This is a genomic window from Curtobacterium sp. NPDC092190 (assembly GCF_044755625.1).
Taxonomy (GTDB): domain Bacteria; phylum Actinomycetota; class Actinomycetes; order Actinomycetales; family Microbacteriaceae; genus Curtobacterium.
In genome coordinates this window covers 562,303-654,685 of record NZ_JBIVRJ010000002.1, presented here as the reverse complement: position 1 = coordinate 654,685, position 92,383 = coordinate 562,303, and the positions used below count along the sequence as shown (strand labels likewise).

The following is a 92,383-nucleotide window of genomic DNA, read 5'->3' as shown; positions in this document are numbered from 1 at the left end:
CCGCAGCGGGGCCGCCGCACGCGGCGCGGGCGGGGGGGGGGGGCGGCCGGGGGCCCCCCCCCCCCCCCCCCCGCGGGCGGGGGGGGGGGGGGCGGGCCCGCCCCCGCGCCTCCCGTCCGTCGCGTCCAGGGTCGCGCGCGCGATGTCGCCTGCGCGTGCTGCCGCTGTGGGACGACACCCCCGACGTCGTCCGACAGCGGGGATGTCGTTCAACGGCGGGACAACCGACACAACGCCGCGCACCACGCTCCCACGGGACGGTGCGAAGATGGACGACGGCCGCCAGCACACCCCGCACGGGCGGCAGGAACCAGGAACGATGAGCCTCTTCTCCGCACGCCGCAAGCCGTCCGAGGGCCCACGGGCGAGCTTCGGCCGCCTGCTGACCTACCTGTTCGAGAACAAGCCCGCGATGGCCGTGATCATCGTGCTGAGCGTCCTCGGAGCCGGCGCGTCGCTCGCGCAGCCGTTGCTCGTCAACCAGGTCGTCACCGCCGTGCAGCACGGCGAGACGCTCTCGATCCTGGTCTGGGCGCTCGTCGCCCTCGTGCTCGTCTCGGGCGTCCTGAACGGCGTGCAGCACTTCCTGCTCCAGCGCGCCGGTGAGGGCGTGGTGCTCTCGACCCGCCGCAAGCTCATCGCGCGGATCCTCAACCTGCCGATCTCGGAGTTCGACACCCGCCGCACCGGCGACCTCGTGTCCCGCGTCGGCAGCGACACGACGCTCCTGCGCGCCGTGCTCACGCAGGGGCTCATCGAGTCGATCGGTGGCGCCCTGACGTTCGTCGGCGCGATCATCGCGATGGCGGTCATCGACCCCCTGCTCCTCGGCATCACCGTCGTCATCGTCCTCGTCGCGATCGTCGTCGTCGGCGGGCTCAGCCGACGCATCCGCGTCGCGTCGAAGCGTGCCCAGGAGAAGGTCGGCGACCTGACCGCGGCGGTCGAGCGGGGCATCGGTGCCGTCCGCACGATCCGAGCCGCCGGGGCCACCGGCCGCGAGGTCGCCGAGGTCGACGGACACGCCACCGAGGCCTACCGCCGCGGCCTGGACATCGCGAAGATGTCGGCGTTCGTGGTGCCGGTCGCGAGCATCGTGATGCAGGTCGCGTTCATCGCCGTGCTCGGGGTCGGGGGTGCACAGGTCGCCGCGGGGCAGATCACCATCGCCACGCTGATCACCTTCATCCTGCTGCTCTTCATGATGGTCATGCCGCTCGGGCAGGCCCTCGGTGCGGCCGTCGCGGTCGCGCAGGCACTCGGCGCCCTCGGCCGCATCGAGGAGATCCTGCACCTGCCGACGGAGGACCAGGACGACGGTGCCGTCCGGGTCGCCGCGGCGACGGAGACCGACGACGCGATCGCGTTCGAGCACGTGACGTTCCGCTACGCGCGGGCTGCGGATGCGTCGGGCGCGGACGGCGCGACGGGCGCGGGCAGCGCGACGGACCGGTCGGGAGGCTCGGGTGCCGTCGACGCCGCACCCTCCGCCGAGGACGTGGTGCTGGACGACGTGTCGTTCCGCGTGCCCCGCGGCGCGCGAGTGGCGCTGGTCGGTCCCTCCGGGGCCGGCAAGTCCACGACGCTCGCGCTCATCGAGCGCTTCTACGACCCGACCTCGGGCGTGATCCGGCTCGGCGGCGTCGACGTCCGCGGGCTCGACCGCGCCGAGCTCCGCGCGCAGATCGGGTACGTCGAGCAGGACGCCCCCGTGCTCGCCGGCACCATCCGGGCGAACCTGCTGCTCGGCTCCCCCGACGCGTCCGAGGCCGAGTGCGTCCGGGTGCTCGAGGCCGTCAACCTCGGCGACGTGCTGCACCGCGACCCCCGCGGGCTCGACGCCCAGGTCGGTGAGGACGGCGTCATGCTGTCCGGTGGTGAGCGGCAACGGCTCGCGATCGCCCGAGCGCTGCTCGCCGCGCCCCCGATCCTGCTGCTCGACGAGTCGACGTCCTCGCTCGACGGGGTGAACGAGCAGAAGATGCGGCTCGCGATCGACGCCGTCGCGGCCGACCGGACGCTGCTCGTCATCGCCCACCGGCTGTCGACCGTCGTCGACTCCGACGTCATCGTCGTGCTCGAGCACGGCCGGGTCGTCGGCACGGGCACGCACTCGGAGCTCGTGCAGTCCACCCCGCTCTACCGGGACCTCGCCAAGCACCAGCTGCTCGTCTGACGTCGATCCCGCGGAACGCAACGTGGGCGGTCTCGCGCAGCGGTATATCGCTGCGCGGGACCGCCCACGTTGCGTGGTGAGGGGAGGTCAGGCGGCGAAGGGGTCCGGCGTGAGGACGTAGACCGACTCCAGGTACTCCTCGAGGCCCTCGTGCGAACCCTCGCGGCCGAGCCCCGAGGACTTGACCCCGCCGAACGGGAACGCCGCGTTCGACACGACGCCCGTGTTCAGCCCGAGCATGCCCGTCTCGAGACGCTCGGCGAGCCGCTGACCGCGCCGGAGGTCGGTCGTGAACGCGTACGCGACGAGCCCGTACTCGGTGTCGTTCGCGAGGCGGATGCCCTCCTCCTCGGTGGCGAACCGCGTGATCGACACGACCGGCCCGAAGATCTCGGTGGTGAGGATGTCCGACCCCGGCGGGACCTCGTCGAGCACCGTCGGTGCGTAGAACGTGCCCGGACGGTCGACCCGCTCCCCGCCGGTCACGAGTCGGGCACCCCGCTGCACGGCGTCGTCGACGAGCCCGGCGGCCTTGTCCACGGCACGGTCGTCGATGAGCGGACCGATGGTGGTCCCGTCCTCGGTGCCCCGGCCGATCCGCAGTCCGTCGACCTTCGCGGTGAGCGCCGCGGTGAAGGCCTCGGCGATGCCCTCCTGCACGAAGAAGCGGTTCGCCGCCGTGCAGGCCTCGCCGACGTTGCGGAACTTCGCCTGCATCGCCGCCGTGACCGCCTCGTCGAGGTCGGCGTCGTCGAAGACGAGGAGCGGAGCGTTGCCGCCGAGCTCCATGCTCGTCTTGAGGACGTTGTCGGCGGCCTGCTTGAGGAGTGCCGATCCGACCGGCGTCGAACCGGTGAAGGTGAGCTTGCGCAGTCGGCGGTCGGCGATGATCGGCTCCGACAGCGCCTTCGCATCGCGCGAGGGCACCACGTTGAGCACCCCGTCGGGCAGCCCGGCGCGGCGGAACAACTCGACCAGGAAGAGCGTCGTGAGCGGCGTGAGGTCCGCCGGCTTCAGCACGACCGTGCAGCCGGCCGCGAGTGCCGGGCCGATCTTGCGCGTCGCCATCGCGAGGGGGAAGTTCCACGGCGTGATCGCGTAGACGGGACCGACGGGGCGTCGGAGCACGATGCCGCGTCCGGTGCCCTCCGGGTTGGTGCGGTAGTCACCCGAGATGCGGACGGCCTCCTCCGAGAACCACCGGAGGAACTCGCTGCCGTAGGCGACCTCGCCCCGGGACTCGGCGAGGGGCTTGCCCATCTCGAGCGTCATCAGGGCGGCGAGGTCGTCCTCGTGCTCGTGGGCCAGGTCGAACGCCCGGCGGAGGATGTCCGACCGTCGCCGCGGCGCGGTCGAGGCCCAGGCCTCCTGCGCGGCCACGGCGGCGTCGAGGGCGGCGATGCCGTCCTCGGGCGTCGCGTCGGCGACCTCGGCGAGGACCTCGCCCGTGCTGGGGTCGCGGACGGGGAAGGTCGCGCCGCCGCTCGCGGCGCGCCAGGAGCCGCCGATGAGGAGTCCGGTGGGGACGTCTGCGACGGCGACGTGGTCGTCCGAGACGGTGGTGGTCGGGCCGGCCGGGGTGGGTCCGCTGGTCGTGGTGGTGGGTGCGGTCACAGTACTGCTCCTCCGGGGTTCGCGAGCCCCTCGTCCATGTCGCTGTGGTCGACGTGCCCGCCGACCGCGCTGATCTCGTCCAGGGCCCGTGCGCTGCGGTCCGGGTCCACCCCGGCCACGAGGTCGTCGTAGACGGCGACGTCGTACCCGGCGGCCCGCGCGTCGAGCGCCGTGGCGCGCACGCAGTGGTCGGTGGCGATGCCGACGATGTCCACCGTCGTCACCCGACGGTCGGCGAGGAGGTCCGGCAGCGCGGTGCCGTCGTCCGTGCTCGCCTGGAACGCCGAGTAGTCCGGCCGGCCCCGCCCCTTGAACACGTCGACGTCGATGACGCTCGTGTCGAGGTCCGGGTGGTACGCCGCACCGGGCGTGCCGCCGACGCAGTGCACCGGCCACGTGTCCACGAAGTCCGGCCCCTCGGGTCCGGCGAAGTGTCCGCCGTTGTCGTCGTCGCCGTGGTGCCAGTCACGGGAGCCGACGATGAGGTCGTACTCGTCCGCGTGCCGACGGAGGAACGCGCTGATGCGCTCCGCGACGGCCGCGCCCCCGGTCACACCGAGCGCGCCGCCCTCCGTGAAGTCGTTCTGGACGTCGACGACGAGCAGTGCCCTGGCCATGCATCCATCCTGCACCCGGCACCCTGCGGCTTCGTGGACGTCAGGACGAGGTCAGGCTCCCACCGCACCGGTACGTCGCCGCGGTGACGGCGTCGAGCGCCGGCAGTGCCGCGGCACGCGGGGACCCGATCGCGTAGAACGCGAAGGTGAGGCGTCGGCCGTCCGCCGCGTCGATGTACCCGCCGAGCGTGTTCGCGCTGTCGATCCACCCGGTCTTCGCGTGCACCTTGCCGCGCGCCACCGCGTTCTCCCCCGTGAACCGGCTCGACAGGGTGCCGGAGACGCCAGCGACGGGGAGCGCCCCGGACAGCACGCCGAGGCCCTTCTCGCCCGCGGCGACCGCGACCATGAGGTGGGCGACGAAGGACGGCGACACCGCGTTCGCCGCGCTCTCCCCCGAGCCGTCCTTGATCGTGATGCCCGCGGGATCGACGCCGTAGCCGGCGAGTGCCTTCTGGTAGACGCCGGTCAGCGACGCCGCCGACCCGCCTGCACCGGACTCCTTCGACGAGACGCGCGCCAGCATCTCGGCCAGGGTGTTGTCGGAGTTCGGGATCATCTGCCCGATCAGCGTCGACACCGGCTGCGAGGAGACCGAGGCGATCTGGTCCGTGCTCGTGGTCGCGCGCTGCACCACCTGCGCGTTCCCGGCTCCTGCGACGCCCGCGTTCGCCAGTGCCGTGCGGAAGGCTGCTCCGGCGCGACCGACCGGGTCGGTGGAGCGGGGCGAGGTCGCAGCGGCCGGGTTCGCCCGGTCGCCGTCGACCATGAGCGCGGTGACCCGGGGCTGGTACCCGATGGTGCGCTCGCTCTCCGGCCAGGTCGGGTCCCACGCGTCGGCGTCGTCCCAGTAGCTGTCGTCGGCGACGATCGTCGTCACCGGGGCGTCACCGAGGGCCGCCTTCACCTGCTGTGCGAGCTGCGCGAGGGTCGGCGCGCCCGGGTACACCTTGCCGTTGCCGGCCGAGAGCGTCGCATCGCCGTGACCGACGAGCGCGACGGTGCCGTCGGCCTCCTTCGTCACCGTGGTCGGGATGCGGTGGTCGCCGCCGAGGACCGCGAGGGCCGTGGCGCTCGTCAGCGTCTTCATCACGCTGCCGGTCTGTGCCGCCTCCTCCCCGTTCCGCGAGAACAGCGTCTCCCCGGACTCCGCGTCCATGACGAAGCCCTCGAAGGACCCGAGGCCGGCTGCCGAGGCCGCGGCGTCGATCGTGCAGGTCCGCAGGGCCGACGGGCCGGCGGCGTCGTCCGGCACCGAGCGGGACTCGTCCGTCGGCGTCGCACTCGGTGTCGCGGAGCTCCGGGGCGTGTCCGACGGCGCGGGCGTCGCGGCGGCCGACCGCGTCGCCGCGGACGGGCGGGACGGCATCGTCGCGGCAGCCACGGCGACCGAGGCGCCCGAGCCCAGCAGGAGGACACCGACGAGACCACCGGCGATCCACGGGACCGGTCGGCGAGCCGCGGAGCGGCGCAGGGACCCGACGGCGCCGCGGAGGCGTGCCGGGACGGACTTCGACGTGGGCTGCTGGTCGGACATCGCGACCGATCCTACGGAACCGCGGGAGGAGCCTCCAGACCGGATCGGTCGCCGGCGCACCCGCCGGCGCACGTCAGTCGTCCGACGGCGCGTCCGATCCGTCGTCGTCGGCCGCGTAGCGGACGCCCACCTGCCGACGGGCCTCGTCCATGACGGCCGTGATCGCGATCGTCTCCTCGGGGTCCATCGGGCCACCCTCGTGCGTCCCGGAGGTGACCATCGCCTCGAACGCACGCGCCTCGTGGGCGTAGCCGGCGAGCTCCTCGCGCGAGTCGAACTCCTCGAGGACCGTGCCGTCGCGGTCACGGAGCCGCCACGTGGTGGGCGTGTACCAGGTGTCGTCGAGGTCGATGCGCCCGTCCTCGCCGATGATCGACGCGGTGTTCGGGCTCCGCAGGTCCAGGCTGAAGTGGATCATCGACTGGGCACCGCCCTCGTGGGTGAGCACCAGGCCCATCTGGGTGTCGACGCCCTGGTCGCTCAGCGTGCCGGCGGCGGTGACCGCCGTCGGCACACCGAGCACGTCCACCGCGAACGAGATCGGGTACACGCCGAGGTCGAGGATCGCGCCGCCGCCGAGCGCCGGGTCGTTCAGCCGGTGGCGGGGATCGCTGGGCAGGGCCTGGTGGTGGGTGGCCTCGACCAGGCGCGGGCGTCCGATGCGCCCCTCTGCCACGATCTCGCGGATCATCCGCATCTGCGGCAGGAAGCGGGTCCACATCGCCTCGGTCACGGCGACGTCGGCGCGGCGGGCGGCGTCGACCACCCGACGCGCCTCGGCCGCGGTGATGGTGAACGCCTTCTCGACCAGGACGTGCTTGCCGGCGTCGATCGCGAGCAGGGCGTCCTCGGCGTGACGCGAGTGCGGTGTGGCGACGTAGACGGCGTCGACGTCCGGGTCGGCGACCAGGTCCGCGTAGGAGCCGTGCGCGCGGGCGATGCCGTGCTCGGCGGCGAAGGCTTCGGCGGACTCGCGCGTGCGGCTCCCCACCGCGACGAAGTCGATCCCCGCGGCGGTGCAGTCCGCCACGAACGAGTGGGCGATGCCGCCCGTACCGATGACTCCCCAGCGAACCGTCATGCCACCTGTCTACCAGCCGGTCGCCGGGCGACGACGCGGCGGTCACCTGTACGGACCCACATGGACCACTCGGCTGACCGACAACTAGCGTGCTGCTGTCCCCCGATCGGGGGCGGTCCCCGACTCGAAGGTCACCAGGTCTCCATGCGCCGATCCCTCCGCACCGCCGTCGCCACGAGCGCGGCACTCCTCGTCGTGTCCACCGTCCTCACCGCGGCGCCGGCCGACGCGCACGGCTGGACGCCGCCCGCTCACGGCCCCGACTCCTCGCTCACCCCGAGGACGCACTTCACGATGGCCGCGGACGGCTCCTCCGGCGCCACCGAGGGCGGCGAGGGCATCCCGAACATCGACTCCGTCAAGAAGACCATCGCCACCTACTACGGCGACCCCGGCACCGGACTCGCGAACCGAACCGACTCCCCCTACGTCCGCGAGGTGCGGTCGATCGTCGACCGCGAGACACGCCAGCTCCGCCGCATCCACGACCGCGCCGTCCGGCACGGGCAGCGCCCGGCGATCGTCCTCGACGCCGACGACACCACGCTGTGGACCTACGACATGGAGGTCGCGGACATGCACTTCGTCTTCGACCCCGCGCGCCAGGACGAGTGGGTGCAGGACCAACGGTTCCCCGCGACCCCGTCCATGGTCGGCTTCGTGAACCGCGCGCAGGCGATGGGCTTCACCGTGTTCGGCCTGACCGGCCGCACCGACGACCAGAAGACGGCGACCGTGCAGAACCTGGCGAAGGTCGGCTACACGGCCTTCTCCGAGGACCACTTCTTCACGAAGTGGACGGGGACCGGCGCGTCCCAGCAGCCGTCCTGGATCACCTGCGCAGCCGCGAAGTGCACCACCGTCGAGTACAAGGCACTCACCCGGAAGCACATCGAGCAGGACCTCGGCTACGACATCGCACTCAACGTCGGTGACCAGTGGAGCGACCTGCAGGGCGGGTACGCCGACCGGACGCTGAAGCTGCCGAACCCCACGTACTACCTGCCCTCGGCGGACCTGCGCGGCGTGCGCGAACCGCGCCTCGCCCCGAGGACCCACTTCACGATGGCCGCCGACGGCTCCTCCGGCGCAACGCGGGGCGGCGAGGGCATCCCGAACATCGACTCCGTCAAGAAGACCATCGCCACCTACTACGGCGACCCCGGCACCGGACTCGCGAACCGCACCGACTCCCCCTACGTCCGCGAGACGGCCCGGCTCGTGGCACGGCAGGCCCCCGCGATCGCCCGGCAGTGCGCCGTCGCCCGACAGCAGCACCGCAACCCGGCGATCGTCCTGGACGCCGACGACACGACGCTGTGGACCTACGACATGGAGGTCGCCGCGATGCACTTCGTGTTCGATCCCGCACTGCAGGACGAGTGGGTGCAGGACCAGCGCTTCCCCGCGTCGCCGGGCATGCCGACGCTCGTCGCCGCAGCGCAGCAGGCGGGCTGCACCGTGATCGGCGTGACCGGTCGGAACGAGGCGCAGCAGGACGCCACCATCGCGAACCTGCACGCCGTCGGCTACCCGCAGTTCGCCGCGACCACCGACGGGAACCGGACCTACTACACGAAGTGGACCGGCACCGGCAGCTCCCAGCAGCCGTCGTACGTCACCTGCGCCGCCGCGAAGTGCACGACGGTCGAGTACAAGGCGCAGACCCGGGCGCACATCGAGTCCCCTGCCGGAGGCGGGTACGACGTGGTCGCGAACCTCGGCGACCAGTACAGCGACCTGCTCGGCGGGTCGTCGGACCGGAGCATCAAGCTGCCGAACCCGACCTACTACCTGCCCTAGCCGGACCGCTCGGCAACGACGGAACCCCCGGTCGGACACTGTCCGACCGGGGGTTCCGGTGTCGAGCCGCCTGTCGGAATCGAACCGACGACCTATTCATTACGAGTGAATCGCTCTGCCGACTGAGCTAAGGCGGCGGACGCTCCGTTCCCGGAGCGGCACGAGCAATGACTATACAGGTTCAGACGAGCGAACGCGAAACGAGCGCGCCGAGTTCGTCGAACGACCGCTGGAGCTCCTCGGTCAGCTGCGTCTCGGTGGCCCCGTCGGACCACTCCCACCAGGCGTGTCGGAGCGCTGCCAGCGCCACCACCGACGCGAGCCGGGCGCGGCGCCGCAGGGCGTCCGGGTCCGACGCGAGGTCCGGTTCCGTGCCCGCGAGCCGCCCCGCAACGGCCTCCTCGATCTCGGCCTGGAACTCCTTCATCGAGGCCATCCGCCGCGTGAACAGCTCCGGAGCGGCGCGGAGCACCTGCTGCCGTTCCGCGAGCAGCCCGCGTTCCTCCACCAGCTCGCCCGTCGCGTGCACGAGCAGGGTGCCGAGGTCGGACAGGAGCTCGCCGCTCGGCCCCCCGGCGCGGAAGGTGTCGAGCGCCGGTCCCGTCGGCAGCGTCGGGTCGTCGCCCAGGAGCGCCTGTTCCTTGCTCGGGAAGTAGTTGAAGAACGTCCGTGGGGACACGTCCGCTCGTCGGGCGATCTCGTCGACGGTGACGGCGGGCCAGCCGGAGTCGAGTGCGATCCGCAGGGCGGCCTGCTGGATCGCGAGGCGGGTGGCGCGGCGCTTGCGCTCACGCAGTCCGGGTGCGGCTTCGGGCATGTCGCGATCTTCTCACGGTGGTCGGGGCGATCGGCTGCGGGGTCGCGCAGGGTCGGGTGGGTGGAGGCTGACCGGCCGGGAGGCTCGGCGCACGCCCACCCCGCGACCCCCGTCGCCAGGGGTCCGGTGTCACGGCGGTCCGGGTCGCGCGGGCCAGCGCGGGGCAGCGGGTCGCGCGGGCCACGCGGGTCAGCGGAACGGGCGGGTCGGCGGCCGACCCGGGTCAGCGGGTCGCGCGGGCCACGGTCACGAGCAGCGCCTCGAGCGCGAGCAGTGCCGCGACGTTCGCCGCGATCCGCGACCGGGCGAGCGACACCGCGTCGAGCACCTCGAGCGCCGCGGACGGCGGCACCACCTCGAGCGCCCGGTCCAGCTGGTCGCGCATCGACAGGTTCACCGGCTCTGCCGGTGCACCGAGGCCGAGCAGGAGCAGGTCGCGGTACAGCGACGAGACGTCGACGAGGATCCGGTCGAGTCCGTCGCGCAGGCTGCGGGTCGCCCGACGCTTCTGGTCCTCCTCCAGCGCTCGCAGCTGCGACCGCAGTGCCGGTGGCACGGTGCCGCCCGGCTCCACGCCGAGCGATCGCAGGGCTGCGTCCCGCTCCTCGCCGTCCCGCTGCTGCGTGATCGCCTTGGCGTCCTCGTCGGCGACCGCCAGGAGCTCGGCGGCGGCCATCACGGCGTCGCCGACCGAGCGCACCCCGAGCACGGTCTCGAGTGTCCGGCGTCGGCGTGCACGGGCGTCCTCGGTCGTCGCCAGTCGCTGCGCCATCCCGATGTGGCTCTGCGCCTGCCGCGCGGCATCGGTCGCGAGGGCCCGGTCGACCCCGGTCCTGGCGACGATGAGCTCCGCGACGGACGCGACGTCGGGCACTCGGAGCCGCACCGAGCGCACGCGGGACCGGATCGTCGGCAGCAGGTCCGCCTCGCTCGGCGCGCACAGGATCCACACCGTCCGCTCCGGCGGCTCCTCGAGCGCCTTGAGCAGCAGGTTGGAGGTGCGCTCCGTCATGCGGTCGGCGTCCTCGATGATCACCACGCGGTACCGACCGACCGAGGGCGAGTAGTACGACGACGTCACCAGCTGCCGGATCTCGTCGATCGTGATGATGACGCGTTGGGTGGTGAGCACCGACACGTCGGGGTGCGTGCGCGCGGTGATCTGCCGCAGGGCGTGGTCATCGTCCGCTCCGGCACCGACCAGGGCGGCAGCGAAGGCGGTGGCGACGTTCGACCGTCCGGACCCGGGCGGCCCGGTGATCAACCACGAGTGGGTCATGCCGCCGGTCCCGTCGGGAGCCTCGGCCGCACTGCGCAGGGCCGCGACGGCGTCGTCCTGTCCGGTCAGGCCGTCCCACACGCTCACGAGGACATCCTGTCAGCAGCCACCGTCACGCCGGACCGTCCTCGTCCGCGATCCCGACGACGGCACCGACCGCGGCTCGGACCGCGCGGTGGACCGTGTCGGCAGGCTGCCCGGCGTCCACGACGAGGAAGCGTTCGGGCTCCGCAGCGGCAGCGTCCAGGAAGGCTCGTCGGACGGTCTCGTGGAACGACGCCGCCTCGGACTCCAGCCGGTCGAAGACGTTGCCCCGAGCTGCCGCGACCCGGCTCCGCCCGGCCGTGACGTCGAGGTCGAGCAGCACCGTCAGGTCCGGGAGCAGGCCGTCGGCCGCCCAGTCGGACACCGAGCGGATGCGCTCGGCACCCAGGCCCCGTGCGACGCCCTGGTAGGCCACCGACGAGTCGATGTACCGATCCTGCAGGACGACCTCCCCCCGGGCGAGCGCGGGGCGGACGACCGTCTCGACGTGGTGCGCCCGGTCCGCGGCGTAGAGGAGGGCCTCGGCGCGCGCCGAGACGTGCCCGCGCTCGTGCAGCACCATCTCGCGGATGCGCTGCCCGAGCTCCGTGCCGCCGGGTTCACGCGTGCGGACGACCGTCCGGCCGTGCTCCTCGAGCCAGGTGCTGAGGAGCTCGGCCTGGGTGGTCTTGCCCGCGCCGTCGCCACCCTCGAGGGTGATGAAGCGCCCGGTCACTTCTTCTTGGCCGCGGTCTTCCGCGCCGGCGCCTTCTTCTTCACCGGCCCCTTGGCACGCTTGTCCGCGAGCAGCTGCACGGCACGGGCGTGGTCGACGGTCTCGACGTCCTCGCCGCGCGGGATCGTCGCGTTCGTCTCACCGTCGGTGACGTACGGACCGAAGCGGCCGTCCTTCACCTTGATGGGCTTCCCGGACACGGGGTCCGCCTCGAACTCCTTGAGCGCGGCCGTGGCAGCGCGTCGGCCGCCGTACTTGGGCTGCGCGAAGAGCTCCACCGCACCGGGCAGGTCGATCTCGAAGATCGCGTCCTCGCTCGGCAGCGTGCGGGTGTCCGTGCCCTTCTTGATGTACGGGCCGTAACGACCGTTCTGCGCCGTGATGTCGTCGCCGGACTCCGGGTCCTTGCCGACGACGCGGGGCAGGTCGAGGAGCTTGAGCGCGGTCTCGAGGTCCACGGTCTGCGGGTCCATCGACTTGAAGAGCGACGCGGTGCGTTCCTTCGGCGCCGCGGCCTTCTTCGTCGTCTTCTTCGCGGGGGCCTTCGCGCCCTTCGCGCCCTTCGCGGTGGTGGTCGCCTGGTCCGCGGCTGCGGGTGCTGCATCGGCGGCCGGCTCGGTGACCTCGCCCGTCGACGGGTCGACGGGCGGTTCGGGCTCGGGGGTGCGCTCGGTGACGTACGGCCCGAAGCGACCGTCCTTCGCCAGGACCTCCTTGCCCGTCTCGGGGTTGATGCCCACCACGCGGTCGCCCACGACGGGTGCCTCGACGAGCTCGCGGGCCTTGTCGGTCGTCAGCTCGTCGGGCGCCAGGTCCTCGGGCACGTTGACGCGACGGGGCTTCTCGGGGTCGTCGCTCGGCACCTCGATGTAGGGGCCGTACCGCCCGATCCGCAGGGTCAGACCCGGCGCAAGCTCGACGGAGTTGATGTCGCGCGCGTCGATCTCGCCCAGGTTGTCGATGACGGTCCGGAGCCCGCGGTGGTCGTCGCCGCCGAAGTAGAAGCCCTTGAGCCAGTCGGTGCGGTCGGCGTCGCCGCTCGCGATGCGGTCGAGGTCCTCTTCCATGCCGGCGGTGAAGTCGTACTGCACGAGGTCGCCGAAGTGGTCCTCGAGGAGCCGGACCACGCTGAACGCGATCCAGTTCGGGACGAGGGCACTGCCGCGCTGCGTGACGTACCCGCGGTCCATGATCGTCGAGATGATGGCGGCGTAGGTCGACGGACGACCGATGCCGAGTTCCTCGAGCGTCTTCACGAGGCTCGCCTCGGTGTAGCGCGGCGGAGCCGACGTGTCGTGGCCCTTGGCCTCGACCTCGGTGACGCCGAGGTGGTCGCCCTCGGCCATCTGCGGGAGCTTGGCATCGCCGTTCTCGCCCCCGCCGTGGCGCTCCTCGTCGCGGCCTTCCTCGTAGGCGTTGAGGAAGCCGCGGAAGGTGATCACGGTGCCCGACGCGGTGAACTCGGCGTCCGTCCCGTTCGCCGTCGAGGCGATCCCTGCGACGCTGTCGGTCGACGTGATGCCGAGGACGACCGACGCGGTCGACCCCTTGGCGTCGGCCATCTGCGAGGCGACCGTCCGCTTCCAGATGAGGTCGTAGAGCTTCCAGTCGTTGCCCCGCAGCACGCCGTTCATCTCGGACGGGGTGCGGAACGTGTCGCCGGCGGGGCGGATGGCCTCGTGGGCCTCCTGCGCGTTCTTGCTCTTGCCGGCGTAGCTGCGTGGCTTGTCGGGGATCGTCTCCGGCCCGTACAGCGCCGAGGCCTGCTTGCGCGCGGCGGTGATCGCCTGCTGCGACAGCGACGAGGAGTCCGTACGCATGTAGGTGATGTGGCCGTTCTCGTACAGCGACTGCGCGACGCTCATCGTCTGCCGAGCGGAGAAGCGGAGCTTGCGGGCCGCCTCCTGCTGCAGGGTCGACGTCGTGAACGGTGCGGCGGGCCGACGGGTGTACGGCTTCGACTCGACGCTGCGGACGACGGCGTCGCCGGCCCGCTCGAGCACGGTGGTGAGCGCCGCGGCCGAGGCCTCGTCCAGGCGGACGGCCTCGCCCTTGAGCGAGCCGCGGTCGTCGAAGTCGCGACCCGAGGCGACACGGGTGCCCTGCAGTCGGGCGAGGCGCGCCGTGAAGGCGGTGTCGCCGACCTTCTCGAACCGAGCCGTCAGGTCCCAGTAGTTCGCCGACACGAACGCCAGGCGCTCGCGCTCCCGGTCGACGACGAGTCGCGTCGCTGCCGACTGCACACGACCGGCGGACAGCCCGGGGCCGACCTTGCGCCACAGCACCGGCGAGACCTCGTACCCGTAGAGACGGTCGAGGATGCGGCGGGTCTCCTGCGCGTCGACCAGGGCGGTGTCGAGCTCACGGGTGGCCTCCTTCGCACGCTGGATGGCCTCCTTGGTGATCTCGTGGAACACCATGCGCTTGACCGGCACCTTCGGCTTGAGCACCTGCAGGAGGTGCCACGCGATCGCCTCGCCCTCGCGGTCCTCATCTGTTGCGAGGAAGAGCTCGTCGGCGTCCTTCAGGGCGCGCTTCAACTCGGTGACGGTCTTCTTCTTCGCGTCGGAGACGACGTAGTAGGGCTCGAAGCCGTTGTCGACGTCGACCGAGAACTTCCCGAGGGAGCCCTTCTTGAGCTCAGCCGGCAGGTTCTTGGGCTCGACGAGGTCGCGGATGTGTCCGACGGACGCCTGGACCTCGTATCCGTCGCCGAGGTATTGCGCGATCGTCTTCGCCTTCGCAGGGCTCTCGACGATCACGAGCTTCTTCGTGCCTGGCACGTGACTCCTTGATCGATGGTGCGCGCCGGCCCAGGACCGCAACGGTGTCCGGGTCGACCGGGACAACGGTGACCGGGGGCCGACGTGCACACCATACACACACTGGTCGGGCAGCCCGCGTGGCGGCCCGGCGACGGCCACTGCGCTCACGGCGAACGGTCCGGAGCCCGCCACCGTCCGGACCCGGGCGGCGGAGCCCGCGGTGGCGCAGGCGTCGAGTGCGGCACCGTTGGCGCGTGCCACGCGTCCGGCGACGGCGCAGGGGGCGCCGGGAAGACGGTGCACGAGCACCGCAGCGGCGGCGAGCACTGCGGCGTCGGCGGCGGTGCGCGTCCGTTCGAGCAACACGCGCGTCCGAGCACCGGCGAGCGCCGCGGAGCCGACGAGCAGCGCGAGCGCCAGCACGGCGACGAGGGCGACGGTCACCGAACCGCGGTCCGGTGCCCTGCGGACCGCGACGGTCCCGGTCGGCCGCACGCGCCGGTCGGGTCCCGACGGCCGCGTCATCCGCCCCCTCCTGCCGCGCAGCCGGTCGCGCGGAGCGGCAGGACCGCGAAGGGACCGGCCGGGGTCCCCTGCACGTCCACGCACACCAGACCGTCCTCGTGGCGGACCCGTGAGGTGGCACCGGGCACGGTGGCGAGTGCCGCGGCGGCCGTCCGCTCGTCGTCGCGCCCGAGCGCCCGTGCCGCCGTGCCGGCGACCGACCCGAGCCGCCCGGCACGGTCGACCAGGACCACGCCGGCGACCAGGGAGACCAGGACGAGGGCGACGACCGGGAGCCCGACGGCGAACTCCACGGTCACACTGCCGCGGTCGGACGCGGACGGACGGAGCCCGGTCACGGGACCAGTGCCCCGCGGACGAGGTCGGTCAGGATCTGCTGGACCTCGCCCGAGCGCATCACGGCGACGAGCACACCGGCGAACGCCACCGCGGCAAGGATGACGACGGCGTACTCGGCGGTGGCCGACCCGCGATCGTCCCCGGGGCGGCACCGACGACGTCCGGCACCGGGACGAGCGGGGACGTGCACGCTCGCGGCCCACCCCCGGGCCACGCCCGCCGCGTGGCCCGGTGACGGCGCCGGCGCCGGGACCCGTGTCGGCGGCGGAGGTGTCGAGTCGGTCATGGTGTTCCCCTCTCTCTGTGGTGGTCCCACGGTCGCCCACCGGGCGCACCGTCCGACGCTCGGCGGGTCGGTCTGTGGACGGCTCAGCGGAGACCGCCGACGGTGGAGGAGAGGACCCCGACCACGACCGGCACGACGCCCACCAGGACGAACGCCGGCAGGACGCACACGCCGAGCGGCAGCACGAGCCGGACGGCCAGTCGCTCCGCCGCAGCGAGGCCCGCCGCAGCGGCGTCGTCCCGGGCGTCCTCGGCAGCGGCGCGCAGCAGCTCCGCGGCGGGCACCCCGGCGCGACGACTCAGGACCAGCACCTCGTGCAGTCGCGCCGCCTCGACCCCGTCACCGGCGGTTGCTCCGAGGGCTCCGCGCACGGCTGCTTCCGCCGACTGCCACGACCCACCACCGGTCAGCGCCACCGCCCACGCGTCGAGCAGGATGCCCGGCACGTGCCCGTCCGGCGTCACGGCGTCGACCAGCCGTCGGGTCCAGCGCTGCCCGACGAGCACGAGTCCTGCCGCCGCTGCGCAGCAGATCCACCCGACCGGCCGGGTGAGGAGCACGACGAACGCGTCCGCACCCCACACCGAACCGAGTCCGAGCCCGAGGAGCGGCAGCGCCAGCACGACCCGAGCACTCGTGCGCGGTCCGGAGAGGGCGACCCGGACGGCACGGTCGGCCGCGACTGTCCGGCGCATCGCCGCGGCCAGGGCGCGCAGGGCACCGGCAGAGGGTGCCCCGGTCCGCTCCGCCACCTGCAGGACGAGACGGACGTCCTGCCAGGCGGGAGCGTCGGCCTCGGGCACGCCACCCACGAGGGCCCAGGCCCGCGGTGGTGGCACCCCCGCACCGACGAGCACCGCGACCCGGTCCAGCACGCGCGCGGCTCCGGCCGCGTCCGGACCGGCCCGACCCCGGCGGGGACTCACGGGCCACCGCGCCCGACCGGGCGGACCTCGAGCCGCCCGTCGCGGTCGATCCCGCACGTCCCGACCGCCGTGATCCCCCGCCACCACGACCGCCGCTCGACGTGCACGACGAGGTCGACCGCGCTGACGACCTGTCGCGCGAGCGCCTGCGGGCCGAGCCCGGCCAGTGCCCCGAGGGCCTCGAGCCGCGCTCCGACGTCGGTGAGACCGTTCGCGTGCAGGGTGCCGGCCCCGCCGTCGTGCCCGGTGTTCAGGGCCCCGAGGAGCTCACGGACCTCGGCACCCCGGCACTCCCCCACCACCAACCGGTCCGGGCGCATCCGGAGTGCCTCGCGCACGAGCCGGTCGAGCCCGAGCGCACCGGTGCCCTCGGCGGTCGCCTGTCTCGCCTCGAGCGTGACGACGTGCGGGTGCTCGACACGGAGCTCCGCGGTGTCCTCGACCGTGACGATCCGCTCGTCGTGCGGCACCGCGCCGAGCATCGCCGCGAGCACGGTCGTCTTCCCGCTGCCGGTGGCGCCCGTGACCAGGACGTTGCGCCTCCGGGCGACCGCGTCCTCGAGCACGGCCCGGGGGACGACACGGAAGGCCCCGAGGCGTTCCAGGCCGGCGAGCGTCGGGCGCTCCGGCCGCGGCAGCCGGACGGACAGCGCGGTGCCACCGACGGACACCGGCGCGAGGACGACGTGCACGCGCACCCCGTCGCCGTGCCGCACGTCGGCGCACGGCGTGGTCTCGTCGACGTGGCGGCCGCCGAGGGCGACGAGCTCGGCGGCGAGCGCTCGCGCACGCCGCTCCGGGAGCTCGGGGCGGACGCGTTCGAGGCCGCGACCCCGGTCGATCCAGGTGCCCTGCCCGCCGACGACGAGCACGTCGGTCGTCTCCGCGTCCGCGACCAGGGCCGCGAGTTCCTCGAACACCGACGGATCGAGGGCCCTGCGCCGCCGAGCACGCGCGGCGCCCGGCAGGAACGGCACGCCGCTCGGCTCAGCAGGGGCGCCGGGACCGGCGGCGTCGTGATCGGCCCCGGGGGCCTCGGCTCGGTGGCGGTGCATGCGGTCGACGCTAGGTCGATCGGCGGCGGCCGCGGCAGGAATCGGTATGTCGTGTGGACGGCTCCCGCTCGACACCCTCGAGGTGCCGTGTTGTACCCCGTTACGCAAAGCCGTACCCCGTTCGGTGTCCGCAGGCGACCGTGCGGAACCGACGGCACCGGGCCCGGCGGCCGGTCGCCCGGGCACCCTCCGAGCGGACGCCGTCGCGAGCGGCCCTGCAACGAGGACGTGGACAAGTCTGTCCACTCTTCGGCACCAGGACGCCGATCGAGCCGTGCCACGCGAGCACGCTGCGCGACAGGCGTCGGGGAAAAAGAAGAGGCGGCACCTGTTGGGGGGAACCGGTGCCGCCTTGACATCGGTGGATTGGGGGGAATCCGGCCCGGTGCCACCGGAAACGAGTCCGGCAGGAACCACTGTACCCCATGACGACCCGTGCTCGGCAACCCCTCGGCCGGAATGTCCGCGGGGCCCCGCAGCACGGTCCCGCACCGGGGGTAGTCTCCGACTGCACCCCAGCCGCAACGATGCGAGAGGACACCGATGTCCACACCGACCCAGGCCGACGAACGCCACGAGGACGGCCCGACCTTTGCTCCCCCGGCGGACTTCGTCGCGGACGCCGTCGCGCGGGAGGACCTGCACGAGGCGGCCGCCGCCGACCGCGAGGCGTTCTGGGCGGACCAGGCCCGGACCCTGCTCGACTGGCGCACACCGTTCACCCGGACACTCGACTGGTCGGGCGCGCCGTTCGCGAAGTGGTTCGACGACGGCACCCTCAACGTGGCCGAGAACTGTCTCGACCGGCACGTCCGCGCGGGCAACGGCGACCGGGTCGCGATCCACTTCGAGGGTGCACCCGGCGACACGCGTCGGATCACCTACGCGGAACTCACCGCCGAGGTGCAACGCGCCGCGAACATGCTCACCGACCTCGGGGTCGCGCAGGGCGACCGCGTGGTCGTCTACATGCCGCTGGTCCCGGAGGCCGTCGTCACGATGCTCGCCGTCGCCCGGATCGGCGCCGTCCACTCGGTCGTCTTCGGCGGCTTCAGCGCCGAGAGCCTGCGCGCCCGCATCGAGGACGCCGGCGCGAAGCTCGTCGTCACCGCCGACGGCGGCTGGCGGCGCGGCGCGGTCTCCCCGCTGAAGCCCGCGGTGGACGAGGCACTGGCCGGCGAGGGCACCGACTCCGTCGAGCACGTGCTCGTGGTCAGGCGCGGCGGCAACGACATCGCCTGGAACGACCGCGACCTGTGGTGGCACGACGAGCTCGCGAAGGCAGCTCCCGAGCACGAGGCGGAGGCGTTCCCCGCCGAGACGCCCCTGTTCGTCCTCTACACCTCGGGCACCACCGGGAAGCCGAAGGGGATCGTGCACACCTCCGGCGGCTACCTGACACAGGCCGCCTACACGCACCGGAACGTCTTCGACATGCACCCGGAGAAGGACGTCTACTGGTGCACCGCCGACATCGGCTGGATCACCGGTCACTCCTACGTCGTCTACGGCCCGCTCGCGAACGGCGTCACGCAGGTGCTCTACGAGGGCACCCCGGACGAGCCGCAGCCCGGCCGCTGGTGGGACATCGTCGACAGCTACGGCGTCACCGTCCTCTACACCGCGCCGACCGCCGTCCGCGCCGCGATGAAGGCCGGCCGGCAGATCCCCGAGGCACGGAGCCTCGAGTCCCTCCGCCTGCTCGGCAGCGTCGGGGAGCCGATCAACCCCGAGGCGTGGCAGTGGTACCGGCAGGTCATCGGCCACGACCGGACGCCGATCGTCGACACGTGGTGGCAGACCGAGACCGGCGCGATCATGATCTCGGCGCTGCCCGGTGTGACGAAGCTGAAGCCCGGAGCCGCACAGACCCCGCTGCCGGGCATCGTCGCCGAGATCGTCGACGATGAGGGCCACCGCACCGACCCCGGCGAGAGCGGCTACCTGACGATCACCGAGCCGTGGCCGTCGATGGCCCGTGGCATCTGGAACGATCCCGACCGCTTCGTCGAGACCTACTGGAGCCGCTTCCCCGGCCGCTACTTCGCCGGCGACGGCGCGCGGCTGGACGGGCAGGGCGACATCTGGGTGCAGGGTCGCGTCGACGACGTCATGAACGTCTCCGGCCACCGGCTCTCCACCGCCGAGATCGAGTCGGCCCTGGTCGGGCACGAGGGCGTCGCCGAGGCCGCCGTCGTCGGTGCCGCGGACGAGACGACCGGCCAGGCCGTCGTCGCGTTCGTCATCCTGACCGCCGAGGCGGCCGAGGGTGCCGACCGCGACGCGGTCGCGAAGGAACTCCGCGACTGGGTCGGCAAGCGCATCGGTGCGATCGCGAAGCCCCGGCAGGTCGTCGTGGTCCCGGAGTTGCCGAAGACCCGCTCGGGCAAGATCATGCGTCGCCTGCTGCGCGACGCGGCCGAGGGCCGTCGCATCGGCGACACGACGACGCTCGCCGACCCGACGATCATGGCGACCATCGCAGAGCTCATGTAGCCGGAACGACGCGAGCCGCGCCTCCCGACCGGTCTGGAGGCGCGGCTCGCGTCAGCTGCGTCGCTGACGGTCCGTCAGTCGGTGAGCTCCACCACCAGCTCGACCTCGACCGGTGCGTCCAGCGGGAGCACGGCCACGCCCACCGCGCTGCGCGCGTGGACGCCGGCGTCCCCGAACACCTCGCCGACGAGCGTCGACGCGCCGTTGGCGACCGCGGGCTGCCCGGTGAAGGACGGGTCGGACGCGACGAACACCGTCACCTTGACGACCCGGGCGACCCGGTCCAGTGAGCCCGCGACCGACTGCACCGCGGCGAGGGCGTTGAGCGCGGCCACGCGCGCCTGGGCGGTGGCGGTGTCCGCGCCGACCGCGGCACCGACCTTGCCCGTGACCGACAGCGCCCCGTCGACGAAGGGCAGCTGCCCGGCCGTGTACACGTACTGCCCGGTGAGGACGGCCGGTACGTAGGCGGCGACGGGCGCAGCCACCTCCGGGATCGTCAGGCCGAGTTCCGCCAGGCGGTCGGCGGTGCTCACGCGTCGGCCTTCGGGCGCTTCAGGTAGGCGACGAGCCCGCCCTCGGGGCCGCTGACGACCTGGACCAGCTCCCACCCCTCGGAACCGAAGTTGTTGAGGATCGCGGCCGTGTTGTGGATGAACAACGGAGCGGTGAAGTACTCCCACTGAGTCATGCGGTTCCTTGCCAGCCTTTCAGTCGTGGGCGTCGTTTAGGCTGCATCCTATGTCTGCCCAGAAGTCTGCCTCGCGGACCAAGCCCGTCTCCGCGATCGGCGCCTTCGTCGGTTTCGTCGGTTTCAGTGCGCTCGCTGGTCTGCTGGTCACGATCGGGGTCACCCCGGCGATCGCCGTCGCCGGCGTCACGACGACCTCGACCATCGGCGTGTTCGAGTCCCTGCCGGAGTACATCGAGATCGGTGACCTCCCGCAGCGCAACGAGATCTACGCCTACGCGAACGGGCAACCGGTCAAGCTCGCGACGGTCTACGACCAGAACCGCGAGGAGCTCAAGTACGACCAGATCAGCGACCAGCTGAAGAACGCCGCGATCGACGGCGAGGACAAGCGCTTCTGGGACCACGGCGGCGTCGACATGACCTCGCTCGTCCGCGCCGGCGTCGGCAGCATCGCCGGCGGCCTCGGCGAGTCCGGCGGTGGCTCGACCCTGACGATGCAGCTCGTCCGCAACATCAAGATGCAGCAGGCCCTCGAGCTCCCGTCCGAGGAAGAGCGCCAGAAGGCCTACAACGACGCCGTCGAGCAGACCATCCCCCGCAAGCTCGAGGAGATGAAGCTCGCCATCGGTCTGGCGAAGAAGTACTCGCACAAGGAGATCCTGACCGGGTACCTCAACATCGCCTACTTCGGCGACCAGACGTACGGCGTGCAGGCCGCCGCACAGCACTACTTCAACAAGTCGGCGACCGACCTCACGCCGGCCGAGGCCGCTTCGATCCTCGCGATCGTGCAGTCGCCGAACACGCGCAACCTGGCGAACGAGAAGAACTACGGGGCGAACAAGGCTCGCCGCGACGTCATCCTCAAGTCGATGTACGCGCAGAAGCACCTGACCAAGGACGAGTTCGACAAGGCGATCGCGTCGGAGCCCAAGGACTACGTGCACCTGACCGAGCCGAACCAGGGCTGCCAGTCGGCGGCCGGCAACGGCGCGCAGTTCTTCTGCGACTACGCGGTCAAGGTCGTCAAGCAGATGTCACAGCTGGGCGGGACCCAGAAGGAGCGCGACCAGGCGTGGCGCAACGGCGGCTACAAGATCCAGACGACGCTGGACATCAACCTGAACGGGCAGCAGAAGGACCTGCTGAACACCTACGACCCGAACACCGAGTCGCGGCTGCAGCTCGGCGGCGCGCTCAACTCGGTCGAGGCGTCGACGGGGCGCATCCTGACGATGGCCCAGAACAAGGACTACGACCAGTCCCTGCAGTCCCCGCCGACGGCGACGTCCATCAACTACAGCGTCGACAAGGAGTACGGCGGCTCGATCGGCTTCCAGGTCGGCTCGACCTACAAGGTCTTCACGCTGCTCGACTGGCTCAAGGCCGGGCACGGCCTGAACGAGAGCGTGAACGGTACCCCGCACAACACGTCCCAGTGGACCCAGTGCGGCTCCACGATCACCTCGCCGTGGGCTCCGAAGAACGACTCCGCGGGTGAGAACGGCCAGTTCACGGTCGCCCGTGCCACAGCCCTCTCCGTGAACGCAGCGTTCGCGTCGATGGCCGCGAAGCTCGACCTGTGCGACATCCGGCAGACCGCAGTCGACCTCGGCGTGCACTCCGCCGACGAGAAGACGGAGCTGAACGCCTACCCGTCGTCCATCCTCGGGACCAACAACATCGCGCCGCTGACCATGGCGTCGGCGTACGCGACCATCGCCAACGGCGGGACGTACTGCTCGCCGATCGCGATCGACGAGGTCACGAACGCCGCGGGCAAGAAGCTCGGCGGCCAGCCGAAGCAGTGCAAGCAGGTGCTCGACCCGAGCGTCGCAGCCACCGCTGCGTTCGCCATGCGCGGCACGATCCAGTACGGCACCGCGCAGGGCGCCCAGACCCCGGACGGCACGCAGCTGTTCGCCAAGACCGGCACGACGGACGACGCCGACCAGATCTGGCTCGTGGGTGCGAGCTCGAAGGTCGCGACCGCCTACTGGCAGGGGAACACCGACGGGGCGAAGAACAACCTGCGCCACTACTACAACACCGCGGGGTACGGCTCCTACGCGTCGCAGCGTGCGCACGTGTGGCAGCAGGCGATGATCCCGATCAACCAGCTGCACCCGGCCGACCCGTTCCCGACGCCGTCGCAGACTGCGCTGCGCGGCAACAGCGTCAACGTTCCGGACGTCCGTGGGAAGACCGCGGACGAGGCCCGTGCGACGCTGGCCGGTGCCGGCTTCACGTACGTCGACGGCGGAGCCCAGCCCGGCGGCGGCACCCCGGGGACGGTCTCGTCGACCTCCCCGGGCCCGGGGTCGCTCCTGTCGACGGGGTCCAGCGTGACCGTGTACACGACCGACGGCAGTCAGACGACGGTCCCCCAGGTCACCGGGAAGAGCGTCAGCGATGCCCGCGGTGCCCTGCAGGATGCCGGCTTCACGAAGATCGCGCTCTCGGACGGCTACGCGAAGGGCGACGGCGACAACAAGTGCAGCGTCGCCGCGGTCGACCCCGGTGAGGGCACCGCGGTCGGCAAGGACGCGACCATCACGCTGCAACTGTTCGGCAACAAGAACGGCAAGGCCCCGAAGGAATGCCGGTGAACCGTGGTCGCGCCGCGCTGGGAGTGATCGCAGCGGGCGCGACCGTCGGAGCGGCGACGGCGGCGTGGGGTTCCCTCGTCGAACGTCGCCGCTTCGGCATCCGCTGGGAGACGGTCCCGGTGCTGCCGCCGGGGTCCCGGGACGTCACCGTCCTGCACCTCTCCGACATCCACATGGCGCCCTGGCAGGCCGACAAGCAGCAGTGGCTCCGCGACCTGAGCCTGGTCGAGCCCGACTTCGTCGTGAACACGGGCGACAACCTCGGGCACCCCACGGCCAACACCGCGGTCGAGTACGCACTCGAGCCGTTCCGCGGTGTCCCGGGCGCCTTCGCGCACGGCTCGAACGACTTCTACGGCCCCTCCCCACGGAACCCGTTCAAGTACTTCACCGGCCCGAGCAGCCACCCCACCGGTCGCCGTCCGGTCGAGCTCGACATCGACCGGCAGACCGCGTTCTTCGAGTCGCTCGGGTGGCTCGACGTCAACGACCAGGCCCACGCGATCGAGCTCCGCGGGTCGCGCTTCGAACTGTTCGGCACCTCGGACGCCCACCGCGACTGGGACCGCCTCGACCTGCTGCCGACCAACGTCGACGAGATGCGCAGCGCCGTGCCGTGGACCGAGGACGAGGACGGCCCCTCCCCCGTCGCGATCGGCATCACCCACGCCCCGTACCGGCGCGTCCTCGACGCCTTCGTCGACCAGGGTGCGGACATCGTCTTCGCCGGGCACACGCACGGTGGTCAGGTGCAGGTGCCCGGGGTCGGTGCACTCGTCACGAACTCCGACCTGCCCCGGCAGTACGTCAGCGGTCTGCACCGGTGGCAGCACCGTGGGCACTGGTCGTGGCTCGAGGTCTCGGCGGGCATCGGCACGTCGATCTACGCTCCGGTGCGGTTCTCCTGCCGCCCCGAGGCCGTGGTCGTGACCCTCACCGCGAAGACCTCCTGACCCGAGCGGCCGCGACGCGCCCGGGTGTACCGCGAATGGTCGTGAGCACCCTCGAACGTCCGGTAGACTTTCCTGGTCGCTCCGGTTCGGAGCAACCACACCGCGGGGTGTGGCGCAGCTTGGTAGCGCGCCTCGTTCGGGACGAGGAGGTCGCAGGTTCAAATCCTGTCACCCCGACACTGTGTTGAGACAGTAGAACAGCAGGGCCCTGATCCACTCGGATCGGGGCCCTGTTGCTTTCCCGGGACGCTCCTCCCCGCCTGTGTCCGACGACACAACGCCCGGCCGTCGAGCACGTCGACGAGACCGGGGCCGCTACGCTCGCAACCGTCATGACGATCCCCGCCCCGCTCGCCACCGTCCTCGCGGAGATCGGCGCGCACTTCCCCGAGCTCGCCGACGACCCGGTCCTCGCGCAGAGCCTCCTGGACAACGTGACGTCCATGATCAGCGAGGCCCACGAGCGTTACGCGACCGGCGACGGGGCCGCGAGCGTCGTGAGCGACCGGTACCTCGACCCCGAGCACCTCGCGACCGGCGTCCTGCACGCCGAGCGTGCACAGCACCCCGCCGGGGCCATGCTGGCGGCCGAGATGCTGTTCGACGCCTACCTGCCGGTCTTCGTCGACGAGGTCGGAGCACGCACCACGGACGAGGTCCTCCGCGCCACCCGGGCACTGCACGCGGGCGTCTGGAGTCGGTTCCCCGCAGGGGCGATCGCGTACACGGAGGCACTCCGGCAACGGGTGACCTCGACGAACCTCGACTCGCGGGAGCAGATCGCCCGCGACCTGCACGACCGTGTCGCACACGGGGTGCTCGCGGGACTGCAGCGCCTCGACCTGGTGCTGCTCACCGACCCCGCGGAGGCAGAGCGGACCGCGCAGCTCGAGTCCGCGGCGCGGCTGCTCCGAGGAGCACTGACCGACGTGCAGGACCTCGCGCTCTCCCTGCACGCCAGGGTCGGCCAGGACCGGCTGGACGACGCCCTGCGGCGGCACGTGGACGACCTGTTCCCGGGGGACGACCGCCTGGTGATCACGACGACGGGCGTCGCCGGCACCCTGCCGAACTGGAAGGCCGAGGAGGCGCTGACGATCCTCCTCGAAGCGCTGACCAACCGACGGAAGCACGCGCCCGGTTCCGCGGCGTCCGTCGAGTTCGCGTGGTCGCCGGGGACGGTGGTCGTGACGGTGCGGGACGACGGCCCCGGGTTCGCTCCCGACGCCGTCGCCGAGGGCCGCCTCGGGCAGCGCACCATGCGTGAGCGGGCCGGTGTGCTCGGCGCCCGACTGGACGTCGAGAGCGCCCCGGGCTCGGGCACCGTCGTCCGGCTGACCGTCCCGAGGGGAGCCATGTGACCGCCGTCACCCACGTCGCGATCGTCGACGACCACCGACTCTTCCGCGAGGGGCTCGCCACGATCCTGGCAGCGGTCCCGACGATCCGGGTCGTCGCGCACGGGGAGCGCCCGTCCGACGTGCTGGACTCCCCCGAGGCGGCCGCGATCGACGTGCTCCTGCTCGACGTCGAGCTCGACGGGCCACCGGCGCGGACCACCATCGCCACCGTCCGCCGCCGACACCCGCACATCAGCGTCGTCGTCCTGACGATGCACCGTGACGCCGTCCTCCGGCGCGCGCTGCTCGACGCCGGAGCCGTGGACTTCGTGACGAAGGACACCCCGAGCCGGGAGCTCGTCGGCCGGATCGTCCGAGCGACCCGCAGGGGTGCAGGTCCCGTGACGTTCCCGGTCGACCTGGTCACCGACGCCCGCGCCGGGTCACCGCTCAGCGACCGCGAGCTCGAGGTGCTCTGTCTCGTCGCAGATGCGCGGTCCAACGCCGAGATCGCCACCGAACTCGGGCTCGCCGTCGGCACGGTGAAGCGGCACGTCTACAACGTCTACCGGAAGCTCGACGTCGGGACGCGCGTCGCCGCGATCACCGCCGCGACGCGCCTCGGGCTGCTGGCCTGACGGCTCCCACGGCCGGACGGCCGCAGCGGGCGTCCGTCCGCTAGACCGTCGCCCCCGCCGGCACCAGGCGGCCCTCGGCCTGCAGGGACGCCACCACGTCGAGCGCCTGGTGCCGGTAGCGCGCCTGGGCGGCACCGGGCGCGACGATCACCCCGTCGGCACCGGTGGACGCGACGAGCTCGTTGATCTTCGTGGCGACGTGCTCGCGGTCGCCGTAGGCCTGCCGCTCCGTCCGCGCGGCGATGAACCGGCGCTCGAGGTCCGAGAACTCGTACGCGCGGGCCTCGTCCATCGACACCGGTTCGGGCTTGGCGCCCTGTCGCATCCGGATGAACGAGATCATCCCCGGAGCGCTCTGCTCCTCGACGATCGCAGGGTCCTCGTCGGTGACGACCTGCACACCGATGAGGGCGTTCGGGGTCTGCCGGAAGCGCGACGGGCGGAACGAGTCGCGGTACAGCGCGAGCGCCGCCTCGGTGTTGTCCGACGCGAAGTGGTGCGCGAAGGCGAACGACACCCCGAGCGCGCCGGCGACCTGGGCGCTGTAGCCCGAGGAGCCGAGCAGCCAGAACTCCGGCACGTCGCCGTAGCCCGGGACCGCACGGATGCGCGACAGCGGGTTCGACGCGTCCATGCCGGTGAAGAACCCGATCAGGTCGGCGAGCTGCTGGGGGAAGTCGTCGACGTCGAGCCGGTCGGTGCGGCGCAGCGCCATCGCCGTCGCGCCGTCGGTCCCCGGGGCGCGCCCGATGCCGAGGTCGACGCGGTCGCCGTACAGTGCGCGCAACGTGCCGAACTGCTCGGCGATCACGAGCGGCGCGTGGTTCGGGAGCATCACACCGCCGGAGCCGATCCGGATGCGCGACGTCGCGGCACCGACGGCGCTGAGCAGCACGGCGGGCGCCGACGAGGTGATACCCGGCATGCCGTGGTGCTCGGCGACCCAGACACGCTCGTAGCCGAGCTGCTCGGCGTGCACGGCCATGTCGATCGACCCCTGCAGGGCCTCGGTGTTCGACTGGCCGTACTCGCGGGTGGCCAGGTCGAGGACGGACAGGTGCACGGTGGCGTCGCTCATGGGGACGACAACCGTCGCCGGCGTGCGCGCATTCCGCGCCACGGGCCGGCCTGGAGGCGCACGGCGGCGCCGCACCGTGCCTCCCGTCCGGCGGTGGCCCACCTGGCGGACGTGGGCCGGATCAGTGGGCGAGCTCGCCGTCGAGCCGCCCGCCCGACTCGCTGAGGTAGCAGTTCGCGCAGAGCGACTCGTAGGTGACGTCGACCCCGTCGATCGCGACCTGGGACCCGTCGAAGACGAAGCGGCCGTCGACCTTGCGCGCGTTGAACACGGCCTTGCGACCGCACCGGCAGATGGTCTTGAGCTCCTCGAGCGAGTGCGCGACCTCGAGCAGTCGCGCGCTGCCGGGGAACGCCTCGGTGCGGAAGTCGGTGCGGATGCCGTAGGCGAGCACGGGGACCTCGTCGAGCACGGCGACGCGGAGCAGGTCGTCGACCTGGCGCGGGGTGAGGAACTGCGCCTCGTCGACGAGCACGCAGCTCACCGGACGCACCATGCCGTTGAGGCGATCCGACTCGGGGTCGGTGGCACCGGCGTCGGCGACCGCGTGCCGGACGTCGTCGTGGGGCGCGAAGACGACGTCCACGGAGCGTGTGACGCCGAGTCGGGAGACGATCTCACGGTCGCCCTTGGTGTCCACCGACGGCTTCGCCAGCAGCACGCGTTGCCCGCGTTCCTCGTAGTTGTACGCGGCCTGCAGCAGCCCGGTGCTCTTGCCGCTGTTCATCGCGCCGTACCGGAAGTAGAGCTTCGCCACTACGCGAGGAACCCGTCCTCGGCGGCACGACGGATGAGGTCCGACTTCTTCGACGCGGGACGGCCGACCTTGCTGTACTTCTCGCGGACGCGGCGGAGGTAGGTCTTGGCGGTCTCGTACTGCACGTTCATCTGCGCGGCGACCTCGTTCGTCGAGTAGCCGGACACGTACAGGCGCAGTGCCTCTTCCTCGCCCGCGCTGAGCTTCGGCCGCTGGTGCGCGCTCGCGCCGGTCGGCAGCGGGCGCCAGTCGCGCTGCGCCGGGGTCTCCCGCGAGACACCCATGACCTCGCGCGCGACGTCCATGACCTCACGCATCGGCAGCGACTTCGACAGGAACGCGGCCGCACCGGCAGCCAGGGCACGGTCGCGGGACTCGCGGCTGTCGACGCTCGAGAGCACGATGACCTTCGCCCCGGCAGCACGACAGGTGCGCACGCGGGCCTCGATCGACACCGGCTCCTTGAGCTGGAAGTCGAGGAAGACGAGGTCCGTCGGGAAGTTCTCGCTGTGCACCATCTCGAGCCACGTGTGGGCGGTGAGGGCGAGGTCGAAGTCGAAGGCGTTCACGGCGATCCAGCTCGACAGGCTGTCGAGCAGCACCTCGTGGTCGTCGAGGATCGCCAGCCGCACGCGTCGGGTTCCGGGCTGCGGGAGCGGTGGCACGCCCTCCGTGGTCCGGTTCGGGTCAGTGCTGGTCATAGGAGAACCTTAGTGCGAGGGACGATGGTCGGACGGCGACGTCGAGGTCGGGGAAGGTCACGCGGAGCACCGCGAAGTAGGGGTCGAACGTGCGGTGGATGCCGACGTCCGAGTCGTCGACCGCGAGCTCCGTGCGGACCTCGACGCGGTCGGGTGGGGCACCGGGCTCGCGCGAACGGCGGACCGTGGCACGGAACCGCGCGGGGTCCACCGTCGCTGCGCCGAGCGCCGCACGGAGGAACGTCCGGACGACGGTCCGCTGGTCGGTGTCGAGCGTCGCGATGAGGCCGTCCGGGTCGTCCACCGACTCGGCGGACCCGCCCTCGACGGCGACCGCGTACTCGAGCCACGTCCGATCGGCGTCCGCGACCATGGCCTGCCGGATGCCGTCCGCGATGGAACGGGCGCGTGCGCGGTCGGCGTCGGTGATCACCTCACGCGTCCGGAGTTCGGCGAAGAACGGGGCGACGTCGCGCGCGAGGATGACGGAGCGGTCCTGCTGCACGCGCGCGGCGATGCCGTCCCGCTCGGCGCGCGCCACCGAGTACGAGCCCGCACGGATCTGCACGCGCTCCGCCAGGCCGCCGAAGGTCCACGCGAACACGACGGACGCCGCGGTGAGGACCAGCGTCGGCGCGGCGGCGAGGAAGGCGGCGACGGACACCGGTACCTGGTGCGGGAACACGGCGGCGGCGGTGCCCCAGGCAGCTGCGTCGACCGCTGCCAGGACGAGCCCGCCGACCGCCAGGTCCCGCCACGGCCGGTAGGGCGCGACCGTCACGATCCCGGTGGCGGTGAGCAGGCACATGAAGTCGTTGAGCGCGTTGCGGTCCGGCCCCCACTGCGCCGCGACGCTCGCGGCCGACGCTGCGCCGAGCAGCACGACGTGGAGCACGTACGCCCAGCGCGGGAACGGCGCCCGGAAGGGCGACGACGACGCGATCACGACCGCGCCCGACGCGCCCAGGAGCAGCACCGTGAGGGCGCTGAGCGTCGGGCTGCCGACCACGTCGCGGTCGAACACCGACACGAGCAGCGCCCACAGCACGCCGGCCGCACCGAGCAGGACGGCGAGGGGGCGGGAACCCATCGCGCCGAGCGGGTCCCACTGCTGTGCGGTCCGAGCGCCCCGGACTGCGGCCCGCACCGCGTCGACGCGACTCACCGGGCGGCTCCGCGGTCGGACTCACCCGTGACGGCGTACGACGCCGCGCCGCCGGTCCGTGCGCCGCCGGTGTGCGCGCCACCCGTGTGTGCGCCACCTGTGTGTGCGCCACCCGTGTGTGCGCCGCCGGTGTGTGCTCCGTCGACGCGAGCCGCGTCCCCGCTCGTGTAGGGCACGGTCATCATGACGCTCGTCCCGGATCCCGGCGACGACCACACCTGGACGTCACCGCCGACGCGGCCGATGCGTTCCCGCACCGAGCCGCGCAGCCCCATCCGGTCGCTGCCGGTCTCCTGCTCGTCGAACCCGCGGCCGTCGTCGACCACCATCACCGTGCACGACGAGCCGTCGTCGAAGACGCTGACCTCGGCCTCGTCGGTCCCCGCGTGCTTGCGGACGTTCGCCAGGCACTGCCCGACGGCTCGGAGCAGCGCCGTCGCCACCGACGGGTCGAGCCGCGCCAGGGCAGCCGGATCACCGGTGACCGCGACCGCGAGCCCCGCCGCCCGGTGCTCGTCCACCATCGCGTCGAACGCGGCACCGGCAAGGGCCGGGTCCGGCTCGGACGTCGGGTCGGACGACGCGAGCCACTGCTTCCCGGTCAGCATCGCGACGTCGGCTTCGACCGTGCGCGCGAGCTGCGCGTCCATGGGGCCGTCGGGAGCGAGCGCGATGGCACCGAGGTGGTTGAGCACCGTGTCGTGCAGGATCGCCGCGGCCTCGGCCTCGACCCCGGCCCGGTAGGCGGACACGTGCTCCTCGCGCGCGGACCGGAGCAGCTCGGGCTGGACGCGCTCGGACCGCGCGGTGTTCCGGCTGGTGAAGAGCACGAGGGCGACGACGAAGCCCAGGGTGACCCAGGCGAGGATGAGTGGTCGGGGCGGCCCGTCCGCCTGCAGCACCGCGATCCCGGTCGCGAGCCGACCGACCAGGAACCCGCCGAACGACCAGACGACGACGCGACTCGCGACCGCACCGGCCCCGCCCACGAGCACGAGCGGGATCACCGCGAGCGACACCAGGTAGCTCGTCACCCAGCCGGCGGGCACCTCGCGCTGCACGATCGTGGTGAACCACCACGTGCAGACCCCGCCGGTGACGAGGAAGGCCACGGCCGAGCGCCAGGTGCCGAACTGCACGTGCACGCCGATCATCGCGAGCATGGGGAGGAGCGCGAGCACGGCCCCGGCGACCCGCACGTCGGGCTCGGCCAGTCGGTACAGCAGCAGGGTCACGGCGGCGGCGACGACCGATCCGATCGCCGCTGCGTGGAAGGCGCGCACGGTCGACCACGCGTTCACTCGCGGAGCGAGGTGCGTGGGGATGCCGAGCACGGGTCGATGGTCCTTCCGAGAGTCGTCCGGTCGCCGTGTGACGCGACCGTCCGGGGGCCGGTCGTGTACCCCGAAACGAGCGCGATCCGGCGACCCGCTCGATGCTACCGCCGATCACCGACACAGGGTGTCCCCCGAACGCGGAAGGTGGACGCTCCTCAGAACAGGGTCGGTCCGGACGGGCCTCCGATCACGGTCGTCCCGACACCGCGTCGGTCGAAGCCAGGGTCGGCACGCTTGAGCGGCGACGAGGTCGGGCGGGACTGCTCGTCGAGCGACACCGGGACGCGGTACCCGTTCGTGATGCCCCCGTTCGTGATGACCGACCCGACCAGGGCGCGCGGTCCGGTGTCGCCCGACCCCGGACGCGGTGCACGCGGAGCGGTCGCCGCCGCGGCCCGCTCGCCGGGTACGAGGTGCGCCTGCCGGTCGCTGAACCCCATGGAACCGGTCGCCGGGTCCACCCGGCCGAGTCCGAGACCGTGCGCGGCCAGGATCGGACGCACCCGGTCCGCGAGCCACCGGCGGTAGTCCGCGGGCGCGTAGGTGTTGTCGAGGTACATCGAGCGGTAGCGCGCGACGAGGTCGGGACGGGTCCGCTGCAGCCAGGCCGCCCACCACGGCTTCACGCCAGGACGCAGGTGCAGTGCGGAGTACATGACGCTCGAGGCGCCGGCCTCGGCCGCGCGACCGATCGCTTCGTCGAGGTGCGCGCGCGTGTCCGTGATGAACGGGAGCACCGGCATGAGGAACACCGAGCACTCGAGCCCCGCGTCGCGGATCGCCCGGACGGTCGCCAACCGGGCGGCGGTCGTCGGGGTCCCGGGCTCGACCTGCTGCTGCAGCTCGTCGTCGTACACGGCGATCGACATCGCCAGGTCGACCGGGACGCTCCGTGCCGCGTCGACCAACGTGGGCAGGTCACGCCGCAGCAGCGTCCCCTTCGTCAGGATGCTGAACGGGGTGCCCGAATCAGCCAGCGCGCGGATGACCCCGGGCATCAACCGGTAGCGCCCCTCGGCACGCTGGTACGGGTCGGTGTTGGTGCCGAGCGCAACGGGGTGCCGGTCCCACGACGGCTTCCGGAGCTCACGGCGCAGGACGTCCGCGACGTTGGTCTTCACGACGATCTGCTGGTCGAAGTCGGCGCCCCCGTCGAACTCCAGGTACGTGTGCGTGGGCCGCGCGAAGCAGTAGACGCACGCGTGACTGCAGCCGCGGTACGGGTTGATCGTCCACCCGTAGGTGCCGCTGCCGTCGGCAGCCGGCACACGGTTCAGGGCACTCTTCGCCAGGACCTCGTGGAAGGTGACCCCGGCGAACTCCGGTGTGGTGACGCTGCGCACCAACCCGCTGTTCGACTCGAGCCCCGGCAGGGCGTCACCGCGCTCCGCTCCGATCGACTGCCCGCTCCACCGCATGCCCTCATTCGAACACACGTTCGAACCAGGGGCAAGTCGCCCGAGCGGCGGGGCTCAGTGGTGCAGACCGAGGACCTTCGCGGTGTGCTCGAGGGTCTCGTCGGCGAGCTGCGGGTCGGCGCCGAGGTCCTTGCCGTAGGTGGGCACCATCGTCCGCACCATCGGGGCCCAGGCGTCCCACCGGTCCGGGAAGCACCGCTGCAGCATCGTCAGCATGATCGGCACCGCGGTGGACGCACCGGGGCTCGCGCCGAGCAGGCCGGCGATCGAGCCGTCGGCCGAGGTGATGACCTCGGTGCCGAACTGCAGCACCCCGCCCTTGTCCGGGTCCGGCTTGATGACCTGCACGCGCTGCCCGGCGGTGATGCGGTGCCAGTTCTCCGGTTCGGCGGTCGGCATGAAGTCGCGGAGGGCGTCGAACTTCGTCTGCTTCGACGCCAGGAGCTGCCCGACCAGGTAACGGACCAGGTCGAAGTTCGAGAACGCCACGCTCAGCATCGGTCGCAGGTTGTGCGGTCGGATCGACCGGAACAGGTCGAGCAACGAGCCCTGCTTGAGGAACTTCGGGCTGAACCCGGCGTAGGGGCCGAACATCAGCGACGCCCTGCCCTCGACGATCCGGGTGTCGAGGTGCGGCACCGACATCGGCGGAGCGCCGACGCTCGCCTTGCCGTACACCTTCGCCGCGTGCTTCTGCACGACCTCGGGGTCGTCGGTGCGCAGGAACTCGCCGGACACGGGGAACCCGCCGTACCCGCGGATCTCCGGGATGCCCGACTTCTGCAGCAGGCGCAGGGCCCCGCCGCCGGCGCCGACGAAGACGAACTTCGCCGCGATGCGCTGCGTCGACCGACCGATCTCGTTGCGGACGTCGAGCGCCCACCCCTCGGAGACCTTCGACCGCGTGATCTTCTGCACCTGGTGCGACGGCTCGAACTCGACACCGGCGATCTCGAGCTCGTCGAAGAGCTGCTGCGTCAACGAACCGAAGTCGACGTCCGAGCCGGCGGCCGAGTACGTCGCAGCGACCGGCTGGTCCTTCTTGCGCCCCGGGATGAGCGCGGGCGCCCACCGGCGGATCTGCGCCGGGTCGTCCGAGTACTCGATGCCCGCGAAGAGCGGGTGACCCTTGAGCGCCTCGTACCGCTTGCGCATGTACTCGACGTTGTCCTCGCCCCACACGAAGGAGATGTGCGGGGTCGGGTTGATGAAGTTGGACGGCTGCGGGAGCGCGCCGGTCTCGACCAGGTGCGCCCAGAACTGCCGCGAGACCTGGAACTGCTCGTTGACGGTCACGGCCTTGGCGATGTCGACGTGTCCGTCCGGCATCTCCGGCGTGTAGTTCAGCTCGCACAGCGCGGAGTGACCGGTCCCGGCGTTGTTCCACGGGTTCGAGGACTCCTGCGCGACCGAGCCGAGCCGCTCGTACACGCGGACCTTCCACGTGGGTTCGAGGCGGTGGATGATGGCGCCGAGCGTGGCGCTCATGATCCCTCCCCCGATCAGGACGACGTCGATCGGGTCCACCTGCTTCACTGCCACACGACGATCCTACCCACTGCCGCTGGGTCGCCCGGGGGCATCGTCCGGATGCGGGGCGCTGGTCGTACCCATCGCACCTGCTAGTGAAGTACGACATTCCGGATGTGGCACCATTTCACGGTCCCGATCGACCGTCCCCTCCCGGAGGCCCCACCGTGAACCACCGCCGGCGCGCCCGTCTCGCCCTCCCGCTCCTGCCCGCGGCCGCGATCGCCCCGCTCCTGCTCGGCCCTGCCGCCCTGGCCGACACGCTCCCCTCGCCGCAGCCCGAGCCACGGGCTGCGCCCGCTGCGACGCTGGAGGGCACCTTCCACGTCGTCGGCACCACCGGCTTCGTCGCCGTCGCCGACCACGACGGCCAGCCCGTGCTCGACACCCGCCCGGTCGCCGCCGACACCGCGCACTACCCCGCGCCCGGCACCACCGGTCCGCTCGTCGTCGGGTCGATGTGCCTGTCCGCCCTCAACGGCCCCGGGCTGCCCTTCGCCGTGCTGGCCGACGCCGCCGTCCCCTCCGGCTGCCTCCAGGTCCGCACCACGAGCCCCGCGCCCCACGTCGTCCGGTTCACCGCCGACGACCCGTCCTCACCGGCGAACGGCCTCGAGCTCGGCCTGCAGGCGAACGGCGCGCTCCTGGCGCTCGGCACCGCGGGGTCCGACATCGAACTCGTCACCGAGGGCCCCGTCGTCGCACCGACGCTCGACCACACCGACCTGGCACCCGGTTCCGCCCTCTCGGGCACCGCCACGCCCGGCGCGCACGTCGTCGTCGTCCGTGACGGGACGGTGGTCTGTGAGACCGATGCCGCCGATCGAGGTGCGGACGACGCCGGACACTGGTCCTGCTCGCCGATCGATGCGCTCACCGAGGGCACGTACACCCTCGAACTGTTCGCCTCGACCCCCGCCGGGCAGCTCGCGCCGCCCGTCCCCGTCGAGGTCGTCGTGTCCGCAGGGACCGGCGCCGGCGACGGTCCGGACCCCGACCCCGGTGACGGCGAGGGCACCGATCCGGGTGACGCACCGTCTCCGGGAGACGGTGCCGGAGGCACGGGCGGCACCGGGACCCCCGGTGAGGCCGACCAGACCGGCGAGCCCGGCGCGGACGGACCGTCGCCAGGACCGGCGACGACCGCCCGGACCGTCGACGCCGCGCCGCAGGGGCGCCTCGCCTGGACCGGCACCGAGGTGACCGGCCCCCTCGCCGTCGCGCTCGCGCTCCTCACCGCCGGGACCGGCGTGCTGCTGCACCGACGACGTCGCACTCGGTCCCGTTCCTGACGGTCGGGACGACGGACGGGAGGCCCGTGGCGGTGTCGCCACGGGCCTCCCGTCCGTCACGTGTCGCGTCGGCGACGGTGCTCGCTAGGCGGCGACCGCGCGCCGTTCGAGGATCGTCTCGGCGATCTGCACCGCGTTGAGCGCAGCGCCCTTCCGCAGGTTGTCGTTGCTGACGAAGAGGACCAGGCCGTGGCCGTCGGGCGCGGACTGGTCCGCGCGGATGCGGCCGACGAAGGACGGGTCCTGACCGGCTGCCTGCAGCGGAGTCGGGACGTCCGCGAGCTCGACGCCCGGGGCCGTGGCGAGGAGCTCCGTCGCCCGCTCGGGCGAGAGCGGCTGCGCGAACTCGGCGTGCACGGAGATCGAGTGCCCGGTGAACACGGGGACGCGCACGCAGGTCCCGGCGACGAGCAGGTCGGGCAGCTCGAGGATCTTGCGGCTCTCGTTGCGGAGCTTCTGCTCCTCGTCGGTCTCCCCCATGCCGTCCTCGACGATGCTGCCCGCGAGCGGGACGACGTCGAAGGCGATCGGTCGGACGTACTTGACCGGCTCCGGGAAGGTCACCGCCGAACCGTCGTGGGTGAGCGCCGCGGTGTCCTGCTCGAGCGCCGCGCGCGCCTGGCCGAGGAGCTCCTCGACTCCGGCGAGGCCCGACCCGGACACGGCCTGGTAGGTGGTCGCGACGAGACGGCGCAGCCCGGCTTCGGTGTCCAGCACCTTGAGGACCGGCATGATCGCCATCGTCGTGCAGTTCGGGTTGGCGACGATGCCCTTCGGGGCGTCGTCGATCGCGTGCGGGTTGACCTCGCTCACGACCAACGGCACCTCGGGGTCCATCCGCCAGGCACTCGAGTTGTCGACGACCACCGCACCCGCCGCCGCGAACTTCGGCGCGAGGGCGCGTGACGCCGTGGCACCGGCCGAGAACAGCGCGATGTCGATGCCCGACGGATCGGCGGTCTCGGAGTCCTCGACGACGATCTCCTCGCCCCGGAACGACAGCGTCGAACCGGCGGACCGGGCACTCGCGAAGAACCGGACGTGGTCGGCCGGGAACGCGCGCTCCTCGAGGAGGCGACGCATCACGGCGCCGACCTGGCCGGTGGCGCCGACGACGGCGACGGTGGTGCTCATGTGGTGCTCCTGCTCGTGGGTCGTGTCGGCGCGGGGCTCAGCGCCCGGTGCCGGCGTAGACGACGGCTTCCTGGTCCGCGTCCAGCCCGAAGGCCTGGTGCACGACGCGCATGGCCTCGTTCAGGGTGTCGGCGCGCGTGACGACCGAGATGCGGATCTCCGAGGTGGAGATCATCTCGATGTTGATGGACGCCTCGTGCAGGGCACGGAAGAGCGCCGCCGAGACACCGGCGTTGGTCCGCATGCCGGCACCGACCAGGGCGAGCTTGCCGATCTGGTCGTCGTACTGGATGCCCGAGTAGCCGATGTCGGCCTTGGCGACCTCGAGCGCGGTCAGGACGCCCTGGCCCTGGTCCTTCGGCAGCGTGAACGAGATGTCCGTGCGGCCCGTGACCGCCTCGGACACGTTCTGCACGATCATGTCGATGTTGGCGCCGGCGCGGGCCACGATCGTGAAGATCTCGGCGGCCTTGCCGGGGGTGTCGGGCACGCCGACGACGGTGATCTTCCCCTCGGAGAGGTCTCCGGCGATGCCGGTGATGATCGGTTCTTCCACGGTTTCCCCCTCTGCAGGGTTGTAGACGATGGTGCCCTCGGCGTTGCTGAACGAGGAGCGGACGTGCAGGGTGACGCCGTGCCGACGGGCGTACTCGACGGCACGGATGTACAGGACCTTGGCGCCGGAGGCGGCGAGCTCGAGCATCTCCTCGCTCGTGATCCGGTCGACCTTCTTGGCCTTCGGCACCACGCGGGGGTCCGCGGTGAAGATGCCGTCGACGTCGGTGTAGATCTCGCAGACGTCGGCGTCGAGCGCGGCGGCGAGCGCGACGGCGGTGGTGTCCGACCCACCGCGCCCGAGCGTGGTGATCTCGCCCGTCGTGCGGTTGAACCCCTGGAACCCGGCCACGATCGCGACGTGCCCGGCGTCGAGCGCCTCGCGCACGCGCTTCGGGGTGACGTCGACGATGCGGGCCTTGCCGTGCTGGGCGTCCGTGAGCATGCCGGCCTGGCTGCCCGTGTACGACGATGCCTCGACCCCGAGGCTCTTGATCGCCATCGCGAGCAGCGCCATCGAGATGCGCTCCCCCGCGGTGAGCAGCATGTCGAGCTCACGACCGGCGGGGATCGGCGTCACGGAGTGCGCGAGGTCGACGAGCTCGTCGGTCGTGTCGCCCATCGCCGAGACGGCCACGACGACGTCGTTGCCCGCCTTCTTCGTCTGGACGATCCGCTTCGCCACGCGCTTGATGCTCTCGGCGTCCGCGACGGACGATCCACCGAACTTCTGCACGATCAGGGCCACTGGCTGGTACTCCCGGGGACGACGGTTCCGCGACGGTCGCGCGGTCTGTCAATCGTAGAGGGTGTTCCGCGGATGTTGCGTGCGAGGCGGACTCGACGCAACGATCCTGCGCGCACGCCCGTCAGTGACCGACCACGCGTCGTCCCTCGAAGGCGCGGCCGAGGGTCACCTCGTCGGCGTACTCGAGGTCACCACCCACCGGCAGCCCGGACGCGAGTCGCGTGGTGCGGATGCCCATCGGGACGAGCAGTCGGCTGAGGTAGGTCGCCGTCGCCTCGCCCTCGAGGTTCGGGTCGGTGGCGATGATGACCTCGTCCACGGTGCCGTCGGCCAGCCGCGTCATCAGCTGCTGGATCCGCAGGTCGTCCGGACCGACACCGTCGATCGGGCTGATCGCTCCGCCGAGCACGTGGTAGAGCCCACGGAACTCGCGGGTGCGCTCGATGGCGGCGACGTCCTTCGCCTCCTCCACGACGCAGATCACCGACGGCGACCGACGGGGGTCACGACAGATGCTGCACCGCACGTTCTCGGTGACGTTGCCGCAGACCTCGCAGAAGCGCACCTTCTCCTTGACCTCGGCCAGGAGCTCGGACAGTCGTGCCGGGTCGAACGACTCGGTCTGCAGGATGTGGAACGCGATGCGCTGCGCCGACTTCGGGCCGATGCCCGGCAGCCGACCGAACTCGTCGATCAGGTCCTGGACGATCCCGTCGTACATCAGGCGCCTTCCTCGTGCAGGGCGGTCTCCTCGATGAACTGCGCGCCGAGGATCTCACGGACGACCGCCTCGCCGTACCGACCAGCGACCGGCGTCCGACGGACCTGGGGTGCAGCGGTCCGTGCCGGAGCTGGCTGCGCAGCCGCCTCCTGGGTCGGTGCTGCCTGCGCAGGTGCTGCCTGCTCGGGTGCTGCCTGCTCGGGCGCGGCCTGTGCTGAGCCGGTTTGCGCCGGTGCTGCCTGCGGTGCTGGTGCCCGCGTCGGTCGCTGGCTCGGAACACCCGAGGACGCGTGCGCTCCCGGATCGGGGAAGGGAGCACCGTCGTCGTAGGGCTCGTCGTCGAGCGGGTAGTCGTCGACCGGGACGTCCGGCCCACCGGAGGGTGCGGCGGCCGCGGTACCCGGCGCGGCGGGCGCTGCCGATGCGGGCGCTGCGGCTGCGGCCGGTGCGGGCGCTGCGCCTGCGGCCGGTGCCGGCGCTCCCGGTGCGTCGGGTGTCGGGTCGCTCGGCGCAGCAGCACGGGCTGGGCGTGTTCCGGCACCGCCGAGCGCGGAGGCCGGACGGAGCTGTGCAGCGAGGGCCGCGTCGGCGGCGGGGTCGGAGACCGGTGCGACGGGCACGACCGGTTCCCCGGTGTCGGTCGTCCCGAACGGTGCCGACCAGCCCGGCTCGAGGTGCTCGGGCACGGCGCCGGCGGTCGGGTCGGTCGCCGGGATCGTGGCGACGGCCCAGTCGGTCACCGGAGCGCTGGGCGCGGCCGGCTGCTGCCGTGTGGTCGGCTGCTGAGATACGCCCTGCTGTTGGTTCGCCTGCTGCTGCTGGCTTGCCTGCTGCTGGCTCGCCTGCTGCTGCTGGCTCGGCTGCTGCGGTGCGGTCGGCTGCTGCTGCTGCTGCGGTGCGGTCGGCTGCTGCTGCGGCGCAGTCGGGTGCTGCTGCTGCTGCTGCGTCGGCCCTTCGGCAGTCGTTGGCTGCGGCGGTGCGGACTGCTGGCGCGCGGCCTGCTGCTGGCTGGTGTCCTCCGACGTCACGTGCGGTCGCGTCGGCTGCTGCTGCGACGTCTGCCGACCCGGCTCCGACGCGGGAGCACCGGCCGAGCGCTGTTGTCCCGGCCCACGGGCGACGAACTTCACCCGCAGGCCGAGGACGTCGATGATCGCCGAGCGGAGCAGTTCGCTGACGCTCGTCGCGGGGTCGGACATCTCCTTGAACGACGCCACGTCCTGCTGGCTGGGGAAGGTGAGCGTCAGCACGTCCTCGCGCAGGGCCGTCACCTGGGCCGTGACCACCACGGACCAGGCCGAACGCCGGGCGCGCTGGACGTGCTCGACGACCTGGGGCCAGGCGTCGCGGAGCTGCTGGAAGCCGACGGCGGCGACCGGTCGGACGACCGCCTCGTCGCCGACGGCCGTCCCCTGCCCGGTGGACGACGCGTTCGCGGTGCCCGACGGATCGTGCTGGTGCTGCTCGGTCGGGTGTGCCGTCGTCATCGCACTCGACGCGCTCTGCTCCGCCGGTCGGCCCGCAGACCGATCGGTCGGGCCGTCGGCCGGACCCTGGCTCGGGGGCGTCGCCACGGCCGCCCAGGAGGCAGCGGCATCGCGCACGGCCGCACCGGGGTCCCGCGGCTCCGCGCCACGCGCGGTCGTCGGAGCCTGGTCGGCGGGCTCCTGATCTGGTCGGGTCGGCGCCGCTGCTCGGGTCGGGGTCGCGGTCGCGGTCGCGGTCGACGCAGCGGGCTGCGCAGCCGGGGAGCCGGCCTGCACCGGGGCGCTGCCCGCTCCCGTGCGCGGAACCGGAGCGCCCGCGGAGGACTGCTGTGCACCCTGCGGGCGTTCGACCACGGCCGCAGCCTGGTGCCCGCCGGCGTCGCCGACACCGACGCGACGCTCGAGCCGCTCGACGCGGGCGAGTGCACCGCGCTGGGTGTCGTCGACCTCGGGCACGAGCATGCGCGCCGTCATCAGCTCGAGGTGCAGTCGGGGCGACGTCGCACCGGTCATCTCGGTGAGCGCGCGGTTGGCGATGTCGGCGGACCGCGACAGGGCCGTCGCACCGAAGACACCGGCCTGCCGGGTCATGGTGTCGAGTTCCTCGGGAGAGATCCCGCGCAGCACGGCTGCGGCGCTCTCGTTCGTCGCCGCGACGACGATCAGGTCACGGAGTCGCTCGAGCAGGTCCTCGACGAAGCGACGCGGGTCCTGCCCGGTCTGCACCACGCGGTCGACCGCGGCGAAGGCCGAGGCGGGGTCGGCCACCGCCAGCGCGTCCACGACGTCGTCGAGCAACGCAGCGTCGGTGTAGCCGAGCAGGGCGACCGCGCGTTCGTAGGCGATCGCGCCGTCCTCGCTGCCGGCCATGAGCTGGTCGAGCAGCGACAGCGTGTCTCGCACCGACCCCCCACCGGCACGGACGACGAGCGGGAGGACACCCGGTGCGACGGAGACCGACTCCTGCTCGCACAGCTGCTCGACGTACTCGAGCATCGTGGCCGGCGGGACGAGCCGGAACGGGTAGTGGTGGGTCCGGGAGCGGATGGTGCCGATGACCTTCTCCGGCTCGGTGGTCGCGAAGATGAACTTCACGTGCTCCGGCGGTTCCTCGACCAGCTTGAGCAGGGCGTTGAAGCCCTGCGGCGTCACCATGTGCGCTTCGTCGAGGATGAAGATCTTGTAGCGGTCGCGCGCCGGTGCGAACACGGCGCGGTCGCGCAGGTCGCGCGCGTCGTCGACGCCGTTGTGGCTCGCTGCGTCGATCTCGATGACGTCGAGCGATCCCCCGCCACCCCGGGCGAGCTCCACGCAGCTCGGGCAGGCGCCGCACGGCGTGTCCGTCGGGCCCTGCTCGCAGTTCAGGCACCGGGCGAGGATGCGCGCCGAGGTCGTCTTGCCGCACCCGCGCGGCCCGCTGAACAGGTAGGCGTGGTTCACACGGTTCGTCCGCAGGGCGGTCCGCAGCGGGTCGGTGACCTGCGACTGACCGATCAGCTCGGCGAAGTTCTCGGGCCGGTAACGGCGATACAGGGCGGTGACCACGGACCAAGGGTAGCCGGGACGGCCGACAGCGCGACGCCCTCGGCGACCACCTGTGGAAGGGGCGACGAGGGACGGGACGACACCGCGCCTCCCGGCCGTCGTGACGACGGACGAGAGGCGCGGTGCGGTCGGTGTGGGCGGACGGTCAGGCGCGCCCGCGGCGGATACGGCGTGCCAGTCGGGAGAGACCGAGCAGCAGGAACCCGAGGACCACCAGGCCGCCGGCGGCACCCGCGAGCGGAGCGACGTCCGCGCCGGTGAAGGCGAGGTCGCGACCGGAACCGTTGCCGGATCCGGATCCGGATCCCGTGCCGTTGCCCGTGCCGTTGCCGTTGCCGTTGCCGTTGCCGAGCGATCCGTTGCCGGCACCGAGACCCGATCCGTTGCCGGTCCCGAGACCCGATCCGTTGCCGGTCCCGAGACCCGATCCGTTGCCTGTCCCGAGACCCGATCCGTTGCCGGTACCGATCACTCCGGTACCGGTGCCGGCTCCGTTCCCGGAGCCACCCGGCAGGCCTGGCTGTCCAGGCTGGCCCGGCTGGCCCGGCTGCCCCGGCTGGCCCGGCTGCCCCGGCTGCCCCGGCTGCCCCGGCTGCCCCGGCTGCCCCGGCTGGCCCGGTTCACCGGGCTGACCCGGCTCTCCAGGCTCCCCGGGCTGACCAGGTTCACCGGGCTCACCGGGCTCACCGGGCTGGCCAGGCTCCCCAGGTTCACCGGGCTGACCAGGTTCACCCGGCTCACCGGGCTCACCGGGCTGGCCAGGCTCCCCAGGTTCACCGGGCTGCCCAGGCTCACCCGGCTCACCCGGCTCACCAGGCTCCCCAGGCTCACCGGGCTGGCCAGGCTCCCCAGGCTCACCGGGCTGGCCAGGCTCCCCAGGCTCCCCGGGCTGGCCAGGCTCCCCAGGCTCCCCAGGCTCCCCAGGCTCACCGGGCTGCCCCGGCTCACCGGGCTCTCCTGGCTGCCCCGGCTCACCCGGCTGGGCGGCGACCACCACCACCGGCACCGTCTGGGCGGCGGACGTGGCACCCTCGACGGTCTGGGTCACCGTGAAGGTGTGCGAACCGACCCCGAGCTCCACGGACACCGACCAGGATCCGTCGGCAGCCGCGGTCGTCACGACGGGGTCTCCCGCGTCGCTGCGGACCGTGACGGTCGCACCCGGGTCCGCCGTCCCGGTGACCTGCCAGGTGGCGGTGCCGTCGGCACCGGCCGTCTGCCGGGCCCCGGGCAGGGGCGAGGTGACCGTCAGGGGGTCGGCGACCCGGACGACGATCGGCACGACCTGCGAGTCGGAGCTGTCCCCGTCCACGGTCTGCGTCGCCTGCAGCGTCCAGTCACCGGCCGGGACCTCCTCGAAGGTGACGCTCCAGCGACCGTCGCCGCCGGCCGTCGTCGTCCGGACCTGCCCGGTCGAGAGCCGGACCTCGACCGCGGCGTCGGCTCCGGCCGTCCCGGAGACGGGCACGGTGGTCGTGCTGTCGAGCCCGGGGGCCTCGAAGAGGCGACCCGGGGTCGGGTCCGTGATGACGACGTCGTCCTCCTGCGCGGCGACCACGCTGATGCCGCTGGTCACCGGGGCCGAGGTGGCCCCGCCGACCGTCTGCGTCGCCGACACGGTGTGGTCGCCGACCGGGACGTCCGGCACGGTCACCGTCCAGGAGCCGTCCGAACCGGCCGTCGTCGACACCGTGGTGCCGTCGATGTCGACCGTCACGGTGGCGCCCGGCTCGGCGGCCCCGCTGACCGGCACGGAGACCGTGTCCTGGTCCGTCGGGAACACCTGGCCGTCCGCGGGGGCGGTCACCTGCAGCGGGGCCACGGCGGCGACGGTGAAGGCGACGTCGGGTGCTGCGGTGGTCCGACCGTCCACGGTCTGCGTGGCGGAGGCGGTGTGGCCGCCGAGCGCGACGTCCGGCACGGTGACCGTCCAGTCGCCCTCGTCGTCGGCCGTGGTCGCGACGGCGGTGCCGTCGTCGATCGTGACCGACACCGTTGCGCCGGGCGCTGCCGTGCCCACGACCCGGACCGGCGTGGTGTCACCGACGATCCGGACCGTGCTGCCGGCCGCCGGCGTCGTGATGACGACGGCGTCCTCGTCGGCGACGTCCACGGTCACGTCCACCACGACGGGGTCGGAGGTGGTGCCACCGACCTCCTGGCCGACGGTGACCGTGTGGTCGCCGGGACCGACGCCCGGTACGACCGTGTCCCAGGTGCCGTCGTCACGGACGGGCACCTCGATCGGGTCGCCGTCGTCGACCACCACGGTGACCGTGCCACCGGGCTCGCCGGTGCCCGCCACGGGCAGGTCGACCGTCGGGTCGGACGCCGGCACCGTGACGACCTGGTCGTCGGTCGGCGTGGTGACCGTCAGGGGCGCGCCGGCCTCGACCGTGAACGTGTTCACGACCGGACCCGAGGTGGACCCGTCGACCGTCTGCGTCGCCCGGACGGTGTGCTCGCCCGTCGCGACGCCGTCGAACCGGACGCTCCAGGTGCCGGCGTCGGTCGCCGTCACGGTCTGTGCGACGCCGTCGTCCAGGGCCACGCGGACCTCGGCACCGGGCTCGGCCGCCCCGTTCGCGACGATCGTCGCGAGGGAGTCGTCCTGTGCGACCGTGACGGTGGACCCGTCGGCCGGGGTGGCGATCGTCAGCGGTGCCGCGACCACGACCTCGATGGCGACCGTGACCGGCTGCGACGTGGTGCCGCCGACCTGCTGGGTGACGCTGACGGTCGTGGTGCCCGCGGGGACCCCGGGGACGTCGACCGCCCAGTCGCCGTCCTCGTCGGCCTCGGTCGTGGCATCACGCCCGCCGCCGAGGTCGACCACCACGGTGGCGCCGGGCTCCGCGGTGCCGCGCACCGTGACCGTCGTCGTGGCGTCCTCGTCGGCGACCCGCACCTCGTCCCCGTCCGCGGGGGCGGTGATGACGACCGGCGCTGCCGCGACGACCTCGAAGGGACGCTCGAACGGCGTGGTCGAGGTCGAGCCGGCGACGGTCTGCGTCGCCGACACGACGTGCTCGCCGACCGCGACGTCGTCGACGTCGACGCTCCACGCGCCGTCGTCGCCCACCGTCACGTCGACCGGGTCTCGGTCGTCGACGGTCACCGTCACGGTGGCGCCGGGCTCGGCGTCACCGGCGACCGTGACGGTCGTCGTGGCGGCGTCGTCCGCGACGGTGACGGTGCCCTCCGGCTGCCGGACGACGAGCTCCGCCGCGGCGACGACCGAGATCGGTCGCGTGACGGGGGCGCTCGTGGTGCCGTTCACCGACTGCGTGACCGACGCCGTCCAGGACCCCACCGGGACGTCCTCGACGGTGGTCGCCCAGGTGCCGTCGTCGCCGACGACCGTCTCGGCGGTGCCGCCGTCACCGAGGTCGACGGTGACCGTCGCCCCCGGCGCGCCGGTGCCGGCGAAGTCGACGTCGGTGGTGGCGTCGTCGTCCGCGACCGTGACGGTCGTGGCTCCGGCCGGCGTGGTGACGGTCAGCGGCGCCCCGGCACGCACCGACACTCCGGCGCTGACGGGAGCCGAGGTGATCCCGCCGACGACCTGCGTCGCCCGGACGGTGTGGTCACCGGTCGGCACGTCGGTGAACGTGTGGGTCCACCGTCCGTCGTCGTCCGCCTCGACGGTCGCCTGTTCCCCGGTGGAGAGCGTGACGGTCACCGGAGCGCCCGGCTCGGCCGTACCGGCCGCCACGACGTCGGCCGTACCGGTCGCGTCGGCGACCGTGATGACGTCACCGTCGTCGGGGCTGGTGAGCGCGAGCGGTCGGCCCGCGCGCACCGTGAGCGTCTGCTCCGCACTGGAGGCGGTGGTGCCGCCGACCGTCTGCGTCGCCGTGACCGTCTGCTCGCCCACGCCGACGCCGCCGACGGTGACCGTCCAGTCGCCGTCGTCGTCCGCGGTCGTGGAGGCCTCGGCGTCGCCGACACGGACCGTCACCGGTGCGTTCGGCTCTGCCGTGCCGGACACCGTCACGTCACGTGTGGTGTCCTCGTCCGGGACGAGCAGGACCGCGCCGTCCTCGGGCGACGCGATGAGCACGTCGTCCGCGGCGACGAGCGTGACGTCGCGGGTCACCGGGTCGGACGTCGCCGGGCTGGAGACCCCGCTGGGCAGCGTCTGCGTGACCGACACCGGGTGCGTCCCGACGCCGACGTCCTCGAAGGTGACGGACCAGCTCCCGTCGGCGACGACGGTGGTCGTCGCTCCGGGCTCCTCGCCGTCGAGCGTCGCGACGATCGCCGCGCCGGGCTGCCCGGTGCCGGTGACCGTCACGTCCCGGGTCACGTCGTCGCCGGCGACCGTGATCGCCGCCGTGCCGGGAGCCGTGATGGCGAGGGGCGCCGCAGCGTCGACCAGGAAGCCCACGGGCAGGGCGTCCGTGCTCGCGCCGTTCAGCGACTGTGCCGCGTCGATCGTGTAGTCACCGGGGGCGAGCCCCGCTGCGTCGACCGACCAGGTGCCGTCGCCATCGGCTGCGGTGGTCGAGAGCTCGAGGTCACCGACCGTCACCGTCACGGCTGCGCCGGGTTCGGCGACACCGCTGATCGTCACCGTGGCGGTGGCGTCCCCGTCGACCACGACGAAGCGCGAGCCGCCGGCCGGGCTGTCGATGGTGATGGCGGTGCCCGGGACGACGGTGAAGTCCCGAGTCTCGGTGGGACCGGTCGTGCCGTTCACGGTCTGCACGGCCTCGACGGTGTGCTGGCCGGTCCCGAGCTGCACCGGGTCGAGGACCCAGTTGCCAGCGGGGCCGGTCACGACGACGACGGGTGCTGTCCCGTCGATGCTGACGGAGACCGTCGCACCCGGCTCCGCGGTCCCGCGGACCACGACCGACGCATCGCCGGTGCTCGTGGCGGGGATCTCCTGCCCCTCGGTGGGAGCGGTGATCTCGAGGTCGTCACCGACCTCGATCGAGATGTCCCGCTCGATCGCCGGCGAGGTCTGTCCGCCGACCGTCTGGGTGACCGCCACGGTGTGACCGCCGGTCCCGACGTCCGGCAGGGTCACCGACCAGGTGCCGTCGTCGTCCACCGTCGTCGTGACGGGCGCTCCCTCGTCGAGCACGACGTCGACCTCCGCACCGGGCTGCGCCGTCCCGGTCACGTCGACGTCGACCGTGTCGTCGTCGTTCGCGACCACGGTCGTCGCGCCCTGCACCGGTGCGGTCACCTGCAGCGCTGCCGCGGGGACAACCGAGACGATCCGCTGCTGGACCGGCGACGTCGTGCCGTTCACGGTCTGCGTCGCGGTCAGGGTGTACCGACCGACGGGCACGTCCTCGATCGTCGTCGTCCAGGCACCGTCTCCGTCGGCCGTCGTCGTGGCCGTCAGGCCGCCGCCGAGCGACACCGACACCCGGGCCCGGGGCTCGGCGGTCCCGGTGACGTCGAGGTCGGCGGTCGAGTCGGCGTCCAGGACGGGCACGGTGGCACCGTTCGCGGGGCTCGCGATCGTCAGCGGGGCACCGGCGGCGATCTCGAAGGCCGAGGTGACGGGCGCCGAGGTGGTGCCGGCGACCGTCTGCGTCGCGGTGATGGTGCGTCCACCTACCGGGACCCCCGGGAAGGTGGCGGTCCAGTCGCCGTCGTCGTCCGCCTCGGTGATCGCCGTGAAGGAGCCGCCGAGGTCGACCGCGACGGACGCGTTCGGCGCAGCGGTGCCGGTCACCGTGACCGGGGTGGTCGACGTGGCGTCGGCGACCGTCAGGACTGCTCCGTCGGCCGGCTCCTCGATGGTGATGCCGGGAACGGCGGTGACCGAGAAGTCACGGGTCACCGGAGCGCTCGTCGTGCCGTCGACGGTCTGGGTCGCCGTGGCCGTGTAGTCGCCCGCGGGGACGTCCTCGACCGTGGCGGTCCAGGTGCCGTTCGTGTTCGCCGTGGTGGTGGCGGTCAGACCGTCGCCGAGCGTCACGTCGACGCGGGCACCGCCCTCGGCGGTACCGGTGAGCACGACGTCGCGGGTGTCCCCGACGAGCGGCAGGACCGCATCGGGGGCCGGAGTGTCGATGGTCAGCGTCCGAGCGGCGACGACCTCGAAGTCCCGCGTCACCGCGCCCGAGGTGGTGTCGCCGACGGTCTGCGTCACGCTGGCCGTCTGCAGCCCGACCGGGACCGCGTCGACGGGGACGCTCCAGACGCCGTTGCCGTCCGCCGTGCCGCTCGCCGTCACGTCGTCGCCGATCGTCACGTCGATCCGTGCGTTCGCGGTGGACGTGCCGGTGAGGGTCACCGGGGCCGTGGTCCCGGTGGTGGTGAACTGCTGCCCGGCAGTGGGCGTGTCGATGACCAGCGGACGCTGTGCGACGACCGAGAAGGTCTGCGTCGTGGTCCCCGCGGCGGCGCCGCCGACCGTCTGCGTCGCGGTGACGGTCCGGTCCCCGACCGGGACGTCCGCGAGCGTGGCGGTCCAGGTGCCGTCGGGGTCGACCGTCGCGGTGGCGGTCAGGCCGCCGCCCGCGGCGAGCGCGATGCCTGCACCGGGTTCACCGGTCCCGCGCACCGTCACCGAGCGGGTGGAGGTGTCGGTCGGGACGCTGAACTGCTGCCCTGCCGTGGGTGCGGTGATCGTCGGGGCGACGAACGCCGTGGCGCGCACCGTGGAGGTGGCGAGGTCGACCGTCGCGGCGTTCGGCCCCGGCAGCACCGTGAGGCGCAGGGCGGTCACGCTCTGCGCCCCTGGGTCGTACCCGCGTGGGTCGCGGAAGCGGGGGTCTTCCTGCGCGTTCACCGTCAGGTCGACAACCTGACGGAGCAGGAGCACCACGGGCGAGAGCGCCGTCGCGACGGCGGTCGTGGTGGTGGTGAGCGTGGTGCTGAGCTGGGCGAGGGCGGCGGAGTTCGCCAGGGGCCGCACCGCGGTCTGGAGGGCCGGGACGACGGTGCCGCTGACGAGCGTCCCGAGCACGGGGGCGACGTTGATCCCGAGGATCGTTCCCGTCGACACGGAGACCTGCGGCGTGGCCGCGCCCGACACGGCGAGCGCACCGATGGTCGAGTCGACGGTCACGTTGATCGGCAGGTTGACCGCCCCGGCCGCGCTGAGCGTGGCACTGACCTGGACGCGCACCCGTGCGGCGTCGACCGCGTTCGTGACGGCGGTGCTCAGGGTGGCAGGGAGCCGTGTCCCGAGGATGTTCGTGATGCTGCTGTTGATCGCGGCGACCGCCGCGTCGGTGAGCACGGGGGTGTTCGCCGGCTGGTCGTTGAGCCGCGTCAACGTGTCGAGGTCGACGGTGATCGAACCGGTCGACGGGGTGATGGTCACCGCACCGTCCGTGATCGGCTGTGCGAGGACCCCGTCGATGGTGGGACCGAGGTCGAGGTTCGCGGTCGTCTGGACGCTCGTGTTCCGCACGGACACCAGCGGCGAGAGCAGCGATCCCAACGCCCCAGTGACCGCGTCGGTCGTCACCGCTCCGCTCAGGGCGGTGTTCACCGAGGTGGACAGCGGCGCGACGTTCGCCCGCAGGGTCGTCGCCAGTCGGGACACCGCGGGGCTGGTGAGCTGCAGGTTCGCGCCCGCGATGCGGTAGTCGCTCGCGGTGCTCACCGTCGCACCACGTGTGGCGCTGATCGTCGAGGCGAGCGCGCCCACCTGCAGCTGCGCGTTCGACAGCACGGTCGTGTCCGCGCCGACCCGGGCCAGCAGCGGGTTCAGGTTCAGCGTCGACGCACCGGCCCCGGTGCCGCTCCCGACGCCGATCGCCCCGTCGTCGCCGACGAGGCCGGAGGAACCGCGGGCGCCCGTCTGCGAGGTCGTCGCGAACTGCCCGTCGACACCGAGCGTCAGGATGCCGTTCGCGCCGAGCAGGTCGACGTTGTTCGACAGTCGGACGCCCAGGCTGTTCAGTGCGGTGAGGTCGAGCGGCTGGTTCGTCGTCCCGCCGACCGTGCTCGCGCTGCTCGCGGAGTAGGCACCACGGAGCTGGGCGAGCGCGTCGACGTCGACGATGCCGGAACCGCTGAGCAGGACGCCCTCGGCCTCGGAGACGTCCGTCGGCGCCGCTGCAGCCGGTTGGATCGCCACGGTGGCGGCGAGCAACGCCGTCACCGTGGCGACGACACCGCCGCGCAGGAGGAGGCTCCGGTCACCGGGAGCTCGTCGTCGAGCCCGGTTCCCGTCGCCGGTGATCCATCGTGTCCAGTTGACCGCTCCTGCGGGCACAGGGGTACCCCGGAGCGACACGTGCCTGCGCATGCGTGTCCCGTTTCCTGGCAGGCTCGCCTGCCACCTGATCCTCGGACTCCCCCGCTGGTGAGACGGGAGAGGGTCGGAACCCTGGTTGGGGGTTCCTGGAGGTGATCTTTACACACGAACAGGAACCGCGCACGAGGTTGCGCGAGATTTCGTCGGCGAGTCCGCTCGGCGTACCGGAACCATCGCGGATCTGCCGGAGAACGGCGAGTACTTCCCACGCACAGGACGACACAGCCCCGGAACGAAGAAGACTCCTCACGCACGGGACGACACAGCCCCGGTCGCTCCAGCTGCGTCCTCGCCCGAACGAAGAAGACTCCTCACGCACCCGCCAGAGCCCGGTTACCCTTGCTGCGTTTCCGCCCTGGGGGAGTTGGCCTGGATGGCGTCACGTGAGGAGCCTCCGGAAGTCTACCGGATGCTCCGGGCAGTATCGGACACATGAAGATCGCCATCGCCGGAGGACACGGCCAGATCGCACTGCTCCTCGCCCGCCTGATCACCGACGCGGGCCACGACGCCGTCGCGATCATCCGCAACCCTGCCCACGTGACCGACGTCGAGCAGCAGGGCGCGACGGCCCTGGTCGTCGACCTGGAACAGGTGGACGACGACGAGCTGGCGCTGCGCCTCCGTGGCGTCGACGCCGTCGTCTTCGCCGCGGGTGCCGGGCCGAACAGCGGCGCCGACCGCAAGGAGTCCGTCGACCGCGACGCGGCGATCACCCTGGCGGACGCGGCGGAGCGGATCGGGATCCAGCGGTACGTGATGGTGTCGGCGATGGGTGCTGACGCCTACGACCGCGAGCGTGCCGTGGTGCCTGCCCGGACGGAGGCGGACGTCTTCCAGGTGTACCTCCGGGCGAAGTCGGAGGCCGATGCGAACATCCGGATGCGGAACCTTGCCTGGACGATCATCCGGCCGGGAGCACTGCTCGACACCCCGCCGCAGGGAACGGTGCACGTCGGCCGGACCGTCCCCCGCGGGTCGATCCCCCGCGCGGACGTCGCCGCCCTCGTCCTGCACGCACTGCTCGACGACACCGCCGTCGGGGTGCAGTTCGAGGTGACGAGCGGCAACACCCCGATCCCGGCCGCCCTCCACGCCCTGAGCTGACGCGGGCGGGACGCTGGCGTCAGCGCGAGACGCCGGCGTCAGCGCGAGACACCGTCCACAACGCGAGACGCCGTCGGAAGTGGCGGCGTCTCGACGAGCTGGCGGCGTCTCGACGAGCTGGCGACGCCTCGACGAGCTGGCGACGCCTCGGCGACGGCGCAGCAGCAGGCGCCATGCTGCCCCGAGCCGCGCCGCGCCGCGCCACCAGCCCGACGGCCGTACAGCCCGACGGCCCTACAGCCCGACAGCCCTACAGCGCGACCGCCGCCGACTGCCGGGCGATCTCGAGCTCCTCGTTCGTCGGCACGACGAGCACCGCGACCCGCGACGCGTCGGTCGAGATTAGCCGGGCCTCCTTCGAGTGCAGCTCGTTCCGGTCGGCGTCGACCTCGATGCCCAGGTGCTCGAGCCCGGCGAGCACGCGCCGCCGCAGCAGCGCGTTGTTCTCCCCCACCCCGGCGGTGAACACGACGGCGTCCAGCCCGCCGAGCTGCGCCGTGTAGGCCCCGACGTAGCGGCGGATCCGGTGCCGGTACACGGCGAGCGCCGCCTCGGCCTCGTCGTCGCCACCGAGCGCCGCGTCCTGCACGTCGCGCATGTCGCCGTTGCCCGTGAGGCCGAGCAGACCGGACTGCTTGTTGAGCATCGTGTCGAGGTCGTCGAAGGACATGCCGGCCTCGCGGTGCAGGTGGATGAGCACCGCCGGGTCGAGGTCGCCGGAGCGTGTGCCCATCACGAGGCCCTCGAGCGGCGTGAGCCCCATCGACGTCTCGATCGACCGCCCGCCGTCGATCGCCGCGACCGACGCCCCGTTGCCGAGGTGCAGCACGATCGTCTTCAGCTCGGCCAGCGGGCGGCCGAGGAACTCCGCGGTCTGCTCGGACACGTACTTGTGGCTCGTCCCGTGCATGCCGTACCGGCGGATCCGGTACCGCTCGGCGAGGTCGGCCGGGATCGCGTACGTGTAGGCGTGCGGCGGCATGGTCTGGTGGAACGCGGTGTCGAAGACGGCGACGTGCGGCACGTCCGAGAACACCTGCTTCGCCGCGCGGATGCCCTCGAGGTTCGCGGGGTTGTGCAGCGGCGCGAGGCTGTTCAGGTCCTCGATCTGCTGCTCGACCTCGTCGGTGACGACGGTGGCCGCGTCGAAGGTGGTCCCCCCGTGCACGACGCGGTGTCCGACGACCGCCGGCGGGTGCTCGTCGAACGACGGCCCGACCTTGGCGAAGGCGTCGATCATCGCCTGGAAGCCGGCCGCGTGGTCGGGCACGGACGCCGCGTCGTTCGACGACGACTCCCCCGTCAGCGCGTTGGTGTGCTTCCACGCCCCCGAGGACTCCCCGATGCGCTCGACGAGCCCGGAGGCGAGCGTGCGCTCGCCCTCGAGTTCGATGAGCTGGTACTTGAACGAACTCGATCCGGAGTTGACGACGAGGGCTGCGGTCACGGTGGGGTGCCTTTCTCGGGACGGTCTGGAGGCGCGGTGCGGGCGGGTGGGCTGGTCGCGGTCGGCGATGGTCGGTCAGGCCGCGTCGGTCGCGGTGCCGGCCTGGATGGCCGTGATGGCGACCGTGTTCACGATGTCGCTGACGAGCGCACCGCGGGACAGGTCGTTGATCGGCTTGCGCAGGCCCTGGAGGACGGGTCCGATCGCGACCGCACCAGCCGAGCGCTGCACGGCCTTGTACGTGTTGTTGCCGGTGTTGAGGTCGGGGAAGATGAACACCGTCGCCCGGCCCGCCACGGGCGAGTCCGGCATCTTCGTGCGGGCGACCGTCGGATCGGCGGCGGCGTCGTACTGGATGGGTCCCTCGACGAGCAGGTCCGGGCGGCGCTCCCGGACGAAGGCCGTCCCGGCGCGCACCTTGTCGACGTCCGCACCGGTGCCGCTGTCGCCGGTCGAGTAGCTCAGCATCGCGACGCGCGGGTCGATGCCGAACTGCGTGGCCGTCTCCGCCGACGAGATCGCGATGTCGGCGAGCTGCTCGCTGCTCGGGTCGGGGATGACCGCGCAGTCACCGTAGACGAGCACGCGGTCGGCGAGCGCCATGAGGAACACGCTCGAGACGATCGAGGTGTCCGGCCGGGTCTTGATGATCTCGAAGGACGGTCGGATGGTGTGCGCGGTGGTGTGCTTCGCCCCGGACACCATGCCGTCGGCGAGTCCGAGCTGCACCATGAGCGTGCCGAAGTAGGACACGTCGGTGACGGTGTCGCGCGCGAGCTCCATCGACATGCCCTTGTGCGCTCGGAGCCGCGTGTACTCCTCGGCGAAGCGCTCGCGCAGCTCGGGGTCGAACGGGCTGACGAGCTGCGCACCGTCGAGGTCGAGGCCGAGCTCGGTGGCGCGTGCCCGGATCGACGTCGGCTCGCCGAGGATCGTGAGCTCGCACACCTGTCGCGCGAGCAGCGTCGACGCCGCGTGCAGGATGCGGTCGTCGTCGCCCTCGGGCAGCACGATCCGCTTGCCGTACCCACGCGCGCGGTCGAGCAGCCCGTGCTCGAACATGAGCGGCGTGACGACCCCTGACGGGGTGAGCTGCAGGCGGTCGCGCAGTGCGTCGGCGTCGACGTGCTGCTCGAAGAGCGCCAGTGCCAGGTCGGCCTTGCGGGGTGAGTCCGCGGCGAGGCGCCCCCGGGTGTGGGTGATGCGGAGCGCGGTGTCGTACGTGCCGAGGTCGTTCCGGGCGATCGGCAGCGAGCTCGACAGGCCCTCGAGCAGCCGGGTGATCTGCGGCGAGGTCTCGAACCCGCCGTTGAGGATCACGCCCGCCAGGCTCGGGAAGGTCTCGGACTGGTTCGCGAGCACGGTGGCGAGGAGCACGTCGCTGCGGTCCCCCGGCACGACGACGATCCCGCCCTCGATGAGCCGCGGCAGCACGTTCTCCATGCTCATGCCGGCGACCACCGTGCCGAGGGCCTCCCGGTCGAGCAGCGCCTCGTCACCGCGGACGAGCGTGGCGCCCGTCGCCTCGAGCAGGGCGCGCACCGTCGGCGCCACGAGCACCCGGTCCTCCGGGATGGCCCACACGGGGGTGTCCGGGTGGTCGTCGCGCACGGCGTGCTCCACGCTCTGGACGATCGAGGCCAGGGCGTCCGGGTCCGCACGGTTCACGACGACGCCGAGCAGCTGGGCGTGCGCCGCCCGGAGTTCGCTCGTGGTGACGTCCGCGACCTGCGCCATCGCCTCGGGCGTGCGGACGCCACGCTCCGAGGAGTCCCGACCGCCGAGCACGAGCAGCACGGGCGCGCCGAGGTTCGCCGCGACCTTGGCGTTGAACGACAGCTCGGTCGGGCTGCCGACGTCGGTGTAGTCGGACCCGAGCACCACGACGGCGTCGCACTGCCGCTCGACCTGGGCGAACCGGTTCAGGATCGTGCCGAGGGCGGCATCCGGGTCGGCGTGCACGTCGTCGTAGGTCACGCCGACGGCCTCGTCGTAGGAGAGCCCCACCGCGCTGTGCTGCAGCAGGAGCTCGAGCACGTAGTCCGGCTCGGCCACCGACCGTGCGACCGGTCGGAACACGCCGACGCGTCCGACGGAGCGTGCGAGGGTCTCGAGGACACCGAGCGCGACGGTGCTCTTGCCCGTGTGTCCTTCTGCTGACGTGATGTAGATGCGGGTCGACACCCCTCCAGGCTAGTCGCGGGCACACCGTGCGCTCTGGGAGCCGACGGGGCCGTGGACGGACGTGGTCGTGACCACCCCCGCGAACCTGTACCATGGGGTGTCGTCACCGCGAGGTGGCACGAGGAGAATTCGCCTAGTGGCCTATGGCGCACGCTTGGAAAGCGTGTTGGGTGCAAGCCCTCGGGGGTTCGAATCCCCCATTCTCCGCCAGCAGTACCGAAGGGCGCGTCCAGCAGGACGCGCCCTTCGTCGTTCCCGGGTGGCGCACGTCCCCGTCAGCACGGCTCCCGACCGGCACGGCTCCCGACCGGCGCGGCCCCGGCTGCGGCCCGTGGAGTCCCCCACTCGCGGGACACGATCGCTCCCCGCTCGGCCCGTCCTGGCCAGGAAACGCCCAACGGGGGTGGAACGGGCTGTCCTCCGCCCCCGCTTCGCCCTATCCTGTGCAGACGGACGACCCCGGGACGGGTCGGACACGGTGCAGCGGGCGGCAGGGGCGTCGCCCGCGGGGTGGCAGATCGGTCTGCCCGTGCGCCCGAGGGGTGAGGAGACCCAGGTGGGGGAAGCGACGGTGTCAGCTGCCGGGCGTCTGCGGACGCCGGTCCACGACGTGGTCCTCCGCCCGCGGCGCTCCCTCGTCCGGTCGACCGTCCTCAGCGTGGTCTGCTCCGCCGTCCCCCTCGCCGTCGCGCTCGTCTGGGCCTCGCTGCCGGAGCGCTGGTGGGTCCTCGTCGCCGGGCTCGTCGTCGCCGTCGCCGTGCTGGTCGGGGTCCTCTTCGTCCGACTCGGTCAGGCCTTCCTCGGCATCGACGCCGACGTCGTCGCCCTGAACGCGGTCCTCACCCCGAACCGTCGCATCGCCCGCGAGCGGATCGACCGGCTCGTCGTCACCCCGACGTACGGCGCGTCGCCCGACCGCACCACGCGTGAGCTCCTCGCGTTCGACGCCGACGGCACGCACCTCTTCCGGCTGCGCGGCGACGTCTGGGGCGACGACGCCCTCGACCGCGTGGTCGAGGTGCTGGGCGTGCCGGTCGAGCACGAGCGCCGACCGGTCCACGTCCGCGAGGCCACCCGTCGCTGGCCCACGAGCCGCACCTGGTACGAGCGCCGCGGGGGCGTGCTCGCGGTGGGTGCGGCGACCGCGTGCATCGTCGCCGGCCTGCTCGCCGTCGAGACCGTCGGCCTCCTGACCCGCTGAGACCGGCCGGGGCGACGCGCGGCACCGGGCCGGCAGCAGCTCAGCGGCGGCGGCGGAGCGTCGAGAAGATGCCCCGGACGACCTCCTTCGCGATGGTCTGCCCGAGGCCGTTCCCGAGCAGTCCGCCGAGCGGGTCGTCCGCAGTGCGCCCGGCCGAGCGCGACGTCCGTGTCGACGTCGATCGCGACCGGCGACCCGCCGCTGCCCGCTCCGCGCGTTCGAACTCGCGTTGCGTCCGCTCGTACTCCGCCTGTGCGGCCTTCTGCTCGCGCTCGTCCCGCGCAGCCTGCGCGGCCGCCTCCTTCGCCGCCGCGGTGGCGGCGCGGGCAGCCTCCTGCTCGGCGTCCGCCTGCGCCTGCGCTGCGGCGGCGTCCGCGGCGGCGGACTCCATGCGGGCGGCCAGGAGCTCTCGCGCCGACTCGGGGTCGACGGTGGTGCCGTACCGGGCGAGGAGCGGGGACGAGGCGACCAGCGCCTCCAGGACGTCCGACGGCAGCGCGTCCATCGATCCCTGCGGTGCGCGCAGACGGGTCCACGCCACCGGCGTGGGTGCGCCGTCCTCGTTCATCACCGTCACGACCGCCTCGCCGGTCGCCAGCGAGGTCAGGACCTCCCCCAGGTCGTAGTCACTCGTCGGGTACGTCGACACGGTCGCCCGCAGCGCCTTCGCGTCGTCCGGCGTGTGGGCACGGAGCTGGTGCTGCACCCGCGAGCCGAGCTGTGCGAGCACGTCGTCGGGCAGGTCCTTCGGCGTCTGCGTGACGAACACGATGCCGACACCCTTCGAACGGATGAGCCGCACGGTGCGGACGACCTGCTCGCGGAAGTCCTTCGACGACCCCGAGAAGAGCAGGTGTGCCTCGTCGAAGAAGAACACGAGCGCCGGCCGGTCGGTGTCGCCGACCTCGGGGAGTTCGTTGAACAGGTCGGCGAGCAGCCACATCAGGAACGTCGAGAACACCTCGGGCCGGTCCTGCACGCCCGGCACCTCGAGCAGGCTCACGATCCCGCGGCCGTCCGGGGCGGTGCGCAGGAACGCACGGGTGTCGATCTCGGGTGCCCCGAAGAAGCGGTCCGCACCCTGGTCGGCGAAGGTCACCAGCTCGCGCAGGATCACACCGGCGGTCTGCTTCGACAACCCGCCGAGCTCCGCGAGCTCCGCCTTGCCCTGGTCGCTCACCAGGTGGGTCAGCACGGCGCGCAGGTCCGACAGGTCGACGAGCGGCAGCCCGGCGCGTTCGGCGTGGTGGAACACCAGCCCGAGCGAGGACTCCTGCGTCGCGTTGAGCCCGAGCACCTTGGCCAGCAGGAGCGGACCGAACCCGGAGACGGTCGCCCGGATCGGCACACCGGTGCCCTGCCCGCCGAGGGAGTAGAACTCCACCGCACTCGCGACGCCGCGCCAGTCCTGACCGATCGCCTCGGTGCGGGCGAGGAGCTTCTCGTCCGGCTGCCCGGCCACGGCGAGTCCGGACAGGTCGCCCTTGACGTCGGCCGCGAACACCGGGACGCCGTTCGCGGCGATCTGCTCCGCGAGCAACTGGAGCGTGCGGGTCTTGCCCGTGCCGGTGGCACCGGCCACGAGGCCGTGCCGGTTGAGCATGCCGAGCGGGATCCGGACCTGGACGTCGGGCAGCGGGCGGCCGTTGACGAGGGCACCGAGCTCCAGGGCGGTGCCCTCGACGGCGTACCCGGTGCGGATCGCGTCGACGGCCTCCGGCCCGAGGGGGCCGGACTGCGGTGCGCTCGGCGGTGTGGTCGACGCGATCGTCGCCTCCGGCGTGGTGGTCGCGTCGAGCGGCGCGCGGCCGGGAGGCTCGGTGGCCGTCCCCGGCGTCGTCCCGCGTGCGGCCGTGCTCGCGTCGGGCGCCCCGGTCGCCTCCGGTACCGCGCTCGCGTCGGCCGCGCGGCTGAGCGCCGCCGCGAGCTCCTCGGCCCGACGAGCCGCCTCGTCCGCCAGCCGCCGTGCCTCCTCGGCCGCCGCCTGCGCCGCTGCTGCCGCTGCCCGTGCCTGCTCCACCGCGTCGGTCATGTCCGCAGCCTACGGACGCGTCGACCCTCCGGTCCGCTCGTCGTGACGACGTCCGGCTGTGCGACGTGTCAGTGCGAGAGCGCCGGCACGGTCCGCGGCCGGACGACCACCCAGAGCACGACGACGGCGACCGCCGCCGTGCATGCCATGACGCTCGCCATGGGTGTCGCCGCGGTGATGCCGAGCCACCCGACGATCGGCGAGACGAGCCCGGCGACCCCGAAGTTCAGTGCGCCGAGGAGCGACGCGGCGGTGCCGGCCTCCTTCCCGTGCGCGGCGAGACCGATCACCTGGACGAGCGGGAACGTGAACCCGCAGGCCGCGATGAAGAACCACAGCGGTACGAGGACCCCGACCAGGCCCGCACCGAGCTGGTCGAGCACGACGATCGCGACGGCGGACACGAACAGCGTCGCCGTCGAGCAGGCGAGGATCCACTGCGGACCGACCCGCTGCGCCAGGCGCGAGGACACCTGCACGCCGACGACGACGCCGATCGAGTTCACGGCGAAGAGCAGGCCGTACTGCTGCGCGTCGAGGCCGTAGACCGTCTGGAACAGGAACGGCGACGCCGACAGGTACGAGAAGAGCCCGCTGAAGACCATCGCCCCGATGAGCGCGACGCCGACGAAGATCCGGTCGGAGAGCAGGGCCTTGTAGCGCTGCCCGATCGTCGAGTGGCCGGCCTCCTTCCGCCGAGCCGGCGGCAGGGTCTCGACGATGAGCAGGGACGACGCGATGACGACTGCTGCGCCGTAGCACGCGAGGAACACGAAGACGCCGCGCCAGCTGACGAACTGCAGCATCTGCGAGCCGATCAGCGGCGCGAGGATCGGCGCGAGGCCGTTCACCATCGCCAGGCGCGAGAGCATCCGGACGAGGGGCTTGCCGCCGAACAGGTCGCGCACGGTTGCCATCGCGACGACACCGCCGGCCGCGGCCCCCATGCCCTGCAGGACGCGGAAGAGCGCGAGCACCTCGACGTTCGGCGCGAGCGCTGCGCCGACCGACGCCGCGACGTGCACCGAGGTCGCGATGATGAGCGGAAGACGCCGGCCGACCTTGTCGCTCCAGGGCCCGACGAGCAGCTGCCCGACCGCGAACCCGAGCGTGGTCGCGGTGAGCGTGAGCTGCACCGCACCCTCGCTGATGCCGAACTCGCGCTCGAGCGACGGGAACGCCGGCAGGTACAGGTCGATGGTGAACGGCCCGAGCGCGGTGAGCGCGCCGAGCACGAAGACGTAGACGAGGCGCTGCCGCCGGGTGAGCGAGTCACCGGGGTGCAGCACGACGCGGAGCGAACCGGTGGTTGCGGGCGCGGTCACGAGCGGTCCTTCACAGGGGGTCGGGTGCAGGAGAGACGGGATCGGGGCCGGTCGCCGTCGACGTGGTGGACGTCAGGACCGACCGAGCAGGACCGGGGCGGATCGACTCGAATCGATTCGGCCCCGGAACCATCCTACGGGCTGCGTGAGCGCTCTCGCGACGCCCCGACCGCAACGCGCCCGTCACACTGCGCTCCTCGTCCAGTCCGCGCGGTCGCCGTGCGGTAACGTCGGACTGCTCGACAGCCGCCTCGTGCGGACGGAACGAAGAGGGGGTGGTGTCGTGGTCGACGCCCGGATCGTGCACACCACGGCAGCACTGCGCGAGGCGGTCCTCCGACTCGCAGCCGACCGCCCGGTCTCCGCCATCACGGTCGCCGACGTCACGCGCGCAGCCGGCATCAACCGCGCCACGTTCTACTCGCACGCCGTCTCCCCCGGATCGCTCCTGGCCGACGTGCTGACGCCCGAGCTCGACCGCATCCGCGAGGAGGACGTCGAGGCCCGCCGGGCCGCCTCTGCCCGTGGGGCCGGCGAGGACGAGCTCGCCGCCATCACGCGCCGGGGCATCGACGCCGTCGTCGAGCACGTCGTGGCCCACCGCGACATCTACGCCCGCGGGTTGCCGGACACCGAGGACGCCTCCCTCCACCGCCTGCTCGTCCAGCACTTCACGGTGTCGAGCGCGCAGCACATCCGCGAGCTCGACCCCGTGTCACGCCCGCCCCTGCTCGACGACGTCGCAGCCGGGTTCGTGGCGCAGGGCTTCGTCGGCGCGATCGAGGCGTGGCTGGCCGGCCCCCGACGCTCCCGGAGGTCCCTGGTCGAGACGATCACCCTGTCGTTCCCGGCCTGGTGGCACTGAGCCGAGCCGGCACACGGCCCCGATCCAGGCCCCGACCCCGACCCCGACCCCGACGCCGAGCCGGGTCGCACTGATCGCGACGGTCCGGGTCCCGACGTCAGTCCCCGGCGCCGCTGCGCCCGTGGCGGTCTCCCGTGTCCGGCTGCTCGCCGCGCTGCAGCGACCGGACGACCTCGACCGCCGCCCGGGCGGTCGTCCCGGCATCCGCTGCCGCCGGCACGCGGTGGTCGACGGAGACACCGTCACCGCCGGTCCCGCTCGCCGGGACCGACGCACCGACCGACACCACGACCACACCGGCGTCGTGCGCCGTCTGCACCGCCTCCGCGAGCGCGTCGGCGTCGACGGCGTGCACGAGCAGCGCCTTCGCTCCCGCGCCGACGAGCGCGTCGACGGCACGGGCCTGCTCGGCCGCGGCACCGGAGGACGGCACCACCCGGACGTCCGGCGAGAACCCGGCCCGGTCGAGCCCGCGCTCGAGGTCCGCGGCGAGCGCGTCGTCCCCGGGCGCGAGCACCGCGCCGACCACCGCGTCGTCGGCGAACCCGCCGTCGGAGCTGGTGAGGTCGGTACTGCGGACCGGGGTCGGCGCAGCGGTCGTCGGTCCCTGGCACCCGGTCAGGGCGAGGGACGCCGCCACGAGGACGGCGACGACGACGGTGCGCACCCGGTGACCTCCGCTCGATCCGGTGCCCCACGCTACCGCGGGGCGGGTCACACGGCGCCGGGGGTCGGCGGTGCGGGCACGGGACCGAGGCGCCGGACCGCGACGATCCCGACGAGTGCGATCGCGGTCATCGCGACGAAGACGAGCGGGAACGACCAGTCGCCCTCGGCTCCCCCGCTGCCGACGAAGAGCAGGCCCGTGACCGCGAGGCCGACCACGCTGCCCGAGGCGTCGGCGATCGTCAGGGCCGAGCTCGCGAACCCGTCGTCGCCCTCGCCCGAGAAGCGGAGCGTCAGCATCGACAGCCGGGGGTACATCGCGCCCATGCCCGCACCGCCGACGAACCACCCGGCCACGAGCAGCCACCACGGCAACCCCCACACCGCGACGGCGAGCGCAGCGAGCAGGCTGACGAGGACGAGCGCGAGTCCGGCGCCGAAGGTCCGCGCCGCGGTGAGCCGCTGCTCCCCGAGCCGACCGTGCAGCCAGCTCGCCCCGGCCCAGCTCAGGGCGGCCACGGTCAGCGCGAGCCCCGCCGCCGAGGCGCTGAGGCCGTGCCGTGCCTGCAGCAGGAAGGGCACGTAGGCCTCGCTGCCGAAGAACGCCGCCGCGACCAGGCCGCGCAACAGCACCACGGACGGCAGGCCCGCGGCCGCCCGGAAGGTCCCGGCCGGCAGGAGGGGCCGCAGCGCCGCCCAGGCGCCGACGACCCCGATGACGACGGCCACGACCCGTGCCCACGGACCGAGGTCCGGCGCGACGTTGAGCAGCAGGATCGCGAGCGCCGCCGCGACCGACCACGCGATGCGCCCGCCTGCCACGGGGGTCGGCGCTCGACCGGCGGCGCGTGCAGGCGTGCCAGCGTCGGGACGAGGAGGGCGAACGCGACGACCGCGATGACGAGGGCGCCGGCGAAGACCCAGTGCCACCCCCACACCTCCGTCACGACCCCGGCGAGCGCCGGGCCGACGAGTGCCGGGACGACCCAGGCCGCGGCGAACCCGGCGAAGACCGGACCGTGCAGCTCGGCGGGGAAGATGCGGGCGACGAGCACGTAGAGCACGACGTCGATCGCACCGGCACCGAAGCCCTCGACCAGGCGACCGGCCAGGAAGACCTCCATCGTCGGCGCGGTCATCACGACGGCCGTCCCGACGGCGAAGAAGACCGCCGACACCCAGGCGACGACGCGGCCGCCCGAGCGGTCCGTCCAGGTCCCCGCGAGCACCATCCCGGGCACGCCGGCGGCGAGCGGGGCCGCGAACGCGAGCGCGTAGAGCGTCTGCCCGTCGAGGTCGCGGCTGATCTCCGGCATCACCGTCGTCATCGCGAGGTTCTGGAACGCTGCCACCCCGACGATGGCGACCATCCCCAGGGTCGCGAGCGCGTAGCGCCCGCTGAGGATCCCCGACCTCGTCGCCACACTGCTCACCGGGACAGCCTAGGGGCGCGCACCGACGATCCGTCAGGTCCTGATGACGGACGGGAGGCTCCCCACCGGTCCGGTGGGGAACCTCCCGTCCGTCACGTCTGCGTCAGCAGGCCGCGGTCACCCGGCCGCGGTCACCGGGACAGTGCCTGCAGCACGTCCGCGACCAGGTCGCCCTGGTCCTCGATGCCGACCGACAGGCGGACGACGTTCTCCGGGACGGCGAGCTCGGTGCCCTTGACCGACGCGTGCGTCATCTCGCTCGGGTACCCGATGAGCGACTCCACGCCGCCCAGGGACTCCGCGAGCGTGAAGACCTCGGTGGACTCGACGAAGCGCTTCGCCGCCTCGGGTCCGCCGGACAGGGCGACGGAGAGCATGCCGCCGAAGCCGCGCATCTGCTTCGCGGCGACCTCGTGTCCGGGGTGGTCGGCGAGACCGGGGTAGTACACCCGCTCGACGCCGGGCGCCGAGACGAGCGCCTCCGCCACGGCCCGCGCGTTCGACGAGTGCCGCTCCATCCGGACCGGCAGCGTCTTGATCCCCCGGGTCGTCAGGAAGGCGTCGAACGGCGACGCGATCGCGCCCGCGCCGAACTGCAGGAAACCGACCTGGTCCGCGAACTCGCGGTCCCGCAGCACGACCGCGCCGCCGACGACGTCAGAGTGCCCGCCGAGGTACTTCGTGGTCGAGTACGACACGGCGTCGGCGCCGAGCGACAGCGGCTGCTGCAGGTACGGCGACGCGAACGTGTTGTCGACGACGACCAGGGCACCTGCGGCGTGACCGACCTCGGAGAGGAGCGCGATGTCCGCGATCTTCATGAGCGGGTTCGTCGGGGTCTCCACCCACAGCACCGTCTTCGCCGGGGCGCCCTCGAGCGCTGCACGGACCCGGTCGACGTCGCTCATGTCGACGACCACGAGCTCCACGCCCCACGGCACGTGCAGGCGGTTGACCAGCCGGTGCGTCCCGCCGTACACGTCGTTGCCCATCACGACGCGGGCGCCGGGCTCGAGGTACGCGCGGAGCAGGGCGTCCTCGGCCGCCAGGCCCGATGCGAACGAGTACGCCGCGACGCCGCCGTCGAGGTCGGCGAGCAGGGTCTGCAGCGCGTCGCGCGTGGGGTTGCCGCCGCGGGAGTACTCGTAGCCGTTCCGCATGTTCCCGACGCCGTCCTGCACGTAGGTGCTCGTGACGTGGATGGGCGGGATGACGGCACCGGTCGTGGCGTCGGGGTCCTGGCCGGCGTGGACGGCGCGGGTGGCGAACTCGGTCATGCGCTGGGGTTCCTCGTGGGGTCGGGGTGGGGTCGGTGCGGGCGAGCGCTCGCTGTCGGTGCGGGCGGGCGCTCGGTGTCAGTGCGGGCGGGCGATCGGTGTCGGTGCGGGCGGGCGATCGGTGTCACTCGGAGAGCGACGTGAGCAGGTCGTGCCGGGTCAGCACGGTGACGGGCTTGCCGTCGTCGACGACGAGCAGCGCGTCGACCGTCTCGAGCGCCCGGCGGGCTGCGGACAGCGATTCACCGATGCCGATGAGGGGCAGCGGGTCACCGACGAAGCCGCTCACCGCGTCGGTCATCGCGGCGGTGCCCGTGAAGACCTGCTCGAGCAGGTCCTTCTCGGCGACCGCACCGACGACCTCGCCGATCACGACGGGCGGCTCGGCGCTCAGCACGGGCATCTGCGAGACGCCGTACGTGGACATGATCTCCACCACGTCGCGCACGGTGTCGGACGGGTGTGCGTGCACGAGGTCGGGCAGTCGGCCGTCCTTGCCGGCGACGACGGAGCCGACCGTGCGGGCGTCGTCGGTCTCGGCGAAGCCGTAGGAGCGCATCCACCGGTCGTTGAAGATCTTGCCGAGGTAGCCACGGCCGCCGTCGGGCAGCAGCACCACGACCACGTCGTCCTCGGTCAGGTCGCGTGCGGCCCGCAGCGCCGCGACGACGGCCATGCCGCTCGACCCGCCGACGAGCAGCCCTTCCTCGCGCGCCAGCCGTCGGGTCATCGCGAAGGACTCGGCGTCGGTGACGGCGAGGATCTCGTCGGGGACGCCGGCGTCGTACGCGCCGGGCCAGAAGTCCTCGCCGACGCCCTCGACCAGGTACGGCCGACCGGTGCCGCCCGAGTAGACGGAGCCCTCGGGGTCGGCGCCGACGATCCGGACGCGTCCGTCGGAGGCCTCCTTCAGGAAGCGGCCGGTGCCCGAGATGGTGCCACCGGTGCCGACGCCGGCGACGAAGTGCGTGAGCCGACCGTCGGTGTCGCGCCAGATCTCCGGACCGGTCGTCTCGTAGTGGCTCCGGGGACCGTTCGGGTTCGCGTACTGGTTCGGCTTGTAGGCGCCGGGGATCTCCCGCACCAGGCGGTCGGACACCGAGTAGTAGGACTCGGGGTGCTCCGGCGGGACCGCCGTCGGCGTCACGACGATCTCGGCGCCGTAGGCCGTGAGCACGTTGCGCTTGTCCTCGCCGACCTTGTCCGGCAGCACGAAGACACAGCGGTACCCGCGCTGCTGGGCGACGAGCGCGAGGCCGACACCGGTGTTGCCGGAGGTCGGCTCGACGATGGTGCCGCCGGGTCGCAGCTCGCCGGACGCCTCGGCCGCGTCGATGATCCGCGTGGCGATGCGGTCCTTCGACGAGCCGCCCGGGTTGAGGTACTCCACCTTCACCAGGACGGTCGCCCGGATCCCCTCGGTGACACGGTTCAGTCGGACGAGCGGGGTGTCACCGACCAGGTCGACGACGGAGTTCGCGTAACGCACGCGGCCGAGTCTAGGTGGCCGGCTCGGCCGTCGGCTGGGTTGCGACGAACGATGTCGACGTCTGGTCCTGCTGGTGGAACAGCGAGGCGTAGACACCGCCGCGCGCGAGCAGTTCGTCGTGGTCGCCCCGCTCGACGATCCGCCCGTGGTCGAGCACGAAGATGACGTCGGCCTCGCGGATCGTGGACAACCGGTGCGCGATGGCGATGGTGGTGCGCCCGGCTGCCGCGGTGTCGAGCGCGGTCTGCACGACGTGCTCGGAGATCGAGTCGAGCGCGCTCGTGGCCTCGTCGAGCACCAGGACGGGTGGGTCCTTCAGCAGCACGCGGGCGATGGCGATGCGCTGCTTCTCGCCGCCGGACAGTCGGTAGCCCCGCTCCCCCACGACGGTGTCGTACCCGTCCGGGAACGAGGCGATGGTCTCGTGGATGTTCGCGGCGCGCGCGGCGCGCTCGAGCTCCTCGTCGGTCGCGTCCGGCTTCGCGTACCGCAGGTTGTCGCCGATGGAGGCGTGGAACAGGTACGTCTCCTGGCTCACGATGCCGACGTGGCGCATCAGGTCCTCGTGCTCCAGGTCGCGCACGTCGGCTCCGGCGAAGCGCACGGTGCCCGACGACGCCTCGTACAGTCGCGGCACCAGGTACGAGATGGTCGTCTTCCCCGCACCCGACGGCCCGACGAACGCGGCGAACTGCCCGGGCTCGAGCTCGAACGAGACCCCGCGGAGCGTCGGCTTGTCCGGTTCGCCGTCCGGGTAGGTGAAGGAGACGTCCTCGAACGCGACGTGCCCCACGCGCGACGCGTCGACACGCTGCGCGTCGGGGGCATCGGTGATGGCCGGCCGCAGGTCGAAGTACTCGAAGATCCGCGCGAACAGCGCGCCGGACGTCTGCAGGTCGAGCACGACGCGGAGCAGTCCGACGGTCGGGAAGAGCAGGCGCGACTGCACCGTGGTGAACGCGACGATCGTGCCGGCCGTGATCGGGACGTCGCCGATGATCAGGAGGGCCGCGACCACGTAGATGACCGCGGGGATGATCGACAGGAAGACCTGGACGATGGCGAAGAACCACTGCCCGGACATCTGCTGCCGGACCTGCAGCTGGATCTGGTTGCGGTTCTCGTCCCCGTAGCGCCGGGTCTCGCTGCGCTGCTGGGTGAAGCTCTTGGCGAGCAGGATGCCGGAGACGCTCAGGGCCTCCTGGGTGATCGCGGTCATGTCGGACAGCGACTCCTGCGTCTGCGCGGCGATCCGGGCGCGGACCTGGCCGACCCGGCGCTGGGCGATGACGAGCAGCGGCAGGAGCACGACCGCCACCAGGGTCATCTGCCAGCTGAGCAGCAGCATCGCCACGACCGCCGCGATCACCGTGACGGTGTTGCCGAGCACCGACGAGATCGTGTTGTTGAGGACGCTCGCGACGCCGCCGACGTCGTTCTGCAGGCGCGACTGGATCACGCCCGTCTTCGTCCTCGTGAAGAACGCGAGCTCCATCCGCTGCAGGTGCGCGAACAACCGCATGCGCATGGCACCCATGACCTCGTTGCCCACCGTCGCCGTCAGGTACGTCTGCCAGATCCCGACGCCGGCGCTCGCGATCCAGAGCGTGATCATCGCGCCGACGAGCTCGAGGAGCACGGGCAGGTCCGGGCGGCCCGAGGGCGGGAAGAGCCCCCGGTCGAACGCCTGCTGGGTGAGGAGCGGCGGGATCACGGAGAGGGCTGCACCGACGAGCACGAGGACGACCGTCACCACGATCGCGCGGCGGTGCGGCACGAACAGGCCCGCGATGCGCCGGAGCAGGTGCGGGATCCGTGGCGCCTCGGCGTTGGCGGCCCGCTGCGCGGCGACGTCGCCGCTCGAGATCCGCCCGCCACCGCGGGGCCCACCCCCGCGCATCCCGTGGCCCATGCTCATGGCACCAACGTATCCCCGGCGGCGGACACGGGCGGCGGGCTCCGCCGTGGGCGTATTTGACCCCGTTCAGGGGCCGTGCGACCATCGTCCGTCCCCTTCCCCGCGCCGATCACGAGGTCCCATGACGTCCGCGCCCTCCCGCCCCACGTCCCTCCGTCACCAGCTCGCTCGCCGGAAGCCGATCGAGCAGCTGCAGGCCGAGGCCGCGGCGGGCGTCGACGGCGAGCCGCTCCGCCGCTCGCTCGGCGTCTGGCACCTGACGATGATCAGCGTCGGGGCAACGCTCGGCACCGGCATCCTCGTCGTGCTCGGGACGGCCGTGCCGCTCGCCGGTCCGGCCGTCTGGATCTCGTTCGTGCTCGCGGGCGTGGCCGCACTGCTCTCCGCGCTGTCGTACGCCGAGATGGCCGGCGCCGTGCCGACCTCGGGGTCGAGCTACTCGTACACCTACGCCACGATGGGCGAGGGCATCGCCTGGGTCTGCGGCTGGTGCCTCGTGCTCGAGTACGCGGTCTCGGTCGCCGCGGTCGCGGTCGGCGCCAGCGAGTACGTCGACGAGACCCTGCGCGTCTTCGGGCTGCACCTGCCGGCCGCGATCGCCGCTCCCCCCGGCGACGGTGGTGTGGTGAACCTGCCGGCGGCGGTGCTCGTCCTCCTCGCGATGGCCGTGCTGCTGCCCGGTGCCCGCGAGAGCGCCTGGGTGAACACGCTCATGGTCGTGGTGAAGATCGCCCTGCTCGTGTTCTTCGTGGTCGTCGCGTTCACGGCCTTCTCGTCCCAGAACTTCGCGCCCCTCGCGCCGATGGGGGCCGCCGGTGTGACCGCCGCCGCGTCGCGGTTGTTCTTCTCGTACATCGGCTTCGACGCCGCATCGACCGCCGGCGAGGAGGCGAAGGACCCCCGCCGCGACCTGCCCCGCGCGATCATCGGGTCCATCGTGATCGTCACGACGCTGTACATCCTGGTCGCGATCGCCGCGATCGGTGCCCGCCCGTGGACGTCGTTCTCGTCCGACGAGGCCTCGCTCGTCCGCATCGTGGTCGACGTCACCGGGCAGCCGGTCGTCGCGCTCGTCTTCTCGATCGGCGCGGTGATCGCCATCGCGAGCGTGGTGCTCACGGTGCTCTACGGCCAGACCCGCATCCTGCTGACCATGGCGCGCGACGGCATGGTGCCGCCGGTGTTCGGTCGGGTCTCGCCCCGGACGGGCACCCCCGTGCCGAACACGCTCATCGTGGGTGTCGTCGTCGCCGTCGGCGCAGCGCTCGTCCCCCTCGGCGAGCTGGCCGACGCGACGAGCATCGGCACCCTGGTGGCCTTCGCCCTCGTCAACGTCTCCGTGATCGTGCTCCGACGCACCCGCCCGGAGCTCGAGCGGTCGTACCGGGTCCCGCTGTTCCCGGTCGTCCCGGTCCTCGGCACGCTCTGCTGCGTGCTCCTCGCGGTCTTCCTCGGCGCCGGCACATGGATCGCGTTCGGCCTGTGGATGCTCGCCGGCGCGGTGCTCTACCTGGCCTACGGCCGCCGCCGCAGCACCCTGCGCTGACGCGCCCGCGCCCGCGACCGCCCGCCCGACCGACCGCGCGCGCCCGTGCCCCGAGACTCGGCCCCGCGGACACTTTCGCACTCGAGCACCCACGAACGTGTCCGCAGGGGCGAGTCTCACGCTCCATCCACACGTCGCCACGAACACAGCAGGACCCACAGATCGCCTCCCTGCCGCCTGTTCCGCAGTGGGAGCCCGACAGTGGAGGTGTGCGACACCACCGAGAACGACCCACCCTGCTGCGCGCCGACGGTGACGACTCACGCGCGCGGACCCTCCGCCGACAACACCGCGCTGGCCTCCTCGTCCGGCTCCGCGCCGGCACGTACCTGGCTCGCACGTCCTGGGTCGAGCTCGATCAAGCCGACCGGCACCTCGTCCGCATCTGGGCGGTCGCGCCGGTCGTACCCACCGGAGCTGCGTTCTCCCACGTGTCCGCGGCACTCGTGCACGGCTGGCCCCTGGTCGGCCCGGCGCCCGAGCGCGTCCACGTGACGGTTCCGGGGGCCGAGCGCACCGTCCACCGGGCCGGCCTCGTCCTCCACGCGACCGGTGGCGCGCAGGTGCGGCTGGCCCCGGCCCGCCTCGATGGCGTCCCGGTCACGGACCTGGTGACCACGGCATCGACGGTCGCGACCTCGATGCCCGTGCACGTGGCTGCCGTGGCGATCGACGGGGCGGTGCGCGCCGGTGCGCTGACACCGTCCGAGCTCGCCACAGCACTCCCGGCCGGCCCTGCGCGCGGATCTCGACGAGCGCAGACCGTGCTGCGGGCGCTCGACGCTCGGCACGAGACCGTCGGTGAGTCCTACACGGCCGTCCGGCTGGTCGAGAGCGGCATCGACCGGGTGGTACCGCAGCACGAGTTCCGCCACGACCACGTCGTCGACCGCGTCGACTTCTGGCTCCCGGACAGCGGGACGGTCATCGAGTTCGACGGGAAGGTCAAGTACACCGACCCGATGATGCTCGCGGGCAGGGACCCGGGTGAGGTCGCCTGGGCGGAGAAGCGCCGGGAGGACCGACTCCGGCAGCGGAGCGAGGTGCGGACCGTCATCCGCGTGACTTGGTGGCACCTGGAACGACTGGATCGTTTCCAGGGCCTCGTCCGGGCGCACGGGCTGGTGCTGTGAGACGAGACTCGGCCCCGCGGACGACTTCGCGGCACGTGAACCACGAATGTGTCCGCGAAGCCGAGTCTCGCGACGCGGACCGCCGGACCGCCCGGCCGCCGGCAGCGCGCCCCGCGCACGACGAAGGCCGCCACCCCGAGGGGCAGCGGCCTTCGCGAAGAGCAGTACGCAGTACTTACGCGAGCTCGATCGTGGCGCCGGCGGCCTCGAGGGCCTCCTTCGCCTTGTCGGCCGTCTCCTTGTTGACGCCCTCGAGGATCTTGGCGTCGGCGGTCTCGACGAGCGCCTTGGCCTCGCCCAGGCCGAGCGACGTGAGGCCACGGACCTCCTTGATGACCTGGATCTTCTTGTCACCGGCCGACTTGAGCACGACGTCGAACTCGGTCTTCTCCTCGACCTCCTCGGCGGGGGCAGCAGCGCCACCGGCCGCGGCGACCGCGACGGGGGCAGCAGCGGTGACCTCGAAGACCTCCTCGAACTTCTTCACGAAGTCCGAGAGCTCGATGAGCGTGAGCTCCTTGAAGGCCTCGATGAGCTCGTCCTGCGAAAGCTTCGCCATGATTTTCTCCTACTACTAGCTAGTACGTGTGGTTGATGAACGCGTGCCTGGTCAGGCCGCGGACTCCTGCTTCTCGCGGAGGGCGTCCACGGTGCGGACGGCCTGCGAGAGGGGTGCCTGGAACAGGTACGCAGCACCGAACAGCGAGGCCTTGAAGGCGCCGGCGAGCTTGCCGAGCAGCACTTCGCGGGACTCGAGGTCAGCGAGCTTGTCCACCTCGGTCGCGGTGAGCGGGTTACCGTCGAAGTAACCGCCCTTGACCACGAGCTGAGGGTTCGCCTTGGCGAATGCACGCAGCGACTTCGCGACGGCGACGGTGTCACCGTGGACGAAGGCGAGAGCGGACGGACCGGCGAGCTCGTCGTCGAACGAGGTGATGCCGGAGTTGTTCGCCGCGATCTTGGTCAGCGTGTTCTTCACCACGGCGTACGTGGCGTGCTCACGGATCGAGTTGCGGAGCTCCTTGAGCTGCGCCACCGTGAGACCGCGGTACTCGGTGAGCAGAACGGCGTTCGAGCTCTGGAATGCTTCCGTGAGCTCGGCGACCGCAGCTTCCTTGTTCGCCATGGTTCTCCTTGGGGTTCTTGCCGGCTAGCCCCTGGTCACCACACGCAAAAAGCTCCGGCGCAGAGGCTCGGAGCTGCTCCCCCGCGAACGGGAGGAGTGGATCTGAACACCTGCGCTGGCTGCCCCACGAGTGAGGACCTTCGGTCTGTGCGCGAGCGCACAGACGACCGGCGGTCTTTGGCTTCGACGAAGGTACCACAGGATCCGACGGTGACCAAGCGCCGGACGGGAGGCGCGGGGCGGCGCCGCCCCGTTCCTCCAGACCGTCAGGCGGTCGGCGTCACCGTGCCGGACGCGACCGCCGGCCGCGTGGCCGGCAGGTGCACCGTGAACACCGTGTCGCCGGGTCGGCTCGTGACCGCGACGCTGCCGCCGTGCGCCTGCACGACCGCGTCGACGATGGCCAGGCCGAGACCGGTCGACCCGGCGCTCCGCGACCGCGAGCTGTCTGCCCGGGCGAACCGTTCGAACAGCTTCGGCAGGAACTCCGGGTCGATGCCCTGCCCGTCGTCGCGCACGGTCAGGTCGACGCCGCCCGCCACGGGTGCGATGCCGACCGTGATGCGGGTCCCCTCCGGGGTGTGCGTCCGCGCGTTCGTCACGAGGTTCACGACCACCTGGTGGAGTCGGGCGGCATCACCGGGCACGACCACGGGTTCGTCCGGCACGTCCACCGCGATGACGTGGTCCGGCGACGCGGCGTGGGCGTCGTTCACCGCGTCGAGCACCAGACCGGTCAGGTCGACGTCGGCGAACTGGACCTCGCGGCCCTCGTCGAGGCGGGCGAGCAGGAGCAGGTCCTCGACCATGCTCGTCATGCGCTCCGACTCCGACTCGATCCGGCTCATGGCGTACACGACGTCCGGCGGCAGGTCGGCGCCCATCCGTCGGGTCAGCTCGGCGTACCCGCGGACCGACGCGAGCGGGGTGCGGAGCTCGTGCGAGGCGTCGGCGACGAACTGCCGGACCTTCTGCTCCGAGCGCTCCCGGGCCTGCATGGCGCCCGCGATGTGTCCGAGCATGCGGTTGAAGGCGGTCCCGACCCGGCCGACCTCCGTCCGGGGGTCGGTGTCGGGGACGCGGACGCCGTCGAGTGCGTCGCTCCGTTCGAGCGGCATCCGGGCGACGGACGACGCGGTCTCGGCCACGCGCTCGAGCGGGCGGAGCGAGCGGCGCACCACGACCGCGGCGACCCCGGTCGCTGCGAGCAGGGCGAGTGCGGTGACCACGAGCACCACGCCGAAGAGCTTCCAGACGCTCTCGTACACGGGCGCCATCGGCAGGCCGACGACGAGGACCGCGGATCCGAGCGACACCGCGGTGACCCGGTAGCGGCCGAGGTCGGTGCCCAGGTCGACGGTCTGGGCCGAGCCGTCGACGGTGACGTCCCCGAGCGGCCGCACGGCGGAGGACGCCAGCCGGTCGACGTCGCCGGCGTTGTCGAGCACGCTGCCGACGACGGCGTTGCCGTTCAGGAAGTAGGCCGTCAACGTGCCGGCCGACTGCCCGCTCGGTCGACCGATCTCGAGCCCGGGGCCGCCCGGTCCCTGCTGCTCGACCGACCGCTGGGCGCGCGTCGTCGCGAACGAGAGCTGCTCGTCGATCGCCGCACGCTGGATCGAGAACAGCGCGATGATGCTGCCCGCCCCGATCACCGTGCTGAGCGCGACGACGATCGCGACGATGCTCAGGACGAGCCGTCGTCGGAGCGTCACGAGGTCGGCTTGATGACGTACCCGACGCCGCGCACCGTGTGGATCATCGGGGTCTCGCCGGCGTCGATCTTCTTGCGCAGGTAGGAGATGTAGATCTCCACGACGGAGCTCTTGCCGCCGAAGTCGTACGACCACACCCGGTCCAGGATCTGCGCCTTGGAGAGCACCCGCCGGGGGTTGCGCATGAGGAAGCGGAGCAGCTCGAACTCGGTCGCCGTGAGCTCGATGGACCGACCGGCGCGGGACACCTCGTACGACTCCTCGTCGAGCACCAGGTCGCCGACGACGATGCGGGACTCACCGGCCTCGGACACCGAGATCTGCGAGCGACGGATGAGCCCACGGAGGCGCGCCACGACCTCCTCGAGGGAGAACGGCTTGGTCACGTAGTCGTCGCCGCCGGCGGTCAACCCGGTGACCCGGTCCTCCACGGAGTCCTTCGCGGTGAGGAACAGCACCGGGGTGTCGTCGTTGTTCTGCCGGAGCCGACCGAGCACCTGCAACCCGTCGAGGTCGGGCATCATCACGTCGAGCACCATCGCGTCGGGCTGCCACTCACGGGCCGTGGCGAGGGCCTGCTGACCGCCGTTCGCGCTCCTGACGTCCCAGCCCTCGTAGCGCAGCGCCATCGACAGCAGGTCGGTGAGGCTGGCCTCGTCGTCCACGACGAGGATGCGCAACGGCGTGCCGTCGGCGCGGGTGAGGCGGGGGGCTGCTGCGGGCTGGGAGATCGTCACGTCAACGAGGATCGGTGTGGTTCCTATGAGCCGTCTGTGGCCCAGCCCTCCTCGTCCTGTGGATCGGCCGACCGGTCCCGGGGCTCGTCGACGCTTCCCGAGCAGCCGCCCGGGCGGTCGCCCGTAGCGTCGGCACCATGCTGCGATCCCCGGCCTGGCCCCCGTCCGTGACGGACGTCGACACCGCGGACGTCGAGGCGGCGGCCGGGAGGACCGGCTCGTCCCCGCAGGACCGGCTCGCCTTCGCACGGTGGCTGGCCGACATCGCTCCGCCCCTGTCCGCAGGATCCGCAGGCGGCGCGTTCGCGGCCCTCGCCGCGGTCGCCGCCGCCGACGTCGCGCTCGCCCGCACCGTCGAACCGCACCTCGACGCGCTCGGCATCCTCGCCCAGGCCGGTTCGGCCGCCCCGGAGGGCTCGACGTGGGGCGTCTTCGCGGCCGAGGCACCGGGGACGACGCTCACCGCGACCCCTGACCCCGCCGCCGGTCCCGACGCCGTCCGGCTCGACGGGACGAAGCCCTGGTGCTCGCTCGCGTCGACGCTCTCGCACGCGCTCGTCACCGCGCACGTCGGTGACGACCGGCAGCTGTTCGCGGTCGACCTGCGACAGGAGGGTGTCACGGCGCACGACGAGGCCTGGGTCGCGCGCGGGATGCCCGACGTCCCGAGCGGCGCGGTCGACTGTGCCGGCGTCCGGGCGACCGCGGTCGGCGCGCCCGGCTGGTACCTCACCCGCCCGGGCTTCGCCTGGGGCGGCATCGGCGTCGCGGCCTGCTGGTGGGGCGGAGCCGTCGGGCTCGCCCGGCTGCTGCGGTCCGCCGCAGCGGGCCGACCCGACGCCGAGCTGCTCCGGGCAGCGCTCGGCGCGACGGTCCTCGACCTCGCCGACGCCGAGGACGCCCTGGCGACCGCCGCCGCCCGGATCGACGCAGCCGGGTCGGACGACGACACCGACTGGTCGCTCGTGGCGCAGGTCACGCGGTCGCGGGTCCGTCGCGCGGTCGACGCCGTGTCGCAGCGCGTCGTCGCGACGCTCGGCCCCGCCCCGCTGACGAGCGACCCCGCGGTCGCCGCACGGGTCGCCGACCTCGGGCTCTACGTGCTGCAGGACCACGGGGAGCGCGACCTCGCCCGGGTCGGACGCATCGTCACCGAACGCGGCGGTGTCGCGTGGTGAGCTTCGACCACCGCGAACCCGGGACCGATCCCGCGGCGTGGACGGCGTTCCTCCGCTCGGTGCCCGCGGTGCCGGTCGACCTGCACGGTGTCGGCTCGGTGGTCGTCGTCGCGCCGCACCCCGACGACGAGACCCTCGGCGCCGGTGGCCTGATCGCGACGGCCGCGGACGCCGGCATCCCCGTCCACGTGCTGCTCGTCACCCGCGGCGAGCGCTCGCACCCGGACTCCCCCACGGTGACACCCGCGGAGCTCGCGCCCCGTCGGGCCGCCGAGTTCCGGGCCGCGCTGCGCGTGCTGCACCCGACGGCCGGCGCGACCGAGCTCGACGTGCCCGACGGCGCGGTGCGGGAACACGTCGACGTGCTGCGCGCCGCACTCGAGCACCGCCTCGCCGGGGGGCCGCGCCCGACGCTCGTCGTCGCGCCCTGGCGCGGGGACGGCCACCGCGACCACCGGATCGCCGGCGAGGTCGCGGAGCAGGTGGTCGACGCGACGCCGGGCACCGACCTGCTCGCGTACCCGGTGTGGGCCTGGCACTGGGACGACCCGGCTGCTCCGACCGCTCCGTGGGACCGGGCCCGCGCGCTCACCCTCGACGCTGACGTCCGTGACCGGAAGGCCCGGGCGCTGGCCGCCTACCCGTCGCAGACGCTGCCGCTGTCGGCAGCGCCTGGGGACGAGGCGATCGTCGACGACCGCCACGCGGCGCACCACCTGCGGATCGAGGAGTGGCTGTTCGCGCCGGTGCGGTCGCGCTCCGGGGACTCCTTCGACGCGCACTACGCGCGGAAGCCCGAGGGGTGGGACTTCGACGGCTCCTGGTACGAGCAACGGAAGCGCGCCGTCACCCTGGCCGCACTCCCCCGCCCCCGCTTCCGGTCGGCGCTCGAGCTCGGCTGCGCGACCGGCGTGCTCACCGCGGCCCTCACCGAGCGCGCGGACGCGGTCCTCGGCACGGACGTCGCTGCCGCCGCGATCGAGCGGGCGGAGCGACGGGCACCGGGCGCCCGGTTCGAGACCGCCGCGTTCCCCGCCGAGTGGCCGGACGGTCGGTGGGACCTGGTGGTGCTCTCCGAGGTCGGCTACTACCTGTCACCGGACGACCTCGACCGCACCGTCGACCGGGTGCTCGAGACGCTCGACGACGACGGCGTGCTCGTCGCCTGCCACTGGCGCCACCCGGACGACGACGCGGTGACCGACGGCGACACGGTGGACGCGCGGCTGGCCGCCCGCTGGCCGCGGCCCGCACTCGTCCGCCACGTCGAGGAGGACTTCGTGCTCAGTGTGCTGCCGGGACCCGCCGTCACCTCGGTCGCCCGGGCCGAGGGGCTCGTCCGGTGAGCGCCACCCGCATCGACGTCGTCGTCCCGGTGCACGACGAGGAGACCTCCGTCCGCGCCGCCCTCGACGCACTGGCGACCGCCGTCACGTCACTCCACGACGCGCACCCGTCGACCCGGGCCTCCGTGACGCTCGTCCTCGACGGCTGCACGGACGGCACGGCCGGCATCGTCGAGACGGCGCGGCAGGCGGACCCCGTGTGGCGGACGGGTCGCCTGCACGTCAGGACCTCGTCGCGCGTCGGCGTGGGTCGCGCGCGGGCACTCGGCACCGCGCACGCGAGGACCCTCGCCCGAGCGACCCCGCCCGGCCGGCACTGGTTCGCGCACACCGACGCCGACTCGCGCGTCCACCCGGACTGGCTCGTGCAGCAGGTGGACGCCCTGCTCGCCGGGGCGCACGTGCTCGTCGGCGCGGTCGTCCCCGACCCGGACGACCTCGACCCCGCGGTGCTCGACCGCTGGCGGGCGGCACACCCGCCCGGGGCGACCCTCGGGCACGTGCACGGCGCGAACCTCGGCGTGCGGGCGGACGCCGACACCGCGTTGGGCGGCTTCGACCCCGTGCCCGAGCACGAGGACGTCCGACTGGTGGACCGGGCACGGGCACTCGGCCTCGACGTCCGGGCGACGACCGAGCTCCCGGTGGTCACGAGCGGACGCTTCGCCGGCCGGACCCCCGGTGGGTACGCGGAGCACCTCCGTCGCACCTACGGCGACGCCGGCTGACCCGCCCCTCCGGACCCCGCCCGCCCCTCCCGTGGGACGGCCCGACGCGCTCAGGAGACGGAGTAGTCGCAGTACGCGAACCAGCGCGAGTCGGGCGACCACGGCGGGACGTTGACCGTGCCCTGGCCGCCGTCGAGCGCGACGAGGGTCTCGGGCACGACGGCGATCCGCGCGCCCCGGGCCAGGACCCCGGGCAGCAGCCGCAGCTCGACCCGGTGGTCGGCGGGGTGCCCCTGCACGCCGGGCTCGTACGACAGGTAGAGCAGGTGCGCGCCGTCCGGGGACAGGTGCGGGAACCAGTTCACGCGGTCGTCGGCGGTGATCTGCACGGGACCGCCCGCACCGCCGTCGCCCACACCGCCGTCGCCCGCAGCGCCGTCGGCCCCGAGCCGGAGCGACGCGAGCTGCGCGGTGCCCGGCGTGAACCGCTCGGTGTTGAACAGGACGGTGGCGCCGTCCGGCGTGATCGCGCTCCCGTCGTCCGGGTGGGGGTCCCGCGTGAGGAAGGTGGTGTCACCGGACACTGCGTCGACGAGGGCGACGTCGGTCGTCCAGACCCCGTCCGGCGTGCGCTCCCCCACGATCGCCGCGAGGGTCGAGCCGTCGGGCGCGATGCCGTGCAGGTAGTACTTCCGGACCACCGGCAGCACCGCGGCGGCGTCGGTGATGCGTGCCGCCGACCCGCCCTCGGGCAACGGGACCCGGTACAGCTCGCCGTCGCGGGCGCTCACCACCACGGAGTCGTCGCCGGCGTCGAGCACGTGGTCGTTGTTGATCTCGTCGACGCCCGGCATCGGCACGCGGACGAGGGCGGTCTCGTCGAGCACCGTGTCGCTGCCCGCCGCCGGCGGGGTCAGGAGCCAGAGGTCCCCGTCGCCGTTCAGCACGAGCGTGCCGTCGTCGCGCACGTTCGGCGCCTCGACGAGCACCCGGTCCGACGAGAACACGAGCCTCGACGTCCGGGTCTCGACGTCGTACACGTGCACCCGGCTGCTCTGCCCCGGCAGCAGCTGCCGTCCTCGCTTCCCCGTCATCTGTCCATCCTGTCGCATCGGACCACGCACCGACGAGACTCGGCCCGGCGGACAGTTCCACGGGCGAAGTCCCGCGAAACTGTCCGCCGAGCCGAGTCCCGGGTAGGCCGGCCGGGCCGGGCCAGCCGGGCCAGCCGGGCCAGCCGAGCCCGGCCGGGAGCGCCTACTTCACCGCACCCGCGGTCAGACCGGCCACGAACTGGCGCTGCACGATGAGGAACGCCACCACGACCGGGATCGAGACGACGAGCGACGCCGCCATGATCTGGTTCCAGTACACGTTCGTCTGCGTGGAGTACTGCTGCAGACCGTTCGCGAGCAGCTGCCCGTCGCCGTTCGTCATCACCGAGGCGAAGAGGACCTCGCCCCACGCGGTCATGAACGAGTAGATGCCGACCGCGACGAGCCCGGGTCGCGCCGAGGGCAGGATGACCCGGAACAGCGCGCCCATCGGGCCGGAGCCGTCGACCATCGCGGCCTCGTCGAGCTCCCGCGGGATCGTCTCGAAGTACCCGGACAGCATCCAGATCGAGAACGGCAGCGTGAACGTCAGGTAGGTGATGATCAGGCCGAGCCACGACCCGACGAGCTGGATGCCGAGCGCGTTGCCGAGGTTCGTGAAGATGAGGAACAGCGGCAGCAGGAACAGCACGCCCGGGAACATCTGGGTGGAGAGCACCGCCGTGGTGAAGGTGCTCTTGCCCTTGAAGTTCCAGCGCGAGACACCGTACGCGCCGAACGTGGCGATGATCAGCGAGAACAGCGTCGCGATCGTGCAGACCACGAGCGAGTTCACGAAGTACTTCGCCAGCGGCACCGTCGACCACATGTCGATGAACGGCTGGAGGGTGATGTTGGTCGGGATCCACGTGAAGTTGTCCTGCACGTCGCCGAGCGGCTTCATCGCCGTGGTGATCATCACGTAGAGCGGGACGACCGTGAACAACGTCAACAGGACGATCGTGACGACCTTGAAGGACTTGGCGCCCATTGTTTCACGCACGGACGGACCTCCGGTTGGTCACGGCCAGGTAGATGCCCGTGACGATGAGCAGGAAGATGAGGAGCAGCACGCTCATCGCGGCGCCGGAACCGAAGTTCCAGGTGATGAACGACGCGTTGTAGATGTGGAAGCTGAGCAGGTCGGCGGCCGGCGGCTGCGCGGTCGAGCCGAACAGCACGTACGGCGTGTTGAAGTCGTTGAACGTCCAGAGGAACATCACGAGCACGAGCGTCACGTTGACCGGGCGGACCATCGGCAGCGTGATGGAGCGCCACTGGCGGAAGGGCTTCGCACCGTCCACCGACGCGGCCTCGTACACGTCGTTCGGCACCGACTGCAGGCCCGCCATGAGCATGAGGAACGCGAACGGCCAGGTCTTCCAGATCGCGACGACGACGACCGAGACGAACGCGTTCGAGCCGATCAGCCAGAACGGTCCCTGCCCACCGAAGAGTCCGAGCTGGTCGACGAGGACGTGGTTCACGGCACCCGAGTCCCGCTGGAACATGAACTTCCAGGTGATGATGCCGGCGTACATCGGCAGCGCGTACGGCACGAGGAAGAGCGTGCGGAAGAGCCCGCGGCCCTTGAAGGGCTTCTGCAGCGCGACCGCCGCAGCCATGCCGAAGGTCCACGCCAGCGCGACGACGATGACCGTGTAGCCGCAGGTGATGAGGAACGAGTTGAGGACGCCCTTGCCGATGGCCTGGTCGAAGTCGATGGCGACCGAGTAGTTCCGCAGCCCGGCGAAGGGCGCGGCTCCCCAGTTCGCGATGAAGTACTTGGTGAGCTGGACGAACGAGATCCAGATGCCGGTGAGCATCGGCACGATGTGGATGAGCAGCTCGAAGAGGACCGCCGGCGCGACGAGCGCGTACGGCAGCCAGTGGCGCTTCGGCTTCCGGCCCGGCTGCGGCCCCGACAGGGTCGGTGCCTTCGTGTGGGTCAGGTCGATGCGCTCGGAGTCGGGCAGGACCGAGGTGGTCATGGGTGGGGGCCTTCCGGCAGGAGGGGGATCGGTGCTTCGCGCGGGTCCGTGGCAGCGGACGGGAGGCGCGGCGTGCGTGAGCCGATGCGCTCACCCCCGGCGCGGGGCCGGGTGTGGAGGGGCGAGGCCCGGGGCGCGTCCTGCGGACGCACCCCGGGCCTCCCGGCCGACTAGCCGACCGACTGCGAGACCTGGTCCTGCGCGGTCTGCAGGGCCGTCTTGATGTCGCTGTCGGACACCGTGCCGCCGGTGGCGATCTTGGCGAACATGTCGTTCATCGCCTTGCCGACGGTCGACTCGAACTGGTCCTCGGCGGGCACCAGCGGGAGCGGCTTCGCCTTGTTGTTGTAGATGTCGAGGAACGTCTTCGTCTGCTCGTCGGAGACCGAGTCGGCAGCCGAGGCGAGCACCGGCAGGGCCGAGTACGGCTTGTCGAGCGTCGTCTGGGTGTCCTCGCTCGTCATGTACTTGACGAACTTCAGCGCACCGTCCTTGTTCTTCGTGTTCTTGAAGACCGACAGGTTGATGCCGGCGGGGAAGGAGGCGATGTCCTTCGCGCCCTCAGGTGCCGGGAAGGGCACCACGCCGAAGTCGTCGGCGGACATGCCGTTCGACGTGATCGTGGCGTTCGCGTTGTTCTGCGTCAGCATCATCGCGGCCTTCTTGTTCGCGAAGTCCGACACCGCCTGCGTGCCGTTGTCGTACTGCGCGTTCGAGGTGTTGACCGCCTTGTCGGACTGCATCAGGTCGAGGTAACGCTTGATGCCGTCGACGTTCGCCTTCTGGGTGAACGTCGGGTTGCCGTCCTCGTCGAACCACTCGCCGCCGTTCTGCGCCGAGTTGATGAAGGCGAAGTGCGCGTTCTCGGTGTACGAGCCACCGGCGATGGTGAAGCCGTACTTGCCGTCGGTGGTGAGCTTCTTCGCGTCGGCGGTCAGCTCCTCCCACGTGGTGGGTGCCTCGAGGCCGGCGTCCTTGAACATCTGCTTGTTGTAGTACAGGCCGTAGGCGAGGCCGTAGAGCGGGACGCTCGTGACGGTCTTGCCCGGAGCACCACCGGTGGACAGGGCGACCTTGCCGAACTTGTCGGCGCCGCCGATCGCCTCCATCTCCGAGTCGCCGAACTCCTGGAAGGCGCCGGTGGCCTGGAGCGACGTCGCCCAGGTGTTGCCGATGTTGACCACGTCCGGGCCCTGGCCCGAGGTGACGGCGGTGGTGATCTTCGTCTGCAGGTCGTTCCAGCCGATGACCTGGAGGTCCACCTTGATCCCGGTCTCCTTGGTGAACTTCTCGAGGACGGGGGTGAGCACCTCCTTGTCGTTCTGCAGGGACGTGCCCTGGTTGGACGCCCAGTACGTGAGCGTCTTCGAGTCGCCGGAGGAACCGGACGACCCGGAGGAGCAGGCCGCCAGGCCGGTCACGGTGAGTGCCGCGGCCGCGGTGATGGCCAGTGCGCGGATGGCAGTGCGCATGACTCTCTACTTTCTCGTCGTTGAGATGGTGCGAAGGGGTGTACGTGTCGGGTGCTGCTGTGTGCGTGCCGGTCGACGTCGCCGTCACCGGCGTGCGGGGTCGTCCCGATGCCCTGCCCGGGTGTGCCGTCGTCCGCGGACGGACGCCGGCGCGTCCGGTCAGGACAGGGTCGACTCCGCGGGGTCCCAGCCCTCGGGGAGGGTCGGGGAGGGTGCGACGGTGCTCTCCACGAGCACCGTCTCACCACGTTCTGCCGCCTCGGCGATGGAGACCATCACGTCGAGGACGTGGAAGGCGAGGTCGCCGGGGACCCGGTTCTCCTCACCCGCACGGAGGGAGCGGGCCAGGTCGACCACGCCCGTCCCCCGCGAGTAGGTGGACCCGACGGCGGGGATCGTCTCGGGCTCGTCGGCGCCGAGCACGTACAGCTCGGTGTCGCCGTCGAAGTCGTTCGGGTCCGGGAACACGACGGTCCCCGTCTCCCCCGCGATCTCGACGAAGCCGGTGCGGCCACGGTCGGACTCGAACGAGAACACGCTCTGCGCGCTCCCGCCGTCCTCGAACTGGATCAGCGCCGAGTGGTTCGTCGGCACGTCGACGGGGAACTCCGTCCCGGCCTGCGGACCCGAGCCGATCGTGCGGGTGGCACGGGACTTCGAGGCGGTGGCGGTGACCTTCGCGACGGGTCCGAACGCCTGCACCAGGGTGGTGATGTAGTACGGGCCGATGTCGAACAGCGGGCCGGCGCCGTCCGCGAACAGGAACTCGGGGCTCGGGTGCCACGACTCCGGGCCGGGGCTCTGGAAGAGCGTCAGACCGTTCAGCGGCGTGCCGATCCGACCGTCGCGGATCGTCCGGAGGGCGGTCTGCAGTCCGGCGCCGAGGAACGTGTCCGGCGCGACGCTGACGGTCCTGCCGGCGGCGCGCGCCGCGTCCCGGAGCTCGGCCGCGCTGGAACGGTCGAGCGCGTAGGGCTTCTCGCCCCAGACGTGCTTGCCCGCGGCGAGGGCGCGGAGGGCGACCTCGACGTGCGCGGCCGGGATGGTCAGGTTCACGACGATCTCGACGTCGTCGTCGGCGAGGAGCTCCTCCACCGATCCCGATCCGGCGACGCCCCACTTCTCGGCCTGGGCGGCGGCACGTGCCTCGTCGATGTCGGCGATGAACCGGACCTCGACGTCGGGGAAGACCGTGAGGTTCGACAGGTACTGGTCGGAGATGACCCCGGCCCCGATGACGCCGACCCCGACCGGGCCGGTGCGGCGCGCGGCGTCGTCGGACTGCTGCGCGCCCGCCGCGGTCGTCGTGTCGGTCATGCGCGGACCCCCTGCAGGAACGTGTACGAGTCGGCGACGGCCTGGAACACGTCGCCCTCGTGGCCGTCGAGCTCGACGACGTGCTGGGCGTCCGGCGCCGCGGCGACGATGTCGCGGATCGGCATGACGCCGTTGCCCACCGCGACCTGCTTCTCGTCGTCGTGCGAGCCGTCGCCGTCCTTGACGTGCAGGAACTGCACCTTGTCGCCGTACTTGCCGAGGATCGCGACCGGGTCGTCGCCACCGACCGTCACCCAGTAGGTGTCGAGCTCGAGGACGACGTCGTCGGACAGCGCGTCGGCGAAGACCTCGTAGGCGCTCACGCCGTCGATGCGGTTCGAGAACTCGAACGCGTGGTTGTGGTAGCCGAGCACGAGTCCGTGGTCGGCGGCGCGGGGAGCCAGTGCGCTGAGTTCGCGGGCGACGGCCTCGACGTCCTCGCGGGTCGTCCAGCGGGCCTCGTCGATGTGCGGGTCGATGAGCGTCCCCAGCCCGACCGTGACGCTGGCGTGGAGGATGCGCTCGAGGTCCTGCTCCCCGGCGTCCAGCAGACGGGCGTGGCCGCTCGGTGCCTGCAGGCCAGCGGCCGCCAGGGCGTCGCGCAGTTCCTCGGCGCGGTCGACGAAGCCGAAGGCCTCGACGTTCGTGTAACCGATGGACGCGATGCGCTGGAGCGTGCCCGGCAGGTCCGCCGAGAGGGCGTCCCGCACCGTGTAGAGCTGGACCGACAGGGGTTGTGTCACCAGGGGTTCTCCTCGTCGAGATGGTGGATCGTCAGTGATCGAGCGTCACACTATGGCCGCTTCTGTCGGCGGTCAAGCAGAAGTTGCGAAGTCCTCGACAGTCTTCGTTGCGTGGCGCGTTCGATGTGTGCTTCACTCCCGACATGATCGACTTCACCCGGACGGCAGCGTCGCCGCCGGTCGGAGCGAGCGAACTCTTCCAGATCCTCCGCGACGGTGTGCCGCGGACCCGGGCGGAGCTCGCCGCCCTGACGGGACTCGCGCGCTCGACGATCGCCGTGCGCCTGGACGCCCTCGTCGACGTGGGGCTCGTGGGCCCCGTGGAGACCGCCGCGTCGACCGGCGGCCGTCCGCCCGCCCAGGTCGCCCTCGTCCCGCGCGCACGCCTCGTCGTGGCCGCCGACCTCGGTGCCTCGCACGGGCGGGTCGCCGTGACCGACCTCGTCGGGGCCCCGCTCGCGACGCGGGAGGCCGCGATCGACATCGCCGCCGGCCCGGTCCCCACCCTCACGTGGCTGGTCGAGACCGTCGACGAACTGCTCGACGAGGTCGGTCGGCGGCGCGACGACGTCGTCGCGATCGGCATCGGCGTCCCCGGCCCGGTCGAGTTCTCCACCGGGCGCCCGGCGAACCCGCCGATCATGCCGGGCTGGGACGGCTTCGACGTCCCCGGATGGTTGCGCGGCCACGTCGCCGCGCACGTGCTGGTCGACAACGACGTGAACATCGCCGCGCTCGGTGAACGGGCGTACGGCTGGCCGGACCTGGACCACCTGTTGTTCGTGAAGGTCGCGACCGGTATCGGCTCGGGCATCGTCTCCGACGGGCAGCTCCGCCGGGGCGCGCAGGGCACCGCGGGCGACATCGGTCACGTGCGCGTGTCCCGCGCGGGCGACGTGCCGTGCCACTGCGGCAACACCGGCTGCCTCGAGGCCGTCGCCTCCGGCCCGGCCATCGCCCGCGCCCTGCGGGCGAAGGGCCACGACGTGCACACCAGCGGCGACGTCATCGACCTGGTGAACCGTTCGGAACTCGACGCGATCGGGGCCGTCCGACAGGCCGGCCGGGACATCGGCGAGGTCCTCGCGACCTGCGTCTCGCTCGTCAACCCGTCCGTGATCACGCTCGGCGGCTCCATCACCCGTGCCGGGGAGCACCTGCTCGCCGGTGTCCGCGAGGTCGTCTACGCCCGCTCGATGCCCCTCGCCACCGAGCACCTCGTGATCGCGCAGTCCCGTGCGGGCTCCGTCGCCGCACTGCAGGGCGCAGCCGTGCTCGCCCTCGACTACGCGCTCTCCCCCGCCGGCGTCGACGAGCTCGTCGCCCCCGCCGAGGGCCGTCAGCTCGTCTCCTGAGGGCGGACGCCGCGCGCGTCGGTTCGCGCCGTGTCGGCCCGCGGGGTGACAATCGTCCGGTGACGATCGTGCAGCCCACCCTGTGGGGCGACCTGGACCCCGGTCTGGAGGCCCTCCCCGCCTCCGCCGCGCCGGCCACGTCCGCCGTCCGGGCGGCTGCACGCGACGCTGCTCCCGTCGGTCGTCCTGCCGACGGCACACGATCCGTGCCCGGTGGCCACGATGCGTTCACCGCGCTCCGCGGGCACACCGAGCGGATCGTCGCGCACTCGTCCGACCGGGTGGCGTGGCTCCGCGCCCGCGCGATGGGCATCACCGCGACCGACGTCGCACGGCTCGCGTCGCTGCGCGCGGTCGAGACCGTCGTCGCCGAGAAGCGGTACGGCTCCCGGTTCTCGGGCAACGCCTGGACCGAGCACGGCAAGGACCGCGAGCCCGTGATCGCCGCCTGGGTCGCGGCCACGCACGGCATCGAGCCGTCGGCCCACCTCTTCCACGCGAGCACGAACCGCGCGCACCTGGCGACCCCCGACGGCGTCGGCCACGACGCGTCCGACCGACTCGTGCTCGCCGAGATCAAGACCACGGGCAAGGGCTGGCGGAGCATCCCCCGGCACTACCTGCGCCAGGTCTGGTGGCAGCAGTACGTCCTGGGGGCCGACCGCACCCTGTTCGTGTGGGAGCGCCACGACGACTTCGTGCCCGTCGCCGACGAACCCGAGTGCCGGTGGGTGGACCGCGACGACGACCAGATCCGCGGGCTCGTCCAGCTCGCGGACCTCGTGCTCGACAAGCTCCGGACGTTCCGGGTCTAGACCCGCAGCAGACGCAGCCGGCTCATCCCCACCACGAGGATCCCCATGAGCCCGATGAACACCGCGACGCCGAGGCAGTACAGCGCCACCACGCCGTAGCCCTGCGCAGGGTCCAGGAACGGGTACGGGACCCACCCGTCGGTCGCGCCGCGGACGAGCACCACGACGAGCCAGACCGCCGGGTAGACCAGGAACCACCAGACGTGCCGGAGGAGCAGCCGCGCCCGGTCGGAGAACACCAGCCAGTCGAGCACGGCGTACAGCGGGACCACCTTGTGCAGCACGTCGTTCGACCACGGCACCGTGTTCGACACCGAGGCCCCGACGAGCAGCGTGTTGTAGACGACGCCCGTCGTGGCGATGTACACCGTCGCCGCACCCCGGAACCCGGTGAGCAGCAGGTTGCTGCGCTGCCGTCGCGCTGCTGCCACCAGGGTCAGTGCGAAGGCCACCGCGACGATGATGTTCGACTGGATCGTGAAGTAACCGAAGAAGTTCCAGAAGAGGTAGTCCGGCGTCCGGGAGGTCACGAGCCACTGCGCGAGGACCGCAGCGACGACCGCGATCACGGCGACGAGCCGGAGGGAGTTCACGAGGGTCCGCACGAGGCCACGGTATCCGGTCGGACCCCCGGGAACGCAGGAGGACCCGCACCGATCGGTGCGGGTCCTCTTGGCCTGATCAGTCGATCAGATGGCGTTGACGTCGAGCGGGATGCCCGGTCCGAACGTCGTCGAGACGGCGCCCTTCATGATGTAGCGGCCCTTCGACGCGGACGGCTTGAGGCGGACGATCTCCTCGAGCGCGGCCGAGATGTTCTCGTCGAGCTGCTCCGGCGTGAACGAGGCCTTGCCGACGACGAAGTGCACGTTGGCGTGCTTGTCGACGCGGAACTCGATCTTGCCGCCCTTGATGTCGTTGACGGCCTGCGCCACGTTCGGGGTCACGGTGCCGGTCTTCGGGTTGGGCATGAGGCCACGCGGGCCGAGCACCTTGCCGAGACGACCGACCTTGCCCATGAGCTCCGGCGTCGCGACGGCGGAGTCGAACGCGGTGTAGCCCTCGGCCACCTTCGCGATGAGCTCGTCGCCACCGACCTCGTCGGCACCGGCGGCGATGGCGGCCTCGGCCGCAGCGCCCACGGCGAAGACGATGACGCGGGCGGTCTTGCCCGTGCCGTGCGGCAGGATGACCGTGCCGCGGACCATCTGGTCGGCCTTGCGCGGGTCGACGCCGAGCTTCAGCGCGACCTCGACCGTGGAGTCGGTCTTCGCCGAGCCGGTCTCCTTCGCGAGGGCGACTGCCTCGGTCGGGGTGTAGAACTTGTCGGCCTCGATCTTCGCGGCCGCGGCCTGGTAGGCCTTGGACTTCTTCGCCATGGTGTTCTCCTCAGGAGCTACGTGGTTGACGAGCCGGCGAGGCTCTCCCACGGAAAGGGGTCGGGGTGTGTGGGGCGCTGAGGCTTACGCCTCGACCGTGATGCCCATCGAACGAGCGGTGCCGGCGATGATCTTCGCGGCCTGCTCGATGTCGTTGGCGTTCAGGTCGGCCTGCTTGGTCTCGGCGATCTGACGGACCTGGTCCATCGAGATCTTCGCGACCTTGACCGTGTGCGGGGTCGAGGACCCCTTCTGCACACCCGCGGCCTTCTTGATCAGCTCTGCGGCCGGCGGGGTCTTGAGGACGAACGTGAACGAACGGTCCTCGTAGACGGTGATCTCGACCGGCACGACGTTCCCGCGCTGCGACTCGGTCGCGGCGTTGTACGCCTTGCAGAACTCCATGATGTTCACGCCGTGCTGACCGAGCGCAGGACCGATCGGCGGGGCCGGGTTGGCGGCGCCCGCGTTGATCTGCAGCTTGATGAGGCCCGTGACCTTCTTCTTCGGTGCCATGTTGTGCTTCCTCCTGGAATCGAACGCACGGGGATCCGTGCACTCTCCCGCTGGCCCGGCGGATCCGGACCGCGGTGAAGCCCCGCATGCCACAGCACGCGGGGCCAAACCTCAGTAGCTTACTACAGCTTGGTGACCTGGTCGAAGCTGAGCTCGACCGGGGTCTCGCGCTCGAACAGCGAGACGAGGACGGTGAGCTTGCCGCTCTCCGGCTTGATCTCGGAGATCGAACCCGGCAGGCCCGCGAACGAGCCTTCCTTGATGGTGATCGTCTCGCCGATCTCGAAGTCGACCTCGGCCTGCGGCTGCGCCTGTGCGGCACCGCCGGACTTCGCGCCACCCTTGGTCGGTGCGGCCTCGGCGACCTGCACGAGCGACTTCAGCATGCCGAACGCCTCGTCGAAGCGGAGCGGCGTCGGGTTGTGGGCGTTGCCGACGAAGCCGGTGACACCGGGGGTGTGGCGGACGACCGACCACGAGTCCTCGTTGAGGTCCATGCGGACGAGCACGTACGAGGGGATCCGGACGCGGGTGACCAGCTTGCGCTGCCCATTCTTGATCTCGACGACGTCCTCCATCGGGACCTCGACCTGGTAGATCGAGTCCTCCATCGACATCGAGATCATGCGGTTCTCGATGTTCGACTTCACGCGGCGCTCGAAGCCCGCGTAGGAGTGGATGACGTACCACTTGCCCGGCTTCATCCGCAGTTCGGCCTTGAAGGCGTCGTACGGGTCGACCTCGGCGGGCTCGTCGTCGACCTCGTCGGCGTCGAGGGCCTCGTCCGCGGCGAGCGTCTCGTTCGCCTCGGCTGCGGAGGCGTCCTCGAGCTCGGTCTCCTCCTCGTCCTCGACCGCCTCGACGGCGGCCTCGGCCTCGTCGGCGGAGTCGATGTCGAGCGCGTCGTCGACGACGGCGTCGGCCTCGGGGTCGCGGGACTCGGCCAGCGCCGTGAGCGCCTCGTCGATGGAGGTGTCCACCGTGCCGTCGTCCGGCTCGTCGCTCGTCCCGAGGGACTCGGCGTCCTCGTCCTCGACGGAGATCGCACGCTCCTCGGCGGACTCGACCGAACGGCCCTCGGCGGTCTCGACGTCGCCTTCCTGGTTCTCCTCGACCTCGGAGGACTGCTCGGCAGCCGTGGCGAGGTCGATGTCGTCGCGGGAGTAGTCAGACACTGCGGTTCTTTCCGTTCGGTGGTGCGGATCGGGTGAGTGGCCGGAGCGGTTCGCGTCCGTCGCCGTCTCGGGCGACCGTACTCCTGTCGGGGTCCGGCCAGGTGAACGGACGCAGCAGACCAGCCGTCAGGCCGGTCGGCGACGGGTCAGGCCGTGGGACCGTTGCCGAAGACGTAACCGACGCCGAGACCGAAGACGAAGTCGAGGATCGACACCAGGATCATCATCACGACGACGAAGACGAGCACGACGCCGGTGTAGCTGAAGAGCTCCTTACGGGTCGGCGTGACGACCTTGCGGAGTTCGCCGATGACCTGGCGGATGAAGAGGACGACGGCAGCGATCGGGCCACCACGCTGAGCACGGTCGGCCTTGGCCTTCGCGACGACGTCGTCCGCCGTCGTCTCCATGTCCTTGCTCGCCACCTTCACACCTTCCAGACTTGCAGGGCGGACAGGACTCGAACCTGCAACCTGCGGTTTTGGAGACCGCTGCTCTACCAATTGAGCCACCGCCCTGTAGGGGTCGGAACCCCCTGGGGCACGTCCCGTCACCGTTCCGTGCGCCGGTGGTCGAGTGTACGGGAGTCCGTCACACGCTGTCCACTCGGCCGCTCCCCCCGGCGTGCCGCGCCGGTAGGCTGGCGGCCGTGAGCACCGCAGCCCCCGGCCCCGAGTCCACCGCCCCCGAGACCGCGACGGACTCCGTCGCCGCGACCTCCGACCGTCCGCGCATCGCGTCGCGCATCGCCGCGATCGCCGAGTCCGCGACGCTCAAGGTCGATGCGAAGGCCAAGGCGCTCAAGGCCGCCGGTCGTCCGGTGATCTCGTTCGCGGCGGGCGAGCCGGACTTCGCGACGCCGCAGCACGTGGTCGACGCCGCCGTCCTGGCCGTCCAGGACCCCGCGAACCACCGCTACACGCCGGCGACGGGCCTGCCCGAGCTCAAGCGGGCGATCGCCGAGAAGACCGCTCGCGAGTCCGGCGTCACCGTCGACCCGTCGCAGGTCATCGTCACCAACGGCGGGAAGCAGGCCGTCTACCAGGCCTTCCAGACCATCGTGGACGAGGGCGACGAGGTCCTGCTGCCCGCTCCCTACTGGACCACCTACCCCGAGGCGATCCGCCTGGCCGGGGGCACCCCGGTCGAGGTCTTCGCGGGCAGCGACCAGGACTACCTCGTCACGGTCGAGCAGCTCGAGGCAGCGCGCACGCCGAAGACCAAGGCGCTGCTGTTCTGCTCCCCCTCGAACCCCACCGGCTCGGTGTACTCGGCCGAGCAGACGAAGGCCATCGGCGAGTGGGCGCTCGAGCACGGCATCTGGGTGGTCAGCGACGAGATCTACCAGGACCTGGTCTACGACGACGTCGCCTTCACGGGCATCCTCGACGCGGTGCCGGCCCTCGCCGACACCACGATCCTCGTCAACGGCGTCGCGAAGACGTACGCCATGACCGGGTGGCGCGTCGGGTGGTCCATCGGCCCGGCCGACGCCGTGAAGGCCGCGTCCAACCTGCAGTCGCACCTGTCGTCGAACGTGGCGAACGTGTCGCAGCGTGCCGCGATCGCAGCCCTCACCGGCCCGCAGGAGCCCGTCGCGGCGATGCGCGAGGCGTTCGACCGCCGCCGTCGCGCCATCGTCGAGGGGCTCAACGCGATCCCGGGCTTCGTCACCCCGACCCCGAAGGGCGCCTTCTACGTCTACCCCGACGTCACGGCGCTCCTCGGCCGCGAGTGGGCGGGTTCGACCCCGACGACCACGCTCGAGCTCGCGGACCTGATCCTCGAGCACGCCGAGGTCGCGGTCGTCCCGGGCGAGGCCTTCGGCCCCTCCGGCTACATCCGGATGTCCTACGCGCTCGGCGACGACGACATCGCCGAGGGCGTCCGGCGCCTGGCGGCGTTCTTCTCCGCGTAGCCCCCTCCGCAGCACGCAACGTGGGCGGTTCCCCGCAGCGCTGACCGCTGCGCGGAGCCGCCCACGTTGCGTCTCGCGAGACTGCGACGGCCGGGAGGCGCGGCGTCCGTCCGGTGGTCAGCTCGCGCCGAGCAGGTCCCCCACCACGACCGGCTCCGGGACCAGCGAGACGCCGAAGCGGTTCAGGACGGTCACCTGGACGTACCGCGCGAGCTCGGCGACCTGGGCTGCGGTGGCACCCCCGCGGTTGGTCAGCGCCAGGGTGTGCTTCGACGAGATCGCGGCGTGCGACCCGGGGACCGCGTACCCGCGGTGCACCCCCGCGTGCTCGATGAGCCACGCGGCGCTGAGCTTCACGTCCTCGCCGGCCGGCCAACGAGGGGCCTCCGGCGGCAGCGTCTCGGCGAACCCGGCCGACACGATGGGGTTCGTGAAGAACGAGCCGGCGCTCCACGTGTCCGGGTCGGCATCGTCGAGCACCATCCCCTTGGACGACCGCAGGCGCAGCACCGTCGTCCGGATGGTCATCGGGTCGACCGGGGTGCCGAGCTCGACGCCGAGCGAGCCGGCCAGCTGGGCGTAGCGGACGGGCACGCCCTCGTCCACGGTGGCGCCGAGGCGGAACTCGACCGTCAGCACCACGCCTCGTCGCCCGTGCTTGAGCGTCGAGGTGCGGTAGCCGAGCGCCAGCTCGGCCGCGTCCACCCACGCGCGTTCCCCCGTCGACGCGTCGAGGAACTCGATGCGGGAGAGCACGTCGGAGAGCTCGACCCCGTAGGCGCCGATGTTCTGCACGGGGGCGGCACCGACCGTGCCCGGGATGCCGCTGAGGGCCTCCAGGCCGGTCCAACCGTTCTCGACGGTCGTCGCGACGAACCGGTCCCACGGTTCGCCGGCCGCGACGCGGACGGTGACGCCGTCCTCGTCGGGCTCGGCGTCGACACCGCGCGTCCGGACGAGCACGACGGTGCCGGCGAAGCCGTCGTCGGCGACGAGCAGGTTGCTGCCGCCACCGACGACGAGCCACTCGTCGTCCTGCCACGCGGTGTGCGCGTGCGCGACGAGCTCGTCGGTCGTGTCCGCGACCAGGAGCGTCGCCGCAGGACCTCCGACGCGGAACGTGGTGAGGTCGGCCAGTCGCGTCGACACGGTCAGCGGAACACCACCGTGACCTGCGCCTTGCCGAGCACGGTCTGCCCGGCGGCGGTCACGGTGAGGTCGATGCGCTGCGGACGCCCCTGGTCGTCGACGGTGCCGACCTTCGCGACGACGTCGACGGTCGCGCCCTGCTCGGGGTCGACGACGACCGGGCGGGTGAATCGGACGCCGTAGCGCTGGACCCAGCCGCGGTCGCCGAGCCACTCGGCGACGGGCTGGACGGCGAGCCCCATCGTCAGCATGCCGTGCGCGAGCACGCCGGGGAGCCCGACGGAGGCGGCGACGTCGTCGCGGTAGTGGATCGGGTTGAAGTCGCCCGAGGCACCGGCGTAGCGGACGAGCGCGTCGCGGGTGAGGTGGACCTCGCGCTCGGCGACGACGGTGCCGACCTCGAGCGCGGTGGCGGGTGCGGTGGTCATGCGTCGTCTCCTCGGACCACGAGGGTGGAGGTCGCGGTGACGACGTGCTCCCCCGAGGCGTCCTGCATCGTGCTCTCGGCGGTCACCATGGCGTTGCCGCCGAGGGTCTTCACGCTGGTGACGGTGAGCGTGGCGGTCAGCTCGTCGCCCGCGACGATCGGCCGGTCGTAGGTGAAGGACTGCTCACCGTGCACGACTCGGGAGAAGTCGATGCCGGCGTCCGGCTCGGCCAGGAGCTGGGCGAGCGTCGCCTCCTGCACGACGACGGCGAAGGTCGGCGGGGCGACCACGTCGGTGTAGCCGGCGGCGCGGGCGGCGTCGGGCTCGTGGTGGACCGGGTTCGTCGCGAACACGGCGCGCGAGAACTCGCGCACCTTCTCACGACCGACCAGGTAGGGCTGGGCCGGCGGGAACGTCCTGCCGACGAGCTCGGGGTTCACTGACACGCGTGGGAGTCTACCGAGCACGCTCGACACACGCCCTCTCCCTGAGCATGCATCGGCTATGCTCGCCGCACGGTGTCCGGGGGGACGCCGGGTACGACTCCGGGGACGGGGAGGGACTCATGGAGCACACGACGCAGTACGCGGTCCACACGGGCGACCGGTGCACCGCCATGGAGGT

72 protein-coding genes, 4 tRNA genes, 1 other RNA gene and 2 pseudogenes (1 of these 79 cut by a window edge) are annotated in these 92,383 nt (G+C 72.2%); 22 read left to right on the top strand and 57 right to left on the bottom strand.

Translation table 11 applies throughout. The annotated features are described in order from the left end of the window. Positions 1-319: 319 nt before the first annotated feature. The gene (locus tag ACIQFY_RS07300) at positions 320-2,176 is read left to right on the top strand and encodes an ABC transporter ATP-binding protein (RefSeq protein WP_400339058.1); all 1,857 of its coding nucleotides are present in this window, start codon (positions 320-322) and stop codon (positions 2,174-2,176) included. An 87-nt stretch (positions 2,177-2,263) separates the two neighbouring features. On the opposite strand, the gene ACIQFY_RS07295 is transcribed toward ACIQFY_RS07300, so the two are convergent. The 4 genes from ACIQFY_RS07295 to ACIQFY_RS07280 form a co-directional block, all read right to left on the bottom strand. Next, complete coding sequence (locus ACIQFY_RS07295) at positions 2,264-3,685, bottom strand: NAD-dependent succinate-semialdehyde dehydrogenase (protein ID WP_066658430.1); 1,422 nt, start codon at positions 3,683-3,685, stop codon at positions 2,264-2,266. Positions 3,686-3,786: 101 nt separating this feature from the next. Beyond that, positions 3,787-4,407: an isochorismatase family protein gene (locus ACIQFY_RS07290; protein WP_066655131.1), complete on the bottom strand. Its 621-nt coding sequence runs from the start codon at positions 4,405-4,407 to the stop codon at positions 3,787-3,789. A 40-nt stretch (positions 4,408-4,447) separates the two neighbouring features. After that, the gene (gene dacB / locus ACIQFY_RS07285) at positions 4,448-5,944 is read right to left on the bottom strand and encodes a D-alanyl-D-alanine carboxypeptidase/D-alanyl-D-alanine-endopeptidase (protein WP_400339056.1); all 1,497 of its coding nucleotides are present in this window, start codon (positions 5,942-5,944) and stop codon (positions 4,448-4,450) included. A 73-nt stretch (positions 5,945-6,017) separates the two neighbouring features. Continuing rightward, the gene (locus ACIQFY_RS07280) at positions 6,018-7,025 is read right to left on the bottom strand and encodes a Gfo/Idh/MocA family protein (RefSeq protein ID WP_400339054.1); all 1,008 of its coding nucleotides are present in this window, start codon (positions 7,023-7,025) and stop codon (positions 6,018-6,020) included. Between the two features lie 144 nt (positions 7,026-7,169). On the opposite strand from ACIQFY_RS07280, the gene ACIQFY_RS07275 reads away from it, so the two are divergent. Further along, positions 7,170-8,828 carry an HAD family acid phosphatase gene (locus ACIQFY_RS07275; RefSeq protein ID WP_400339051.1) on the top strand — a complete coding sequence of 553 codons (1,659 nt, stop codon included), beginning with the start codon at positions 7,170-7,172 and terminating at the stop codon, positions 8,826-8,828. A 64-nt stretch (positions 8,829-8,892) separates the two neighbouring features. Here ACIQFY_RS07275 and ACIQFY_RS07270 read toward each other — a convergent pair. The 9 genes from ACIQFY_RS07270 to ACIQFY_RS07230 form a co-directional block, all read right to left on the bottom strand. Continuing rightward, positions 8,893-8,965 (bottom strand) — tRNA-Thr (locus ACIQFY_RS07270). 44 nt (positions 8,966-9,009) lie between these two features. Continuing rightward, on the bottom strand, positions 9,010-9,645 hold the full coding sequence (locus ACIQFY_RS07265) for a TetR family transcriptional regulator (RefSeq protein WP_326495481.1): 636 nt from the start codon (positions 9,643-9,645) through the stop codon (positions 9,010-9,012). 223 nt (positions 9,646-9,868) lie between these two features. Further along, complete coding sequence (locus ACIQFY_RS07260) at positions 9,869-11,011, bottom strand: DNA polymerase III subunit delta' (RefSeq protein WP_400339048.1); 1,143 nt, start codon at positions 11,009-11,011, stop codon at positions 9,869-9,871. 25 nt (positions 11,012-11,036) lie between these two features. Next, positions 11,037-11,684 carry a dTMP kinase gene (gene tmk, locus ACIQFY_RS07255; protein ID WP_400339047.1) on the bottom strand — a complete coding sequence of 216 codons (648 nt, stop codon included), beginning with the start codon at positions 11,682-11,684 and terminating at the stop codon, positions 11,037-11,039. Further along, positions 11,681-14,467, bottom strand: a complete 2,787-nt coding sequence (gene topA, locus ACIQFY_RS07250) for a type I DNA topoisomerase (RefSeq protein WP_400339252.1) — start codon at positions 14,465-14,467, stop codon at positions 11,681-11,683. Before topA ends, tmk begins: the two co-directional genes overlap by 4 nt. Positions 14,468-14,970: 503 nt before the next feature. Continuing rightward, complete coding sequence (locus tag ACIQFY_RS07245; protein WP_400339044.1) at positions 14,971-15,312, bottom strand: hypothetical protein; 342 nt, start codon at positions 15,310-15,312, stop codon at positions 14,971-14,973. Beyond that, a complete protein-coding gene (locus tag ACIQFY_RS07240; protein WP_066658434.1) occupies positions 15,309-15,503 on the bottom strand; it encodes a DUF4244 domain-containing protein in 195 nt (64 codons plus the stop codon). Before ACIQFY_RS07240 ends, ACIQFY_RS07245 begins: the two co-directional genes overlap by 4 nt. A 179-nt stretch (positions 15,504-15,682) precedes the next feature. Next, complete coding sequence (locus tag ACIQFY_RS07235; RefSeq protein ID WP_400339042.1) at positions 15,683-16,474, bottom strand: hypothetical protein; 792 nt, start codon at positions 16,472-16,474, stop codon at positions 15,683-15,685. 47 nt (positions 16,475-16,521) lie between these two features. Beyond that, on the bottom strand, positions 16,522-17,580 hold the full coding sequence (locus tag ACIQFY_RS07230) for a CpaF family protein (RefSeq protein WP_400339039.1): 1,059 nt from the start codon (positions 17,578-17,580) through the stop codon (positions 16,522-16,524). A 543-nt stretch (positions 17,581-18,123) separates the two neighbouring features. Here ACIQFY_RS07230 and acs point away from each other — a divergent pair. Further along, on the top strand, positions 18,124-20,076 hold the full coding sequence (gene acs, locus ACIQFY_RS07225; RefSeq protein ID WP_326495474.1) for an acetate--CoA ligase: 1,953 nt from the start codon (positions 18,124-18,126) through the stop codon (positions 20,074-20,076). Positions 20,077-20,150: 74 nt separating this feature from the next. Here acs and ACIQFY_RS07220 read toward each other — a convergent pair whose 3' ends face one another. Both ACIQFY_RS07220 and ACIQFY_RS07215 read right to left on the bottom strand, forming a co-directional pair. Then, positions 20,151-20,612: a RidA family protein gene (locus tag ACIQFY_RS07220; protein WP_326495473.1), complete on the bottom strand. Its 462-nt coding sequence runs from the start codon at positions 20,610-20,612 to the stop codon at positions 20,151-20,153. Beyond that, on the bottom strand, positions 20,609-20,767 hold the full coding sequence (locus ACIQFY_RS07215) for a hypothetical protein (RefSeq protein WP_182046010.1): 159 nt from the start codon (positions 20,765-20,767) through the stop codon (positions 20,609-20,611). The genes ACIQFY_RS07220 and ACIQFY_RS07215 overlap by 4 nt, the downstream gene beginning before the upstream one ends. A 50-nt stretch (positions 20,768-20,817) precedes the next feature. Between ACIQFY_RS07215 and ACIQFY_RS07210 the strand changes: the two genes are divergently transcribed. From ACIQFY_RS07210 to ACIQFY_RS07190, 5 genes are all read left to right on the top strand, one after another. After that, positions 20,818-23,379, top strand: coding sequence for a transglycosylase domain-containing protein (locus ACIQFY_RS07210; RefSeq protein WP_326495472.1), 2,562 nt, complete (start codon positions 20,818-20,820; stop codon positions 23,377-23,379). After that, positions 23,370-24,332 (top strand): metallophosphoesterase, encoded by a 963-nt coding sequence (locus tag ACIQFY_RS07205; RefSeq protein WP_066655158.1) that lies wholly within the window; start codon positions 23,370-23,372, stop codon positions 24,330-24,332. The genes ACIQFY_RS07210 and ACIQFY_RS07205 overlap by 10 nt, the downstream gene beginning before the upstream one ends. 103 nt (positions 24,333-24,435) lie before the next feature. Beyond that, a tRNA-Pro gene (locus tag ACIQFY_RS07200) sits at positions 24,436-24,509 on the top strand. A 155-nt stretch (positions 24,510-24,664) separates the two neighbouring features. Beyond that, positions 24,665-25,693 (top strand): sensor histidine kinase, encoded by a 1,029-nt coding sequence (locus ACIQFY_RS07195; RefSeq protein ID WP_251154642.1) that lies wholly within the window; start codon positions 24,665-24,667, stop codon positions 25,691-25,693. Further along, complete coding sequence (locus ACIQFY_RS07190; protein ID WP_400339035.1) at positions 25,690-26,310, top strand: response regulator; 621 nt, start codon at positions 25,690-25,692, stop codon at positions 26,308-26,310. Before ACIQFY_RS07195 ends, ACIQFY_RS07190 begins: the two co-directional genes overlap by 4 nt. A gap of 40 nt (positions 26,311-26,350) precedes the next feature. Here the strand turns inward: ACIQFY_RS07190 and ACIQFY_RS07185 are convergent, their stop codons facing one another. The 7 genes and pseudogenes from ACIQFY_RS07185 to ACIQFY_RS07155 form a co-directional block, all read right to left on the bottom strand. Then, complete coding sequence (locus ACIQFY_RS07185) at positions 26,351-27,388, bottom strand: LLM class flavin-dependent oxidoreductase (RefSeq protein WP_066655165.1); 1,038 nt, start codon at positions 27,386-27,388, stop codon at positions 26,351-26,353. 121 nt (positions 27,389-27,509) lie between these two features. Beyond that, positions 27,510-28,145: a thymidine kinase gene (locus ACIQFY_RS07180; RefSeq protein ID WP_400339032.1), complete on the bottom strand. Its 636-nt coding sequence runs from the start codon at positions 28,143-28,145 to the stop codon at positions 27,510-27,512. Beyond that, positions 28,145-28,846 carry a response regulator transcription factor gene (locus tag ACIQFY_RS07175; RefSeq protein WP_235426346.1) on the bottom strand — a complete coding sequence of 234 codons (702 nt, stop codon included), beginning with the start codon at positions 28,844-28,846 and terminating at the stop codon, positions 28,145-28,147. The genes ACIQFY_RS07180 and ACIQFY_RS07175 overlap by 1 nt, the downstream gene beginning before the upstream one ends. After that, a complete protein-coding gene (locus tag ACIQFY_RS07170; RefSeq protein WP_251154639.1) occupies positions 28,833-30,011 on the bottom strand; it encodes a hypothetical protein in 1,179 nt (392 codons plus the stop codon). The genes ACIQFY_RS07175 and ACIQFY_RS07170 overlap by 14 nt, the downstream gene beginning before the upstream one ends. Beyond that, positions 30,008-31,345, bottom strand: a complete 1,338-nt coding sequence (locus tag ACIQFY_RS07165; protein WP_400339028.1) for a sensor histidine kinase — start codon at positions 31,343-31,345, stop codon at positions 30,008-30,010. The genes ACIQFY_RS07170 and ACIQFY_RS07165 overlap by 4 nt, the downstream gene beginning before the upstream one ends. A 349-nt stretch (positions 31,346-31,694) precedes the next feature. Then, positions 31,695-32,766, bottom strand: a pseudogene (locus ACIQFY_RS07160) (Rv2578c family radical SAM protein); the annotation flags it as partial. Positions 32,767-32,820: 54 nt separating this feature from the next. Then, entirely contained in the window at positions 32,821-34,308 is a 1,488-nt protein-coding gene (locus ACIQFY_RS07155; protein ID WP_308301827.1) for a malate:quinone oxidoreductase, read from the bottom strand. A 155-nt stretch (positions 34,309-34,463) separates the two neighbouring features. Here ACIQFY_RS07155 and ACIQFY_RS07150 point away from each other — a divergent pair, with 155 nt between their 5' ends. Continuing rightward, positions 34,464-35,588, top strand: coding sequence for a hypothetical protein (locus tag ACIQFY_RS07150; protein ID WP_251154636.1), 1,125 nt, complete (start codon positions 34,464-34,466; stop codon positions 35,586-35,588). An 84-nt stretch (positions 35,589-35,672) separates the two neighbouring features. Here ACIQFY_RS07150 and ACIQFY_RS07145 read toward each other — a convergent pair whose 3' ends face one another. From ACIQFY_RS07145 to ffs, 6 genes are all read right to left on the bottom strand, one after another. Then, on the bottom strand, positions 35,673-36,722 hold the full coding sequence (locus ACIQFY_RS07145; protein WP_251154635.1) for an aspartate-semialdehyde dehydrogenase: 1,050 nt from the start codon (positions 36,720-36,722) through the stop codon (positions 35,673-35,675). A 37-nt stretch (positions 36,723-36,759) separates the two neighbouring features. Further along, positions 36,760-38,025 carry an aspartate kinase gene (locus ACIQFY_RS07140; protein ID WP_066655175.1) on the bottom strand — a complete coding sequence of 422 codons (1,266 nt, stop codon included), beginning with the start codon at positions 38,023-38,025 and terminating at the stop codon, positions 36,760-36,762. A gap of 121 nt (positions 38,026-38,146) precedes the next feature. After that, on the bottom strand, positions 38,147-38,746 hold the full coding sequence (recR, locus tag ACIQFY_RS07135) for a recombination mediator RecR (protein WP_066655176.1): 600 nt from the start codon (positions 38,744-38,746) through the stop codon (positions 38,147-38,149). Beyond that, positions 38,746-41,778 (bottom strand): DNA polymerase III subunit gamma and tau, encoded by a 3,033-nt coding sequence (locus ACIQFY_RS07130; RefSeq protein ID WP_400339022.1) that lies wholly within the window; start codon positions 41,776-41,778, stop codon positions 38,746-38,748. Before ACIQFY_RS07130 ends, recR begins: the two co-directional genes overlap by 1 nt. Before the next feature lie 145 nt (positions 41,779-41,923). After that, positions 41,924-49,849 (bottom strand): choice-of-anchor G family protein, encoded by a 7,926-nt coding sequence (locus ACIQFY_RS07125; RefSeq protein WP_400339020.1) that lies wholly within the window; start codon positions 49,847-49,849, stop codon positions 41,924-41,926. Between the two features lie 464 nt (positions 49,850-50,313). Then, an RNA gene (ffs, locus tag ACIQFY_RS07120) (signal recognition particle sRNA small type) lies at positions 50,314-50,410 on the bottom strand. A 36-nt stretch (positions 50,411-50,446) separates the two neighbouring features. Between ffs and ACIQFY_RS07115 the strand changes: the two genes are divergently transcribed. Continuing rightward, the gene (locus tag ACIQFY_RS07115) at positions 50,447-51,121 is read left to right on the top strand and encodes an SDR family oxidoreductase (RefSeq protein ID WP_066655180.1); all 675 of its coding nucleotides are present in this window, start codon (positions 50,447-50,449) and stop codon (positions 51,119-51,121) included. Positions 51,122-51,371: 250 nt separating this feature from the next. Here the strand turns inward: ACIQFY_RS07115 and ACIQFY_RS07110 are convergent, their stop codons facing one another. Together ACIQFY_RS07110 and pta are read right to left on the bottom strand one after the other, a co-directional pair. Continuing rightward, on the bottom strand, positions 51,372-52,568 hold the full coding sequence (locus tag ACIQFY_RS07110) for an acetate kinase (protein ID WP_251154631.1): 1,197 nt from the start codon (positions 52,566-52,568) through the stop codon (positions 51,372-51,374). A gap of 75 nt (positions 52,569-52,643) precedes the next feature. Next, positions 52,644-54,752, bottom strand: a complete 2,109-nt coding sequence (gene pta, locus ACIQFY_RS07105) for a phosphate acetyltransferase (protein WP_400339017.1) — start codon at positions 54,750-54,752, stop codon at positions 52,644-52,646. A gap of 122 nt (positions 54,753-54,874) precedes the next feature. Here pta and ACIQFY_RS07100 point away from each other — a divergent pair. Beyond that, positions 54,875-54,962, top strand: a tRNA-Ser gene (locus tag ACIQFY_RS07100). 346 nt (positions 54,963-55,308) lie between these two features. After that, positions 55,309-55,953: a hypothetical protein gene (locus ACIQFY_RS07095; RefSeq protein WP_251159564.1), complete on the top strand. Its 645-nt coding sequence runs from the start codon at positions 55,309-55,311 to the stop codon at positions 55,951-55,953. 40 nt (positions 55,954-55,993) lie between these two features. Here ACIQFY_RS07095 and ACIQFY_RS07090 read toward each other — a convergent pair whose 3' ends face one another. After that, complete coding sequence (locus tag ACIQFY_RS07090) at positions 55,994-57,985, bottom strand: helicase HerA-like domain-containing protein (RefSeq protein WP_400339014.1); 1,992 nt, start codon at positions 57,983-57,985, stop codon at positions 55,994-55,996. Between the two features lie 68 nt (positions 57,986-58,053). Further along, positions 58,054-59,310: a multidrug effflux MFS transporter gene (locus ACIQFY_RS07085; RefSeq protein ID WP_200884101.1), complete on the bottom strand. Its 1,257-nt coding sequence runs from the start codon at positions 59,308-59,310 to the stop codon at positions 58,054-58,056. A 283-nt stretch (positions 59,311-59,593) separates the two neighbouring features. Between ACIQFY_RS07085 and ACIQFY_RS07080 the strand changes: the two genes are divergently transcribed. Further along, positions 59,594-60,175, top strand: coding sequence for a TetR/AcrR family transcriptional regulator (locus ACIQFY_RS07080; protein WP_326495453.1), 582 nt, complete (start codon positions 59,594-59,596; stop codon positions 60,173-60,175). Positions 60,176-60,272: 97 nt separating this feature from the next. Here ACIQFY_RS07080 and ACIQFY_RS07075 read toward each other — a convergent pair whose 3' ends face one another. From ACIQFY_RS07075 to ACIQFY_RS07050, 6 genes and pseudogenes are all read right to left on the bottom strand, one after another. Then, positions 60,273-60,842, bottom strand: a complete 570-nt coding sequence (locus tag ACIQFY_RS07075; protein ID WP_326495452.1) for a substrate-binding domain-containing protein — start codon at positions 60,840-60,842, stop codon at positions 60,273-60,275. A gap of 47 nt (positions 60,843-60,889) precedes the next feature. Continuing rightward, the gene (locus tag ACIQFY_RS07070; protein ID WP_400339009.1) at positions 60,890-61,663 is read right to left on the bottom strand and encodes an MFS transporter; all 774 of its coding nucleotides are present in this window, start codon (positions 61,661-61,663) and stop codon (positions 60,890-60,892) included. Between the two features lie 50 nt (positions 61,664-61,713). Next, positions 61,714-62,157, bottom strand: a pseudogene (locus ACIQFY_RS07065) (MFS transporter); the annotation flags it as partial. Between the two features lie 248 nt (positions 62,158-62,405). Further along, on the bottom strand, positions 62,406-63,551 hold the full coding sequence (locus ACIQFY_RS07060) for a cystathionine gamma-synthase (protein ID WP_400339007.1): 1,146 nt from the start codon (positions 63,549-63,551) through the stop codon (positions 62,406-62,408). A 124-nt stretch (positions 63,552-63,675) separates the two neighbouring features. Then, positions 63,676-65,040: a cystathionine beta-synthase gene (locus tag ACIQFY_RS07055; RefSeq protein ID WP_209685071.1), complete on the bottom strand. Its 1,365-nt coding sequence runs from the start codon at positions 65,038-65,040 to the stop codon at positions 63,676-63,678. Between the two features lie 10 nt (positions 65,041-65,050). Further along, on the bottom strand, positions 65,051-66,952 hold the full coding sequence (locus ACIQFY_RS07050) for an ABC transporter ATP-binding protein (protein WP_400339249.1): 1,902 nt from the start codon (positions 66,950-66,952) through the stop codon (positions 65,051-65,053). Between the two features lie 127 nt (positions 66,953-67,079). On the opposite strand from ACIQFY_RS07050, the gene ACIQFY_RS07045 reads away from it, so the two are divergent. Both ACIQFY_RS07045 and ACIQFY_RS07040 read left to right on the top strand, forming a co-directional pair. Then, positions 67,080-68,504 carry an APC family permease gene (locus tag ACIQFY_RS07045; RefSeq protein WP_209685069.1) on the top strand — a complete coding sequence of 475 codons (1,425 nt, stop codon included), beginning with the start codon at positions 67,080-67,082 and terminating at the stop codon, positions 68,502-68,504. A gap of 209 nt (positions 68,505-68,713) precedes the next feature. Beyond that, the gene (locus ACIQFY_RS07040) at positions 68,714-69,637 is read left to right on the top strand and encodes a hypothetical protein (protein ID WP_400339003.1); all 924 of its coding nucleotides are present in this window, start codon (positions 68,714-68,716) and stop codon (positions 69,635-69,637) included. Between the two features lie 175 nt (positions 69,638-69,812). Here the strand turns inward: ACIQFY_RS07040 and rplL are convergent, their stop codons facing one another. The 4 genes from rplL to ACIQFY_RS07020 form a co-directional block, all read right to left on the bottom strand. After that, positions 69,813-70,196 carry a 50S ribosomal protein L7/L12 gene (rplL, locus tag ACIQFY_RS07035; protein WP_066655204.1) on the bottom strand — a complete coding sequence of 128 codons (384 nt, stop codon included), beginning with the start codon at positions 70,194-70,196 and terminating at the stop codon, positions 69,813-69,815. Positions 70,197-70,247: 51 nt separating this feature from the next. Further along, a complete protein-coding gene (rplJ, locus tag ACIQFY_RS07030; RefSeq protein ID WP_058727460.1) occupies positions 70,248-70,763 on the bottom strand; it encodes a 50S ribosomal protein L10 in 516 nt (171 codons plus the stop codon). Positions 70,764-71,029: 266 nt separating this feature from the next. Next, positions 71,030-72,478 carry a sensor histidine kinase gene (locus ACIQFY_RS07025; protein ID WP_400338999.1) on the bottom strand — a complete coding sequence of 483 codons (1,449 nt, stop codon included), beginning with the start codon at positions 72,476-72,478 and terminating at the stop codon, positions 71,030-71,032. Continuing rightward, a complete protein-coding gene (locus ACIQFY_RS07020) occupies positions 72,475-73,215 on the bottom strand; it encodes a response regulator transcription factor (protein WP_400338996.1) in 741 nt (246 codons plus the stop codon). Before ACIQFY_RS07020 ends, ACIQFY_RS07025 begins: the two co-directional genes overlap by 4 nt. A 137-nt stretch (positions 73,216-73,352) precedes the next feature. On the opposite strand from ACIQFY_RS07020, the gene ACIQFY_RS07015 reads away from it, so the two are divergent. From ACIQFY_RS07015 to ACIQFY_RS07005, 3 genes are read left to right on the top strand one after another with little or no spacing between them, the layout of a single operon-like run. Continuing rightward, positions 73,353-74,393 carry an acyl-CoA dehydrogenase gene (locus ACIQFY_RS07015; protein WP_400338994.1) on the top strand — a complete coding sequence of 347 codons (1,041 nt, stop codon included), beginning with the start codon at positions 73,353-73,355 and terminating at the stop codon, positions 74,391-74,393. Next, entirely contained in the window at positions 74,390-75,739 is a 1,350-nt protein-coding gene (locus tag ACIQFY_RS07010; RefSeq protein WP_326495447.1) for a bifunctional PIG-L family deacetylase/class I SAM-dependent methyltransferase, read from the top strand. Before ACIQFY_RS07015 ends, ACIQFY_RS07010 begins: the two co-directional genes overlap by 4 nt. After that, positions 75,736-76,467, top strand: a complete 732-nt coding sequence (locus ACIQFY_RS07005; RefSeq protein WP_326495446.1) for a glycosyltransferase family 2 protein — start codon at positions 75,736-75,738, stop codon at positions 76,465-76,467. Before ACIQFY_RS07010 ends, ACIQFY_RS07005 begins: the two co-directional genes overlap by 4 nt. A 50-nt stretch (positions 76,468-76,517) precedes the next feature. Here the strand turns inward: ACIQFY_RS07005 and ACIQFY_RS07000 are convergent, their stop codons facing one another. The 6 genes from ACIQFY_RS07000 to ACIQFY_RS06975 all read right to left on the bottom strand — a co-directional run bounded on the left by ACIQFY_RS07000 (position 76,518) and on the right by ACIQFY_RS06975 (position 83,024). Next, a complete protein-coding gene (locus tag ACIQFY_RS07000; protein ID WP_400338990.1) occupies positions 76,518-77,501 on the bottom strand; it encodes a biopolymer transporter Tol in 984 nt (327 codons plus the stop codon). A gap of 163 nt (positions 77,502-77,664) precedes the next feature. Then, entirely contained in the window at positions 77,665-78,504 is an 840-nt protein-coding gene (locus ACIQFY_RS06995; protein ID WP_400338988.1) for a carbohydrate ABC transporter permease, read from the bottom strand. Next, positions 78,497-79,492 (bottom strand): carbohydrate ABC transporter permease, encoded by a 996-nt coding sequence (locus ACIQFY_RS06990; protein ID WP_200884102.1) that lies wholly within the window; start codon positions 79,490-79,492, stop codon positions 78,497-78,499. The genes ACIQFY_RS06995 and ACIQFY_RS06990 overlap by 8 nt, the downstream gene beginning before the upstream one ends. 170 nt (positions 79,493-79,662) lie before the next feature. Next, entirely contained in the window at positions 79,663-80,964 is a 1,302-nt protein-coding gene (locus tag ACIQFY_RS06985) for a sugar ABC transporter substrate-binding protein (RefSeq protein WP_066655227.1), read from the bottom strand. Positions 80,965-81,123: 159 nt separating this feature from the next. Further along, complete coding sequence (locus ACIQFY_RS06980; protein WP_400338984.1) at positions 81,124-82,281, bottom strand: Gfo/Idh/MocA family protein; 1,158 nt, start codon at positions 82,279-82,281, stop codon at positions 81,124-81,126. After that, complete coding sequence (locus ACIQFY_RS06975) at positions 82,278-83,024, bottom strand: sugar phosphate isomerase/epimerase (protein ID WP_066655229.1); 747 nt, start codon at positions 83,022-83,024, stop codon at positions 82,278-82,280. Before ACIQFY_RS06975 ends, ACIQFY_RS06980 begins: the two co-directional genes overlap by 4 nt. Before the next feature lie 143 nt (positions 83,025-83,167). Here ACIQFY_RS06975 and ACIQFY_RS06970 point away from each other — a divergent pair, with 143 nt between their 5' ends. Both ACIQFY_RS06970 and ACIQFY_RS06965 read left to right on the top strand, forming a co-directional pair. After that, a complete protein-coding gene (locus ACIQFY_RS06970; RefSeq protein WP_066655230.1) occupies positions 83,168-84,379 on the top strand; it encodes an ROK family transcriptional regulator in 1,212 nt (403 codons plus the stop codon). A gap of 59 nt (positions 84,380-84,438) precedes the next feature. Further along, complete coding sequence (locus ACIQFY_RS06965) at positions 84,439-85,194, top strand: YqaJ viral recombinase family protein (RefSeq protein WP_400338980.1); 756 nt, start codon at positions 84,439-84,441, stop codon at positions 85,192-85,194. On the opposite strand, the gene ACIQFY_RS06960 is transcribed toward ACIQFY_RS06965, so the two are convergent. The 6 genes from ACIQFY_RS06960 to ACIQFY_RS06935 all read right to left on the bottom strand — a co-directional run bounded on the left by ACIQFY_RS06960 (position 85,191) and on the right by ACIQFY_RS06935 (position 88,782). Beyond that, positions 85,191-85,799 carry a Pr6Pr family membrane protein gene (locus tag ACIQFY_RS06960; protein ID WP_271825253.1) on the bottom strand — a complete coding sequence of 203 codons (609 nt, stop codon included), beginning with the start codon at positions 85,797-85,799 and terminating at the stop codon, positions 85,191-85,193. The two genes, ACIQFY_RS06965 and ACIQFY_RS06960, sit on opposite strands and share 4 nt — an antisense overlap. A gap of 84 nt (positions 85,800-85,883) precedes the next feature. Further along, the gene (rplA, locus tag ACIQFY_RS06955) at positions 85,884-86,573 is read right to left on the bottom strand and encodes a 50S ribosomal protein L1 (RefSeq protein ID WP_066655236.1); all 690 of its coding nucleotides are present in this window, start codon (positions 86,571-86,573) and stop codon (positions 85,884-85,886) included. Between the two features lie 84 nt (positions 86,574-86,657). After that, the gene (gene rplK / locus ACIQFY_RS06950; RefSeq protein WP_017888638.1) at positions 86,658-87,089 is read right to left on the bottom strand and encodes a 50S ribosomal protein L11; all 432 of its coding nucleotides are present in this window, start codon (positions 87,087-87,089) and stop codon (positions 86,658-86,660) included. 122 nt (positions 87,090-87,211) lie between these two features. Next, a complete protein-coding gene (gene nusG, locus ACIQFY_RS06945; RefSeq protein WP_209685055.1) occupies positions 87,212-88,264 on the bottom strand; it encodes a transcription termination/antitermination protein NusG in 1,053 nt (350 codons plus the stop codon). 146 nt (positions 88,265-88,410) lie between these two features. Continuing rightward, positions 88,411-88,689 (bottom strand): preprotein translocase subunit SecE, encoded by a 279-nt coding sequence (secE, locus tag ACIQFY_RS06940; RefSeq protein WP_066658449.1) that lies wholly within the window; start codon positions 88,687-88,689, stop codon positions 88,411-88,413. 20 nt (positions 88,690-88,709) lie between these two features. After that, a tRNA-Trp gene (locus tag ACIQFY_RS06935) sits at positions 88,710-88,782 on the bottom strand. Positions 88,783-88,997: 215 nt separating this feature from the next. On the opposite strand from ACIQFY_RS06935, the gene ACIQFY_RS06930 reads away from it, so the two are divergent. Next, on the top strand, positions 88,998-90,182 hold the full coding sequence (locus tag ACIQFY_RS06930) for a pyridoxal phosphate-dependent aminotransferase (RefSeq protein ID WP_400339247.1): 1,185 nt from the start codon (positions 88,998-89,000) through the stop codon (positions 90,180-90,182). A 117-nt stretch (positions 90,183-90,299) separates the two neighbouring features. Here ACIQFY_RS06930 and ACIQFY_RS06925 read toward each other — a convergent pair whose 3' ends face one another. The 3 genes from ACIQFY_RS06925 to ACIQFY_RS06915 are packed head-to-tail and all read right to left on the bottom strand — an operon-like array spanning position 90,300 to position 92,205. Further along, positions 90,300-91,337 carry a UDP-N-acetylmuramate dehydrogenase gene (locus ACIQFY_RS06925; RefSeq protein WP_209685269.1) on the bottom strand — a complete coding sequence of 346 codons (1,038 nt, stop codon included), beginning with the start codon at positions 91,335-91,337 and terminating at the stop codon, positions 90,300-90,302. Next, a complete protein-coding gene (locus tag ACIQFY_RS06920) occupies positions 91,334-91,759 on the bottom strand; it encodes a MaoC/PaaZ C-terminal domain-containing protein (protein ID WP_400338971.1) in 426 nt (141 codons plus the stop codon). Before ACIQFY_RS06920 ends, ACIQFY_RS06925 begins: the two co-directional genes overlap by 4 nt. Further along, complete coding sequence (locus tag ACIQFY_RS06915; protein WP_251159576.1) at positions 91,756-92,205, bottom strand: MaoC family dehydratase N-terminal domain-containing protein; 450 nt, start codon at positions 92,203-92,205, stop codon at positions 91,756-91,758. The genes ACIQFY_RS06920 and ACIQFY_RS06915 overlap by 4 nt, the downstream gene beginning before the upstream one ends. 119 nt (positions 92,206-92,324) lie before the next feature. Between ACIQFY_RS06915 and ACIQFY_RS06910 the strand changes: the two genes are divergently transcribed. Further along, positions 92,325-92,383: the 5' end (the start) of a hypothetical protein gene (locus ACIQFY_RS06910; RefSeq protein WP_326495439.1), read on the top strand. The gene runs 319 nt beyond the window's last position; 59 of the gene's 378 nt are visible here — the first part of the coding sequence; its start codon is at positions 92,325-92,327; its stop codon lies beyond the right edge, outside the window.

Bases quoted from the DNA above. Each gene is read 5' to 3' on its own strand.
- ACIQFY_RS07230 (WP_400339039.1), bottom strand. From the start codon at position 17,580: ATGCACCGCCACCGAGCCGAGGCCCCCGGGGCCGATCACGACGCCGCC.
- ACIQFY_RS06985 (WP_066655227.1), bottom strand. From the start codon at position 80,964: ATGCGCACTGCCATCCGCGCACTGGCCATCACCGCGGCCGCGGCACTC.
- ACIQFY_RS07045 (WP_209685069.1), top strand. From the start codon at position 67,080: ATGACGTCCGCGCCCTCCCGCCCCACGTCCCTCCGTCACCAGCTCGCT.
- ACIQFY_RS07195 (WP_251154642.1), top strand. From the start codon at position 24,665: ATGACGATCCCCGCCCCGCTCGCCACCGTCCTCGCGGAGATCGGCGCG.
- ACIQFY_RS06970 (WP_066655230.1), top strand. From the start codon at position 83,168: ATGATCGACTTCACCCGGACGGCAGCGTCGCCGCCGGTCGGAGCGAGC.
- recR (WP_066655176.1), bottom strand. From the start codon at position 38,746: ATGTACGACGGGATCGTCCAGGACCTGATCGACGAGTTCGGTCGGCTG.
- acs (WP_326495474.1), top strand. From the start codon at position 18,124: ATGTCCACACCGACCCAGGCCGACGAACGCCACGAGGACGGCCCGACC.
- ACIQFY_RS07050 (WP_400339249.1), bottom strand. From the start codon at position 66,952: ATGGGCCACGGGATGCGCGGGGGTGGGCCCCGCGGTGGCGGGCGGATC.
- ACIQFY_RS07115 (WP_066655180.1), top strand. From the start codon at position 50,447: ATGAAGATCGCCATCGCCGGAGGACACGGCCAGATCGCACTGCTCCTC.
- ACIQFY_RS07205 (WP_066655158.1), top strand. From the start codon at position 23,370: ATGCCGGTGAACCGTGGTCGCGCCGCGCTGGGAGTGATCGCAGCGGGC.
- rplJ (WP_058727460.1), bottom strand. From the start codon at position 70,763: ATGGCGAACAAGGAAGCTGCGGTCGCCGAGCTCACGGAAGCATTCCAG.
- ACIQFY_RS07280 (WP_400339054.1), bottom strand. From the start codon at position 7,025: ATGACGGTTCGCTGGGGAGTCATCGGTACGGGCGGCATCGCCCACTCG.
- ACIQFY_RS06990 (WP_200884102.1), bottom strand. From the start codon at position 79,492: ATGACCACCTCGGTCCTGCCCGACTCCGAGCGCATCGACCTGACCCAC.
- ACIQFY_RS07275 (WP_400339051.1), top strand. From the start codon at position 7,170: ATGCGCCGATCCCTCCGCACCGCCGTCGCCACGAGCGCGGCACTCCTC.
- ACIQFY_RS07145 (WP_251154635.1), bottom strand. From the start codon at position 36,722: ATGAGCACCACCGTCGCCGTCGTCGGCGCCACCGGCCAGGTCGGCGCC.
- rplK (WP_017888638.1), bottom strand. From the start codon at position 87,089: ATGGCACCGAAGAAGAAGGTCACGGGCCTCATCAAGCTGCAGATCAAC.
- ACIQFY_RS07290 (WP_066655131.1), bottom strand. From the start codon at position 4,407: ATGGCCAGGGCACTGCTCGTCGTCGACGTCCAGAACGACTTCACGGAG.
- ACIQFY_RS06920 (WP_400338971.1), bottom strand. From the start codon at position 91,759: ATGACCACCGCACCCGCCACCGCGCTCGAGGTCGGCACCGTCGTCGCC.
- ACIQFY_RS07175 (WP_235426346.1), bottom strand. From the start codon at position 28,846: ATGACCAGCACTGACCCGAACCGGACCACGGAGGGCGTGCCACCGCTC.
- ACIQFY_RS07185 (WP_066655165.1), bottom strand. From the start codon at position 27,388: ATGAGCGACGCCACCGTGCACCTGTCCGTCCTCGACCTGGCCACCCGC.
- rplL (WP_066655204.1), bottom strand. From the start codon at position 70,196: ATGGCGAAGCTTTCGCAGGACGAGCTCATCGAGGCCTTCAAGGAGCTC.
- ACIQFY_RS06980 (WP_400338984.1), bottom strand. From the start codon at position 82,281: ATGACCGACACGACGACCGCGGCGGGCGCGCAGCAGTCCGACGACGCC.
- ACIQFY_RS07300 (WP_400339058.1), top strand. From the start codon at position 320: ATGAGCCTCTTCTCCGCACGCCGCAAGCCGTCCGAGGGCCCACGGGCG.
- ACIQFY_RS07090 (WP_400339014.1), bottom strand. From the start codon at position 57,985: ATGACCGACGCGGTGGAGCAGGCACGGGCAGCGGCAGCAGCGGCGCAG.
- ACIQFY_RS07000 (WP_400338990.1), bottom strand. From the start codon at position 77,501: ATGACGGGGAAGCGAGGACGGCAGCTGCTGCCGGGGCAGAGCAGCCGG.
- ACIQFY_RS07265 (WP_326495481.1), bottom strand. From the start codon at position 9,645: ATGCCCGAAGCCGCACCCGGACTGCGTGAGCGCAAGCGCCGCGCCACC.
- ACIQFY_RS07215 (WP_182046010.1), bottom strand. From the start codon at position 20,767: ATGACTCAGTGGGAGTACTTCACCGCTCCGTTGTTCATCCACAACACG.
- ACIQFY_RS07015 (WP_400338994.1), top strand. From the start codon at position 73,353: ATGCTGCGATCCCCGGCCTGGCCCCCGTCCGTGACGGACGTCGACACC.
- ACIQFY_RS07210 (WP_326495472.1), top strand. From the start codon at position 20,818: ATGTCTGCCCAGAAGTCTGCCTCGCGGACCAAGCCCGTCTCCGCGATC.
- dacB (WP_400339056.1), bottom strand. From the start codon at position 5,944: ATGTCCGACCAGCAGCCCACGTCGAAGTCCGTCCCGGCACGCCTCCGC.
- rplA (WP_066655236.1), bottom strand. From the start codon at position 86,573: ATGGCGAAGAAGTCCAAGGCCTACCAGGCCGCGGCCGCGAAGATCGAG.
- ACIQFY_RS07060 (WP_400339007.1), bottom strand. From the start codon at position 63,551: ATGACCGAGTTCGCCACCCGCGCCGTCCACGCCGGCCAGGACCCCGAC.